At 73.6% G+C, this 111,940-nt stretch carries 106 protein-coding genes, 1 tRNA gene and 1 riboswitch (2 of these 108 cut by a window edge); of the genes, 62 read left to right on the top strand and 45 right to left on the bottom strand.

The features are described 5' to 3' along the window. The 3 genes in view from HTZ77_RS10280 to HTZ77_RS10290 are tightly spaced (each overlapping or abutting the next) and all read right to left on the bottom strand, a layout consistent with a single transcriptional unit that may run on beyond the window. Positions 1-543: the 5' portion of a carbohydrate ABC transporter permease gene (locus tag HTZ77_RS10280; RefSeq protein WP_175589282.1), read on the bottom strand. Its footprint begins 363 nt before the window's first position; only the first 543 of its 906 coding nucleotides appear in the window; it begins with the start codon at positions 541-543; the stop codon falls past the left edge of the window. Further along, the gene (locus HTZ77_RS10285) at positions 540-1,472 is read right to left on the bottom strand and encodes a carbohydrate ABC transporter permease (protein WP_175589283.1); all 933 of its coding nucleotides are present in this window, start codon (positions 1,470-1,472) and stop codon (positions 540-542) included. Before HTZ77_RS10285 ends, HTZ77_RS10280 begins: the two co-directional genes overlap by 4 nt. Beyond that, entirely contained in the window at positions 1,473-2,924 is a 1,452-nt protein-coding gene (locus tag HTZ77_RS10290) for an extracellular solute-binding protein (protein ID WP_328808512.1), read from the bottom strand. Between the two features lie 167 nt (positions 2,925-3,091). Between HTZ77_RS10290 and HTZ77_RS10295 the strand changes: the two genes are divergently transcribed. Beyond that, positions 3,092-4,495 (top strand): xylulokinase, encoded by a 1,404-nt coding sequence (locus HTZ77_RS10295; protein ID WP_175589285.1) that lies wholly within the window; start codon positions 3,092-3,094, stop codon positions 4,493-4,495. An 8-nt stretch (positions 4,496-4,503) separates the two neighbouring features. On the opposite strand, the gene HTZ77_RS10300 is transcribed toward HTZ77_RS10295, so the two are convergent. Beyond that, entirely contained in the window at positions 4,504-5,997 is a 1,494-nt protein-coding gene (locus HTZ77_RS10300; RefSeq protein ID WP_175589286.1) for a mannitol dehydrogenase family protein, read from the bottom strand. A 207-nt stretch (positions 5,998-6,204) separates the two neighbouring features. On the opposite strand from HTZ77_RS10300, the gene HTZ77_RS10305 reads away from it, so the two are divergent. Then, complete coding sequence (locus tag HTZ77_RS10305; RefSeq protein WP_175589287.1) at positions 6,205-6,741, top strand: DUF4142 domain-containing protein; 537 nt, start codon at positions 6,205-6,207, stop codon at positions 6,739-6,741. Between the two features lie 92 nt (positions 6,742-6,833). Here HTZ77_RS10305 and HTZ77_RS10310 read toward each other — a convergent pair whose 3' ends face one another. Further along, complete coding sequence (locus tag HTZ77_RS10310; RefSeq protein WP_175589288.1) at positions 6,834-7,763, bottom strand: LysR family transcriptional regulator; 930 nt, start codon at positions 7,761-7,763, stop codon at positions 6,834-6,836. 78 nt (positions 7,764-7,841) lie between these two features. On the opposite strand from HTZ77_RS10310, the gene HTZ77_RS10315 reads away from it, so the two are divergent. The 5 genes from HTZ77_RS10315 (at position 7,842) to HTZ77_RS10335 (ending at position 13,541) form a co-directional block, all read left to right on the top strand. Then, entirely contained in the window at positions 7,842-8,537 is a 696-nt protein-coding gene (locus tag HTZ77_RS10315; RefSeq protein WP_235994536.1) for an aspartate/glutamate racemase family protein, read from the top strand. Positions 8,538-8,629: 92 nt separating this feature from the next. Continuing rightward, positions 8,630-9,964 carry an MFS transporter gene (locus HTZ77_RS10320; RefSeq protein ID WP_175589289.1) on the top strand — a complete coding sequence of 445 codons (1,335 nt, stop codon included), beginning with the start codon at positions 8,630-8,632 and terminating at the stop codon, positions 9,962-9,964. Positions 9,965-10,106: 142 nt separating this feature from the next. Next, complete coding sequence (locus HTZ77_RS10325) at positions 10,107-11,465, top strand: alpha/beta hydrolase family protein (RefSeq protein ID WP_175589290.1); 1,359 nt, start codon at positions 10,107-10,109, stop codon at positions 11,463-11,465. A gap of 79 nt (positions 11,466-11,544) precedes the next feature. Beyond that, the gene (locus HTZ77_RS10330; RefSeq protein ID WP_328808513.1) at positions 11,545-12,876 is read left to right on the top strand and encodes a sensor histidine kinase; all 1,332 of its coding nucleotides are present in this window, start codon (positions 11,545-11,547) and stop codon (positions 12,874-12,876) included. Then, entirely contained in the window at positions 12,873-13,541 is a 669-nt protein-coding gene (locus tag HTZ77_RS10335) for a response regulator (RefSeq protein WP_175589291.1), read from the top strand. The genes HTZ77_RS10330 and HTZ77_RS10335 overlap by 4 nt, the downstream gene beginning before the upstream one ends. Positions 13,542-13,738: 197 nt before the next feature. Here HTZ77_RS10335 and HTZ77_RS10340 read toward each other — a convergent pair whose 3' ends face one another. The 3 genes from HTZ77_RS10340 to HTZ77_RS10350 all read right to left on the bottom strand — a co-directional run bounded on the left by HTZ77_RS10340 (position 13,739) and on the right by HTZ77_RS10350 (position 17,168). Further along, positions 13,739-15,721: a SelB domain-containing protein gene (locus HTZ77_RS10340; protein ID WP_175589292.1), complete on the bottom strand. Its 1,983-nt coding sequence runs from the start codon at positions 15,719-15,721 to the stop codon at positions 13,739-13,741. Further along, positions 15,718-17,061, bottom strand: a complete 1,344-nt coding sequence (gene selA, locus HTZ77_RS10345; protein WP_175589293.1) for an L-seryl-tRNA(Sec) selenium transferase — start codon at positions 17,059-17,061, stop codon at positions 15,718-15,720. Before selA ends, HTZ77_RS10340 begins: the two co-directional genes overlap by 4 nt. A 13-nt stretch (positions 17,062-17,074) precedes the next feature. Beyond that, positions 17,075-17,168, bottom strand: a tRNA-Sec gene (locus HTZ77_RS10350). Positions 17,169-17,241: 73 nt separating this feature from the next. Here HTZ77_RS10350 and selD point away from each other — a divergent pair. From selD to HTZ77_RS10370, 4 genes are all read left to right on the top strand, one after another. Then, complete coding sequence (gene selD, locus HTZ77_RS10355; protein WP_175589294.1) at positions 17,242-18,363, top strand: selenide, water dikinase SelD; 1,122 nt, start codon at positions 17,242-17,244, stop codon at positions 18,361-18,363. Positions 18,364-18,558: 195 nt separating this feature from the next. Next, complete coding sequence (locus HTZ77_RS10360; protein WP_175589295.1) at positions 18,559-19,482, top strand: NADP-dependent oxidoreductase; 924 nt, start codon at positions 18,559-18,561, stop codon at positions 19,480-19,482. Between the two features lie 8 nt (positions 19,483-19,490). Continuing rightward, positions 19,491-20,420, top strand: coding sequence for an AraC family transcriptional regulator (locus HTZ77_RS10365; protein WP_175589296.1), 930 nt, complete (start codon positions 19,491-19,493; stop codon positions 20,418-20,420). Between the two features lie 17 nt (positions 20,421-20,437). Further along, positions 20,438-21,088 carry an HAD family hydrolase gene (locus HTZ77_RS10370; RefSeq protein ID WP_175589297.1) on the top strand — a complete coding sequence of 217 codons (651 nt, stop codon included), beginning with the start codon at positions 20,438-20,440 and terminating at the stop codon, positions 21,086-21,088. A gap of 43 nt (positions 21,089-21,131) precedes the next feature. Here HTZ77_RS10370 and HTZ77_RS10375 read toward each other — a convergent pair whose 3' ends face one another. Next, a complete protein-coding gene (locus tag HTZ77_RS10375; protein WP_205302478.1) occupies positions 21,132-21,920 on the bottom strand; it encodes a helix-turn-helix domain-containing protein in 789 nt (262 codons plus the stop codon). Between the two features lie 185 nt (positions 21,921-22,105). Here HTZ77_RS10375 and HTZ77_RS10380 point away from each other — a divergent pair, with 185 nt between their 5' ends. Then, positions 22,106-22,672 (top strand): PASTA domain-containing protein, encoded by a 567-nt coding sequence (locus HTZ77_RS10380; protein WP_175589299.1) that lies wholly within the window; start codon positions 22,106-22,108, stop codon positions 22,670-22,672. A 95-nt stretch (positions 22,673-22,767) separates the two neighbouring features. On the opposite strand, the gene HTZ77_RS10385 is transcribed toward HTZ77_RS10380, so the two are convergent. Then, entirely contained in the window at positions 22,768-23,526 is a 759-nt protein-coding gene (locus HTZ77_RS10385) for a MerR family transcriptional regulator (protein ID WP_175589300.1), read from the bottom strand. Between the two features lie 31 nt (positions 23,527-23,557). After that, the gene (locus tag HTZ77_RS10390) at positions 23,558-24,442 is read right to left on the bottom strand and encodes a DUF2268 domain-containing protein (RefSeq protein WP_175589301.1); all 885 of its coding nucleotides are present in this window, start codon (positions 24,440-24,442) and stop codon (positions 23,558-23,560) included. A gap of 677 nt (positions 24,443-25,119) precedes the next feature. Between HTZ77_RS10390 and HTZ77_RS10395 the strand changes: the two genes are divergently transcribed. Beyond that, complete coding sequence (locus tag HTZ77_RS10395) at positions 25,120-25,836, top strand: GntR family transcriptional regulator (RefSeq protein WP_328808514.1); 717 nt, start codon at positions 25,120-25,122, stop codon at positions 25,834-25,836. Between the two features lie 499 nt (positions 25,837-26,335). Here the strand turns inward: HTZ77_RS10395 and nrfD are convergent, their stop codons facing one another. The 3 genes from nrfD to fdh form a co-directional block, all read right to left on the bottom strand. Beyond that, positions 26,336-27,154 carry an NrfD/PsrC family molybdoenzyme membrane anchor subunit gene (nrfD, locus tag HTZ77_RS10400; protein WP_235994537.1) on the bottom strand — a complete coding sequence of 273 codons (819 nt, stop codon included), beginning with the start codon at positions 27,152-27,154 and terminating at the stop codon, positions 26,336-26,338. A gap of 116 nt (positions 27,155-27,270) precedes the next feature. Further along, positions 27,271-28,212 carry a 4Fe-4S dicluster domain-containing protein gene (locus tag HTZ77_RS10405; RefSeq protein ID WP_175589303.1) on the bottom strand — a complete coding sequence of 314 codons (942 nt, stop codon included), beginning with the start codon at positions 28,210-28,212 and terminating at the stop codon, positions 27,271-27,273. Further along, positions 28,205-31,381, bottom strand: coding sequence for a formate dehydrogenase (gene fdh / locus HTZ77_RS10410; RefSeq protein ID WP_175589304.1), 3,177 nt, complete (start codon positions 31,379-31,381; stop codon positions 28,205-28,207). The genes HTZ77_RS10405 and fdh overlap by 8 nt, the downstream gene beginning before the upstream one ends. A 142-nt stretch (positions 31,382-31,523) precedes the next feature. Further along, positions 31,524-31,589, top strand: a riboswitch (guanidine-III (ykkC-III) riboswitch). Between the two features lie 17 nt (positions 31,590-31,606). Between fdh and HTZ77_RS45995 the strand changes: the two genes are divergently transcribed. From HTZ77_RS45995 to HTZ77_RS10435, 5 genes are all read left to right on the top strand, one after another. Continuing rightward, a complete protein-coding gene (locus HTZ77_RS45995; RefSeq protein WP_175589305.1) occupies positions 31,607-31,930 on the top strand; it encodes a DMT family transporter in 324 nt (107 codons plus the stop codon). A 162-nt stretch (positions 31,931-32,092) separates the two neighbouring features. Continuing rightward, positions 32,093-33,136, top strand: a complete 1,044-nt coding sequence (gene pstS, locus HTZ77_RS10420) for a phosphate ABC transporter substrate-binding protein PstS (protein ID WP_175589306.1) — start codon at positions 32,093-32,095, stop codon at positions 33,134-33,136. Positions 33,137-33,205: 69 nt separating this feature from the next. Continuing rightward, entirely contained in the window at positions 33,206-33,988 is a 783-nt protein-coding gene (locus HTZ77_RS10425; RefSeq protein WP_175589307.1) for an alpha/beta fold hydrolase, read from the top strand. A gap of 63 nt (positions 33,989-34,051) precedes the next feature. Beyond that, the gene (locus tag HTZ77_RS10430) at positions 34,052-35,443 is read left to right on the top strand and encodes a selenium-binding family protein (protein ID WP_175589308.1); all 1,392 of its coding nucleotides are present in this window, start codon (positions 34,052-34,054) and stop codon (positions 35,441-35,443) included. Further along, positions 35,440-36,057: a hypothetical protein gene (locus HTZ77_RS10435; protein ID WP_175589309.1), complete on the top strand. Its 618-nt coding sequence runs from the start codon at positions 35,440-35,442 to the stop codon at positions 36,055-36,057. The genes HTZ77_RS10430 and HTZ77_RS10435 overlap by 4 nt, the downstream gene beginning before the upstream one ends. Positions 36,058-36,068: 11 nt before the next feature. Here HTZ77_RS10435 and HTZ77_RS10440 read toward each other — a convergent pair whose 3' ends face one another. Then, positions 36,069-36,623, bottom strand: coding sequence for a TetR/AcrR family transcriptional regulator (locus HTZ77_RS10440; RefSeq protein ID WP_175589310.1), 555 nt, complete (start codon positions 36,621-36,623; stop codon positions 36,069-36,071). Between the two features lie 166 nt (positions 36,624-36,789). Here HTZ77_RS10440 and HTZ77_RS10445 point away from each other — a divergent pair, with 166 nt between their 5' ends. The 10 genes from HTZ77_RS10445 (at position 36,790) to HTZ77_RS10490 (ending at position 46,132) form a co-directional block, all read left to right on the top strand. Beyond that, positions 36,790-36,981, top strand: coding sequence for an SDR family oxidoreductase (locus HTZ77_RS10445; protein ID WP_175589311.1), 192 nt, complete (start codon positions 36,790-36,792; stop codon positions 36,979-36,981). 57 nt (positions 36,982-37,038) lie between these two features. After that, positions 37,039-38,259, top strand: a complete 1,221-nt coding sequence (locus tag HTZ77_RS10450) for a cytochrome P450 (protein ID WP_407940501.1) — start codon at positions 37,039-37,041, stop codon at positions 38,257-38,259. 17 nt (positions 38,260-38,276) lie between these two features. Beyond that, positions 38,277-38,477: a ferredoxin gene (locus HTZ77_RS10455; protein WP_175589313.1), complete on the top strand. Its 201-nt coding sequence runs from the start codon at positions 38,277-38,279 to the stop codon at positions 38,475-38,477. Beyond that, on the top strand, positions 38,474-39,763 hold the full coding sequence (locus tag HTZ77_RS10460; RefSeq protein ID WP_175589314.1) for an NAD(P)/FAD-dependent oxidoreductase: 1,290 nt from the start codon (positions 38,474-38,476) through the stop codon (positions 39,761-39,763). The genes HTZ77_RS10455 and HTZ77_RS10460 overlap by 4 nt, the downstream gene beginning before the upstream one ends. A 24-nt stretch (positions 39,764-39,787) precedes the next feature. After that, entirely contained in the window at positions 39,788-41,236 is a 1,449-nt protein-coding gene (locus HTZ77_RS10465) for an MFS transporter (RefSeq protein ID WP_175589315.1), read from the top strand. 60 nt (positions 41,237-41,296) lie between these two features. Beyond that, positions 41,297-42,523, top strand: a complete 1,227-nt coding sequence (locus tag HTZ77_RS10470) for a cytochrome P450 (RefSeq protein WP_175589316.1) — start codon at positions 41,297-41,299, stop codon at positions 42,521-42,523. Between the two features lie 152 nt (positions 42,524-42,675). Beyond that, positions 42,676-43,158, top strand: coding sequence for a hypothetical protein (locus HTZ77_RS10475; RefSeq protein ID WP_175589317.1), 483 nt, complete (start codon positions 42,676-42,678; stop codon positions 43,156-43,158). Between the two features lie 72 nt (positions 43,159-43,230). Next, on the top strand, positions 43,231-44,835 hold the full coding sequence (locus HTZ77_RS10480; RefSeq protein WP_175589318.1) for an FAD-dependent monooxygenase: 1,605 nt from the start codon (positions 43,231-43,233) through the stop codon (positions 44,833-44,835). Further along, on the top strand, positions 44,757-45,344 hold the full coding sequence (locus HTZ77_RS10485; protein WP_175589319.1) for a TetR/AcrR family transcriptional regulator: 588 nt from the start codon (positions 44,757-44,759) through the stop codon (positions 45,342-45,344). The genes HTZ77_RS10480 and HTZ77_RS10485 overlap by 79 nt, the downstream gene beginning before the upstream one ends. A 113-nt stretch (positions 45,345-45,457) precedes the next feature. After that, entirely contained in the window at positions 45,458-46,132 is a 675-nt protein-coding gene (locus HTZ77_RS10490) for a CAP domain-containing protein (protein WP_175589320.1), read from the top strand. A 12-nt stretch (positions 46,133-46,144) separates the two neighbouring features. On the opposite strand, the gene HTZ77_RS10495 is transcribed toward HTZ77_RS10490, so the two are convergent. After that, complete coding sequence (locus HTZ77_RS10495; RefSeq protein WP_175589321.1) at positions 46,145-46,726, bottom strand: cysteine hydrolase family protein; 582 nt, start codon at positions 46,724-46,726, stop codon at positions 46,145-46,147. Continuing rightward, positions 46,723-48,210: a purine-cytosine permease family protein gene (locus tag HTZ77_RS10500; protein WP_175589322.1), complete on the bottom strand. Its 1,488-nt coding sequence runs from the start codon at positions 48,208-48,210 to the stop codon at positions 46,723-46,725. The genes HTZ77_RS10495 and HTZ77_RS10500 overlap by 4 nt, the downstream gene beginning before the upstream one ends. Positions 48,211-48,373: 163 nt before the next feature. Between HTZ77_RS10500 and HTZ77_RS10505 the strand changes: the two genes are divergently transcribed. The 14 genes from HTZ77_RS10505 (at position 48,374) to hypE (ending at position 59,369) form a co-directional block, all read left to right on the top strand. Then, positions 48,374-48,898: a DoxX family protein gene (locus HTZ77_RS10505; RefSeq protein ID WP_175589323.1), complete on the top strand. Its 525-nt coding sequence runs from the start codon at positions 48,374-48,376 to the stop codon at positions 48,896-48,898. Positions 48,899-49,073: 175 nt separating this feature from the next. Beyond that, positions 49,074-50,117 (top strand): NADH-quinone oxidoreductase subunit B family protein, encoded by a 1,044-nt coding sequence (locus tag HTZ77_RS10510; RefSeq protein WP_175589324.1) that lies wholly within the window; start codon positions 49,074-49,076, stop codon positions 50,115-50,117. A gap of 16 nt (positions 50,118-50,133) precedes the next feature. After that, on the top strand, positions 50,134-51,927 hold the full coding sequence (locus tag HTZ77_RS10515) for a nickel-dependent hydrogenase large subunit (protein WP_328808515.1): 1,794 nt from the start codon (positions 50,134-50,136) through the stop codon (positions 51,925-51,927). 6 nt (positions 51,928-51,933) lie between these two features. Then, entirely contained in the window at positions 51,934-52,461 is a 528-nt protein-coding gene (locus HTZ77_RS10520) for a NifU family protein (RefSeq protein ID WP_175589325.1), read from the top strand. A 10-nt stretch (positions 52,462-52,471) separates the two neighbouring features. Further along, positions 52,472-53,269, top strand: coding sequence for a DUF5947 family protein (locus HTZ77_RS10525; RefSeq protein WP_205302481.1), 798 nt, complete (start codon positions 52,472-52,474; stop codon positions 53,267-53,269). Beyond that, a complete protein-coding gene (locus HTZ77_RS10530) occupies positions 53,266-53,490 on the top strand; it encodes a hypothetical protein (RefSeq protein ID WP_175589326.1) in 225 nt (74 codons plus the stop codon). The genes HTZ77_RS10525 and HTZ77_RS10530 overlap by 4 nt, the downstream gene beginning before the upstream one ends. 3 nt (positions 53,491-53,493) lie before the next feature. Next, entirely contained in the window at positions 53,494-54,249 is a 756-nt protein-coding gene (locus tag HTZ77_RS10535) for a DUF6084 family protein (protein WP_205302482.1), read from the top strand. Beyond that, positions 54,227-55,276 (top strand): hypothetical protein, encoded by a 1,050-nt coding sequence (locus HTZ77_RS10540; protein WP_175589327.1) that lies wholly within the window; start codon positions 54,227-54,229, stop codon positions 55,274-55,276. The genes HTZ77_RS10535 and HTZ77_RS10540 overlap by 23 nt, the downstream gene beginning before the upstream one ends. Next, a complete protein-coding gene (locus HTZ77_RS46000; RefSeq protein WP_235994539.1) occupies positions 55,273-56,304 on the top strand; it encodes a hydrogenase maturation protease in 1,032 nt (343 codons plus the stop codon). The genes HTZ77_RS10540 and HTZ77_RS46000 overlap by 4 nt, the downstream gene beginning before the upstream one ends. Further along, positions 56,301-56,408 carry a DUF6893 family small protein gene (locus tag HTZ77_RS48690; RefSeq protein ID WP_376768095.1) on the top strand — a complete coding sequence of 36 codons (108 nt, stop codon included), beginning with the start codon at positions 56,301-56,303 and terminating at the stop codon, positions 56,406-56,408. Before HTZ77_RS46000 ends, HTZ77_RS48690 begins: the two co-directional genes overlap by 4 nt. 6 nt (positions 56,409-56,414) lie before the next feature. Further along, positions 56,415-56,780: a hydrogenase maturation nickel metallochaperone HypA/HybF gene (locus HTZ77_RS10550; protein ID WP_175589328.1), complete on the top strand. Its 366-nt coding sequence runs from the start codon at positions 56,415-56,417 to the stop codon at positions 56,778-56,780. Further along, positions 56,758-57,030 carry a HypC/HybG/HupF family hydrogenase formation chaperone gene (locus tag HTZ77_RS10555; protein ID WP_175589329.1) on the top strand — a complete coding sequence of 91 codons (273 nt, stop codon included), beginning with the start codon at positions 56,758-56,760 and terminating at the stop codon, positions 57,028-57,030. Before HTZ77_RS10550 ends, HTZ77_RS10555 begins: the two co-directional genes overlap by 23 nt. A 9-nt stretch (positions 57,031-57,039) precedes the next feature. Further along, positions 57,040-58,167 carry a hydrogenase formation protein HypD gene (gene hypD / locus HTZ77_RS10560; RefSeq protein ID WP_175589330.1) on the top strand — a complete coding sequence of 376 codons (1,128 nt, stop codon included), beginning with the start codon at positions 57,040-57,042 and terminating at the stop codon, positions 58,165-58,167. Next, positions 58,164-59,369 carry a hydrogenase expression/formation protein HypE gene (gene hypE / locus HTZ77_RS10565; RefSeq protein WP_175589331.1) on the top strand — a complete coding sequence of 402 codons (1,206 nt, stop codon included), beginning with the start codon at positions 58,164-58,166 and terminating at the stop codon, positions 59,367-59,369. Before hypD ends, hypE begins: the two co-directional genes overlap by 4 nt. 22 nt (positions 59,370-59,391) lie before the next feature. Here hypE and hypF read toward each other — a convergent pair whose 3' ends face one another. The 3 genes from hypF to HTZ77_RS10580 are packed head-to-tail and all read right to left on the bottom strand — an operon-like array spanning position 59,392 to position 63,241. Further along, entirely contained in the window at positions 59,392-61,776 is a 2,385-nt protein-coding gene (gene hypF / locus HTZ77_RS10570; RefSeq protein ID WP_328808516.1) for a carbamoyltransferase HypF, read from the bottom strand. Then, positions 61,773-62,399 carry a D-sedoheptulose-7-phosphate isomerase gene (locus HTZ77_RS10575; protein WP_175589332.1) on the bottom strand — a complete coding sequence of 209 codons (627 nt, stop codon included), beginning with the start codon at positions 62,397-62,399 and terminating at the stop codon, positions 61,773-61,775. Before HTZ77_RS10575 ends, hypF begins: the two co-directional genes overlap by 4 nt. After that, positions 62,396-63,241, bottom strand: a complete 846-nt coding sequence (locus tag HTZ77_RS10580) for an SIS domain-containing protein (protein WP_175589333.1) — start codon at positions 63,239-63,241, stop codon at positions 62,396-62,398. Before HTZ77_RS10580 ends, HTZ77_RS10575 begins: the two co-directional genes overlap by 4 nt. Positions 63,242-63,472: 231 nt before the next feature. Here HTZ77_RS10580 and HTZ77_RS10585 point away from each other — a divergent pair, with 231 nt between their 5' ends. Further along, positions 63,473-63,967 carry an SRPBCC family protein gene (locus tag HTZ77_RS10585; RefSeq protein ID WP_175589334.1) on the top strand — a complete coding sequence of 165 codons (495 nt, stop codon included), beginning with the start codon at positions 63,473-63,475 and terminating at the stop codon, positions 63,965-63,967. Between the two features lie 66 nt (positions 63,968-64,033). On the opposite strand, the gene HTZ77_RS10590 is transcribed toward HTZ77_RS10585, so the two are convergent. The 4 genes from HTZ77_RS10590 to HTZ77_RS10605 are packed head-to-tail and all read right to left on the bottom strand — an operon-like array spanning position 64,034 to position 69,431. Continuing rightward, a complete protein-coding gene (locus HTZ77_RS10590) occupies positions 64,034-64,714 on the bottom strand; it encodes a hemerythrin domain-containing protein (RefSeq protein ID WP_175589335.1) in 681 nt (226 codons plus the stop codon). A 12-nt stretch (positions 64,715-64,726) separates the two neighbouring features. Further along, the gene (locus tag HTZ77_RS10595; RefSeq protein WP_175589336.1) at positions 64,727-65,857 is read right to left on the bottom strand and encodes an acyl-CoA dehydrogenase family protein; all 1,131 of its coding nucleotides are present in this window, start codon (positions 65,855-65,857) and stop codon (positions 64,727-64,729) included. Beyond that, complete coding sequence (locus HTZ77_RS10600; protein ID WP_175589337.1) at positions 65,835-67,997, bottom strand: aminotransferase class III-fold pyridoxal phosphate-dependent enzyme; 2,163 nt, start codon at positions 67,995-67,997, stop codon at positions 65,835-65,837. The genes HTZ77_RS10595 and HTZ77_RS10600 overlap by 23 nt, the downstream gene beginning before the upstream one ends. Positions 67,998-68,000: 3 nt before the next feature. Beyond that, a complete protein-coding gene (locus HTZ77_RS10605) occupies positions 68,001-69,431 on the bottom strand; it encodes an aldehyde dehydrogenase (protein WP_175589338.1) in 1,431 nt (476 codons plus the stop codon). 154 nt (positions 69,432-69,585) lie between these two features. Here HTZ77_RS10605 and HTZ77_RS10610 point away from each other — a divergent pair, with 154 nt between their 5' ends. After that, complete coding sequence (locus HTZ77_RS10610) at positions 69,586-70,671, top strand: Zn-dependent alcohol dehydrogenase (RefSeq protein ID WP_175589339.1); 1,086 nt, start codon at positions 69,586-69,588, stop codon at positions 70,669-70,671. 38 nt (positions 70,672-70,709) lie between these two features. On the opposite strand, the gene HTZ77_RS10615 is transcribed toward HTZ77_RS10610, so the two are convergent. The 5 genes from HTZ77_RS10615 to HTZ77_RS10635 form a co-directional block, all read right to left on the bottom strand. Further along, a complete protein-coding gene (locus tag HTZ77_RS10615; protein ID WP_175589340.1) occupies positions 70,710-71,141 on the bottom strand; it encodes a DUF3237 domain-containing protein in 432 nt (143 codons plus the stop codon). A 21-nt stretch (positions 71,142-71,162) separates the two neighbouring features. After that, entirely contained in the window at positions 71,163-72,398 is a 1,236-nt protein-coding gene (locus HTZ77_RS48145; protein ID WP_175589341.1) for a cytochrome P450, read from the bottom strand. Continuing rightward, complete coding sequence (locus HTZ77_RS10625) at positions 72,391-73,413, bottom strand: Rieske 2Fe-2S domain-containing protein (protein ID WP_175589342.1); 1,023 nt, start codon at positions 73,411-73,413, stop codon at positions 72,391-72,393. Before HTZ77_RS10625 ends, HTZ77_RS48145 begins: the two co-directional genes overlap by 8 nt. Positions 73,414-73,532: 119 nt before the next feature. Further along, positions 73,533-75,203, bottom strand: a complete 1,671-nt coding sequence (locus HTZ77_RS10630; RefSeq protein ID WP_175589343.1) for an acyl-CoA synthetase — start codon at positions 75,201-75,203, stop codon at positions 73,533-73,535. Positions 75,204-75,283: 80 nt separating this feature from the next. Then, entirely contained in the window at positions 75,284-76,840 is a 1,557-nt protein-coding gene (locus tag HTZ77_RS10635; protein WP_175589344.1) for an MFS transporter, read from the bottom strand. A 137-nt stretch (positions 76,841-76,977) separates the two neighbouring features. Between HTZ77_RS10635 and HTZ77_RS10640 the strand changes: the two genes are divergently transcribed. The 5 genes from HTZ77_RS10640 (at position 76,978) to HTZ77_RS10660 (ending at position 81,355) form a co-directional block, all read left to right on the top strand. Further along, complete coding sequence (locus tag HTZ77_RS10640; protein ID WP_175589345.1) at positions 76,978-77,967, top strand: Lrp/AsnC family transcriptional regulator; 990 nt, start codon at positions 76,978-76,980, stop codon at positions 77,965-77,967. A gap of 34 nt (positions 77,968-78,001) precedes the next feature. Next, positions 78,002-78,565: a hemerythrin domain-containing protein gene (locus HTZ77_RS10645; RefSeq protein WP_175589346.1), complete on the top strand. Its 564-nt coding sequence runs from the start codon at positions 78,002-78,004 to the stop codon at positions 78,563-78,565. 65 nt (positions 78,566-78,630) lie between these two features. After that, positions 78,631-79,107, top strand: a complete 477-nt coding sequence (locus tag HTZ77_RS10650) for an RrF2 family transcriptional regulator (RefSeq protein ID WP_175589347.1) — start codon at positions 78,631-78,633, stop codon at positions 79,105-79,107. 175 nt (positions 79,108-79,282) lie between these two features. After that, entirely contained in the window at positions 79,283-80,455 is a 1,173-nt protein-coding gene (locus HTZ77_RS10655) for an MFS transporter (RefSeq protein ID WP_175589348.1), read from the top strand. Between the two features lie 96 nt (positions 80,456-80,551). Next, a complete protein-coding gene (locus tag HTZ77_RS10660; protein WP_328808517.1) occupies positions 80,552-81,355 on the top strand; it encodes an SAM-dependent methyltransferase in 804 nt (267 codons plus the stop codon). A gap of 105 nt (positions 81,356-81,460) precedes the next feature. On the opposite strand, the gene HTZ77_RS10665 is transcribed toward HTZ77_RS10660, so the two are convergent. After that, positions 81,461-82,354 (bottom strand): helix-turn-helix domain-containing protein, encoded by an 894-nt coding sequence (locus HTZ77_RS10665; protein WP_328808518.1) that lies wholly within the window; start codon positions 82,352-82,354, stop codon positions 81,461-81,463. Between the two features lie 405 nt (positions 82,355-82,759). Between HTZ77_RS10665 and HTZ77_RS10670 the strand changes: the two genes are divergently transcribed. Continuing rightward, positions 82,760-83,350, top strand: coding sequence for a CAP family protein (locus HTZ77_RS10670; protein ID WP_175589350.1), 591 nt, complete (start codon positions 82,760-82,762; stop codon positions 83,348-83,350). A 240-nt stretch (positions 83,351-83,590) separates the two neighbouring features. On the opposite strand, the gene HTZ77_RS10675 is transcribed toward HTZ77_RS10670, so the two are convergent. Both HTZ77_RS10675 and HTZ77_RS10680 read right to left on the bottom strand, forming a co-directional pair. Beyond that, a complete protein-coding gene (locus tag HTZ77_RS10675; RefSeq protein WP_175589351.1) occupies positions 83,591-84,457 on the bottom strand; it encodes a TetR/AcrR family transcriptional regulator in 867 nt (288 codons plus the stop codon). Between the two features lie 190 nt (positions 84,458-84,647). Next, complete coding sequence (locus tag HTZ77_RS10680; protein ID WP_175589352.1) at positions 84,648-85,850, bottom strand: cytochrome P450; 1,203 nt, start codon at positions 85,848-85,850, stop codon at positions 84,648-84,650. A 156-nt stretch (positions 85,851-86,006) separates the two neighbouring features. On the opposite strand from HTZ77_RS10680, the gene HTZ77_RS10685 reads away from it, so the two are divergent. Further along, on the top strand, positions 86,007-87,014 hold the full coding sequence (locus HTZ77_RS10685; RefSeq protein ID WP_175589353.1) for a LacI family DNA-binding transcriptional regulator: 1,008 nt from the start codon (positions 86,007-86,009) through the stop codon (positions 87,012-87,014). A 43-nt stretch (positions 87,015-87,057) separates the two neighbouring features. Then, on the top strand, positions 87,058-87,384 hold the full coding sequence (locus tag HTZ77_RS10690; RefSeq protein ID WP_235994540.1) for a hypothetical protein: 327 nt from the start codon (positions 87,058-87,060) through the stop codon (positions 87,382-87,384). Between the two features lie 14 nt (positions 87,385-87,398). On the opposite strand, the gene HTZ77_RS10695 is transcribed toward HTZ77_RS10690, so the two are convergent. From HTZ77_RS10695 to HTZ77_RS10705, 3 genes are read right to left on the bottom strand one after another with little or no spacing between them, the layout of a single operon-like run. Beyond that, positions 87,399-88,952 carry an FAD/NAD(P)-binding protein gene (locus HTZ77_RS10695; RefSeq protein WP_175589354.1) on the bottom strand — a complete coding sequence of 518 codons (1,554 nt, stop codon included), beginning with the start codon at positions 88,950-88,952 and terminating at the stop codon, positions 87,399-87,401. Positions 88,953-89,012: 60 nt separating this feature from the next. Then, positions 89,013-89,663: a response regulator gene (locus HTZ77_RS10700; protein ID WP_175589355.1), complete on the bottom strand. Its 651-nt coding sequence runs from the start codon at positions 89,661-89,663 to the stop codon at positions 89,013-89,015. After that, positions 89,660-90,943, bottom strand: coding sequence for a sensor histidine kinase (locus tag HTZ77_RS10705; protein WP_328808519.1), 1,284 nt, complete (start codon positions 90,941-90,943; stop codon positions 89,660-89,662). The genes HTZ77_RS10700 and HTZ77_RS10705 overlap by 4 nt, the downstream gene beginning before the upstream one ends. A 105-nt stretch (positions 90,944-91,048) precedes the next feature. Between HTZ77_RS10705 and HTZ77_RS10710 the strand changes: the two genes are divergently transcribed. From HTZ77_RS10710 to HTZ77_RS10720, 3 genes are all read left to right on the top strand, one after another. Beyond that, on the top strand, positions 91,049-91,891 hold the full coding sequence (locus tag HTZ77_RS10710; protein ID WP_175589356.1) for a metalloregulator ArsR/SmtB family transcription factor: 843 nt from the start codon (positions 91,049-91,051) through the stop codon (positions 91,889-91,891). Continuing rightward, positions 91,888-92,490: a dihydrofolate reductase family protein gene (locus HTZ77_RS10715; protein WP_175589357.1), complete on the top strand. Its 603-nt coding sequence runs from the start codon at positions 91,888-91,890 to the stop codon at positions 92,488-92,490. Before HTZ77_RS10710 ends, HTZ77_RS10715 begins: the two co-directional genes overlap by 4 nt. Positions 92,491-92,608: 118 nt before the next feature. Continuing rightward, positions 92,609-94,378, top strand: coding sequence for a bifunctional copper resistance protein CopD/cytochrome c oxidase assembly protein (locus HTZ77_RS10720; protein WP_175589358.1), 1,770 nt, complete (start codon positions 92,609-92,611; stop codon positions 94,376-94,378). 35 nt (positions 94,379-94,413) lie between these two features. On the opposite strand, the gene HTZ77_RS10725 is transcribed toward HTZ77_RS10720, so the two are convergent. Beyond that, entirely contained in the window at positions 94,414-95,205 is a 792-nt protein-coding gene (locus HTZ77_RS10725; protein WP_175589359.1) for a phytanoyl-CoA dioxygenase family protein, read from the bottom strand. 101 nt (positions 95,206-95,306) lie between these two features. Between HTZ77_RS10725 and HTZ77_RS10730 the strand changes: the two genes are divergently transcribed. Beyond that, positions 95,307-96,194 carry an AraC family transcriptional regulator gene (locus HTZ77_RS10730; protein WP_175589360.1) on the top strand — a complete coding sequence of 296 codons (888 nt, stop codon included), beginning with the start codon at positions 95,307-95,309 and terminating at the stop codon, positions 96,192-96,194. A gap of 54 nt (positions 96,195-96,248) precedes the next feature. On the opposite strand, the gene HTZ77_RS10735 is transcribed toward HTZ77_RS10730, so the two are convergent. Beyond that, complete coding sequence (locus HTZ77_RS10735) at positions 96,249-96,974, bottom strand: haloacid dehalogenase type II (RefSeq protein ID WP_175589361.1); 726 nt, start codon at positions 96,972-96,974, stop codon at positions 96,249-96,251. 128 nt (positions 96,975-97,102) lie between these two features. Between HTZ77_RS10735 and HTZ77_RS10740 the strand changes: the two genes are divergently transcribed. Beyond that, the gene (locus HTZ77_RS10740; protein ID WP_175589362.1) at positions 97,103-97,681 is read left to right on the top strand and encodes a dienelactone hydrolase family protein; all 579 of its coding nucleotides are present in this window, start codon (positions 97,103-97,105) and stop codon (positions 97,679-97,681) included. Between the two features lie 105 nt (positions 97,682-97,786). Beyond that, positions 97,787-98,128: an ArsR/SmtB family transcription factor gene (locus tag HTZ77_RS10745; protein ID WP_175589363.1), complete on the top strand. Its 342-nt coding sequence runs from the start codon at positions 97,787-97,789 to the stop codon at positions 98,126-98,128. 16 nt (positions 98,129-98,144) lie between these two features. Here HTZ77_RS10745 and manA read toward each other — a convergent pair whose 3' ends face one another. The 4 genes from manA to mmsA all read right to left on the bottom strand — a co-directional run bounded on the left by manA (position 98,145) and on the right by mmsA (position 103,380). Further along, positions 98,145-99,269 (bottom strand): mannose-6-phosphate isomerase, class I, encoded by a 1,125-nt coding sequence (gene manA, locus HTZ77_RS10750; RefSeq protein ID WP_205302483.1) that lies wholly within the window; start codon positions 99,267-99,269, stop codon positions 98,145-98,147. Between the two features lie 70 nt (positions 99,270-99,339). Next, the gene (locus HTZ77_RS10755) at positions 99,340-100,461 is read right to left on the bottom strand and encodes a substrate-binding domain-containing protein (RefSeq protein ID WP_175589364.1); all 1,122 of its coding nucleotides are present in this window, start codon (positions 100,459-100,461) and stop codon (positions 99,340-99,342) included. A 76-nt stretch (positions 100,462-100,537) separates the two neighbouring features. Next, entirely contained in the window at positions 100,538-101,836 is a 1,299-nt protein-coding gene (mmsB, locus tag HTZ77_RS10760; protein WP_175589365.1) for a multiple monosaccharide ABC transporter permease, read from the bottom strand. Then, positions 101,833-103,380 carry a multiple monosaccharide ABC transporter ATP-binding protein gene (gene mmsA / locus HTZ77_RS10765; RefSeq protein ID WP_175589366.1) on the bottom strand — a complete coding sequence of 516 codons (1,548 nt, stop codon included), beginning with the start codon at positions 103,378-103,380 and terminating at the stop codon, positions 101,833-101,835. The genes mmsB and mmsA overlap by 4 nt, the downstream gene beginning before the upstream one ends. 294 nt (positions 103,381-103,674) lie before the next feature. Between mmsA and HTZ77_RS10770 the strand changes: the two genes are divergently transcribed. Further along, positions 103,675-104,613, top strand: coding sequence for an ROK family protein (locus tag HTZ77_RS10770; protein WP_175589367.1), 939 nt, complete (start codon positions 103,675-103,677; stop codon positions 104,611-104,613). Positions 104,614-105,272: 659 nt separating this feature from the next. Then, positions 105,273-106,514, top strand: coding sequence for an ROK family transcriptional regulator (locus tag HTZ77_RS10775; RefSeq protein WP_175589368.1), 1,242 nt, complete (start codon positions 105,273-105,275; stop codon positions 106,512-106,514). A gap of 106 nt (positions 106,515-106,620) precedes the next feature. On the opposite strand, the gene HTZ77_RS10780 is transcribed toward HTZ77_RS10775, so the two are convergent. Then, on the bottom strand, positions 106,621-107,208 hold the full coding sequence (locus HTZ77_RS10780; protein WP_175589369.1) for a helix-turn-helix domain-containing protein: 588 nt from the start codon (positions 107,206-107,208) through the stop codon (positions 106,621-106,623). 75 nt (positions 107,209-107,283) lie between these two features. Here HTZ77_RS10780 and HTZ77_RS48150 point away from each other — a divergent pair, with 75 nt between their 5' ends. Beyond that, on the top strand, positions 107,284-108,957 hold the full coding sequence (locus tag HTZ77_RS48150) for an FAD-dependent oxidoreductase (protein WP_175589370.1): 1,674 nt from the start codon (positions 107,284-107,286) through the stop codon (positions 108,955-108,957). A 212-nt stretch (positions 108,958-109,169) separates the two neighbouring features. Here the strand turns inward: HTZ77_RS48150 and HTZ77_RS10790 are convergent, their stop codons facing one another. The 3 genes from HTZ77_RS10790 to HTZ77_RS10800 all read right to left on the bottom strand — a co-directional run bounded on the left by HTZ77_RS10790 (position 109,170) and on the right by HTZ77_RS10800 (position 111,796). After that, entirely contained in the window at positions 109,170-109,763 is a 594-nt protein-coding gene (locus HTZ77_RS10790; protein ID WP_175589371.1) for a TetR family transcriptional regulator, read from the bottom strand. Between the two features lie 25 nt (positions 109,764-109,788). Beyond that, complete coding sequence (locus tag HTZ77_RS10795; protein WP_175589372.1) at positions 109,789-110,793, bottom strand: aldo/keto reductase; 1,005 nt, start codon at positions 110,791-110,793, stop codon at positions 109,789-109,791. 124 nt (positions 110,794-110,917) lie between these two features. After that, positions 110,918-111,796 (bottom strand): MurR/RpiR family transcriptional regulator, encoded by an 879-nt coding sequence (locus HTZ77_RS10800; protein WP_175589373.1) that lies wholly within the window; start codon positions 111,794-111,796, stop codon positions 110,918-110,920. 116 nt (positions 111,797-111,912) lie between these two features. Between HTZ77_RS10800 and HTZ77_RS10805 the strand changes: the two genes are divergently transcribed. Further along, positions 111,913-111,940: the start of an MFS transporter gene (locus tag HTZ77_RS10805; RefSeq protein ID WP_175589374.1), read on the top strand. Its footprint extends 1,367 nt past the window's final position; 28 of the gene's 1,395 nt are visible here — the first part of the coding sequence; the start codon lies at positions 111,913-111,915; its stop codon lies off the right edge, out of view.

The following is a 111,940-nucleotide window of genomic DNA, read 5'->3' on the forward strand; positions in this document are numbered from 1 at the left end:
CAGCCAGATGGCGAACGGCAGGTTGAACGTCAGGTACGCCAGCACCAGCCCCGGGATCGTGTCGATGAGGTTGAGCCCGCGGAAGATGATGAACAGCGGCACCACGACCGCCGCGATGGGCGCCATGCGGGTCGAGATGATCCAGAAGGCCAGGTGTCTCTTGCCGCGCATCGCGGTGCGGGCCAGCCCGTACCCGGCGAGCGAGCCCAGGCAGACGGCGAGCACCGCGGAGATCCCGGCGGCCAGCACGCTGTGCCAGATGTAGGGCGTGAGGTTGTTCGGCCCGGAGAACAGGCCCCGGTAGTTGTCCAGGGTCGGCTGGAACAGCGCCTGGGGCGTGGCCGCGGTGACGTCGGTGCGGTTCTTGAACGACGACATCAGCATCCACACCAGCGGCACCAGCGTCCACAGCATGAACAGGGCGAGGATCACCCACACGGCCCAGCGGGTGCCGCGCCCGGTCTCCTCCAGCGGCGACTGCGGGGTGCCGCGCGGGGCGGCGCTCACCGGCGGGTGGCGCGGCACTGCTTCGGTGGCGCTCATCGGGTCAACCCCCTCACGTCCAGCAGCCGGACGAAGGTACGGGCGATGAAGATCGAGAAGGCCAGCATCGCCAGCCCGATGGCGGCGGCGTAGCCGAGGTCGAAGAAGCGGAACGCGGTCTCGTACAGCCGCACCGGGACGATCTTGGTGGCGTCGGCGGGGCCGCCGTTGGTGGTGACCCAGATGATGTCGAAGTACCGGATCGCGTCCATGGAGCGGATGAGCAGCGCGACGAGCAGCACGTTGGAGATCGCCGGGAACACGATGTAGCGCAGCGTCATCCAGCCCGGGGCCCCGTCCACGGCGGCGGCCTCGCGCACCGACTGCGGCACGCTGGACAGGCCGGCGAGGGTGATCAGGGCGATCAGCGGGGTCCACTCCCACACGTCCATGAACACCACCGCGGCGAACGCGCTGATCGGGCTGCCCAGGATGTCGCCGCTGTAGCCGACCGAGCGCAGCACCCACGCGTACAGGCCGAAGGTCGAGTCGGTCAGATAGCGGCCCAGCAGGCCGACGATCGACGGCGCCACGAACATGGGCAGCAGCAGCAGGCCGAGCAGCAGATTGCGGCCGCGCAGCACCCGGTACAGGCACAGCGCGACGGCCACGCCGAGGACCATCTCCAGGCCGACGGTCAGGACGAAGTAGACGATCGTCCGCAGCCACGACATCCACATGTCGGCGTCGGTGAAGAAGCGGGCCCAGTTGCGCAGGCCCACCAGGTCGAGGCTCACCCCGCCGAGCAGCCGGACGTGGGAGAAGCTCATGGCGATCAGGGCGAGGAACGGCACGATGGACAGCGCGGCCAGCAGGATCAGGCCGGGGGTCATCATCGCGCCCTCGAAGCCGATGCGCGGCTCCCGGGGCTTGGCGGTCTCGGGCCGGGCTCGTTCGAGCACCGGCGAGTGGTCGGCTGCGTGCGTCATCTAGGCCACCCACCCTCGGGCCACGATCTGGTCCACCCGCGCCTTGATCGTGCGCATCGCGTCCGGCGGCGTGGCCCCGCCGGTGAGCATGCGCGAGAGCTGGGTGAAGATCGCGGTGTTGCACTCGTTCCACATCGGGATCTTGGGCCGCAGACCGATCTTGTCGGGCTCCCACGCCTGGCGGACCGCGGCGGCCGTGAGCATGTTGGGCATCGGCGAGGGCCGCTTCTCGGCGGCGCGCACCTCGGGCAGCTCGTACACGGAGGTGCGGGTGGGGGTGCCGCCGCCGGCCTTGCTCTTGAGGTTGGCGAGCTGCGTCTGGGGCGAGGTGGCCCAGACGATGAACAGCCAGGCGGCGCCGCGCTCGTGGGGCCGGGTATTGCCGCTGATGCCGACACCGGTGCCACCGTACATGTTGGCCGTGGCCACCGGCCCCCTGGGCAGCGGCGAGTAGCCGGTCTTGCCGGGCATCACCTGCTCGTTGCTGGCGGCGAACTCGTGCCAGTTCGGGCACATCGCCAGCCGGCCGGCGCGGAACGCGGCGCCCACGCCGTCCCAGTCCCAGGTGGTGGAGGCGGGGTCGGCGATGGCCAGCAGCTTCTGGTAGAACTCGGCGCCGGCGATCGCTGCGTCGGAGTCGAGCCGGCAGGGCCCGGGGTCGCGCGAGCCGATCCGGCCGACCTCCTTGCCGTTGTCGAAGTAGGCGCCGCCGTAGGACCACAGCACGTTGCTGAAGTCGTTCATCAGCGAGTCGTGCTGGCGGGCCTGATGGCCGGTGCCGTACTTGACGTCCGAGCCGGCGTGCTTGTTGAACCAGTTCGCGATCCTGTAGTACTCGTCCCAGGTCCGCTCGCCGCTCGGGGTGGGGTCGAAGCCGAGGTCGTTGGCCATGCGGTCGTGGTACTTGTCGAACAGGTCGCGCCGGTACTGCCAGATCATCGTCGGGGCGTCGTAGGGCAGGGTGTAGTACGCGTTCGGGTCGACGAAGCGGCCGGCGGCGTCCATCTGGGCGGGGATGAAGTCCGCGATGCCGCCGGGCAGGTGGGGCAGGTTCGGGTCGGCCTGCATCGTGCGCAGGTCCACCAGTCCCCGCTGGTACGGGGCCAGCACCTGGTACGGGTCGGCGTAGATCACCTGGTACTGGGCGTGGCCGGAGGCCAGGTCCAGGGCCACCCGCTGGACGAGCGCGGTCAGCTCCAGGGTGACGATGTTGATGGTGATGCCGGTCAGGTCGGTGAACGGGCGCGTGTTGGCCGCGATGGCCGCGGTCGGAGCGGTGTTCTCCGAGATGAAGTTGAGGGTGGCGCCCTTGAACTGGCGCCACTGGTCCACGGTGACGACGTGGGGCGCGTCGGCCTGCGCTCCGCAGCCGGAGAGGGTGACCGCGGCTCCCGCGGCCAGCGCGCCGCGCAGGACGTCGCGCCTGCTGGGTCCGAGCGGGTTCCGGTCCACTGTCCCCTCCCATGGTGCGACAGGTAAGGGCAATGAGGCCGGTTTATCTTGCATAAATGCCGATGTAAACGCATATGTGAGATTTTCTCGCATTTAATATGAGATCTTTGCTTTTCGGGTGGGTTCTGGCCGGTCAGCGCCTCGTAGGCTCAGCGAGTGGGGCTGCCATGACACTCGTCGCGGGCGTCGACTCGTCGACCCAGAACTGCAAGGTCGTGATCCGGGACGCCGACTCCGGCGCGCCGGTCCGCTCCGGCCGGGCCGGGCACCCGCCGGGCACGGAGGTGGATCCTGTGCGCTGGTGGGAGGCCATGCGCGCGGCTATCGCCCGCGCGGGCGGCCTCGACGGGGTCGCCGCGATCTCGGTCGCCGGCCAGCAGCACGGCCTCATCGCGCTCGACTCCGCCGGGCACGTGGTCCGGCCGGCGCTGATGTGGAACGACACGCGCTCGGCCGGCGCGGCGGGCGACCTCGTGCGCGAGGTGGGGGCGGAGGTCTACGCCAAGCGGACGGGCACGGTGCCCGTCGCCTCGTTCACCGCGGCCAAGCTGCGCTGGCTGCGCGACCACGAGCCGGGCAACGCCGCCAAGGTGGCCGCCGTGGCGCTGCCGCACGACTGGCTGACCTGGCGGCTGCGCGGCTTCGGCCCGGCCGGGGCCGGCCCGCTCGGCCCGGAGCTGGGCGAGCTGGTCACGGACCGGTCGGACGCGAGCGGCACGGCGTACTGGAGCCCGTTCACCGGGGCATACGACGAGGAGCTGCTGGAACTGGCCCTGGGACACCCGGCGGTGCTGCCGCGGGTGCTGGGGCCCGCCGAGCGGGCGGGCACGGTCGCCGGGACGCCGATCGCCGTCGGCCCGGGCGCCGGCGACAACGCCGCGGCGGCGCTCGGCCTCGACGCGGCCCGCGGCGACGTCGTCGTGTCCATCGGCACGAGCGGCACCGTCTTCGCGGTCACCGGCCATCCGACGCGGGACGAGACGGGCACCGTCGCCGGGTTCGCGGACGCCACCGGCCAGTTCCTGCCGCTGATCGCCACCCTGAACGCGGCCCGCGTCCTCGACGCGGTGGCGGGCCTGCTCGACGTCACCCACGAGGAGCTCGGCCTGCTCGCCCTCGACGCCCCTCCCGGCGCCGGCGGCGTGGTGCTCCAGCCGTACTTCGAAGGGGAGCGCACGCCGAACCTGCCCGACGCCACGGCCACGCTCTTCGGGCTGACGCTGGCGTCGGCGACCCGGCCGGCCCTGGCCCGCGCGGCCTTCGAGGGCATGCTGTGCGGGCTGGCCGACGGCCTCGACGCCATCCGCGGGCAGGGGGTGGAGGCCGACCGCGTGCTGCTCATCGGCGGGGCGGCGCAGAACGCCGCCGTGCAGCGGATCGCCGCCCAGACGTTCGAGCCGCCCGTGGTGGTGCCGAGGCCGGGCGAGTACGTGGCGGACGGGGCGGCCGCCCAGGCGGCCTGGGTGCTGGCGGAGGCGCGCCCGCGCTGGCCGCTGTCCGTCGCGGCCGAGCCGCCGCCCGACCATCGGCCGGTCATCCGCCACCAGTACGCCCGGTATGCGGCCCTTTGAGGGCCTGGTTATGACACCTCGCCCCGCTCGGCGAGCTCCTCCACGGTGGCGCGGGCCCCGCGCGCGTGCAGCGACGCGAGCGCCCGCAGGTACGGCTCCACGAACCGCTTGTCGTCGGCCAGGTCGCCGAACAGCTCGCGGTTCTCGATGAAGGCCGTGGGCCGTTCGCGCTGGGTCCGGGCGATGGCCGTCAGCCGGTCGGCCAGCCGGTCCACGACCGTGATCGGCTCGCCCCGCTCGTCCACGCCCTCGGCGTAGCGGGCCCAGCTCGCGACCACGGCCGCCGCGCGGCCGACCGCGCCGCCCGCGGCCAGCCGCTCGCGCACGACGGGCAGCAGCCACTTCGGGATCCGGTCCGACGACTCGGCGCACAGCCGCGCGACCGTGTCGCGCACCTCGGGGTTGGAGAAGCGCTCGATGAGGGTGCGCTTGTAGGCGTCCAGGTCGACGCCGGGCACCGGACGCAGCGTGGGCGTGGCCTCGGCGTCCATGTAGCCGAGGAGGAACGCCGCGATCGCCGGCTCGCTCGCGGCCTCGTGGACGTACCGGTGGCCCATCAGGTGGCCGAAGTAGCACAGCGCCTGGTGCCCGGCGTTGAGCAGGCGCAGCTTCATCAGCTCGTACGGCTCCACGTCGGCGACGACCTGCACCCCGGCCTCCTCCAGCGGCGGCCGCCCGGCCGGGAAGCGGTCCTCCAGCGCCCACTGCGTGAACGGTTCGCAGACGACCGGCCAGGCGTCGCCCACTCCGAACTGCCGCGCCACGCTCTCGCGGTCCTCGTCCGTGGTGACCGGGGTGATGCGGTCGACCATGGAGTTGGGGAAGGCGACCTCGTCCTCCATCCAGGCCGCGAGGGCGGGGTCGCGCAGCCGGGCGAACGCCGTGAACGTGCGGCGGGCCACGTCGCCGTTGCCCTGGATGTTGTCGCAGGACATGATCGTGAACGGCGGGACCCCGCGCTCGCGGCGGCGCCGCAGGGCCTCGGTGACGAGCCCGAACACGGTGGCCGGGACCGCGCCGGGCGCGGCGTCCGCGCGGATGACGGGGTTGTCCCGGTCGAACTCGCCGGTGACGGGGTGGAAGTTGTAGCCGCCCTCGGTGACGGTGAGCGAGACGACGCGCACGGCCGGGCCGGCCATCCTCTCGATCACCGCCTCCGGGTCGTCGGGGGCGAAGAGGTAGTCGATGATCGAGCCGATGACGCGGGCCTCGCGGGTGCCGTCCGGGTGCTTGAGCACGAGCGTGTAGAGCCCGTCCTGGGCGGTGAGGGCGTCGCGCATCCGCGCGTCCCCGGGCAGGACGCCGACGCCGCAGATCGCCCAGTCGTGCGCCAGACCGGCGTTCATCAGCCGGTCGAGGTACATCGCCTGGTGCGCGCGGTGGAACCCGCCCACGCCGAAGTGGACGATGCCGGCGGTGAGCACGGAGCGGTCGTAGCCCGGGACCGCGACCTGCCGCGGCAGGCTCGCCAGCGTCCACTGTGTCAGTGCCGTCACGGTCATGGCGCACTCCCCTTCGGTGGCCCCGCTCCCCCTCCAGACTGAGCATGGCCTGCTCGGGGGGCTTCAAACGCACCCCTCCTCGTCACGTCGAGTAATTGAATGGTCGCTGAACGCTACTTTCTGTGCCTTAATCCGGATATGTCGGAATCCGCCGGGAAGCGCTCACGGGGGACGGGTCAGCCGTCCCGCTCATGTACGGGGGTAGTCATGTCTCTGCGTGTCGCGTTCGCCGGCGCCGCCGCGGTCGCCGCGATGGCCCTGCTGGGCGGACCGCCTGTGTCGGCGCTGGGCGGGCCGCCCGTGTCCGGGCAGGCCGAGGTCTCCAAGCAGGACAGGAAGTTCCTTCGGCTGGCCCATCAGGGCAACCTCGCCGAGATCGCCGCCGGCCGGGTCGCCCGGGTCAAGGGGGCGGACGACGCCGTCCGCTCGATCGGGGCCGTGCTCGTCACCGACCACACCCGGCTGGACGAGGCGGTGAAGGAGGTCGCCGACCGCCTGGACGTGACGCTGCCGGACCGGGCCGCCAGGAAGGACCGGATGATGCTCAGGCACATCTCCCGGATGCACGGCCGCGCCTTCGACCGGGCCTGGCTCACCGCGATGATCGCGGGCCACCGCCAGGCGCTCCGGCTGGGCGAGCAGGAGCTCCGCGACGGCTCGTCGCCGGCGGTCAAGGAGCTCGCCCAGGCCGCCGCGCCGGTCATCCGCAAGCACCTGGACGAGCTGCTGCAAGCCGAGAAGTGAGGACCCGGCCCGCGCGCGGCCCGGGACCGCCGGACGGCGGGCCGCGCGCGGGCGGGCCCGAGCCGTCGCCGGTCGCCCCGGTTCGCAGTCGCTCAGCCCGGCGGCGCCGCGTGCTCGGCCCGGCAGGCGCGGGCGGCGATGTCGGTCAGAGCACCCAGGGCGCCGCGCACGGCGGGGATCTGGTCGGCCTCGCGATGGTGAAGCAGGTACAGGACTCTCGGCCGCACCCCCGCGGCCGGGCGCACGGCGACGCCCGGGTCGCGGGCCGCGTCGAGCGCGAGCTGGGGAAGCAGCCCGACGGCCAGTCCGCGGGCGATGAGCGCCTGCGTCAGCACGTAGTCGTCGGTGCCGTGGCGGATGTCCGGGGCGAAACCCGCCGCCTCGCACGCCTGGCGAAGGTGGGCTGTGCACCGTTCGCACCCTCCGGCCCATTTCTCCTGCGCCAGCTCCCCCAGATGCAGCGGCACGTCCGCCGGTTCCGCGCACGGATGGGATCGGGGCAGCACGAGCCGCAGCGGGTCCTGGCCGATCGGCACCCGCACCATCTCCTCGGTGCCGGCCGGCGTCTCTCCGGCGTGGGCGAAGGTCAGGGCGACGTCCACGTCCCCGGCGGCGAGCAGGTCCAGGGCCTGCGGAGGCTCGGCCTCGCGCAGCCGTACGTCGAGATGGGGATGCCGCCCGGCGAGCAGGCTCATCGCGGCGGGGACCACGGTCGCGCCCGCCGACGGGAAGGCGGCCAGCCGCACGGTGCCCGCGCGGAGCTGGACCAGCGCCTCGAGCTCTTCGGTCGCGGCCTGGACGCGGGCGGCGATGGCGTCGGCGTGACGGAGCAGCGCCTGTCCCGCCTCCGTGAGCTGGACGCCACGGGGCCGGCGCAGCACCAGGGGGGTGCCCGCCTGGCGTTCGAGGTGGCGCAGGTGCTGGCTGACCGCCGGCTGGGTCCAGCCGAGCGAGCGGGCCGCGCCGCCGATCGACCGGGCACGGGCGATCTCCCGGAAGATCAGCAGCCGCTGGACGTCCATCCCATAAGTATGACTTGGCGGTCAGCCAAGAAAGCCAGGACTACCTATGAGCTGAGTGGCCCGGCACGCTTGGGGCCCATGATGCGAACCATCGGGCTGATCGGCGGCATGAGCTGGGAATCCTCCGCCGAGTACTACCGGCTGCTGAACGAGGAGGCGCGGCGGCGGCTGGGCGGGCACCACTGCGCCAGGAGCGTGCTGCTGACCGTCGACTTCGCCGAGATCGAGGCCATGCAGCGCGGCGGGGAGTGGGAACGGGCCGGGCTGCTGCTCGCCGAGTCGGCCCGGAGCCTGCAGCGGGCGGGCGCGGACATGGTGCTGCTGTGCACGAACACCATGCACCAGGTGGCCGACCGGATCGAGGCGGCGATCGACGTGCCCTTCGTGCACCTCGTCGACGCCACCGCGCGCCGCGTCGCCGCCGCGGGCCTCACCACGGTCGGGCTGCTGGCCACCCGTTTCACGATGGAGATGGACTTCTACCGCTCGCGCATGCGCCGGCACGGCGTGGAGATCGTGGTGCCGGACGAACCGGACCGCACGCTCGTCCACGACGTGATCTATCAGGAGCTCACGCGCAACCGGATCGAGAGCTCCTCCCGCGAGGAGTACCGGCGCGTCATCGCCGGGCTCGCGGAGCGAGGCGCCCAGGCGGTGATCCTCGGATGCACCGAGATCACCCTGCTGATCGGGCCGGAGCACAGCCCGTTGCCGGTGTTCGACTCCACCCGCATCCATGTCGAGACGGCCGTCGACCTGGCCATGCACGGCTAAACCGGACGTGTCGCAACGATCCCACCAAACGAACATGGGGCGCGCTCTTCCTGGGTACGGGACGCTAGGGACCGGCCTGAGGAGGCGCGGTGATGGCCGAGAGCAGCAATCACGGACTGTCAGCCGAGGAACAGCGATCGCAGATCCGGAAGGCGGCCACGGCCAGCGTCGTCGGCACCGCCATCGAATGGTACGACTTCTTCCTGTACGGCACCGCGGCGGCGACGGTCTTCGCCGAGGTGTTCTTCCCCAAGTCCTCGCCCTACGCGGGCACCCTGTCGGCGTTCGCCACGTACGCGGTGGGGTTCGTGGCCCGCCCGATCGGCGCCGCCATCTTCGGGCACTGGGGCGACCGCATCGGGCGCAAGGCGACGCTGATCGTGACGCTGGTCATGATGGGCCTCTCCAGCGCGCTGATCGGCCTGCTGCCGGGCACCGCCACCATCGGCGTGGCCGCGCCCATCCTGCTCGTCGTCCTGCGCATCCTGCAGGGCATCGCGGTGGGCGGCGAGTGGAGCGGCTCGGTGCTGCTGTCCATGGAGTGGGGCGACCAGCGCCGGCGCGGCCTGATGGCGAGCTGGCCGCAGATCGGCGTGCCGATCGGCCTGATCCTCGGCACGGGCGCCATGTCGCTGCTGGCCGCCGTGGCGGGCGACGCGTTCAAGGACTGGGGCTGGCGCGTGCCGTTCCTGCTCAGCCTCGTGCTCGTGGCCGTCGGGCTCTGGGTGCGGCTGCGGGTGATGGAGACGCCGCTGTTCTCGCGGGTGCTGCAGAACCGGCAGGTGGCCAAGCTGCCCGTGGTCGAGGTGCTGAAGCGGCACCCGAAGGAGGTCGTGCTCAGCGCGCTGCTGCGGATCCCCGAGCAGATGCCGTTCTACCTCTTCACGACGTTCGTCATCACCTACATCACCGCACCGGCCATCGGGATGTCGAAGACGTTCGCGTTCGCCGCGGTCACCTGCGCGGCGACCATCGAGCTGGTCGCGATCCCGTACTTCGGCCATCTCAGCGACCACGTCGGGCGCCGCCGCCTCTACGCGCTCGGGGCGATCGTGCTCGCGATCATCGCGTTCCCGTACTACGCGCTGCTGAACACCGGCGTCGCGGCGGTCATCCTGATCACGATCGTCGTCGTGCAGCTCCAGCACTCGATGCTGTACGGCCCGCAGGCGTCGCTCATCGCCGAGAGCTTCCCGACCGGTCTGCGGTACGGCGGCGCGGGGCTCGGCTACCAGCTCGCCTCGATCGTCGCGGGCGGCCCGGCCCCGCTGATCGCGACGTGGCTGCTGCACGACCACGGCTGGCAGGCGATCTCCATCTTCATGATCGTCGGCGCGGTGGTCGGGCTGGCGGCCACCCTGGCTCTGCCGGACCGGTCGAAGATCGACATCTCGGACGACGCGGCCTACGGCGCCAGCCGGGCGTGACGACGGGTCAACCCTGAGGTTGATGATCGTCCACGGTCAACCCGCAGGGGCATCCACGGTTCGTCCCGGCGCACGAGCCGTACCGCGAAGATCGCTGGAAGGCTCCTCGTAGGACACCGAAACCCCTACGAGGAGATCCTTCATGTCAGCGTTCACGCGCGCCCCCGGAGCCCGAGCCGCCGCCGGCCTGGGGCTCGCCGTCACCCTGCTGGCCGCGCCCGCGGCCCCGGCGTCGGCGGCCCCGGTGTCGACGGTCCCTGTGTCGGCGGCCCCGGCGTCGACGGCCACTGCCTCGGCGGCCGCGACCGTGGTGGCCACGACGGCGGCAGGAGCCGAGGCGGCCTCCGCCATCAGGTTCTCGCTGCCCGCGCCCACCCTACGGCGCCCGATCGGGACCGTCGCCCTGCGCCTGGTGGACCGTTCCCGGCCCGACCCGCTGGTGACCTCGCAGCCGTACCGGGAGCTCATGGTGAGCGTCTGGTACCCCGCCCGCCGCTCGGACGGGCTCCCCCTGGCGCCGCAGATGCCGCCGCTCGCCGCGGCCGGCTTCGACCGGGACACCGCCTCCGACCTCGGCGTCAAGCCGGGCCAGGTGGACTGGGCGGCGACCAGGACCCACGCCCGCGCCGGAGCTCCCGCCGACCGGGGCGCGGGCCGGCTGCCGGTCGTGCTGTTCTCGCCGGGTTTCGAGGCCCCGCGCACGCTCAGCACCGTCCTGGCCGAGGAGCTGGCCGCCCGCGGCTACGCCGTCGTCACCGTGGACCACACCCACGAGCCGGACCAGGTCGAGTTCCCGGGCGGCCGGGTCGAGCGCTCCAAGCTGCCGCCGGTGAAGACGGAGGAGGACCAGGCGAAGCTCTTCAAGGTCCTGCTGGAGGCCAGGGTGGCGGACCTGAGGTTCGTCCTCGACGAGCTGGCGCGCCTGAACCGCGCGGGCGGCCCCGGTGACGCGGGCGGCCCCGGTCATGCGGGCGGCCCCGCCGGACGCGGGCCGCTGCCGGCCGGGCTGGCGGGCGCGCTGGACCTGTCGCGCGTCGGCGCGTTCGGCCACTCCATGGGCGGCGCCACGGCCGCCCAGCTCATGCGCGACGACCCGCGCGTCGACGCGGGCGCCAACCTCGACGGCATCATGCTCGGACCGGCCGCGACGCTCGGCGTCACCCGCCCGTTCCTCCAGGTGGCCGGGGAGACGACCACCCGCGACAGCGAGCCCACCTGGAAGTCCTTCTGGAACGCCTCCACCGGCTGGAAGCGCGAGGCGCGCCTCACCGGCGCCCAGCACTTCTCCTTCTTCGACCTGCAGGCGATCTACCCCCAGCTCGCCGGCAAGCTGAAGGGCCTGCCCATCGCCGAGACCATCGGCACCATCGACCCGGAACGCTCCGTCGCCGCCCAGCGCGCCTACCTCACCGCGTTCTTCGACCTGCACCTGCGGGGACGGCGCACGCCGCTCTTCGACGGGCCGAGCCGGGCGTACCCGGAGGTCAAGCTGATCCCCTGACGTCTCCACCCTGGGGTGTACGGGAAGTTCCGCCCCGGGGCGGAACCGGGCCGGGAGGCCGATCCCTATCGTTGGTCGGGTGCTCCCCCGAACCCGCGCCCGGACGGCGCGCCTCAGCGCGTCGAAGGACGTCCTCCTTCTCGCGGCGCTGCTGCCGCTGTGCGTGATCCAGGTGGCGTACGCCGGCTCGGCGGCGCCGCTGTGGGCGGTCCTCGCCCTGCACGCGGCCCTGCTCGCGCCGCTGCTTCGGCTGCGCCGCGCTCCGATCGCCGTCTTCGCGGTCACGGCGGCGGTGAGCTTCGCGCAGTGGGCGGCGGGCGCCGACCTGCTCGCCGCCAACCTGAGCGTGCTGATCGCGATGTACCGGGTGGCCGCGTGGCGTCCCCTCCCCTGGGCCGTCGCCGCCGGCGCGGTCGCCGAGCTGGGCGTCCTGCTCCTGGTGGCGCGGCCGGGCGCGCCCTTGGGGGTGCTGGTCAAGGAGTACGCCGCGTTCTCGGTGTTCGTGGTCGCGATCTGGATCGCCGGGATCCACGCCGCCACGCGCCGCCGGTACGTGGCGAGCCTGATGGAGCGGGCGGAGCAGGCCGAACGCGAACGCGGCCAGCAGGCCGTCATCGCGGCCGCGGCCGAGCGGGCGCGCATCGCGCGCGAGCTGCACGACGTGGTCGCCCACCACGTGAGCGTCATCGTGCTGCACGCCGAGGGCGCCGGGTACGCCGTCGCGCGCGAGCCCGACCTGGCCCAGGACGCGCTGGCGACCATCTCCACGACGGGCCGGCGGGCGCTGGCCGAGATGCGACGGCTGGTGAGCGTGCTGCGCGACGAGTCCGGCGCGGGCGAGCCGCGGGCTCCGCAGCCCGGCCTGTCACGGCTCGGCGAGCTCGTCGAGCGGTCCCGCGCGTCCGGGCTGCCGGCCGCCCTCACGGTCCACGGGACGCCCCCGGACCTGCCCGAGGGGCAGGAGCTGGCGGTCTACCGGATCGTCCAGGAGGCGCTGACCAACGCGCTCAAGCACGGCGGGCCCGGCACGCGGGCCCGGGTCGAGCTCCGCTTCGGCCCCGGCGAGGTCGCGCTCGACGTCACCGACGACGGCCGGGGCGCGGCCACGCTGACGACCGGGGGCGGCCACGGGCTGACCGGCATGCGCGAGAGGGCGGCGATGTACGGCGGGACGGTCGAGGCGGCGCCCCTGCCCGGTGGCGGCTTCCGCGTGTCGGCCCGCCTCCCGGTCGCGCCGGACGACGCCCTCGACGGCGCCCGTCTCGACAGCGACGGTCTCGGCGCCGACCGATTCGACAGCGACCGTCTCGGCGGCGACCGATTCGACAGCGACCGTCTCGACAGCGACCGGTGCGAGAGCGTCCGGGAGGAATCGGGGGCTCGCGGCGACGTGTGCGAGGCGTCGTCGTGATCCGGGTCGTGCTGGTGGACGACCAGGAACTCGTCCGGGCCGGGTTGCGGCTCGTCCTGCGCTCGCAGCCGGACGTCGAGCTGGTCGGGGAGGCCGCGGACGGCGCGGCGGCGGTCGAGACGGTGCGCGAGGTCGAGGCCGACGTGGTGCTCATGGACGTGCGCATGCCGGGCATGGACGGCGTCGAGGCGACCCGGCGCATCCGGTCCGGCGCCACGGCGGCGACGCCGAAGGTGCTCATCCTGACGACGTTCGACCTGGACGAGTACGCCTTCGCGGCGATCAGGGCGGGCGCCTCGGGCTTCCTGCTCAAGGACGCTCCGGCGGCGGACCTGTTCAGCGCCGTCCGGTCGGTGCACGCGGGCGACGCCGTGGTGGCGCCCAGCACGACGCGCCGTCTGCTGGAGCGCTTCGCCGTACACCTGCCGGACGGCACGCCCCGGCCGGACGCGGACGGGCTCACCGCGCGGGAACACGAGGTGCTCCTCCACGTGGCGCGCGGCCTGTCGAACCCGGAGATCGCCGCGGAGCTGGGGCTGGCCGAGGCGACGGTGAAGACGCACGTCAACCGGATCCTGGCCAAGCTGGGCCTGCGCGGGCGCGCCCAGGCCGTCGTCTACGCCTACGAGAGCGGGCTCGTCACCCCGGACCGGCGGCCGGGTTGACCCACCGGGCTGAGCTCCCGGGTTGACTCACCGGGCTGACTCACCGGGCTGAGCCTCCGGGCGCGGACGTGCGCCGCGGGTGGCGGGGCCGGCCGTCCCGCCATCCGCGACGCCGGGCACCTGGCCGGACGCCTCACCGGGACAGCATGCCGTGCGGGTCGAGCACGTACCTGCGCGCCGCTCCCTCGTCGCTACAGCTACGTTCGGCGGTTGGCGTACGGCGGCCGGCCGCGTTCCACCAGCCGGCGCCGCACGTCGTCCAGCCGCTCGGTGAGCCCGGCCCGGTCGAGGTGTTCGAGCAGCGGGACGGCCACCCGGCGGCTCGTGCCGAGGGCCTGCCTGGCCTCGCTGACCGTGAACGGCTGTGGCAGGCGCCCCAGGACCTCGGCCGCCCGCTCGTCGGCCCCCGGGAGCAGCACCACGCCCTCACCCACGCGCAGCAGCGCGCCGGCGCGCGCGGCCGCGGCCAGCTCCCGCGCGCCCAGCCCCAGCTCGGCCAGCCGGGCCGCCTCGGGCGCGTGGAAGGGCCGCGCCGCCAGCTCACGCCTCAACCGCTCGACCGCCCCGGCCACCGGCGGCGGCAGCCCCGCGGGCCCGGCGGCGATCCGGCCCGCGGCGAGCGTGAGGGGCGGCCGTACGAGTGCGACGACCAGCCGCCGGTCGGGCAGGCCCAGCTCGTGCCGGGCGGCCTCGACGGGCATGCCGGGCTCCAGGGGGTTGTCGAGGGCGTGCCGTCGCACGACGTCCGCCAGCCGCCGCCCGTGCTCCTCCCACAGCCGGGGATCGGCGTACCAGTCACCGCACACGGGCCCGGGGGGCTCGGCGGTTTCGCGTGCGGGGGGTTCGACGCCCATGGCGCGCAGGTCGGCGGCGCGCAGCAGCCCGTGCAGGCGCAGGGCGAACGCCGCCCCCAGCCCGTCCTGGACGGCCGCCTCCTGGAGGGCCGTCTCCAGGTGAGCCGTCTCCAGGTGAGCCGTCTCCCGGAGGGCCGTCTCCAGGAGCGCTGCCCGTCGCCGGGCGGCGCCTCTGCGGCTCAGCGGCGCGGGGCGCACGTCGAGGACCGTCGCGCCGGCGAGCACCCGCACCTCGGCCCGGTCGCGCCCCGGGTCGCGGCCGGGGTCGCGCAGGAGCAGCACGTCCCCGAGGCGGAGCGGCAGCGGCAGGGCCGGCCTCAGCCGCGCGAAGGACCCGCCGAGGGGCCGCACCTCGCACGTGACCGCGGCCGAGCCCACGTGAACGGTCAACCGCCCGGGCAACCTCCCGAGCGCCCCCCGCGGCTCCCCTTCCGCACGCCCGTCCTCCGCGCGCCCGTCGTCCGCGCGCCCGTCCTCCGCCTCCGGGCGCCGCTCCTCGCCCGGATGCCCGCCCACCGGGGACACCAGGACGTCCACCAAGTCCGTGTACGTCCACCGGCCCGGCGTGACCAGCGCCTGGCCCCGCTCCGGAACGGCGTGGCCGCGCAGGTTCACCGCCACCCTGGCGACCGCGGACACCCTCTCCCTCGGCTCCTTCAGCGACTCCAGCGCCCTGACCCGCACCGGCTCGCCGGCCAGCAGCAGCTCGTCGCCCACCGCGACCGTGCCGGCGGGCAGCGTGCCGGTCACGACCGTGCCGCTGCCGGTCACGCTGAACGCGCGATCCACCCACAGCCGTACCGGAGCGGACGGATCGGGCGGCGGCAGCGCGGCCACCAGCCGGTCCAGCGCCGCCCGCAACCCGTCGAGCCCCTGCCCCGTGCGCCCGCTCACGACGACGGTCTCCGCCCCGCCCAGCCCGGCTTGGCGCAGCCGGTCCCGGGCCCGCTCCGCGGCCGGCCGCGGGTCGGCCAGGTCCGCCCGGGTCACCACGAGCACGCCGTGCCGTACCCGCAGGGCCTCCAGGGCGACCAGGTGCTCCTCCGACTGCGGCATCCACCCCTCGTCGGCCGCCACCACGAACATCACGGCCGGCACCGGCCCGACCCCCGCCAGCATCGTGGCCAGGAACCGTTCGTGGCCCGGCACGTCCACGAACGCCAGGCGCTCCCCCGAGGGCAGCGCCGTCCAGGCGTAGCCGAGCTCGATCGTGAGCCCGCGCCGCCGCTCCTCCTCCAGCCGGTCGGGCTCCATCCCGGTGAGCGCCCGCACGAGGGTGGACTTGCCGTGATCGACATGCCCCGCGGTGGCGACCACGTGCGTCATTCCGCCGCCCCCTGCCGCCCGGACGCCTCCGAGGCCACCGGCACGGGCCGGGCGGGTTCACGAGCCAGCACCGCCCGTACGAGGTCGTCGTCGCGCTCCGGCGGGACCGCGCGCAGGTCCAGCAGCAGGCGTCCGCCCTCGACCCGGCCCACGACCGGCGGCTCGCCCGTGCGCAGCGCGGCCGCGAGCCGCTCCGGCAGGCTCACCGCGGCGCTCGGCAGGGTCACGCCCGGCGCCCCTCCCCCGCCCACGGCGGCGGCGCTGGGCACCGCCCGGACGTCCACCCCCGCGGCGGCCAGCCGCGCCGCCAGGGCCGCCGCGCGTTCCGCCAGCGCCGCCGGATCCGCCCGCAGCGCCTCCACGACCGGCGGCGCGGGACCGCGCAGCGTCGCCTCCAGCGCGGCGAGCGTCAGCTTGTCGACCCGCAGCGCCCGGGCGAGCGGATGCCGCCTGCACCGCTCCACCAGGTCGGCCCGGCCGAGGAGTAGCCCCGCCTGCGGCCCGCCGAGCAGCTTGTCGCCGCTGGCCGTCACCAGGTCGGCGCCGGCCGCGAGCGTGCCGGCGGCGTCGGGCTCGGCGGGCAGCAGGGGCTCGCGGGCGAGCAGCCCGGAGCCGATGTCCACGACGACGGGCACGCCGAGCCCGGTCAGCTCCGGCACCTCGGCCGAGCCGGTGAAGCCCTCGATCCGGTAGTTCGACGGGTGGATCTTGAGCACGAACCCGGTCTCCGGGCCCACGGCGCGGGCGTAGTCGCCGGCCGTGGTGCGGTTGGTGGTGCCGACCTCGCGCAGCCTCGCCCCGGTGGAGACGAGCAGGTCGGGGATGCGGAAACCGTCGCCGATCTCCACCAGCTCGCCCCTGCTGACGACGATCTCGCGTCCGGCGGCCAGCGCGGTGGCCGCCAGGACGAGCGCGGCGGCGTTGTTGTTGACGACGTGGACGTCCGCGGCCCGCGGCACGGCGGCGGCGAGCGCCTCCAGCGCACCCCGGCCGCGCCGCGCCCGGCCGCCCGCCGCCAGGTCGAACTCCACGTCGGCGGCCCCGGCCGCGGCCGTCATCGCCTCGACCGCCGCGGCCGACAGCGGCGCCCGGCCGAGGTTGGTGTGGATCAGGACGCCGGTCGCGTTGATCACCGGGCGCAGGCCGGCCGCCCGTGCCGGGAGCGCCGCCACGGCCGCGCCGGCCACCTCCTCGGGACCGATCTCGCCGCGGCGCGCCCGCTCCTGGGCCCGCGCCACCGCCTCCTTGACGACCGTACGGCCCAGCCGCGCGGCGGCCTCGGCCAGGCGCGGGTCGGCGAGCACGGCGTCGGTGCGGGGCACACGCCTTCGCGGGTCCACTCTCCGAACATAAGCGGAGGCGGACGGGAATCGAACCCGCCAGGCCGAGGACCTCGGCCTCGTCGGTTTTGAAGACCGCGGGGGCCACCAGGCGCCCAGACGCCTCCAGGGGAGAACCTACCCGCGGACGGGTAGAGGTCGAGGCGGCACACCGACACGGAGCCCAGTTGTGAGGCCGGAGTGAGTGAGAGCGCGACGTCCACGGTCCCGCCGGAGCCGGAGCCGGAGCGAGAGCGGGAGCGGGAGCGGGTCCGGCTGACGGCGTACGCGCACGGCGGCGGCTGCGCCTGCAAGATCCCGCCGGGCGAGCTGGAGTCCGTCGTCGCCGCCCTGACCGGCTCGTCCTCCCCGACCGGCTCGTCCTCCCTGACCAGGCCGTCCGGCGCGCCGGGCGCGGCCGGGCCGTCCGCATCGCCGGGCGCGGCCGGGGAGCTGCTCGTCGGGCTGGACGACGGGGACGACGCCGCCGTGGTGCGCCTCGACGGCGGCCGGGCCGTGGTGGCGACCGCCGACTTCTTCACGCCCGTGCTGGACGACCCGTACGACTGGGGGCGGGTCGCGGCGGCCAACGCGCTGTCCGACGTGTACGCCGTCGGCGGCGAGCCCCTGGTGGCCGTGAACCTGCTGGGCTGGCCGCGCGGGCGGCTGCCGCTGGAGCTGGCCGCGGAGGTCTTGCGCGGCGGCCTGGACGTGGCGCGCTCGGCGGGCTGTCACGTCGCGGGCGGTCACAGCGTGGACGACCCGGAGCCGAAGTACGGCATGGCGGTCACCGGCCTGGCCGACCCGGCGCGGCTGCTGCGCCTCGACGCGGCGCGGCCCGGGCTGCCGCTGTCGCTGAGCAAGCCGCTCGGCGTCGGGGTGCTGAACGCGCGGCACAAGGCCACGGGTGAGGTGTTCGAGCAGGCGGTCGCCGTGATGACGGCACTGAACCGCGACGCGTCCCGGGCCGCCCTGGCCGCCGGTGCGGAGTGCGCCACGGACGTGACCGGGTTCGGCCTGCTCGGGCACCTCTACAAGCTGGCCCGGGCCGGCCGGGTGACGGCGGTGGTGGACGTGGCCGCGGTGCCGTACCTGGAGGGAGCCCGGGAGGCGCTGCGCGACGGGTACGTGAGCGGCGGCACCCGCCGCAACCTCGACTGGGTGCGGCCCCGGCTCGACCCGGGCCGTTTCGGGGAGGACGAGCTGCTGCTGCTCGCCGACGCCCAGACGTCGGGCGGCCTGCTGGTGGCCGGTGAGATCCCCGGTGCGCCGGTCGTCGGCGAGCTGGTCCCGTTCGAGGGGCCGCACCTGCGGCTGCGCTGACCGCGTGCCACGGCGGGCGCCCGTGTATGCGACGGGCGCCCGCGACAGAGCGGGACGCGGGGGTATGCGGCGGGCGTCCACGACCGCGTGAGACGCCGGGGTATGCGGCGAAGACAGCCGGCCATTCTCCGCATCGCGCGCCGTTCGTACGGTTGACCGTGATCGATTGAACCGAATCACTGAGGAGCGTCCCCCATGCGTGCTGTCATCCAGACTTCTTTCGGCGGCCCCGAGGTGCTGCGCGTCGCCGAGACCGAGCGCCCCGAGCCGCTGTCCGGCGAGGTCCTGGTCCGGGTGTGGGCCAGCGGGGTGAACCCGATCGACGCCGCCGTGAGGTCCGGCGCCTATCCGCTCCTGGGTCAGCCGCCGTTCGGCGTCGGCTGGGACATCTCCGGAGTGGTGGAGGAGGCCGCGCCCGGCGCCCGGTACAAGGTGGGCGACGAGGTGTACGGCATGCCGTTCTTCCCCCGCGCCGCGACCGGCTACGCCGAGTACGTGGCCACGCCCTCCCGCCAGGTGGCCCGCAAGCCCGTCACCCTCGACCACGTCCAGGCCGCGGCCCTCCCCCTGGCCGGGCTCACCGCGTGGCAGGGACTGGTGGACGCGGCGGACGTCAAGGCGGGTGACCGGGTGCTGGTCCACCGGGCCGCGGGCGGGGTCGGGCATCTGGCGGTGCAGATCGCCAAGGCCCGCGGCGCGCACGTGATCGCGCTGGCCAGCGCGGGCAAGCACGAGTTCGTCCGCTCTCTCGGCGCCGACGAGGTGATCGACTACCAGGTGACCGACTTCACCGAGGTGGTCCGCGACGTGGACGTCGTCCTCGACTCCAACGCGCAGGGGGAGAGCTCGCTGGCGGTGCTCAGGCCCGGCGGGATGCTGGTCAGCATCATGGAGCACGCGAACGCGAAGCTCGCCGCGCGGGTGGAGGCCGCCGGGCGGCGCTTCGCGGGGGTGTCGGTCGAGCCCGACTACGCGGCGCTGGAGGCCATCGCCACGCTGGTCGACGCCGGCGCGATCCGCCCGCACGTCCAGGAGACCTTCCCGCTGGAGGAGGCCGGGAAGGCGCACGAGGTGCTGGAGGGAGGCCAGGTCCGGGGAAAGCTCGTCCTGACGGTATAAAGCAGGACATGGACATCCTCGCCGAAGCGCTGGAGTCGATGCGGACCGGGCGTCCCACCTCGGTCCGCACCGACGGTCACGCACCGTGGGGGCTGCGGTTGCCGCCCGCCGCGGGCGTCGGCTTCCACGTGGTGCTGCACGGCTCGTGCTGGCTCGTCCCCGTGGACGCCCCGCACCGGGAGCCGATCCCGTTGGGCGTCGGCGACGTGGTGTTCCTGCGCAGCGGCTCCCGCCACGTCCTGGCCGACCACCCCAGCACTCCGGGCGAGGTGCCGGGACCGGAGCGCTTCACCAAGGCTCCGCCGATCGGGGCGGTCGTGCTCGGCGGCGGCGGCCCGCGCACCAGCCTGTTGTGCGGCAACTACCATCTCGACATGGCCAGGCCGCATCCCGTGGTGCGGCAGCTTCCCGAGGTGGTCCACCTGCGCACCCGTCACGGCCGCCATGCCGAGCTGAGCGCCGCGGTCCAGCTTCTCGGCGCGGAGCTGGACCATCCGCGTATCGGCTCGGAAGGCATCGTGCCGGCGCTGATCGACTCGCTGCTGCTGTACATCCTGCGCGCCTGGCTGGAGGACCAGCCCGCCGAGGCCGAAGGCTGGTCCGCCGCGCTCCGCGACCCGGCGGTCGCCCCGGCGCTGGCGGCCATCCACGACACTCCGTCGGCCGCGTGGACGGTGGAGTCGCTGGCCGTACGGTCCGGGCTCTCCCGCGCCGCCTTCGCCAGGAGGTTCACCACCCTGGTCGGCGAGCCGCCCATGGCGTACCTGACCCGATGGCGCATGACGCTGGCCGCCAAGCTGCTGCGCGACTCCGACGTCCCGCTGCTCACCGTCGCCGCCCGTACGGGCTACAGCACGGAGTTCGCGCTGGCCAGGGCGTTCAAGCGGGAGTACGGCATCGCCCCCGGCGGCTACCGCCGCCAGGCCAGGGCCGCCTGACGGAATAGGCTCTCCGGATGATCGCTCCGGTTGAACTCGTCATCTTCGACTGCGACGGCGTACTCGTCGACAGCGAACGCATAGCCGTGCGCCTCCACGTCGCGGTGGGCGCCGAGCTGGGCTGGCCGCTGACCGAAGCCGAGGTGATCGAGAAGTTCATCGGCCGGTCGCCCGTCTCCAACGCAGAACAGATCACCGCCCGGGTGGGGCCGAGCCGGGCCGCGCTCTGGCAGGAGAGATTCGAGCACCTGCACCGCGCGGCCGTCGATGCCGAGCTCACCCCGGTCGACGGCATCCTCGACGTCCTCGACACCCTCACCGTTCCCGGCTGCGTCGCCTCTGGCGGCAGCCACGAGACGATGCGCCGCACCCTGGGCCGCACCGGGATCCACCCGTACTTCGAGGGCCGCATCTTCAGCGCGAGCGAGGTCTCCCACGGCAAACCGGCCCCCGACCTGTTCCTGCACGCCGCCGAGCGGATGGGCGTCCACCCCGCGGCCTGCGTCGTCGTCGAGGACAGCACCTACGGGATCCAGGCGGCCCGCGCGGCCGGCATGCGCGCTCTCGGCTACGCCGGCGGGCTCACCCCCGCGGAACGGCTCGACGGACCGAACACCACGGTCTTCGCCGACATGCGCGAACTCCCGGCGCTCCTCGCACCGACCTGACCGATTCAGCCGAGATCATCCGCCGCAAGGCGGATCAGCACCGCTACGGGTGCGGGCACGGACCGGAGGCTCCCTTCGGGAACGCGCGGGTGACCGCGTCCATGCGGTTGGAGACCTGCAGCCGCCGGTAGGCATTCTCCAGGTGCTTGCGCACGGTTCCTTCGGAGACGCCCAGCCGGCGGGCGATCTGGAGGTTGGTGTGTCCCGCGGCGAGCAGGTGCAGCAGTTGCCACTGCCGGGGCGTGAGCCGCGGAGCGGGATGCCGGCGCCGTTCGGCGTCCAGGTACGCCTCGTACAGGTGCGGCCGCAGCAACGTGAGCAGCGCGCGGTCGCGCTCGGAGAAGTCCGGGCCGGGCCCACGGAACAGGAATATCCGCAGGGTCCGGCCGAGGCCGCCGGTCCCGGGCGTCCCGGCGGGCAGGCAGAGCATGAGCTCGTGCTCGATCCCCAGAGGCCGGAAGTAGTCGCCGTACATGCCGGTGCTGTGCCATTGCCGGGCGGAGTAGAAGTCCGCGACCGTCACGACACTGCGCAGGTCGCCGCTGCGGTCGGGGTAACTGCAGGGCCGGCAGTCCCAGTAGTGTTCCCAGTGCGTCAGATCGGCGCCCTCGTCGGTCGTCTCGTCGCAACCAGGCCCGACCTGCGTCAGCCACCACGCCTGCCGGTGCGTGTCGAAGCCCGCGACGGTCAGTTCGTCACAGCGGATCTGGCCCATCAGGTCACTGAGCAGAGACGGCGGCAGCCCCTGCGCCGGCACATCCGTGCGGTTCTCGCTGACGATCCCCGCCAAGGTACGCAGATCGAGATCGCTGAGTGATGACGAGCTCCCCATGAGGTTGTCCCTTCACCCGGAGGCCGCCCTCAGAGTATGCGGCCGCCGGGCCCTCCGGCATACGCAGACCCTCGTATGGTGGCCGGGCCGCGGAGCCTCCCATGCTGAACGTGACCGACCGTGACGCGGGGGATCAGGGCCCGTACCCGCTCACGTCTGGACCGGGCCCAAGAGGGAAGGCAGTCGTGCGAGTCCACAACAAGATCCTCGGAGGGGTGCTGACGGCGGCCCTGGCCACCGCCCTGACCGTGACAGGAGCAGGAGCCGCCAACGCCGCGGCGACACCGCTGGTGTTCGACGTCAACGGCACGTTCACCGACGGAGGGTCCGCGCGGCCGGTGATCTCGGACGTCAACGACGTCCTGACGGTGGACATGTCCTCCCAGCACCGTCCGACCGCCACCGGTGTCGTGATCAACAGCGACACCATCCTGGTCACCTTCCCCGACGACGCCACGTACACCGCCAAACTGCAGGCGCCGAACACCATCAGGTGGTCCAACGGTTCGACCTGGCAGAAGCTCAACCTGGTGCGGGTGCCGAACGTGCTCGACGAGACCAAGGCCGCGGCCACGTCGATCCTGACCTCGGCGGGCCTCGCCGTCGGTACGGTGCGGAAGGTCGTCGACCTGACGTGCAACCACAACAACACCGTCTCCGACCAGACCCCGGCCCCCGGCACGTTGGCCGCCCCGGGAAGCGCGGTGGACCTCACGATCGGAGTGCTGCCGACGAAGACGCCGTGTCCGTGAGACGCCGGTCGTGAACCGACGCCACGCACGGACAGCCGGCCGCGTCACCACCCCCATCCGGTGCCGCCCGCCCCCCTGAACCCGTAGGGGGACAGCTACATCCGGGTCCGCGCGTACGCCTGCAGTGCGTCGCGGACGAACATCGCCCCCGCGGCGTCGTCGTACATGCCGCCGAAGCGGGGGTCGTCGACGTACATGTCGCCCATGCATACCACCATCTCGATCGCGCGCTCCCGGTCGCCCTCGGCCGTGGGCGTGCCCGGGATCTGACTCAGCCACCGGACGTGCCGCGCGGCCAGTGACTGAGCGGGTTCCGAGGTCGGAGACATCCCGGTCTTCGCCGCGGCGACCCATGCGGCGACGAGGTCCTCGGTGTCCTGCTTCCAGGCCATCTGCTGGTCGAGGGTCTTGCCGTGCCACCAGTCGTTGCTCTCCTGGAACGCCTGCTCGCCCCAGCGCGAGACCACCTCGTCCTTGTAGCCGTCGTTGAACCCCGCCAGCATGACGTCCATCCGCGGTTCCGCCCCCGCCTGCAGGGCTTCGAGCGTGTGACGCACGGACCGGATCCGCTGCTCGATGCGGTCCCGTTCCTCTTCCAGCGCGGCGATGTGGGCGCGGAGCCCGTCACACGCGTCCACCTCGTCGGCCAGGACCTCGGCGATGGCCGGCAGACCGAGGCCGAGCCGGCGCATGACCAGGATCCGCTGGAGCCGGGCGACCGCGGTGGGGTCGTAGTAGCGGTACCCGTTCGCGCCGACCCGGGACGGGGCCAGAAGCCCGACGCGGTCGTAGTGACGCAGGGTGCGGCTGGTGATGCCGGCCCTCGCTGCGAGCTCCTGGATCGTCCACTCCATCGCACCAGTGTTACCTACTCGCGGCTGTTACCTACTCGCGGCGCAGCGTGGTCGCGATGATCTCCGCGCTGTCGGCGTGCAGGGCCTGCGCCGCCGTCTTCCCGGTGGCGGCCAGGTAGGCGTCGACCAGCCGGTTGCCCGCGGCGTATCCGGCGCCCATCGGCAGCCCCACCGGGGTGAGACCGAAACGCTCGGCGCTGGGATCGCCGTGCACCCAGGCGGTGAAGTTCTGCATGCCTGTCACGTCGAGCCCGGTGAGCACCTTGGCGAAGACCTCGTCGTCGTGCAGGTGCGGCACGCCGATGCGGGAGGGGCCGAGCTCGTCACCGTAGAGCTGGCGGGCGAAGGCGTCGGCCAGCCCCTCTCCGACGATGTGGTCGCCGACGGTGACGGCCATCGGGTCCCACACGACTCCGCCCGGGCTCCAGCGCAGGTTGTGGTGCAGTTCGTGCACGGCGGTGGCCTCCAGGCGCTCCACGTTCTCGGGGAAGGGCCAGAACGTGATGGAGATGTTGCCCGAGATGCCGCCGAACCCGGCCAATCCCTTGCACGGCCCCATGAAGTGCTCGTCACTCGGATCGCCGAGGACGAACAGCACGGTGATGTCCGGGGCCTCCAGTCCCGGCGTCGCTTCCAGCAGTACGGCAAGGGCGTCGTCGAGGGCGCGTTGCATGCGCTCCCAGGCTCCGGCCGCCGCCAGGGTCTCGAGCGCGTCGAGGCAACGGTCCTCGTCGCGGTCGATGGGGAACCCGGACGACTCGAGGTGCGCGGCAACCAGGTCGACCTCGACGGGGCTGTAGCGGTACATGCCCCGGTTGGCCTCCAGCATCGACCGCAGAAGGTCAACGCGGTCCGCGACCGGGGCCAGCAGGATCCGCTTCATGGCGGAGTAGGTGTCAAGAACAGTGATCGACATGGCGCCGATGCTAGAAGTTGACGCAGCGTCAAAGTCAATCCAGCGACATTCTTCGTCGAGGACGCCCGCCTTCTGCGTGCTCGCCGGCCGCGCTGAGGCCCGGCGGGATCGGTCGTCCCGGTGGACAGACCATCGCCGCACCCCTCCCGGACAATCGCCTGGCGCGCCGTCGAGCGCGATCAAGGCAAGCGTGCCGCCACGCAGCAGGCCGACCACGGCCCCGTGCCGCCCCGATCAGGAGTGGGGCGGACCCGCGAGTAGACGCGGGACCGTGCAACATGCCCACGATCACAGCCCGGCAACCAACCGTGATCACGGCGTACGCACGGGGCGCTCTCCTCGACCGGTCAGAGAGAGGAGACGACATCGGCGACCAGCTTCGAGTGTGGATGGTTCCGGCGAACCTCCGCATACCGCAACGCCACCCGCCGAGCCGCTCGCACAGGTTCAGCCACCGGATGCCGGGCGTACAAGACACGCTGACGTTGCGCGTTCCAGCCCACACGCCACCAGAACCAAGCACCGTCACACCACACCACCAAGCCGAAGGTTCTGGTTCTGACCCGCGTCCTCCGGACTGGTGATGGGACACCTGTCGAGGTCAGCGTGATGACGATGGTGGCCCATGGCCGAGAGTTGCGCTATCAGATGATCATTGACTGAGGAGTCCGACAATCGTGGGTAGGCGGCAAGACTCTCGGCCCCGCCATCAGCAGATCGCAGCGGAACTGCGCGCCGAGATCATGTCCGGAGACCTGGAGCCGGGCGCGCAACTCCCTTCCACGCCGCATCTGGTCGCGCGCTTCAATGCGGCGAACGCGACGATCCAGCGTGCCCTCCAAGCGCTGAAAGATGAAGGCTTCGTACGCGGCCACGCGGGCAAGGGCGTCTTCGTCCGGGACAGGCGGCCCCTCGTCGTCGAGGCAAGCACGTACAAGTCTCCGGACCCTCGCGGGTACGGCTACGAACTGCTGAAAGTGGGCGAGGTGACACCACCCGGCGATGTCGCCGCAGCGCTCGGCGTCGGCGGTGACGATCTGGTCGTCATGCGTCACCGGCTGCTGGTCCACGACGGGGCGCCGGTGGAGCTGTCATGGTCGTACTACCCGGTGAGCATCGTGGCGGAAAGCCCGCTGGCAGGACGGGTAAGAGTCCGCGGTGGCGCGCCACAGGTGCTGGCCGGCCTCGGGTTCCCTCAGCGCCACTTCAGCGATCGCATCTCCGTGCGGCAACCCACCGAGAAGGAAGTGCAAGAGCTGGATCTCCCACCCGACGTACCGGTGTTCCGGCAGTTCCGCGTGGTCTACAGCGACAATGAGCGGCCGGTCGAAGTGTCGGTTCTGATCAAGGGTGGGCACCTGTACGAGCTGTCGTACCACCAACCGGCAGAGTGATCTTCCAGTTGCTTGCTTGTCTCGAAGCGGCTTGCGAGTTCTCTTGCGCGCTGGGGGCGAGAGTCAAGTATCGGTGACGCGACCAGCACGCTCCCTGCCGCGACCACGTCACCAGCTCTGGCCCGCCATGCAGCGATCATCCCGGTCACGCTGACTCAGGCGACGCTGATCGACATCAATCGCGACGAGCGCGTCTACCGATGGCAGGTTCTTGACGCTTTCTCACTGAGCTGAGGGGCCCCGCCTTCTCGGCCTGGCATGCCTGTCTCCACATGGTCGAGTCAGGGCTCACGCCTTCACCATTCGGTACCCGGCCCACGCCCGGGGGTGCAGGGGGCCGGAGGACCCCTGCCTGGGGGTGCGGGGGGCTCGGCCCCCCGCTGGGCGCAGCCCGAGCCGCATCGCGCGAAGCGCGTCCTCGTGAGGACCATGCTTGTGAAGCCCCAGCCTCCTCACGGGCAGCGCAGCCCTCGTGAAGAGCATGCTTGTGGGGTCCTGGCTAGGGGGCGGCGTCAAGGCGTTCGCGCTGGGGCACGATCGTGTACGCCGGGTCGGCGGCCGAGGCGCGGCCCGCCTCCAGGACGCCGAAGCGCGTGCACAGGGAGCCCGCCGTGAGTGCCAGGCCGGACAGCGCCGTCAGGACGCGGCTGCGCCCGGCGACCGCCGCCAGCAGCCCGCCTCCGGCCGTCAGCAGCCGGGCGGTTCCCATGAGGCGGCCCGCCCTGCCCTCCCGGTACGGGCGGCCCACCATGCCGAGCCGCCGCTCCATGACCGTGCCCGCCGCCGTCTCCAGGGCGGCGCCCAGCGCGGCCACGGCCCTGGCGGGACCGGCCTGGGCCCTCGGCGTGGCGAGCATGGCGACCGCCCCGGCGGCGGCCATCGCGCTGCCCGCGAACAGGAACGGCAGCTCCCGGTACGCCTCGTGCCAGGCGGGCACGGCCGTGTCGGCGATCAGGACGGCGGTGTAGGTGGCGGTCAGCGGGCCGGTCAGGCCGGTGGCCAGGAGCGCGGCGTCCCCGGCGGTGGCCAGGAGCGCCATGTCCTTGGCGGCCGGCAGGAGTTCGGCCAGGTCGGCGGACGCGGCAGCGGCCGACAGGCCGCTCTGGGCGGCGAGGATCCAGGAGCCGACGCTCATCGGCGAGGTGGGCTTGAAGACGCGCAGCATGTTGAGGAACCGTTCGGGCCGGCCCAGCTCGGCGGCGAGCAGCGCGGCGCCCGCGCTCGCGCCCACGGCGGCGGCCAGGCGGGCGCTGCGGGCGAGGCGGGGGTTGCCGGTCAGCCGGGCCATGACGGCCATCGAGGACGACACACCAGACATCCCGCCCAGATATAGATATGTCGGCATGTGGGGTTCGTGCCAGACGGGCGGTTTGATCACCGGCCTGCCGTAGTAGGAGCGGAACCCGGCCTCCGGGACGACCGCCCCCTCCGTCCTCACCTGGTCCCGCCCTTCAGAAGTGCTCTGCCCTTCAGAAGTGCTCTGCCCTTCAAGAACGCTCTGCTCTTCAGGAACGCTCTGCCTTTCGGGCCCGCCCCGCCGGTCAGGAATGTCCCGCCGTTCAGGGAGGTCCCGCTCTTCAGGCCGGGCCCGCCGTTCAGGAACGCCAGTGCCACCGCGCCGGCCACCGACAGGGCGGCCGCCCCGGCCCAGCGCCACATCGCCGGCAGGTCGCGCGTGGTCGCCACCGGGTCCGGCGGCAGGCCGTACACCTCGGGCTCGTCCAGCAGCAGGAAGAACGCGCCCGCCCCGCCCACCCCGTCGGACGGGCTCTCCCCGTACAGGCGGGCCTCCTCGTGGCCGTCGGCGCGCAGCCGCGCCACCCGCTCCTCGGCGCGTTCGCGCAGCTCGTCGAGCGGCCCGAACTGGATCGAGTCGGTGGGGCACGCCTTGGCGCAGGCCGGTTCGAGCCCGCCCAGCTGCCGGTCGTAGCACATCGTGCACTTCCAGGCGCGCCCGTCGCCCTCCCGCCGGTCGATCACGCCGTACGGGCAGGCGGGCACGCAGTAGCCGCACCCGTTGCAGATGTCGGACTGCACGACGACCGTGCCGAACTCGGTCCGGAACAGCGCCCCGGTCGGGCACACGTCCAGGCAGGCGGCGTGGGTGCAGTGCTTGCACACGTCCGAGGACATCAGCCACCGGTCGACGGAGTCCTCCGCCTCCGGGTCGGACGGCACCTGCACCGGCCGCGACTGCTCGATGAACGCGACGTGCCGCCACGTGCTGGCCCCCAGCATGCCGGTGTTGTCGTAGGAGGTGGCCTCGAAGACGAACCCGTCGTCGGGGAGCTGGTTCCACTCCTTGCAGGCCACCTCGCACGCCTTGCACCCGATGCAGACGCTGGTGTCGGTGAAGAACCCCATCCGCTCAGCCATGGCGGTACGTCTCCAGCAGGTCGAGCATCGCCCGGCCCCTCGGCCGCCGGCCCGGCCGCACGTCGCAGGTCATCGCCTTGCCCTCCTGGATGTAGACGTTCGGGTCGAGGACCAGCGGCGTCAGGTCGTTGACGACGTCGCCGGTGACCAGGCCGCCGCCGCCCCACCCCCAGTGGTACGGCAGCCCGATCTGGTGGATCACCCTGCCCTCGACGCGCAGCGGCCGCATGCGCCCGGTGACCAGCACCCTGGCCTCCAGGACGGTGCGGCTGGTGACGATCGTGGCCCAGTCGCCGTTGCCCAGCCCGAGCCGGGCCGCGAGCCGCGGGTCCATCTCGCAGAACAGCTCCGGCTGCAGCTCGGCGAGGTAGGCCAGCGGCCGGCTCATCCCGCCCGCCGTGTGGTGCTCGGTCAGCCGGTACGTCGTCAGCACGTACGGGAAGAGCGGCCCCGGCCGGTTGTACGGGCTCTCGGGCCGGTCGTAGGTGCGGCGGGCGGGGTTGGCCCGCTGGCCGTACAGGAGGTTGGCGACCGGCGACTCGTGCGGCTCGTAGTGGGCGGGCATCGGCCCGTCGGCCAGTCCGGACGGCGCGTACAGCCAGCCCTTGCCGTCGGACTGCATGATGAACGGGTCGGTGCCGGCGAGCGCGTCCTGGGCGCGGGCGCCCTCGGGCGGCAGGTAGTCCGGCGGCTTGCCGATCTCGCAGTCGGGCACGTCGTGGCCGGTCCACTCGCCGCGCTCCGCGTCCCACCACACGTACGCCTTGCGCTCGCTCCACGGGCGGCCCTCCGGGTCGGCGGAGGCGCGGTTGTACAGGATGCGCCGGTTGGCCGGCCACGCCCAGCCCCACTCGGGCGCCACGACGTCCTGCTCGCCGCGGGGACGGCGGCGCGCGGCCTGGTTGACCTCGTCGGCGTAGACGCCGCAGTAGATCCAGCAGCCGCAGGCGGTGGACCCGTCAGGGCGGAGCTGGGTGGACGACGAAAGGGCGCGCCCGTCGGGGCCGACGCCGTTGATCTCGCGCAGCACCGCCTCGGCGGAGGGCTCGCGGTGCGCGCCGTGCACGGGGTAGTCCCAGGTGAGCTCGCGCGGTGGGCGGTCGATCTCGTCGTCGGACAGCCGCCGCCGGACCAGCCTGCCGAGGTGGTAGTAGAACCACAGGTCGCTGCGGCAGTCGCCGGGCGGGTCGAGCGCCTTCTCCCGCCACTGGAGCAGCCGCTGGGTGTTGGTGAAGGTGCCCTCCTTCTCGACGTGGCTCGCGGCGGGCAGGAAGAACACCTCGGTGCCGATGTCCTCGGTGCGCATCTCGCCGGTCTCCAGCTCGGGGCCGTCGCGCCAGAACGTGGCGGTCTCCACCAGCGTCAGGTCGCGGACCACGAGCCAGTCGAGGTTGGCCAGGCCGAGGCGCTGCGCCCGGCCGCCGGAGGAGCCGACGGCCGGGTTCTCCCCGATCACGAAGTAGCCCTTGACGGTGCCGTCGATCTGGCCCATCACCGTGGTGTAGTGGCCGTGGTCGCCGGTCAGGCGCGGCAGGTGGCCGAAGCAGTAGTCGTTGTCCTCGGTGGCCGCCTCGCCCCACCACGCCTTGAGCAGGCTCACCAGGTAGGAGCGGCGGTTGCCCCAGAAGCCGGTCTCGCCGCCCTCGCGCTCCAGGTAGTGCTCAAGGTCCTCGTGCCGGTGGGCGTGCGGCATGGCCAGGTAGCCGGGCAGGATGTTGAACAGCGTGGGGATGTCGGTGGAGCCCTGGATGCTGGCGTGGCCGCGCAGCGCCATGATGCCGCCGCCGGGCCGGCCCACGTTGCCGAGGAGGAGCTGCAGGATCGCGGCGGTGCGGATGTACTGGGCGCCCACGGTGTGCTGGGTCCAGCCGACCGAGTAGACCCACGCGGTGGTGCGCTCGCGGCCGGAGTTGGCGGTGACGGCCTCGGCCAGCTCGGCGAAGGCGGCGCCCGGGATGCCGCAGAGCCGTTCGACCAGCTCCGGGGTGTAGCGGGCGAAGTGCCGCTTGAGGATCTGGTAGACGCAGCGGGGGTGGGTCAGCGTCGGGTCCGTCCGCGGGCTGGGGTGCGCGGCGGCGCCGCCGGCGCCGTAGGTCTCAGGCCCGGCCGCCTCGGCGTGCCGCCGCCCGCCCTCCGCGTGCTCGGCCGGCGGCTGCTCGCCGGTGGCGGCGTACGCCCAGCTCCTCGGGGCGTACGTGGCGGTGTCCGGGTCCCAGCCGGAGAACAGCCCGTCGAGGTCCTCGGTGTCGCGGAAGTCCTCCGAGACGATGGTGGCGGCGTTGGTGTAGGCCAGCACGTACGCGCGGAAGTCCAGCCCGTTGTCCAGCACGTGGTTGATCAGCGCGCCGAGCAGCACGATGTCGCTGCCCGCGCGGATCGGCAGGTACCGGTCGGCCATGGCGCTGGTGCGGGTGAAGCGCGGGTCGACGTGGAAGACCTTGGCCCCCCGCGCCTTGGCCTCCATCACCCACTGGAAGCCCACCGGGTGGCATTCGGCCATGTTGGAGCCCTGGATGACGATGCAGTCCGCCCTAGCCAGATCCTGCTGGAAGGTGGTCGCGCCGCCACGCCCGAAGCTGGCCCCCAGACCGGGGACGGTGGAGGAGTGTCAAATACGGGCCTGGTTCTCGATCTGGATGGCGCCGAGGGCGGTGTACAGCTTCTTCATCAGGTAGTTCTCTTCGTTGTCGAGCGTCGCCCCGCCCAGGCCGGCGATGCCCATGGTGCGGCGCACGACCTTGCCCTCGCAGGTCTGCTCCCACGTCTCGCGCCGGGTGCGCACGACCCGGTCGGCGATCATCTCCATCGCGGCGTCCAGGTCGAGCGGCTCCCACTCGGTGCCGTGCGGCCTGCGGTAGAGCACCCGCGTCTGGCGGCCCGGGTGGGTCACGAGCTGCTTGCTGGCCGAGCCCTTGGGGCACAGCCGGCCGCGGGAGATCGGCGAGTCGGGGTCGCCCTCGATCTGGGTGACCCGGCCGTCCTCGACGTAGACGAGCTGGCCGCAGCCGACCGCGCAGTAGGGGCAGACGGAGCGGGCGACGGTGTCGGCCCGCTCGGTGCGGGGCCGCAGCGCGTCGGTGCGGGCGGAGCGCGCGGCCGAGCCCCGGGGGTCCTCGCCCTTGAGCTGCCGGATCACCGGCCAGCGCGCTAGCCATCCGCTACCAGGCACAACGCGGGTCCTGCCCGCTTTCACCGGGTCTATGCCGGGCGTCCGGGGAATGCGGGCGATCTGTGCCGGGCGTCCGGGGAATGCGGACGGTCTGTGCCGGGCGTCCGGGGAATGCGGGCGGCGATCGCGGCCGTTCCCCTTGACGCGGGCCCGATCCGGGCCCGTCCGGACGAGACGCGCCGTACCCGGTCGGACAAGACGACGCTCCTGAGGAAAGGAGCCGTCGTGGCCTGGATCCTGATCGTCGCCGCCGGCCTGTTCGAGGTGGCCATGGCCTACGCCCTCAAGCTCAGCGACGGGTTCTCGGCGCCGCTGCCGAGCGTCGCCTTCGGTGTGTTCGCCGTCTCCAGCTTCGGCCTGCTCGCGATGGCTCTGAAGAGCCTGGAGGTCGGCACGGCGTACGCGGTGTGGACGGGCATCGGCGCGGTCGGCACAGCCGTGCTGGGCATGGTCGCTCTGGGAGAGGACGCGTCCCTCCTTAAGCTCGTGTCGATCGGGCTGATCCTGTGCGGCGTCGTCGGCCTCAACCTGGCGGGCGGCGGCCACTGAGCCGGCGCGGACATGACGATCTCCACGGCGCCTGTCGATCACGGCCGCGTCGAGACCGGGAGACAGGACATCGGATGGTTTGACCTGTTGATGGCGTTTCCTTCCGATTGATCTGCACGAGAATGCACGCTCCGGTCTCGAACCCTTCATACGGTCGAATACGTGTCCAAGCTGACGTCGTTGGTCCTCTCCGTGGTGCTCGGCTGCATCACGCTGACCGGCTGCGCCCAGCTCGACCCGGCCGCGCCGGCGGCGGACGGCGCGAACACGATCAGCGCCTCGGGATCGACCGCGCAGCTCGGGGCGATCAACGCCTGGCGCGACGACTTCCGCTCGATGCATCCCGGCGCGCAAATCCTCTACCGGCCCAACGGCTCCGGCGCCGGGGTGCGCGACTTCCTGCTGGGCACGACCGAGTTCGCCGGCTCCGACTACGTGATGGGCGCCCAGGAGCACGCGCTGGCCGACGGGCGGTGCGGCGACCGCGCGCTGCACCTGCCCATGGTCGTGGGGCCGATCGCCGTGGCCTACAACCTGCCGTCCGTGCCGGAACTGCGGCTCTCCCCCGCCACCATGGCCGCGGTGTTCGGCAGGACGATCACCACCTGGGACGCCCCGCAGATCGCCGCCGAGAACCCCGGCGCGGCCCTGCCGCACAAGGAGATCGACGTCCTCCACCGCTCCGACGACTCCGGCACGAGCCACGTGTTCACCTCCTACCTCGCGGCGGCGGGCGGCTGGCCGTACCCGCCGTCGACGGACTGGCCCGGGCCGGGCCGCGGGGTCGAGGGCTCCGACGGCATGGCCGAGACGATCCGGGAGAGCGGGGGCACGATCGGGTACGTGGAGTACGGCTACGCCAGCGGAGCGGGGCTGCGGACGGCGAAGGTGCGCAACGGCGCGGGCGAGTACGTCGCCCTGTCGCCCGAGGGCGCCACGAAGGCCGTGGAGGGCGCCCGGGTCACCGGCGACGACGGCGACCTCGCGATGGCGCTCGACTACACGACCAGGCAGAAGGGGGCGTACCCGCTCGTCCTGATCACCTACGAGATCGTCTGCGCGCGGGGGACGGCGCCGCTGGCGCGCGGCTTCCTGCGGTACACGGCGAGCAACGCGGGCCAGTCGTACCTGTCGCTGCTCGGCTACGCGCCCCTGCCGCAGGACGTGGTCGTCCAGGTCCGCGCCCGCCTCGCCGCGATGACCTGACGTCGGAGCGACTGATCGGAGCGACAAAGGAGGCGACATCCGGCAGCCGACTCGCTACTGTGCCGTCGCATGTCTCTTTCTCATGATGTGGCCGGCGACGGTCCGGCCGTGGTGTTGCTCCATTCGGGCGTGTGCGACCGCCGCATGTGGGACCCGCAGTGGACGGCCCTGGCCGCCGCCGGGTACCGCGTGATCCGGCCGGACCTGCGCGGCTTCGGGCTCTCGCCCGTGGCCGACGGGCCGTACAGCGACGCGGGCGACGTCGCCGGGCTGCTGCGGGCGCTCGGCGTCGAGCGGGCGACGCTGGTCGCCTCCTCCTACGGCGGCCGGGTCGCCCTGGAGCTGGCCGCGAGCCGGCCGGAGCTGGTCACGGCGCTCGCGCTGCTGTGCCCGGGCGTGCCCGGCCACGTGCCGGGGCCGGAGCTGCGGTCGTTCGCCGAGCGGGAGGACGCGCTGCTCGCCGCCGGCGACCTCGACGGGGCCGTCGAGCTCAACGTGGAGACATGGCTCGGCCCGGAAGGCGGGGACGAGGCCCGCGAGCGGGTGCGGACCATGCAGCGGCGCGCCTTCGAGGTGCAGCTCGCCGCGGCCGAGCAGTTCCCGCAGACGCGGCCCGAGGCCGACCTGGCGGGGATCGCGGCGCCGTGCCTGGTCGTGTCCGGCGCCCACGACGTGCCCGACTTCCGGGAGATCGCCGCCCGGCTTCCCGAGCGGCTGCGCCAGGCCCGCCACGTGGAGCTGGCCTGGGCCGGTCACCTGCCGTCGCTAGAACGGCCCGACGAGGTCACCGAGCTGCTGCTGGACTACCTGCGGGTCACGGCTCCGCCCGCGCGGGCCAATGTTTCGCACTGAACCGGCATAGGTCTCGGCAGCTTGTCTATTGACCGGGTAGGTAATGAATGAATCATGGGATTCATGGCTCTCTGGACTCCGGATCCCACGTTCTACCCCTCGCCGCGTGACGCCGCCGCCGCGCCGGTCGAGCGGCTGGCCTACGTGGCCGCCTTCGACCGCCGGGCGGAGCGTCCCGACGCGATCGCCGTCGTCGGCACCGACCCCTCCTCTCCCGACTACGGCCGGGTCGTGGGCTGGACCGACCTGCCCAACAAGGGCGACGAGCTGCACCACTTCGGGTGGAACGCCTGCAGCAGCGCCCTGTGTCCCTACGCGCCGCACCCCCACGTCGAGCGGCGCTACCTGGTCGTGCCCGGCCTGCGCTCCTCGCGCATCCACATCCTGGACACCAAGGACCGGGTCAGCCCCGAGCTCGTCAAGGTCATCGAGCCCGAGGAGCTGGCCAAGCGCGCCGGGTACTCCCGGCCGCACACCGTCCACTGCGGTCCCGAGGGCCTGTACGTCTCCGCGCTCGGCGGCGCGAACGGCGAGGACGGCCCGGGCGGCATCGCCATCCTCGACCACCAGTCGTTCGAGGTGCTCGGCCGCTGGGAGATGGACCGGGGCCCGCAGTACCTCTCCTACGACTTCTGGTGGCACATCAACCACGACGTGCTCGTCACCTCCGAGTGGGGCACGCCGTCCATGATCGAGAACGGGGTCGTGGGCGAGCTGCTCCTCGGCCGCCAGTACGGGCACCGGCTGCACTTCTGGGACCTGCGCAGACGCCGTCACGTCCAGGAGGTGGACCTGGGCGATCAGCACCAGATGACGCTGGAGCTGCGGCCCGCGCACGACCCGACGAGGACGTACGGGTTCGCCGGCGTCGTCGTCAGCGTCGAGGACCTGTCGGCGTCGGTGTGGACCTGGTTCCGGGAGGACGGCCGCTGGCAGGCGCGCAAGGTGATCGAGATCCCGGCCGAGCCCGCCGACCCGAAGGACCTGCCCGACGTGCTCAAGCCGTTCGGCGCGGTCCCGCCGCTGGTCACCGACATCGACCTGTCCGTGGACGACCAGCGCCTGTACGTCTCCTGCTGGGGCACCGGGGAGCTCAAGCAGTACGACGTCAGCGACCCGTTCAAGCCCGTCGAGCTGGGCTCGCTGCGGATCGGCGGCATCGTCCGCGGCGACTCCCACCCCGCCGCCGGCGGTGCCCGGCTGCGCGGCGGCCCGCAGATGGTCGAGGTGAGCAGGGACGGCGCGCGCGTCTACCTGACCAACTCCCTGTACGGCGCCTGGGACGACCAGTTCTACCCCGAGGGCGTCGGCGCCTGGATGGCCAAGGTGGACGCCGACTCGTTCACCTTCGACGCGCGCTTCCTGCCGCACGGCGACGACTTCCGCGGCCTACGCGCGCACCAGGTGCGGCTGCAGGGCGGCGACGCCTCGTCCGACTCCTACTGCTACCCATGACGATCACCGCTGCTCTCCTGCTGGGCGCCTTCCACGGTCTGAACCCGGCCATGGGCTGGCTGTTCGCGGTGGCCCGCGGCCTGCAGGAGCGCAGCCGCGACCTGCTGCTGGCGTCGCTGCCGGCGATCGCCGCCGGGCACCTGGCCTCCGTCGCGCTGGTCGCGGTGGTGGTCGGGGTGACCGGCTCGCTCACGACGGCCACGGCGCTGTCGGTCGCCGGCGGCGTGGTCCTGGTCGCCTTCGGCCTCTGGCGGCTGCTGTCGAAGCGGCACTTCCGCTGGGTGGGGATGCGGCTGTCCCTGCCGCAGCTCGCCGCCTGGTCGTTCCTCATGTCCTCGGCGCACGGGGCCGGCCTCATGCTCGTCCCCGTCTTCGCCGGGCTGGCCGCCGAGCAGGGCGGACCGGCCGGCGGGCACGCGGCGCACGCCGTCGCCGGGGGGCTGGGCGTGGCGCTCTGGCACACGCTCGGGATGTTCACGGCCGCCGGGGTGGTGGCGGTGCTCGTCTACGAGGTGGCGGGGCTGGCCGTCCTGCGGCGCGCGTGGTTCAACGTGGACCGCATGTGGGCGGCGGCCCTGGTGGGCGCCGGGATCGTCACCCTGCTGCGCGCCTGACCCGCGGCGCGTCAGGCGTCGATGCCCTTGCGGAGCAGGCGCCACACCCGCTCGGCCGTCCGGTGGCGGTCGGGCGCGGGGGTCCTGCGCAGCACCCCCGCGAGCATGCCGACGGCCGTGACCAGGTCGTCGGCCGTCACGTCCGCCCGCACGGCGCCGGTGCCCCTGGCCCGCGCAAGCACGCCCGCGAGCACGTCGGCCACCCGGTCGCGGACCCTGATCATGCGCTCGTCGAGCGGCGGCACGCTCACCATGTCGATGAACGCCGTCGAGGCGATGGTCTGCTCGGTGACCATGGCGAGCACGTCGTCGAGGGTGGCGGCCGGGTCGGCGGCCAGCGCCTCCAGCTCGCTCACCCCGTCCTCGAAGACGGCCAGCGCCAGGCTGGTCCGGTCGGGGAAGTGCCGGTAGAGGCTGCCCTGGCCGACTCCGGCCGCGCGGGCGATCGCGCTGAGCGGCGCGTCGTAGCCGGCGCCGGCGAAGACCTCGCGGGCCGCCGCGATGAGCGCGGCCCGGTTCTCCGCCGCGGCACTCGGACCCCTGTTGGGGCGACGCGTAGCTGACATGGCCGTCAGGGTAGCAACCGGACAAAGTTGTCCGGTTCTCGGCCGCGTCCTGACACTCCGGCTCGACACATGGCGGACGCGGGCGTTACGGTGACCCTTAACCGGACAGCATTGTCCGGTAGCGAAAGGATCCGCCCTTGACCTCCTCCGCCTGCCCGGCCCCACCATGACCGGCATCGCCACGAACATGACGTTCGACCAGGCCGGCGCCGCCCGGCTCGGCCCCGTGCCGGCCCTCGGCGAGCGGCTCGCGGAGCCGGAGCAGATGGCCGAGGGCGCCCTGTTCCTCGCCTCCGACGCCGCCTCGTTCGTCAACGGCGCCCTCGTCCCGGTGGACGGCGGCTGGTCGGCCGCCTGACTCCGGGTCGCCGCTTCCCGCACGGGCCGCCACCCCATCGACGGGCCGATCACCCTGATCGGCGCTCCAGGAGGACATGTGACCGACATCCAGGACTACCCGTTCGCCGCCCCCGCCGCGCTGGAGCCCCCCGGGGAGTGGGCCGAGCTGCGCGAGCGCTGCCCCGTGGCGCACGTCCGGCTGGCCAGCGGCGACGAGGCGCTGCTGCTCACCCGGTACGACGACGTGAAGGAGCTGCTGTCCGACGCCCGCTTCACCCACCACCTGGTGGCCGAGGACGCCGCCTCCATCACAGCGAACGAGTCGGGCGGCGTGTTCGCCAGCGGCGACGGCGCGAGTGTGCGGGGTGACGCCCACCGGGAGTGGCGCAAGCTGATCGGCAAGGCGTTCACCGCCAGGCGCGTCTCGGCGCTGCAGCCCGGCATCGAGGCGACGGCCCGCCGCCTGGTGGACGACATGGTCGAGCGGGGAGGTCCCGCCGATCTGGTGGCCGCGCTGGGGTTCCCGCTGCCGGTGTGGGTGATCTGCGAGCTGCTCGGGGTGCCCGACTCCGACCGCGACCGGTTCGCGTACTGGTCCGACACGCTGCTCAGCCTGACCCGCTACACCCAGGAGGAGATCGACGCCGCGCAGGCCGAGTTCGCCGCGTACATGCGCGACCACGTCGCGGCCAGGCGCGCCACCCCGGGCGACGACCTGATCAGCGAGCTGATCACGCTGGTGGGCGCGCTCGACGGCCGGGTCACCGAGGAGGTCGTGCTGATGACCGCCAAGGGCCTGCTGGTCGCCGGGCACGAGACCACCGCCAACATGATCGGCAAGATGGTGGCGATGCTGCTGGCCGACCGCTCCCGGTGGGAACGGATCGTCGCCGACCCCTCGCTGGTGCGCACCGCGGTCGAGGAGTGCCTGCGCTACGACGCCAACTTCGGCTTCGGCATCCCCCGCTACATCAGCGAGGACGTCGAGATCGGCGGCACCACGCTGGCCAAGGGCTCCACGGTCGTGTGCAGCCTCTCGGCGGCCAACCGCGACGAGTCCGCGTTCGAGGACGCCGCCGGGATGGACCTGACCCGCTCCCCCAACCCGCACCTGATCTTCGGTGCGGGGCCGTACGCCTGCCTCGGCCAGTCGCTGGCCCGCACGGAGCTGCAGACCGTCCTGAAGGTGCTGGTCGAGCGCCTGCCCACGCTGGCCCTCGCCGTGCCCGCCGCCGACCTGAGGCGCCGCGAGGGGCTGCTCGTCGGGGGCCTGGAGCGGGTCCCCGTCACGTGGTGACCCCGGGAAGGAGAGACATGAACGTCATCGTCGACGCCGGCAAGTGCTGCGGCGCGGGGCAGTGCGTGCTGCTCGCGCCCGACGTCTTCGACCAGAACGAGGACGACGGCATCGTGGTCCTGCTGGACGCCACGCCGCCCGAGGCGCTGCGCGCCGCCGTCCGCGAGGCGGCCGAGGTGTGCCCGGCCGCCGCGATCACCGTGGAGGAGCGGCCTTGACGGCGCCTGCCGGCGTGCTGGTCGTGGGAGCCTCGGCGGGCGGCCTGGCCGTCGCGGAGGCGCTGCGGCGCCAGGGCCACCGGGGCGGCCTGACCGTCCTCGGCGCCGAGGCGCACCCTCCCTACGACCGGCCGCCGCTGTCCAAGCAGGTGCTCCGCGGGGCGTGGGAGCGCGAGCGGGCGCACCTGCGCTCGGCGGAGCAGCTCGGCGCGCTGGAGGCGGAGCTCGTGCTCGGCGACGCGGCCGTCCGCCTCGACGTGGCCGCCCGCGAGGTGCTGACGGCCGCCGGCCGGACCCTGCGCGCCGACGCCGTCGTCCTGGCCACCGGCGTGACGCCGTGCCGGCTCCCGGGCCAGGACGGGCTGGCGGGCGTCCACGTGCTGCGCACCCTGGACGACGCGCTCGCGCTGCGCGAGCACCTGCTGGCCGGCCCGCGGCTCGTCGTGGTCGGCGAGGGCGTGCTGGGGGCCGAGGTCGCCGCCACGGCCCGCGGCATGGGCCTCGACGTCACCCTCGCCGGCCTGGGCCGGGCCGTCCTGGCCGACCAGCTCGGCGACCGGATCGGCGGGGCGCTCACCCGGCTGCACGCCGAGCGGGGCGTCCGGCTGCGGCTGGGCGCCGCCGTCCGCGAACTGACCGGCTCCGGCGGCCGGGTCACGGGTGTGCGGCTGGCCACGGGCGAGCTGCTGCCCGCCGACGCGGTCGTGGTCGCGGTCGGCTCGCGCCCGGCCACGGGCTGGCTGGCCGGCAGCGGCCTGCCGGTGGACGACGGGGTGGTGTGCGACGCCTTCTGCCGCGCGGCGCCCGGCGTGTACGCGGTGGGCGACGTCGCCTCCTGGCACCACGAGGGCCTGGGCAGGCGGCTGCGGCTGGAGAACCGGACCAACGCCGTCGAGCAGGCCCAGATCGTGGCGGCCAACGTCCTCGGCGGCGAGCGGCCGTACGTGCCGGTCCCGTACTTCTGGACCGACCAGTACGACGTCAAGATCCAGGCGTACGGACTGCCCACGGCGGCCGCCGAGGTGGAGGTCGTCGAGGGCGACCCCGAGGACGGCCGCTTCGTCGCGCTCTACCGGGAGGGCGGCGCGGTCACCGGCGTCCTCGGCTGGAACATGGCCAAGGCCGCCCGCCTGCGCCGCCCGCTCGTGGCCGCGGCGATGGCCCCCGCCACGTCACCCGCCACGTCACCCGCCACGCCGTCCCCCGCCACGCCGTCCCCCGCCGCGTCACCCGCGACGCCGTCCCCTGCCGCGGCTCCGGCCGCGCGCGTGAACACGCGGGCCTAGGCCCGCCAGGAAGAGAGAAGTCTCATGGAGGACTCCACGCCCGCCACGCGTCCGGGCGGGATCGTCACCGTGATGGCGGTGGCCGGCATCGTCGCCTCGCTCATGCAGACGCTGGTCGTGCCCCTGGTCGGCGAGCTGCCGAAGCTCCTCGGCACGACCGCGTCGAACGCCTCGTGGGTCATCACCGCCACGCTGCTCGCGGGCGCGGTCACCACGCCGGTCATCGGCCGCCTCGGCGACCTGTACGGCAAGCGCCGCATGATGCTGGTGTGCGCGGTCCCCCTGGTCGCCGGATCCGTGATCTGCGCGCTGTCCGGCTCGCTGGTCCCCATGGTCGTCGGCCGGGGGATGCAGGGCATGGGCATGGGCCTGATCCCGCTCGGCATCAGCGCCCTGCGCGACCTGCTGCCGCCCGACCGGCTGGGCCCCTCGATCGCGCTCATGAGCTCCTCCATGGGCATCGGCGGAGCGCTCGGGCTGCCGCTCTCGGCCGCGGTCGCCGAGTACGCGAGCTGGCGGGTGCTGTTCTGGGTGTCGGCCGCGCTGAGCGTTCTGGTCGGCACGCTGATCCGGCTGCTGGTGCCCGCCACGCCCGGCCGGGCGTCCGGGCGGCTCGACGTCGCCGGCGCGCTCGGGCTCGGGGTGGGGCTGGTCTGCCTGTTGCTGGGCGTCTCCAAGGGCGGCGACTGGGGCTGGTCGAGCGGCACCACGCTCGGGCTGCTCGGCGCCGCGCTGGTCGCCCTGCTGGTGTGGGGCTGGTGGGAGCTGCGCGCCGGGGATCCGCTGGTGGACCTGCGCGTCACCGCCCGGCCGCAGGTGCTGCTCACGAACCTGGCCTCGATCGTGGTGGGCTTCGCGATGTACGCGCAGGCGCTGGTCGTCATGCAGATCCTCCAGCTCCCCGAGGCCACCGGGTACGGCCTGGGCCAGTCGATGCTGGGCGCCGGCCTCTGGATGGCGCCCTCGGGGCTCATGATGATGATCGTCTCCCCGATCGGGGCGCGCCTGTCGGCCGCCCGGGGGCCGAAGGTCACGCTGATCGTCGGCAGCCTCGTCATGGCGCTCGGGTACGGCTCCTCCATGGTGCTGCTCGGCTCCACCTGGGGCCTGCTGGTCGTCACGTGCGTCTGCAACATCGGCGTCGGGTTCGCCTACGGCTCGATGCCGGCCCTCATCATGGGCGCGGTGCCGCGTTCGGAGACGGCCGCGGCCAACAGCTTCAACACGCTGATGCGCTCCATCGGCACCACGGTGTCGGCCGCGGTCGTGGGCGTCGTCCTGTCGCAGATGACCGTCAGCCTCGGCGCGCACGTCCTGCCGTCCGAGGCGGGCTTCCGTACCGGGATGCTGGTCGGCTGCGGCGCCGCGCTGCTCGCCGCCGCCGTCACCCTGGCCCTGCCGGGGCGCCGGGCCGCCGCCGCGGCGGAGGAGCCCGGCGTCCCGGCGGCGTCACTGGCCCGGTCGGAGCGCTGAACGCCGGGCAGCTCACGCCCGGGACCACCCGAACATCCCCACGAACGCGAGGAGAGCGCGATGACCGACACGTTGAGCGCGGCCGGCGGAGAGACGGCCGGCGTCCCGGAGTTCCCCATGCCCAGGGCGGCCCGGTGCCCGTTCGACCCGCCGCCGGGCCTGCGGTCCCTGCAGGAGGAGGGCCCGCTGGCCCGGGTCCGGCTGTGGGACGGCAGCACGCCGTGGGTGGTGACCCGTTACGCCGAGCAGCGGGCGCTGATGGCGGACCCGAGGGTCAGCGCCGACATCACGCGGCCCGGCTATCCGGCGCAGGCCCCCATGCCCAAGGGCTCGTTCGCCAGCTTCATCCTGATGGACGACCCCGAGCACCACCGGCTGCGCCGCATGGTGCAGGCGCCGTTCACGGTCAAGCGGGTGGAGGAGATGCGCCCGGCCGTGCAGCGGATCGTGGACGACCTGATCGACGCCGTGCTGGCCGGCCCGAAGCCGGTGGACCTGGTGGAGGCGTTCGCCCTGCCGGTGCCCTCGCTGGTGATCTGCGAGCTGCTCGGCGTGCCGTACGACGACCATGACTTCTTCCAGGACAACAGCAAGACCGTCATCAGGCGCGACGCCGCGCCCGAGGAGCGGGCCGCCGCCGGTGCCCGGCTGAACGCGTACCTGGACGACCTGGTGGGACGCAAGCTCGCCGAACCGGCGGACGACCTGCTGTCACGGCTGACCGGGCGGATCGAGGCCGGTGAGCTGTCGCGGGCGGAGGCCGCGCAGATGGGCGTCCTGCTCCTCATCGCCGGGCACGAGACCACCGCGAACATGATCGCGCTCGGCACGCTGGCCCTGCTGCGGCACCCGGACCAGCTCGCGCTCCTGCGCGAGTCCGACGACCCGAAGCTGGTCGCGGGGGCGGTCGAGGAGCTGCTGCGCTACCTCAACATCACCCACAGCGGGCGCCGCCGCGTCGCCCTGGAGGACATCGAGATCTCCGGTCAGGTCATCCGCGCGGGCGAGGGCATGATCATGGCGAACGACATCGCGAACCGCGACCCCGAGGTCTTCCCCGGCCCCGACGACCTGGACCTGCGGCGGGACGCCCCCCGCCATGTGGCCTTCGGGTTCGGGGTGCACCAGTGCCTGGGACAGCCGCTGGCCCGCATGGAGCTCCAGGTGGTCTACAGCACCCTGTACCGGCGGATCCCCACCCTGAGCCTGGCCACCGACCTGGACCGCGTCCCGTTCAAGCACGACGGCCAGGTCTACGGCGTCTACGAGCTGCCCGTCACGTGGTAGCGCCGGGCCGACGAGAAGAGACGAGGAGAACCGCGTGCTGCTCGACCCTGCGCCCCCCGCCGGGCCGGCCGGGGACGTGCGGGTGCTGCGGGCCGGCCGCCCGCTGAGGAGAATGCCTTGCCCGCCGCTTCCGCCGCGCGCATGATGGCACGGTGGAGCTGGTGCTCGGCGTCTTCGCCGCCCTCCTGGGGACCTTGGCCCTCCTGCGCGACGTGCTGGACTGGAAGCTGCCCAGGAAACGGCGCGTCATCGAGCGGGACGAGCGCGCGCCGGCTCCGGTCCCCATGGCGGCGCCGGCGGGGCACGACAGACCGCTCGGCTCCGGCGGGGTCTGGGTGGCGCTGACGATGCAGGCCCTCCTCGTCCTGTTCACCGTCGACGTGGCCCTCGGCCTGGGGTCGTTCTCCGTCACCATCCCCGGCGGGAGCCCGTCGGCGGCGGGCGGGCTGTGGTCGCTCGCGGTGTTATTGCTGGTGATGTCCCTGGCCTACGGGGCGACGGGGCTCTATGTGCGCTCGAAGGACATGCTCGTCGGGCCGATCAGTGATCGTGCCCGCCTGTACGTCTGGTCCGGGGGCATCGGACTGGCGGCCGCCGCCCTGCTGCTGATCCTGCGTGGCGGCGACATGTTCTGAGACGCGGCGCCGCCGTAGGAAACGATCATCGAGGCTCGCCGAATTAGTAATCGGTACGGTACCGTTTATTAAATGACGGACACCGTACTCGTCGCGGGCGCCGGCCCCACCGGGCTGGCCCTCGCCGCGCACCTCGCCCTCCACGACATCCCCGTGCGGCTGATCGACGCCGCCCCCGCCCCCGCCACCACCTCGCGGGCCCTCGGGCTGCAGCCCCGCGGGGCCGAGGTCCTGGAACGGATCGGCGCGCTCGGCGACCTGCCCGAACGCTCACAGCGCTCGCTCACCATGTCCTACAACGAGGGCTCCCGCACCGTCCTGCGGATGCGGGTCGGCCAGGCGCTCGCCGGCCAGCCGAAACAGGCGCTGCTGATCTCGCAGGCCGAGGTCGAGGGCGTGCTGCGGGAACGGCTGCGCGAGCTGGGCGTCGAGGTGGAGTGGGGCGTCCGGCTGGTCGGGGCCGAGCAGGACGGCGCGGGCGTCGCCGCCGCCGTCCGGACGGACGACGGCGCCGAGCGGCACGTCGAGGCGCAGTGGCTGGCCGGCTGCGACGGCGCGCACAGCGCCGTGCGCAAGCTCGCCGGGATCGGCTTCCCCGGCCGCAAGCTCATCGAGCGCCTGCTGATGGCCGACGTGCGGGCCCGCTGGCCCTTCGATCGCAACGGCAGCACGACCTGGATGGACGCCGGCCGCATGCTGTCGGTGACCGCCCTGCCCGACGACACCTGGCGGATCTTCACCGAGCCGCCCGCGGACCTGCCGGAGGGCCTGTCCGACGACGAGATCGCCGACCGGGTGCTGGCGGAGTTCTCCCGCCGCAGCGGCGTCGGCCTCGACACGGTCATGGAGATCCGCTGGGTCACCGAGTTCCGGATCCACCGGCGGCTCGCCGACGCCTACCGCCGCGGCCGGATCCTGCTGGCCGGCGACGCCGCCCACATCCAGAGCCCCTCCGGCGGGCAAGGGCAGAACACCGGTCTGGGCGACGCCGAGAACCTGGCCTGGAAGCTCGTCCTGGTGGCGCGCGGGCGCGCCGACGCGCGGCTGCTCGACACGTACGAGGGCGAGCGGCGCCCGCTGGCGCGTACCGTGCTGCGGGCCACCAGCACGGCGGTGGACGTCATGCTGCCCGACACCGCGTGGAAACGCCTGGTCCGCGACAAAGTGGTCCTGCCGGCCGTGCGCCTGCCCGCCGTGCAGCGGCGGCTGTGGCTGGCGGCCTCCCAGCTCGGCATCGGCTACCGGGGCGGGCCGCTGGCCTCCGCGTCGCACCGATGGGCCTCCGGCCCGCAGCCGGGCGACCGGATGCCGGACCTCACCTGCCTGGACGCGGGCGGCGAGGAGGTCACCCTGCACGCGGCCGTCTCCGGACGCTGGGTGGTGCTGGCGGCCGACCGGCGCGTCGCGGACCGGCACGCCGAGGCCGCCGCGGCCCGCCTGGGCGGCGATCTCGTCACCGTCCTCGTCCCCGCGCCCGGCGCGGCCGACGCCGCGGGGGTGGACGCGCGCGACGTGGTGCTGGTCCGTCCCGACGGGCACATCGGTTGGCGTGGCCGTCCGGCACCCGACAGACTGGCGGCATGGATCGACGAGGTGCTGTGGCCGGTGCAGAGCGCGGCCGTCCCCGTGACCCGGGCAACGACGCCGCGATCCTCGACGCGGCGCTGGACCTGCTGATCGAGCGCGGAGCCGGGGGCACCAGCATCGAGGGGGTCGCCCAGCGCGCCGGCGTGGCGAAGCTGACCGTCTACCGGCGGTGGCGTACCAGGGAGGACCTGCTGATGGCCGCCCTGGAGCACGCCCGCGACCCGGACCTCCAGGGACCGCCCTCCGCCGGAGGGTCCCTGGAGGAGGTGATCGGGCACGTGGCGGCGCTCCTGAGCCGTCCCCGCTTCCGCGCGCTGATGGCGCGCGTCATCGGGGCGTCGGTGGACCATCCCAAGCTGGTGACCGCCTACACCGAGCGGCACCTCCGGCCGCGCCTGGAGGCCCTGGCCGAGGTGGCCCGGCAGGCCGTGGCCGACGGGCAGCTCCCGCCGGGCACCGACCCGGGCGTCCTGGAGGACGTCCTGGCCGGCTCGATCGGGTTCGTCCTGCTGCGGGGCGAGGAGGAGGTGACCGCGGCCGAGGTCGAGCGGCGCCTGCGGGCGCTGCTGGGGTACGTCGGGTACGAGCCGCCCGGGTAGGTCCCCGGTCCGCGCGCGGGCGCCTGGGTAGGTCGGGACTACTCAGGCGCGCCGGCCCGCCGTCGCGCACCGTCGGAGGGGAAGCGAGATCCGACTGCGAGGAGCGCATCCCCATGATCCCCACGGTTACACGAAGGCTCGCCACCGCGGCGGGCACGTCCGCCCTGGCGCTGGCCGCCCTGCTGCCCTCCGCCCCCGCGCACGCGACGTCACCCGCCGCGCGGGGCGCGGCGGCGAACTGCGCGTTCGCCGACGAGACCGTCAGGACGCCGCAGTGGTACCGGGCCCACAACCCCGACTGGAGCAACAGCCGGGTGCAGGCGACCGTCACGCTGAACGAGGCGTTCGCGAACAGCGCGGTGCGCTGCCTGGTCAACGCGGAGCGCACGGCGAGGGGCCTGCCTGCCCTGCGGGAGGTGCTGCGGCTGTTCGACGCGGCCGACGCCCACACCAAGGCCGCCAAGCAGATCAAGTGGTGGACGGACGGGGCGGACTTCCACGTCAACCCGCGCACCAGGAGCGGCCCCGGTGACCGTGTCCGGGCGGCCGGGTACTGCCCGTCCGGCACGTGGCAGGTGCTGGAGAACGTCTACCAGGGCTGGGGGACGGGCGGCGCGACCCCGAGAGCCGCGGTGACCTGGTGGATGGGCAGCCCGCCGCACCGGGCCGCCATCCTCGACACGCGGATGGCGGAGACGGGCACCTCGGTGCGGCACGGCTCGGCGCGGCCGAACGTCACCTCCGACCACCAGCTCGTGGCGACCCAGGTGTTCGGCGTCTGCCGCTGACCCGCCGCGTCCTCACCGGCGCGAGTGCCCGGCGAGGATCTGGGACACGGTCAGGACGCGGATCAGCGGCTCGTACAGCCGCATGAGGTCCAGGGCCCGCACGTGGCTGGCGTCGTCCGCGCCCGCGCACGCGTCGGCGGCGACGACCACCTCGACGCCGGCGTCAGCGGCGGCCAGGGCCGTGGACAGCACGCAGCAGTCGGTGGACACCCCCGCGAGGATCAGCCGGCCGTCGCCGCCGACCCGGCCGGCCAGCTCGGGCGTCCACTTGCCGAACGTCGTGGCGTCCAGGGTCGGTCCGGCGTCGGCGGCGAACGCGTCGACGATCTCGTACGTGCGGGAGTCGGGGGGTTGCCGGGCGAACGGCCAGCGCTCGTAGTAGTCGGCCCAGGCCCCGGCGGGGTGCTCGGGCGCGACGAAGCGGGTGAACGTGACCCGGGGGCCGAAGGCCCGGACGAGCCGCCGGATCGGGTCGACGGTCTCGGCGAAGCGCGGGGCGAACCAGTCGCTGTCCGGTTCGCCGAAGACGCGCTGCATGTCGATGACCGCGAGCCACGCCTCCCGGTCGCGGAACCTGGGTGCGCCGTCCGTCATGCCCGGACCTCCTCGGCGCCGGGCGTGGCCGGGGCGCTCTCCTGGGCCCGTACCCGCGACCGGCCGAGCAGGAAGGTGGCGGCGAAGGCGACCGCGAGCGCGGCCAGCACGCCCAGGTTGGCGTAGGCCCAGTCGCCCTGCCGGCCGCCGAGCCCGAGGGGGCCGAGCAGGTAGCCCTGCCAGGCCAGCCACTGCTCGGTGCCGTTGGTGACCAGGCCCCAGCCGACGAGGGTGGCGGCGACGACGACCGCGATGGGCAGCAGCGGCACGTCGCCGTAGCGGCCCGCCGGGCGGTACAGGTCGGCCTCGTCGTAGTCGCGGCGGCGCAGCGCCAGGTCCGCCAGCATGACGCCGCACCAGGCGGCGATCGGGATGCCGAGCGTGATGAGGAACGCCATGAACGGAGTGAGGAAGTCGTCGGCGAAGAACACGATGTAGACGGTGCCCGCGACCATGAGCGCGCCGTCGATCAGGGCGGCGACGGGGCGGGGGGCCCGCAGGCCGGCCGCGAGCAGGGCGAGGCCGGAGGAGTAGATGTCGAGCACCGCGCCGCCGACCAGGCCGAGCACCGCCACCACCGCGAACGGGACGAGGAACCAGGTGGGCAGCACCGTGGTCAGCGCCCCGATCGGGTCGCCGGCGACGGCCTTGTCGAGGTCCGGCGACGAGCCGGCCAGCAGCAGGCCGAACACGAGCAGCACGAGCGGCGCCAGCGACCCGCCGAACGTCGTCCAGCCCACCACGCCCGCGCTCGACGAGCGGCGCGGCAGGTAGCGGGAGTAGTCGGCGGCCGCGTTGACCCAGCCCAGCCCGAACCCGGTCACCATGAACACCAGGGTGCCGACGAAGCTCTGCGCCGGGCCCGCGGGGATCGCCCGCACCGCGTCCCAGTGGATCTCGGGCAGCACCAGGACGGCGTACATCACGGTCAGCGCGCCGGTCACCACGGTGATCACGGTCTGCAGGCGCATGATGACGTCGAAGCCCATGACGCCGGCCGCGACGACCAGCGCGGTCACCACGACGAGCGCGATCACCTTGGTGGAGGTGCCGCCGCCCCAGCCGAGGCGCTCGAAGACGGTCGCGGCGGCGAGCGTGGCCAGTGCGGTGAGAGCCGTCTCCCAGCCGACGGTGAGCATCCAGGAGATCGCGGAGGGCAGCCGGTTGCCGCGCACGCCGAACGCCGCCCGGCTCAGCACCATCGTCGGCGCCGAGCCGCGCTTGCCTGCCACGGCGACGAACCCGCACAGCAGGAAGGAGAAGACGATGCCGACGGCACCGGCGACCAGGGCCTGCCAGAACGAGACGCCGAAGCCGAGGGCGAAGGAGCCGTAGCTCAGCCCGAGAACGGAGACGTTGGCCCCGAACCAGGGCCAGAAGAGCTGGCGCGGGCGTCCCTTGCGGTCGGCGTCGCCGATCACGTCCAGCCCGTGCGTCTCCACCTTGAGCCGCGCGCCGGCCCGTGCGTCCTGCGTGTCGTCCATGTGACCTGCCTGTCTCGATCCTTCCAGCCGAACGTAGGGGCCGGTTTCGGACGGCGTCAATGGTGATATTCCTCCCCTTCCCGGAATGAACCATGGACAGGCCAGAGTTAGATAGTTACGCTATCCACTCTGTCGGATAGCGTAACTATCTAAAGGAGCGCCCATGTTCGGCCTCATCATCCTGCTCCTCGCCACCCTGGCCGGCCTGCGCCTGCTGGGCGCGCTGGGCGTGCGCCGGTTCGCGAGCTGGCCCGCCAGCGGCGCGCACGCCCTTTCACTGCTTCTCCTCGTCACCGCGAGCGCGCACTTCGTTCCGGCGGGGGTCACAGTCATGCCCACCCACGCCGACCTGGTCGCCATGGTGCCGCCGTTCATGCCGTTCCCGAGCCTCATGGTGTACGCGACCGGCGTGCTGGAGCTGCTCGGCGCGGCCGGGCTGGTCATGGCGGCGACCCGGCGGGCGGCGGGCCTCGCCCTCGCGCTGCTCTTCGTGCTGCTGCTGCCGGCCAACGTGTACGCGGCGCTGGCCGGCGTGCCGTTCCAGGGCGGCCCGGCCACGCCGCTCTGGGTGCGGATCCCCGAGCAGGGCCTCTACATCGCGGTCGCGCTCTGGGCGGCCCGCTCGGCCGACGGCTCCCTGATCCCCCGCCCGGCCGGGACGGCGGCGGTCGCCGCGGCCCGCCGGTAGCGCACCGTCACGTCCTCGACCTCCCCGACGGGCACGGACGTGTCGGTTCGCGCTCGGTGTCATGGTTTGCCACGCCCCGGTACGCGGTACAGCACTACAGACAGTGACCGAACGGACACTGATCGGCGACGCCAGGCCGACGAGGCCGTGACGGCCGGCAAGGGGGCTCGGGGCCATGACCACAACCAGACCGGACACCGCGGTGGACGAGGTGCACATCCTGTGGACCTCCGAGGGCATGAGCTGCGACGGCGACACCGTGTCGGTCACGGCCGCCTCGCTGCCGAGCATCGAGGACGTCCTGCTCGGGCTCGTGCCCGGACTGCCCAAGGTCCACCTGCACAACAAGGTGCTGGCCAAGGAGACCGGCAGCGAGTTCATGGTGGCCTTCCACGAGGCCGCGGCCGGGCGGCTCGGGCCGTACATCTTCGTGGTCGAGGGGTCCGTCCCCAACGAGAAGATCAACGGCGACGGCTTCTGGACGTCGATGGGCAACGACCCGGCCACCGGGCAGCCGATCACGGTCAACCAGTGGATCGACCGGCTCGCGCCGGGCGCGTGGGCCGTGATCGCCATCGGCACGTGCGCCGCGTACGGCGGCATCCACGCCATGGCGGGCAACCCGACCGGGTGCATGGGGCTCGGCGACTACCTCGGCGCGGACTTCCGCTCCGCCGGCGGCCTGCCCATCGTCAACGTGCCCGGCTGCCCGGTGCAGCCGGACAACTTCATGGAGACCCTGACCTGGCTGCTGTACCAGGCGGCCGGCCTCGCGCCGATGATCCCGCTCGACCGGCAGCTCCGGCCGACGTGGCTGTTCGGCAAGACGGTCCACGAGGGCTGCGACCGGGCCGGCTACTACGAGCAGGGCGACTTCGCCCGCGACTACAACTCGCCCAAGTGCCAGGTCAAGATCGGCTGCTGGGGTCCCGTCGTCAACTGCAACGTCACCAAGCGCGGCTGGATGGACGGGCTCGGCGGCTGCCCCAACGTGGGCGGCATCTGCATCGGCTGCACGATGCCCGGCTTCCCGGACAAGTTCATGCCGTTCATGGACCAGCCGCCCGGCGCGTCCGTCTCCTCCGGGACGGCCGGCGTCTACGGCGCGATGATCCGCCGCCTGCGGGCCATCACCAACAAGACGGCCAACAAAGAGCCGAAGTGGCGTCACAACGAAGACAAGCTGACCAGCGGATACGACCCCCGGTGGCGGGGCTAGAAGGGGGATCGTCGAGGTGACGACCAAGGCAGAGCAGGCCCAGGAGACCCGCCAGCTGGTGGACATGTCCTGGGACCCGATCACCAGGATCATCGGCAACCTGGGCATCTACACCAAGATCGACTTCGAGAACAGGCAGGTCGTGGAGTGCAAGAGCACCTCGTCCCTGTTCCGGGGCTACAGCGTGTTCATGAAGGGCAAGGACCCGCGCGACGCGCACTTCATCACCAGCCGCATCTGCGGCATCTGCGGTGACAACCACGCCGTCTGCTCGATCTACGCGCAGAACATGGCGTACGGCATCAAGCCCCCGCCGCTCGCCGACTGGATCATCAACCTCGGCGAGGCCGCCGAGTACATGTTCGACCACACCCTGTTCCAGGACAACCTGGTCTTCGTCGACTACTGCGAGCAGATGGTCAAGGAGACCAACCCGAGCATGCTGCGCCGCGCCGAGACCACCGAGGCGCCCCGCGGCCACCTGCACGGCTACCGCACCATCGCCGACATCATGCGCGCCTTCAACCCGTTCACCGGCGCGATGTACAAGGAGGCGCTGCAGGTCAGCCGGCTCACCCGGGAGATGTGCTGCCTCATGGAGGGCCGGCACGTCCACCCCTCGACCCTCTACCCGGGCGGCGTCGGCACGGTCGCCACGCCCCAGGTGTTCACCGACTACCTGGTGCGGCTGATCCGGGCGCTCGACTTCGTCAAGCGGGCCGTCCCGATGAACGACGACGTCTTCGACTTCTTCTACCAGGCGCTGCCCGGCTACGAGGAGGTCGGCCGGCGGCGGGTGCTGCTGGGCTGCTGGGGCGCCTTCCAGGACCCCAACGTCTGCGACTACGACTACCGGCACATGGACGAGTGGGGCCGGGCCATGTTCGTCACGCCCGGGATCGTGGTGGACGGCGAGCTGATCACCACGAACCTCGTCGACATCAACCTCGGCATCCGGATCCTGCTCGGCAGCTCGTACTACGACGACTGGCAGAACGAGGAGAAGTTCGTCACCCACGACCCCCTCGGCAACCCGGTCGACCAGCGCCACCCGTGGAACCAGACGACGCTGCCCAAGCCGCAGAGACGCGACTTGGAGCACGGCAACTACAGCTGGGTGATGAGCCCCCGCTGGCACGACCGGCGCACCGGCGACCACCTGGCGCTCGACACCGGTGGCGGGCCGCTGGCCCGGCTGTGGACCACGGCGCTGGCCGGGCTGGTCGACGCGGGCGGCGTCCGCGCCACCGGGCACAGCGTGGAGATCAACCTGCCGAAGTCCGGCTCCATGCCGGAGATGCGGCTGGAGTGGCACGTGCCGAAGTGGGCCAACACGATCGAGCGCAACCGGGCCCGCATGTACTTCGTCGCCTACGCCGCCGCGCTGGCCTTCCACTTCGTCGACCAGGCGCTCAACGACGTCAGGGCCGGGCGCACCAAGGTCTTCACCGACTTCGACGTGCCGGACGAGGCGATCGGCTGCGGCTTCCACGAGGCCGTGCGGGGCGTGCTGTCGCACCACATGGTCATCCGCAACGGGAAGATCGCCAACTACCACCCGTACCCGCCCACGCCGTGGAACGCCAGCCCGCGCGACGTCTACGGCACTCCGGGGCCGTACGAGGACGCGGTGCAGGGGCTGCCCATCTTCGAGGAGAACGGCCCCGAGAACTTCAAGGGCATCGACATCATGCGGACCGTGCGCAGCTTCGACCCGTGCCTGCCCTGCGGCGTGCACATGTACGTCGGCGGCGGCAAGGTGCTGCGGCAGGTCCACTCCCCCACCCTCGGCACGAGCGTCCCGGGCTGAGCCGCGATGAACGACCACGAGGTGACCGAGCGGGTGCGCCGCGTCGAGGAGCTCCTCGAGAGCGGCGCCGACCCGCGGGCGGTCGAGCTCGCCGAGGCGCTGCTCGACCTGTACGGCGAGGCGCTCGCGCGGATCATGACGGTGGCCAGGGCGGCCGGCGGCGGCCTGCCGGAGCGGATCGCCGCCGACGACCTGGTCGCGCACCTGCTGCTGCTGCACAACCTGCACCCGCTGGACGCGAACACCCGCATCCGCCACGCGCTGGACGGGGTCCGCGACCGGCTCGGCGGCGCGGAGCCGGAGATCGTCGCCGTCGAGGAGGACGCGGTGCGGCTGCGGCTGCGCCCGGCTCCCGGGGCGAAGGGCGGCTGCGGCTCCACGGCGGCGCGGACGCGCTCGGCCGTGGAACAGGCGGTGCGGGACGCGGCGCCCGAGTTCGAGCGGGTGGTGGTCGAGGAGGAGGCCCCGGCCCCGCCCGAGCCGGTGGTGATCCCCGTGGAGAGCCTGCTGCGGGCGCCGGGGACGCGGGCGTGAGGCGGCCGCGATGAGCGCCCCGGCCGGCGGGCGGGTCCCGGGCGACGCGCTGCGCAGGCTCATCGCCCGCGCGGGCGCGGCCCCCGGAGGTCCGCGCCCGTCGCCGTCCTCACCGCCCTCGCCGTCCTCGCCGCTCTCGCCGCTCTCGCCGCTCTCGCCGTCCGGGGCCGGCGGTGTCGCGGAACCGGAGGGGGCGTGCGAGCTGTGCGCCGCGCCTCTGGACGCGCCGCACCGCCACCTGCTCGACCTGGCGGCCCGCGAGCTGCGCTGCGCCTGCCGTCCCTGCTCGGTGCTGTTCGCCCAGCCGCGCGAGGCCCCGTCCGCGGAGGAGGGCGGCGGCGGGCGCTACCGGCTGGTGCCGGACCGCCGGTGGCTGCTCGACGACTTCGACCTGGACGACGCCACGTGGGACGAGCTGGGCATCCCGGTACGGATGGCGTTCCTCTTCCACGACGCGGCGGCCGGCCGCACCGCGCTGTTCTACCCGAGCCCCGGCGGTCCGGTGGAGTCGCCGCTGGAGCCGGCCCTGTGGCGGCGGCTGGAGGAGGCCAACCCCGTGCTGCGGCGGCTGACGCCGGACGTCGAGGCCCTGCTCGTCAACCGGACCGGCGCCGCCGCGGAGCACTGGATCGTGCCGGTGGACGACTGCTACCGCCTGGTCGGGCTGCTGCGCACCCACTGGAAGGGGCTCGCCGGCGGCCCGCGCGTCTGGGACGCGGTCGGCGGCTTCTTCACCGAGCTACGCCAGGGGTCGGCGATCGTGACCCCGGCCGGACACCCGACGCACATCCGAGGGGGAACGCGATGACCAGCACGAGCGAGACGCAGATCAGGACCGGACGGCCGCAGGTGCACCCGGACACGCCCTCGCACATCGACGGCGTCAACGAGGGCAACTCCGTCGGCCACTACGAGAGCCAGGTCGGGCACCTCGTCGACGGCCGCTCGACGGCCGCGCGCTCCACCGGCATCAACGCCGCGGACCGCGACCCCATCATGCCCGGCATGCCGAACCTCTCCCCCGCCTGAGCCGTGCGCGACACGACGGCACCGAGGGCCGGGACGGCGGCAGCCGCCGTCCCGGCCCTGCGCGACACGGCCGGGCAGGTCCCCGCCAAGCTCGACACGGCCGCGGAGGTCCCGGCCCTGCGCATCACGGTCGAGGGCGTCCAGGCCGCCGAGTTCGCGGCCGCGCCGACGCTGGAGTTCGCGCTGCGGATCGCCGGCGCCGGCGGGGCGGAGGTGCGCGCGGTCGTCCTGGAGACGCAGCTCCGCATCGCCGTCACGCGCCGCGGCTACGACGAGGCGTGCCGCGAACGCCTCGCCGGCCTGTTCGGGCCGCCCGAGCTGTGGGGACGCAGGCCCGCCAGCCTGCTGTGGGCGCAGATCGTCACGCAGCTCCCGGCCTTCACCGGGGAGACGACCGCGCCGCTCCGGGTGCCCTGCACCTACGACTTCGACGTGGCCGCCGCCAAGTACCTCGACGGCGTCCGCGACGGCGAGATCCCGCTGGAGTTCCTCTTCAGCGGCACGGTGTTCTCGCTGGCCGGCGGCATGCTGCGGGCCACGCGGATCCCGTGGGACACCGAGGCCGGCTTCCGCATGCCGGCCGCCACCTGGCGGGACCTCATGGACCGCTACTTCCCGGGCGCGGCGTGGCTGCGGCTGGGCCGTGACACGTTCGACCGGCTGCACGCCTACCGGACCCGCCACGCGCTGCCGGGCTGGGACGACGTGGTCGAGTCGCTGCTGAAGGCGGGAGCCGATGGACGAGCCGATGGTCGATGAGGACGAGCAGCCGCCCCTGGACCAGGTGCGGCGCATCGCGCGGGCCGTGCTGTACGAGGGCTACCTGCTGTGGCCGTACCGGCAGTCGGCGCTGAAGAACCGGCACCGCTGGACGATCGGCGGCGTCCACCCCGAGCCCTACGGACGCGAGCACGACGGCCATCCGTGGCTCATGCGCACCCAGTGCCTCGTGGAGGCCGGCGCGGGCGCGAGCGTGGACGTGCGGGTGCGCTACCTGCACGTCGTCGCGCGAGAGCCCGCCCTGGTGCGGGACGGCGTCGCGGAGCCCGTGCCGGAGCTGGTCGCCGGGGGCCTGCGGGTGCTGCCCCGGGAGGAGGCGGTCGAGCAGGAGGCGGCGGCGTGCGGCCTGGCCCTGGAGGACCTGGCGCGGCGGCCGTTCCGCGCGGCGATCGAGGTGCCCGCGGGACAGGACGCCGAGCCGCTGCCGGACACCGGCCCGGTCGCGGAGGGCAGGCCGGTGGGCACGGTGATACGGCACTGGGAGGCGCTGCGCGGGCACGTCGAGGTGAGCGCCGAGGAGCTGGAGCCCGGCCTCCACCGGCTGACGGCCGACGTGGTCAACACGACCCCGTGGCCCGGCGGCACCCGTACCGACCTGATGCGGCGCACGCTGGTGTCGGCGCACACCGTGCTGCACGCGCGCGACGGACGGTTCGTGTCGCTCATGGACCCGCCCGAGGAGCTGCGCGACCACGCGGAGGGCTGCCGCAGCCTCGGCGTCTGGCCGGTGCTCGTCGGCGAGGAGGGCGAGCGGCACACGATGCTGTCGGCGCCGATCATCCTGTACGACCACCCGCGGATCTCGCCGGAGAGCCCCGGCGACCTGTTCGACGCGACGGAGATCGACCAGCTCCTGACGCTGAGCGTGCTGGCGCTCAGCGAGGAGGAGAAGCGCGAGATCCGCGAGGGCGACCCGCGCGGCCGGGAGATCCTGGAGCGCTGCGACGGCCTCACGTCCGAGCAGCTCATGCGCCTGCACGGCGTCCTGCGCACGGACCCGACATGACCGGCCGTCCCGACGGCGGCCCGACGCGTCCCGACATGAACGGCCGTCCGGACGGCGGCCCGGCCCTTCCCGACATGAACGGCCGTCCGGACGGCGGCCCGGCGCTTCCCGATCCGGGCAGCGACCGCATGATCGGCCTGGGGTTCTGGTCGCGGATGGAGCGGCGCGGCCCCGGCGTGGTGACGGTCGCCGGGCGGGCCGTGCGCGCGGGCAGCCGGGTCCGGCTGTGCCCCTCCCCGATGCGGCGGGCCGACATCATGGACCTGGTCCTGGACGGCCGCGTCGCCGTCGTGGAGTCCGTCGAGCAGGACGACGAGGGCGCCTTCCACGTCGCGGTCACGCTCGACGACGACCCGGGCCGCGACCTCGGCGAGGCGCGGATGCCCGGACACCGCTTCTTCTACGCGGCCGACGAGATCGAGCCGCTGGACGAGCGGGCCGAGGCGGGCCCGGTCACCCGGATCCTCGTCGCGGGCATCGGCAACGTCTTCTTCGGCGACGACGGCTTCGGCGTCGAGGTGGCCCGCCGGCTCGCGGCGCAGCCGTCGCCGGCCGGCGTGGACGTGGTGGACTTCGGCATCCGCGGCATGGACCTCGTCTACGCCCTGCAGCGGGACTACGACCTCGCGATCCTCGTGGACGCCGCGTCCCGCGGCCAGGCGCCCGGCACGCTGACGGTGCTGGAGCCCGACCTGTGCGAGGAGCGCGACCTGTCCGGGGAGCGCGACCTGTCCGGGGAGCGTGACGCGGCGCGGGAGGCCGCGCAGGCGGACGGCCACGGCATGGACCCGGTCAAGGTGCTCCGGCTCGCCGCGGAGCTCGGGCGGCTGCCCGGCCGGGTGGTCGTCGTGTGCTGCGAGCCCGCCGTCACGCCGTCCGGCGAGCCGGACGAGGACGTGCTGGTGGAGCTGAGCGCGCCCGTGCGGGAGGCGGCCGGCCATGCCGTCCGTCTGGTGATGGACATGATTGCGGAAAACGCCGGGCCCGCTTCCCGGCCTCCGCATCCGGAAGGAGGTGACATGGCATGAGAAAGAGACACGTTGCGGCACTGATCGCGATAGCCACGGTAAGCGCGGTCATCGTCCGCCAATGGCCGGAAATTCACCGGTACATAACGATGAAACGGATGTAGCGCCGTATGCACGAGATCGGAATGTGCGAGGGCCTGGTCGAGCTGCTGGAGCGGCGGGCCGGGGGCAGGCGGATCAGCGGCGCGCGGGTGCGTGTGGGCGTCCGTCACGCGGTCGTCGGGGAAGCGTTCGACCAGGCCTTCACGCTCGCCTCGGCGGGCACCGCCGCCCAGGACGCCGCCGTCGATCTCGTCGTGACGCCCGTCACCGTCACCTGCCGGGCCTGCGGCGCCCGCTGCGAGTCGCTCGACGTGCTGGCGGTCTGCCCGCCCTGCGGCAGCGACGACGTGGACGTCACCGGAGGCGACGAGCTGGTGCTGGAGTCCATCACGTTCGGGGAGGAGCCGGCCGATGTGCCTGGGCATCCCCGGTGAGCTCGTCGCCGCCGACGCGGACAACGCCGACCTCGCGGTGGTGGACGTCGCGGGCGTGCGCCGCCGCATCAACGTCGGCCTGCTCGCCGACGAGGACCTGAAGATCGGCGACTGGGTGCTGGTCCACGTGGGGTTCGCGCTGTCGAAGATCTCCGAGGAGGAGGCGCAGGCGGTGCTGGACTACCTGGAGGGGCTGGGCCCGGCCTACGACGACGAACTGGACGCGCTGCGCCAGTCGGACATCACGTGAGGGGGTCGCGTGCGGTTCGTCGATGAGTACCGCGACGCGGGCAGGGCTCGGGCGCTGGCCGCTGACATCGCCGCCCGGTGCGAGCCGGGCCGCCGGTACACGTTCATGGAGGTGTGCGGAGGGCACACCCACACGATCTACAAGCACGGGCTGGAGGACCTGCTGCCACGGGAGGTCGTGCTCGTGCACGGCCCCGGCTGCCCGGTGTGCGTGATCCCGATGGGACGGGTGGACGACGCCATCCACATCGCGTCGCAGCCCGACGTGATCATGACGTCGTTCGGCGACATGATGCGCGTGCCGGGCGGGAACGGGTCGTTCCTCGACGCCAAGGCCGCCGGCGCCGACATCCGCATGGTCTACTCGCCGCTGGACGCGCTCAAGATCGCCAGGGAGAACCCGGACCGGCGCGTCGTGTTCATGGCGATCGGCTTCGAGACCACGGCGCCGTCCACGGCGATGACCGTGCTGCGGGCCGCCGCCGAGGGCGTGCGCAACTTCTCGGTCTTCTGCAACCACGTCCTCATCATCCCGGCGATCAAGGCCATCCTGGACTCGCCCGACCTGCGGCTCGACGGCTTCGTCGGCCCCGGCCACGTCTCGGCCGTGATCGGCTGCCGGCCGTACGAGTTCATCGCCCGCGACTACGGCAAGCCGCTGGTCGTGGCAGGGTTCGAGCCGCTGGACATCCTGCAGTCCGTGCACATGCTGCTCGGGCAGCTCGCGGCGGGCCGTTCGGAGGTGGCCAACCAGTACGCGCGGGTGGTGCCCTGGGAGGGCAACCGCACGGCCATGGCGGCCATCGGGCAGGTGATGCGGATGCGGGCGCACTTCGAGTGGCGCGGGCTCGGCTTCATCCCGCACTCGGCGATGGCGCTGTCCGACGCGTACGCGGCCTTCGACGCCGAGCGGATCTTCGAGCTGCCCGGGCTGCGCGTGGCCGACCCCAAGGCGTGCCAGTGCGGCGAGGTGCTCAAGGGCGTGCTCAAGCCGTGGGAGTGCAAGGTGTTCGGCACGGCCTGCACGCCGGAGACGCCCATCGGCACGTGCATGGTGTCCTCCGAGGGCGCCTGCGCCGCGTACTACAACTTCGGCCGCTTCAGCCGCGAGCGGGTGAGGGAGGCGACGCTGCGATGACCGCCGAGACGGAGGGCTCGCTCGACGGGCACCCGCCGCCCGCCGGGGTGGCGCTCGACGAGGACACATCCGCCGCCGGGGTGGCGCTCGACGAGGACGCGCCGCCCGCTCCCGGGACGCCGCTGCGTGACCGCGAGCAGCAGGTGCTCGACCGGATCGCGCGGGCCAGGCGGCGCCGGCCGGTGGTCAGGGAGGAGCGGATCACGCTCGCCCACGGCTCGGGCGGCAAGGCCACGCAGACGCTCATCCAGGCGGTCTTCCTGGAGGCGTTCCGCAACCCGCGCCTGGCGCCCCTGGAGGACGGGGCGACGCTGACGCTGGACGGCGCGCGGACCGCGTTCACGACCGACGCGTTCGTGGTGTCCCCGCTGTTCTTCCCCGGGGGCGACATCGGCGACCTCGCGGTCAACGGCACGGTCAACGACCTGGCGATGTGCGGGGCCCGCCCCGCGTACCTGTCGGCGGGCTTCATCCTGGAGGAGGGCTTCCCGGTCGCCGACCTGCGGCGGATCGCCGCCTCCATGGCGGCCGCCGCGGCCGCGGCCGGGGTGGAGATCGTCACCGGCGACACCAAGGTCGTCGAGCGCGGCAAGGCCGACGGCTGTTACGTCACGACCGCGGGCGTCGGGGTCCTGGAGCGGCCCGTGGAGCTGTCGGTCGCGCGGGCGCGGCCGGGTGACGCGGTCGTCGTGTCCGGGCCGATCGGGGAGCACGGCGCCGCGATCATGCTGGCGCGCGGCGACTTCGGCATCGAGGCGCCGATCGCGTCCGACACGGCGCCGCTGCACGGGATCACGGCCGCGCTGCTGGACGCCCTGCCGCCCGGCGGGGTGCGGGCGCTGCGTGACGCCACGCGCGGCGGGATCGCCACCATCCTCAACGAGGTGGCCGTCGCCTCCGGCGTGTGCGTGGTGGCGGAGGAGGAGGCGCTGCCCGTGCGGTCCGAGGTGACCGGGGTGTGCGAGCTGCTGGGCATCGACCCGCTGTACGTGGCCTGCGAGGGCCGGTTCGTGGCGGTGGTGGACGGGGAGTGCGCGGAGCGCGCGGTCGAGGTGCTGCGCGGGCATCCGCTCGGCGCGGGGGCGGCGGTGATCGGCACGGTGCGGGACGACCCGCCGGGGCTCGTCCTGCTGCGCACGGCGTTCGGCGGCACCCGCATCGTGGACCTGCTCGTGGGCGACCCGCTGCCCCGCATCTGCTGACGGGGACGGCGACTCTGCGCGCTCAGGGGGCGGCGGCGGCCACGGCCGCCTGGCCGAGGCTGATCCCGCCGTCGTTGCAGGGCACCCGGCGGTGCGTCAGCACGCGGAACCCCCCGGCGCGCAGCCCGTCGGCCACGCCGCCGAGCAGGAGCTCGTTGGCGAAGACGCCGCCCGACAGCGCCACCGTCCCGATCCCGGCGGCCTCGGCGACCAGGCCGGCCGCCGTCACCACCGCCTCGGCCAGCCCGTGGTGGAACCGCGCCGCGATCACCGGCGACGGCACCCCGCGCCGCAGGTCCTCCACGACGGCCCGTACCAGGTCGGTGCTCCTGATGACCACGGGGGCGGCGAGGGCGCGCGTCGCCCCACCCTCGACCGCCCCAAACCCGGGGGCGGCGCGCGTCCACGGGCACGGATCGCCGGCGAGCCGCGACCCGGCCCCTCCGCTCACGGTCACCGGGTAGCCGTCGCGCACGGCCGGGTCGGCCAGGTGCTCCAGCCCCATGGCCGCCTGCCCCTCGTAGGTGACCGTGTCCCGTACCCCCAGCAGCGCCGCCACCGCGTCGAACAGCCGTCCGGCGCTGGAGGTGAGCGGCGCGGCCGGACCGCCGGCGGCGGCGAGCGCCGACACGGCCGGCCAGAGCCGGGCGTTGCGGCGGGCCACCGCGAGCCCGCCGGCCGGCTCCCCCGCCGCGCCCAGACCCGCAGCGCCCAGACCCGCCGCGCCCAGGTACGCCGCCGCCATGCGCCACGGCTGGCGGATGGCGGTCACGCCGCCCGGCAGCGGCACCCGCTCCAGGTGACCGGCCCGCTCGTACGCCGCCAGGCTCGCCACCAGCAGCTCGCCGCCCCAGATCGTGCCGTCGGGCCCGTGGCCGGTGCCGTCGAACGCCACCCCGACGACGGGTCCCGGCTCGCCGTTGTCGGCCAGGCACGAGGCGATGTGGGCGTGGTGGTGCTGGACCGCGACGACGTCCACGCCGTCGAGCTCCAGCGCGTACTTCGTCGACAGGTACTCCGGGTGCGGGTCGTAGGCGACGATCTCCGGCTCGACGCCGAGCAGCCGCCGCAGCCGCTCGATCTCGCCGGTGTACGCGCCCAGCGCCAGGTGACCCTCCAGGTCCCCGAGGTGCTGCGACAGCACCGCGCGGTGGCCCTGGCCCAGGCAGAAGGTGCTCTTCTGCTCGGCGCCGCAGGCGAGCACGGGCCGCCGGAACGGCCACGGCAGCGTGATCGCCTCGGGGGCGTACCCGCGTGACCTGCGCACCGGCATCGGCGCGCCGCGGAAGACGCGCAGCACGGAGTCGTCGGCGGGGGCGTGGATGGGCCGGTCGTGGCACAGGAACGCGTCGGCGACGCCGCCCAGCCGCCGCAGCGCGTCCTCGTCGTCGTGCGCGATCGGCTCGTCGGCCAGGTTGCCGCTGGTCAGCACGTACGGGCGGGCCAGCTCGCGGCAGAGCAGGTGGTGCAGGGGCGTGTACGGCAGCAGCACGCCCAGGTCGGGCCCGCCGGGCGCCACCGAGGGCGCGACCGGCGCGCCGGCCCGCCGGGGCAGCAGCACGACGGGCCGGCCCGGCCCGGTCAGCAGGGCGGCGGCGGCCTCGCCGACCTCGCAGAGCTCCCGGGCGGCGGCCAGGTCGGCGGCCATCACCGCGAACGCCTTGTCCGGCCGCCGCTTGCGCGCCCGCAGGACGGCGACCGCGTCCTCGGACGCGGCGTCGGCAGCCAGGTGGTAGCCGCCGAGCCCCTTGACGGCCACGACGGCGCCACCCGCGACCAGGGCCGCCGCCTCCGTGAGCGGGTCTCCGGGCAGCGGCGTGCCGTCCGGCGCGCGCAGCGACAGCCGGGGGCCGCAGGCGGGGCAGCACGTGGGCTGGGCGTGGAAGCGGCGGTCGGCCGGGTCGTGGTACTCGCGGGCGCAGGCGGCGCACAGGGCGAAGCCCGCCATGGTGGTGACGGCCCGGTCGTACGGCACCGCCGTGATGATCGTGAAGCGGGGCCCGCAGTTGACGCAGTTGACGAACGGGTACCGGAAGCGGCGGTCGGCCGGGTCGAACAGCTCGGCCAGGCAGTCGTCGCAGGTGGCCACGTCCGGTGGGACGAGCGCCCGCCCGGGGCCGCCGGTGACGCTGGGCACGATGCGGAACCCGCCGTCGCCGGTCGGCGGCACGGCGGTGACGCTGACCCGCTCGACGACGGCCAGCACGGGGGCCCGCTCGCGCACCGCCTCCACCAGCGCGGCGACAGCCGAGGGCGGGCCCTCCGCCTCGATGAACACCCCGCCGCCGTCGTTGCCGACCAGTCCCGCCAGGCCGTACCGGGAGGCCAGAGCGTGCACGAACGGCCGGAAGCCGACCCCCTGGACGACGCCCTCGACCCGGATGAGGGAGCGCACCCGCCCGCTCACGCCTCCGCCCGCTCCCGCCCGACCAGCTCGCGCAGGACGTGGCAGAGGGTCGTCTGCGCCTCCTGCACCCGGTGCACCGACGACGACGGCACGACGAACAGGTGGTCGGCCAGGCGCTCCTCGGCCATCCGGCCGCCGCCCGCCCCGGCGAGGCCGACCGTGACCATGCCGGTGCGGCGGGCCTGCTCCAGGCCGCGCAGCACGTTGACGGACCCGCCGCTGGTGGACAGGGCCATCGCCACGTCACCGGGACGGCCGAGCGCGGCGAGCTGGCGGGCGAAGACCACGTCGAAGGCGACGTCGTTGGCCAGCGCGGTCAGCAGCGCGGCGTCGCCCGTCAGGCAGATCGCCGGGACGCCCTGGCTCTCGCCGTACGGCGCGCGGAACACCTGGGCGACGGCCTGGGCGTCGGTGCTGCTGCCGCCGTTGCCGAACGCGAAGAGCGTGCCCCCGGCCCGGAAGGCGGCCGCCATGGCCGCGGCGCAGGCGGCGACGGCGGGCCCGAACCCGGCGAGCACGCGCAGGCGCAGCTCCAGGCTCTCGGCCGCCTTGGCCTCGGTGGAGCGGACGAGGTCCGTCCCGGCGTCGCCGTCGGGGGCGAGGAACGGGTACAGCGTGCTCATGAGCCGTCACCGCCGCCCAGCACCGCGATGGCCTCCTTGGCGTGGACCAGGACGACGTCGCCGACCCGCGCCTCCACCAGGGCGACGCTGACCTCCTCGACGCCCTCGCCGGTGTCCACGAGGGCGAGCCCGCCGGGACGCAGCTCGGTGACCCGCACCCGCACGGCCGTGTCGGAGCAGGTCACGCACGTGTCGCCGGGGTCGCACGCGGCCGGCGCCGCCGTCGTCCCCTCAGGCTCGTCCAGCACGACGTGGACGAGCTCCCAGAGCAGGTGGTAGGCGGTCACGTGCAGCTCCCGGGCGACGAGCGGATCGTCGCACCACGCGGTGAGCACATGGTCGGCGGCCACCGCGCCGGAGGGCGGGCCTCCCGGTGGGGTGGTGGGCGGTGCGGCCGTGAGGGCGACGGTGAGCATGCCGAGCTCGCGGGCCGCCGCGAGCCCATCCCGCACGCGACGGTCGTCCTCGCCGGTCAGCACGCCGAGCGCGATGTCCCCCGGCCGGCCGAACGTCCTGACCTGGACGGCGAAACCGGCCTCGGGCCCGCTCTCCCCGGCCGGGCCGCCGAGCGCCACCGCGTCCCCGGCCAGCGAGATCGCCGGCAGCGCCGGCCGGCCCACGATCACCGGATGGGTGAACTCCACCGCCACGTGCCCCGCGTCGGCCGCCGCCGCGCCGTCGCCGAACGTGACGAGCCGGCCCCCGCGGCGGAAGCGCGCCGCCATGTCCCGGGCCGCGGCGGCGATCGACCCGGCGTCGCGGGCCAGCGCCCGGCCGGGCGCGGTCCGGCGCGCGGCGGCCTGCTCCAGCAGGTTCTCGGGTGTCCCCGGTTCGATGGCCATGCGCGTCCCCCGTGGTGGTGCCTCAGCAGACATGCTCATCGGCGCCGCGACACGGCCGGGGCGCGCGCGTGCCCGCGTCGCGTCAATGTTGGGACAGGTTTCGGCCGCACAAGCACGTCACGGCGGCCGCCACGTCCGCGCCGCCCGCGAGTCGACGGCGGTGGCGGGACGGGGACGTGGGAGGTACGCTCGACGCAGTCAACCAAGCGCTTGCTAGAGAGAGGATCCGCGATGCCGCGACTCGCCGCCGACCGCGCGCCCGACGTGTCCCTGAGCGTCGAGGTCGCGGCCCCCGCCGAGGTGGTCTACGAGCTGGTCAGCGACGTGCCCCGGCTGCCGTCCTGGGCGGCGGAGTGCGTGTCGTGCCGCTGGATGGGCGGGGCGACCGGCCCGGCGCCGGGCGCGAGGTTCCTGGGCGTCAACCGCAACGGGTTCTTCCGCTGGTTCACGGTCAGCGAGGTGCGCGACGCCGAGCCGGGCCGCCTGTTCGCCTGGGAGGTGGTGCCCGGTCTGGCCCGCTGGGAGTACCGCATCACGCCCACCGGCGCGGGCTGCACGGTCACCGAGAGCACGTGGGACGGGCGCGGCTTCGTGATCAGTCACGTCATCGGCCCGGTGCTGACCGGCGTCCACGACCGCAGGGCCGCCAACGCCCGCAACATCGCCCGGACCCTGGACCGGCTCAAGGCCGCAGCCGAGGCCGCCGCCGTGGAGCGCCGCCCCTGAGCGGCGCCCCCGCCCGCGGCCTCCTGGGCGGCGCCCCGGCCGCGGCCCCCTGAGCGGGGGCCGGGCTCACGGGGCGCCGAAGGCCCGGCGTTCGAGCGACCGGTAGCCGAAGCGGCCCAGCGCCAGCATCATCCGGTAGAACGCGTTCGGCGCGAGCGTCCTGTCGCGTTCCGCCCGCGAGGCGTACGTGGCCAGCCACGGCCCCATGAACGTCAGGTCCTTCACCGAGTACCGCCTGCGCGCCTCCAGCTCGAAGCGCCGGTAGTCCTCGACGGAGACGTACCGGGTGACCGCCGGGAAGATGACCTCCTCCTCCTTGCCCAGGTGCCGTTCGAGCAGCTCGCGCAGCTCCTTGACCGTCTCGGCCAGGGGACGCGCCCCGGCGGCCGGGTCGGCGGCGAAGCGGGCCGCCTGCTCGCCCGCCCGCTCCAGCAGCGCGTCCAGCACCTCGTGGTCCTCGCTGAACTCGCCGAGGTCCATCGTGACGCCGGCCGCCCGGGTCGCGGCACCCAGCAGGGGCCACAGCCCCTCGTCCTCGATGCTGTGGTGGCGGACCGTGGCGAAGATCAGGCGGTCGATGTAGGTGCGGACGGCCGCGGCCCGGCGCGCGGGCATGCGGGCCGCGTCCGGCGAGTCCAGCGTGGTGACCAGCCGCAGCAGGTCGGCGCGGATGGCGCGGTGCTCGACGTAGCCGACCGTCAGGTCGACCTCGGGGGCGCCCTCGCGCCGTGGGGTCACTGCCGTCATGACGTCCCTCCGTCAGGCGATTCTGAACGGGTGGCCCTCGAAGTAGCCGGCCAGCCCGTCCAGGCAGGCCGTGCGCGAGGGCGGGTGGAAGGCGAGCGGCCGGCACGCCGCGAGCAGGTAGGCGATCTCCGGCGACCCGATGAAGGCCATCCCGCCGAGCTGTTCGGCGGCCAGCGCCGCCGCGTCGGTGATCGCGTCCTGTACGGCGAAGCGGCTGATGACCGCCTTGGCCAGGGCGTCGCGGTCGAAGTCGCGCTGCTCGACGAGCCGGGCCAGGCCCTCGACCAGGCACGTCGCCGTGTCGAGGCGCACGCCGAGCGCCGCCCGGCCGGCCGCCCCTCCCCGTCGCTCCCGGAAGACGCGCTCGGCCAGGGCCGAGGCCGCCCCCAGGTAGACGGCGGAGATCATGCACTGGAACCAGACGAAGGCGATGGCCGTGAGCGCGTCCACGCCGCTCGGGTCGTCGAGGTCGGGGCGGACGACGAAGTCCTCGGCCACCTCGACGTCGGTGAGCCTGACCTCCTCGCTCTCCGCGCCGGCCAGGATCTCGCTGCGCCAGAACGGGTGCACGCTGATGCCGGGAAGGTCGGCGGGCACGACCATCATGCCGAGCGCGGGCCCGTCGCCGCCGGGCAGGGCGACGGTCGCGCTCAGCAGGTCCATGGACCGGGCCAGGCTGCACGGCTTCTTGCTGCCGTTGACCAGGTAGCCGCCCTCGACCGGGACGGCGGTCATGGACGGGGCCACGATGCTCTGCCCGGTGCGCCCCTCGGCGCCGCCCGAGGAGATGAGCAGCCCCTTGGCCGCGATCTCCTGGAGCAGGATCGCCTCCAGCGCCTCGGGGTCGGCGGCCACCACCTCGTACAGCGTGGCCACCGTGAAGTGGTGCATGGCCGTGCCGACGGCCAGCGACGGCGAGCACGAGGCAACCGCCGTCATCGTCCGCATCACCTCGACCGGGGAGGCGCCCGCGCCGCCGTGCTCCTTGGGCACGAGCAGGGCGGGCCCGCCGTGGGCGCGGAACAGGCCGATGCCCGGGTTGCCGGGCTTCTCCAGGTCGAGCAGCGGCACCTCGGACAGGGCCGCGCACAGCCCGGGCAGGTGACGCTCGGCCGCCTCCCTAGCGACGTCCAGGCTCCGCACGGCGCCCCCTCCCCTCTCCGCGGCTCCTGAGGCGCTGCTTCACGCCGTGCGCGATCTGCGCGGCGGCGAACGACACGACCTGGCCCGCGACGAAGCGGTAGACGGTCAGCGGCGTGTAGCGGCGGGTGCCGCGGCGCAGCGCGTCGACGATCCGGCGCACCTCGTCCTCCCTGGCCATGACCCGCGGGAAGAACCTGAGCTGCATCACCAGCAGCCCGCAGTCGCGCAGGATCATCGCCGAGAGCCCGGCCTCCAGGAGCTGGCCGAGCTGGGAGCGCATGCCGAAGGGGAACCAGCGGCGGCGCAGGACGAGGCGGAGCAGGCCGCCCGTCCCGGCGACGCGGTCGAACAGGCGCGAGCGCGCCGCCACCTCGGCCAGGCCCTCCTCCAAGATCTGCCGGCAGCGGTCGCGCTCCTCCTGGGCCGCGGGGTCCAGGGCCCGTTCCAGGGCGTGCACCGCGACGTGCGCCGACAGGGCGTTGCGGTAGTGGTGGCGCAGCCGTTCGACGTGCCCGGCGTCGCGCTCCGCCGCCCGGCGCAGCACCTCGCCGGTGACCAGCGCGGCGCCCATGGGCAGGGTGGTGTCGCTGAGCGGCTTGGCCAGGGAGATCACGTCCGCGTCCGGGATGACGTCGCGGTGGGCGAGGAAGCCGATCCCGGTCCGCCAGCCGCCGGTGAGCACCTCGTCCACCCCGATGAGGTAGCCGTGCTCGTCCTTGAGCCGCGCCACGGCGGCGAGCAGGTCGCCGGGGAGCGGCCGGCACATCATGCCCTGGATGACCTCCAGCCAGACCAGGGCCACCGTGCCGCCGCGCACCTCCTCCTCGAACCGGGCGGCGGCTCCGGGGGCGAACGGGTCGACGTAGACGAGGTCGAAGTAGTACGGGCGGAACGCCTCGCGGTCGGACTCGGTGTGCTGCTGGCCGTACTTGCTGAGGTTGAGCGAGATCAGCGTCTTGCCGGAGAAGTTGCCGGTGAAGGTCACCACGCGGGTGCGGGGCGCGGCCGCCATGAGGCCGAGCGAGACGGCCACGTCGACGGCGCTGGCGCCGCTGACGGCGGGGAAGGCGTGCGGGAAGGACGTCAGCCGCGCCAGGAGCGCTTCCAGGGCGGCGAAGTGGTCGGCGCCGGGCTCGTGCCCGGCCAGCACCCCGTCCATGAGGTCGGGCGGGTTGTGCCCGCGCAGGCTGACGCCGCCGCCGCCCGCGCAGTCCAGCACGACGGTGCCGTCGCCGAGCGTGAGCCGGGCGCCGTCGGCCTCGACCACTTCGAGGGCGAAGCCGGACATCTCCATGCCCTGGGCGACGAACGGGTTGACGTGGTCGCGGTAGGTGTCGATGCGCTCGCGCATGCTCAGGTCGATGCGGTCCAGGCGCGCGGCGGCCTCCGCGTCGACGTGGCCGTGCCGGCGCAGCGCGTCGAGCACGATCGACAGGCACAGGCCGTTGCCACCGAAGGTGGAGGTGTGGGCGAGGCTGTCGTGGGCGTTGTTCCACACCTCGTACGTCGGCTCGGACATCAGGAAGCAGCCGAACGGCACCTGCCGCCCGGTGAGGTTCTCGCCGAAGACGTGGACGTCGGCGGCCGGGCCGGTGAAGAGGGCCGGGTCCCACAGGTCGAGCTCGGTGGTGCAGACGATGCGCAGGGCGCCGCGCCGGGCCGCCCGGCGCAGCAGCTCCGCCCGGGCCCGTTCCTCCTCCTCGCCGCTGTGTCCGCGCACGACGATCAAGGCCGCCCACTCGCGCCGCTCCAGCAGCGTCAGGGCCGCCGCGGCGTCGGTGACGACGTGGACGCCCGGCACGAGCGCGCGCTCCGGCCCGGTCCCCACCGGGTCGAAGAACGGCGCGTACCGGGGCGTGTCCTCCAGGAACAGGACGCGTCCCCCGTCGGCGCGCCCGCGGCGGACCGACGCGTGCCGGGCCAGTTTGATCGCGCCGGCCAGCGCCTCGAGGGTGGAGTTGGCGAAGAAGGAGAAGAAGCGGCCGGGGCCGGCCAGACGGTCGAGCAGGTAGGCGAGCTTGGCCTGCTCGGCGTTCATGAACGCGTTGGTGAGGATCATGTTGGGACGCTTGAGCTGGTTGAAGTCCGCGACGGCCTTCAGCGTCCCCGAGTCGGCCCCGCGGAAGACGGACGGCGCCATGGCTCACCCCATCCGCGGGATGGACTTGTACTCCAGGTAGCCGTCGAGCCCTTCCGGGCCGAGCTCGCGTCCCATGCCGCTGGCCTTGAAGCCGCCGAACGGCGCGGCCGGGTCGAGGAGGAAGCCGTTGAGCGCGCACACGCCGGTGCGCACCCGCCGGGCGACGGCCAGGCCGCGCTCGGTGTCCCTGGTCCACACCGACCCGCCGAGGCCGTACTCGCTGTCGTTGGCCAGCCGGACCGCGTCCTCCTCGTCCTCGTACGGGATGACGACGAGGACCGGGCCGAAGATCTCCTCGCGGGCCACGCGCATGGTGTTGTCGCCCAGGAAGACGGTGGGCTCGACGTACCAGCCGCGTTCGAAGCCCCGGCGCCCGCCGCCGGCGACGAGCTTGGCGCCCTCCTCCTGGCCGAGGCGGATGTAGCCCTCGACCTTGTCGCGCTGGCTCGCGGTGGTCAGCGGGCCGAGCTCGGTGGCGGGGTCGAACGGGTCGCCCATCCGCATCGTCCGGCACGCCTCCGCCAGGCGGTCCAGCACCTCCTGCACGCGGTCGCGCTGGACCAGCACCCGGGTCTGCGCGATGCAGCCCTGGCCGCTGACGATGAACGACGTCATCGGCAGCCAGCCGATGTAGGAGTCGAGGTCGGCGTCGTCGAGCAGGATGGCCGCGGACTTGCCGCCGAGCTCCAGGCTGCACCGCCTGAGCTGCTCGGCGCAGATGGCGCCGATGCGCCGGCCGGCGGCGGTGGAGCCGGTGAAGGCCACCTTGTCCACGCCCGGGTGCCGGACCAGGTGCTCGCCGGTCTCGCGGCCGGCCGGGACGATCCCGACCACGCCCGGCGGCAGGCCCGCCTCGTCGACCAGCTCGGCCAGGATCTGCGCGTCGAGCGGCGTCTCGGGAGCCGGCTTGACGACGACGGTGCAGCCGGCCAGCAGGGCGGGCGCCATCTTGGTCATGGTGAGGAACTGCGGGGTGTTCCACGGCACGATGGCGGCCACGACGCCGACCGGCTCGCGCCGTACGGTGACGGGCGCGAACAGGCCCTGCCGCTCGCTCTCCATGACCAGCGAGTCGCCGAGCCCGGCGTAGTACGACAGCACGGCGTGGGCGATGGGGGCCTGGGCGAGCTGGGAGAAGGCGAGCGTGCAGCCCATCTCGGCGGTGATGGTCTCGGCCATCTCGCCCTGCCTGGCCTCGTAGGCGGCGGCCAGGCGGCCCAGCGCCCCGGCCCGCTCCGCCGGTGACATGCGCGGCCACGGGCCGTCGTCGAACGCCTCCCTGGCCGCGGCGACGGCGCGATCCATGTCGGCCGGGGACCCTTCGGGCACCCTGCCGACGACCTCCTCGGTGTGGGGGGACACGACCTCGATGACGTCGCCCGTGGCCGGGTCCGTCCAGCGGCCCCCGATGTAGAGCTGGGTGTACTCGTGCACTTCCGCCTCTCCTCACGAAGAGGGGACTCGCGCCCGTCCCCGTACCGATCTGACCAAACGCTTGCTTGAAATATAGCTACCGGGCGACAATACATCCACCTTGAAACAGGTTCTACCGAGAAAAGCCGGAATTCCGTCCGGGAAGGAAAAACCCATGCGCGCCGCATTAGTCCACGAGCCCGGTGCCGCCCTCGAACTGCGCGACGACGTCACCGTCGCCGGGCCCGACCCGGGCGAGGTGAGGGTCCGCGTCCGGGCCACCGGCGTCTGCCACTCCGACCTGTCGGCGCTCAAGGGCGTCCTGCCCGCCTCCCTGCCCGCGGTGCTCGGCCACGAGGCGGCGGGCGAGGTCGTCGAGGTGGGCTCCCAGGTCAGCGGGCTCGCGCCGGGCGACCACGTGGTCCTGTCGTTCATCCCGCCGTGCGGCTCGTGCGCCGACTGCCTGGGCGGCCAGCCGTACCTGTGCATCACGTACGTCCTGGAGGGCTTCACCAAGCCGCGCTTCCGCCTCGGCGACGGCACCCCGTGCTTCGGCTTCGGCGGCCTCGGGGCCTGGGCCGAGGAGCTCGTCGTCCCCGCGCAGGCCACGGTCAAGATCGACCCGGACGTGCCGTTCGAGCTGGCCGCGCTGCTGAGCTGCGCGGTCGCGACCGGCGTGGGCGCGGTCATCAACACGGCCCGGGTCGAGGAGGGCGCCTCCGTCGTGGTCATCGGCGCGGGCGGCATCGGGCTGTCGGTCATCCAGGGGGCGCGGCTGGCCGGCGCGGCGACCATCCTGGCCGTGGACCCGATCGAGGCCAAGCACGAGGCCGCCAAGCGCTTCGGCGCCACCCACGCGACCACGCCGGAGCAGATGGAGGCGGTCAAGGGCCTGCTCACCGGCGGGCGCGGCTTCGACCACGCCTTCGAGGCCGTCGGCCGGTCGAGCACCGTCAAGGCCGCCTGGCAGGCCGCCAGGCGCGGCGGCGACGTGGTGGTCGTGGGCGCGGGCGCCACGGACGACCAGGTCGAGCTCGACGCCTTCTCCCTGCTGTTCGACGGCAAGAACATCCTGAGCTCCATCTACGGCTGCTCCGACCTGCGCCGCGACGCCAGGCGGTTCGTCGACCTGTGGCGGGCCGGCCGGCTGGACCTGGAGAGCCTCATCACCCGCCGCATCCGCTTCGAGGAGCTGCCGGACGCCGTCCTCGCCTTGGACAAGGGCGGGGACGTGATCCGTCAGGTGGTGCTCTTCGACTGACCCTGGTCGCCCGGCGGGGTTCGCGCCCCGCCGGGCCGCTACCTGAGCTCGTAGATCTCGTACTCCAGGCTCGTGAAGTCGGCCGACAGGCCGCCCTTGCCGACCGCCTGGACGCCCGCCAGCCACTGGTAGCGCTCGTCGCCGGTCTCGAACAGCGGCGCGATGTAGGCCACGGCGGCGGCCAGGTCGCCGCTGGTGTCGAAGCGGCCGGTGTAGCGGACGAGCACGTGGGCGCCGTCGCCGGTCTGGACAGTGAGCCGCACGTCGGGCGTGCCGATGGCCCCCGACGGGCTCGCGGTGAACCAGTCGGCGGCGGCCCGGCCGGCGAGCTTGGCCGAGAAGCGCTCACCGGTGAAGGTCGCCTCCTCGATCTCGGCGACGACGCGCTGCCCGGTCGGCGTCGGGCCGAGGTCGATGGGCGTGCTCATGCGGAGCTGGGCGGTGCACAGGGGGATCAGCTCTAGCGTCATGGTGCGGGTCCTTTCCGGGAGTCAGAACGTGACGGGCAGGGCGCGCGGCCCGTGCATGAGCCCGCCGTCGGTCCAGCGGATCTCCTCGGGGGCCACGGCAAGGCGCAGGGCCGGGTGGCGGCGGGCGAGCGTGCCGACGGCCACCTCCAGCTCCATGCGGGCCAGGTTGGCGCCCATGCAGTAGTGCGGGCCGTGGCCGAAGGCCAGGTGCGGGTTGTCGGCGCGGGTCACGTCGAAGACGTCCGGCCGGTCGAACAGGCCAGGGTCGCGGTTCGCCGAGGCGAGCACGGGGATGACCACCTCCCCCGCGCCCACCGTCCCCGCGGGCAGCGCCACCGGCTCCCGCGCCAGGCGCAGCAGCGCTGCGTCGGCGGGCACGTCGAAGCGCAGGATCTCCTCGACGGCGCCCGCCACGGACGCCTCGCCCCGGCACAGCATGAGGTACTGCTCCGGGTGGCGCAGCAGCGTGAACATCCCGCGCGCGATCATCGTCCGGGTCGTCTCGTGGCCGGCCAGGATGAGCGTCACCACCATGTGGACCAGCTCGTCCTCGGTGAACGTGGCGCCCTGGTCGGTGGCCTCGATCATCGCGTCCAGCAGGCCGCCGCCGGGCGCGGCCCGCCGCTCGGCCACCAGGGCCGCGGCGTAGTCCAGGAACCGGCCGAACTGCTCGACCCGCTCGTCCTCCGCCGCCTCGGAGGTGGACAGGAACGCGTCGGACCAGGCCCGGAAGCGGTCGCGGTCGGCCGCGGGCACGCCGAGCAGCTCGCAGATGACCAGCGTGGGCAGCGGAAGCGCGTACGCCTCCGCCAGGTCCACGGGCGGCGCCCCGAACCCGTCCGCCAGCTCCGCGGCGATCTCCTCCACCCGGTGCCGCCAGGAGGCGACCCGGCGCGGGGTGAAGGCGCTCGACGCGATCCGCCGGAGCCTGCCGTGCTCCGGCGGGTCCATGTTGGAGATCGAGAACGGGTCGTCGTCCACGCTCAGCCCCGGCGCGAAGCGCGGGGCGCCGGGGAAGGTGAGGTCGCGGGTGAAGCGCGGGTCGCCCAGGGCCTCGCGGACGTCCGTGTGGCGCAGGGCGAGGCGGGCCGGGGCGCCGCTCGGCATCACGACCGGCGCGAGCGGGCAGGTCTCGCGCAGCCGGCCGTACTCGGGGGGCGGCTGGAAGAACGCGCCGGGCGCGAACGGGAACGCCGCCGCGCCGCCTGTCGCGTGGCCGGCCCCGTTCGCCGGCCCGGTCCGGGGGCGGTCAGACACCGCAGGCCGCGTCCGTGTAGAACTGGCGGGCCCAGGCGCGGGTCTTCGCGATGTCGCCCTCCTTGTCGCACAGGTGGGCGGGCAGCGCGCCGCCCGCGAACGCGGCGCGGCTCGGCAGGGGACGGAAGACCTTGTTCTCCCAGATCGGGATGTCCTCCTCGATGGAGCGCCAGGTGTGCTGGGCCGTCATCTGGTGGATCAGCTCGGTCAGGTCGTCGTCGTCCAGCCGCCGGGTGCGCTGGTACATCACGAAGTCGATGTGCTCCTCGTCGACGGGCGTGAAGCACGAGTGGATCTGCCGGTCGATGACCAGGCCGTTGTAGTCGAGCTTGCTGTCGATCTGGCTGAAGCCGAGCCCGGCGTGCAGGTACGCGTTGCGCGACCACGCCTGCTGCTCCGGCAGGCCCTCCCCGGCGTCGTAGGTGCCGGTGAACTGGCCGCGGAAGTACACCCCGTCCGGCTCGGCGTCGTAGGACAGGATCTCGGTGGCGGCGTGCAGGGTCTGCTGGTGGGCGGCGTCGGCGGCGTTGTCGAAGATCTCCTGCAGGTGGGTGCGGATCTTCCAGGTCTTCGTGATGTGGCCGGTCCAGTGCTCGGTGGAGTCGTAGTCGGGGATCTGCGGCACCGTCCATCCGGGATCCCGGCCGAGCTCGTCGTAGAAGACGGCGACGACGCCGTTGACCTCGCAGGCGGGGTACGTGCGCAGCCGCGCCTGCTGCGGGATCCGGTCGGTGTACGGGATGCCGACGCAGCGGCCGGTGCCGTCGTAGCGCCAGGAGTGGAACGGGCACACGAGCGCGCCGTCCTCGATGCGGCCGCCCACCGCCAGATTGGCGCCCAGGTGGGGGCAGTGGGCGTCGGCCACGACGGGCGCGCCCCGCTCGTCCCGGAAGACGACGAGGTCCCGGCCGAAGTAGTGGACGCCCTTGACGGCGCCGGGCACGACGTCGGCGGAATCGGCGACGCGGTACCAGCTCGTCGGATACGGCTGCATGGGATAACGCGGAACCGACATCGATCCTCCGAAGGCTGTGCATTCAGCGGACACCTGTCTCGCGCCTTCGACAGGCCGTTCAGAAAGAACGGGTTCTTTTCGATAGTAGACGCCGTGAATGGCGTTAGCTAGAACGAGTTCTATGCCGTCGCCGCGGCCTGCGCGGTCTCCCTCGCCCAGCGGTAGTCGGCCTTTCCGGCGGGTGATCGCGTCATCCGCTCGACGAACGCGTACGTCCGCGGCACCTTGTAGCCGGACAGGCCCCGGCGGCAGTGGGCGTCCAGCTCCTCGGCCGTGGGCCGGGCGCCCTCGCGGGGCTCGACGACCGCGGCGACGCGGCTGCCGAAGCGCTCGTCGGGGATGCCGGTGACCACCGCGTCGAAGACGTCCGGGTGACCTTTCAGCACGGCCTCGACCTCCTCGGCGTACACCTTCTCGCCGCCGGTGTTGATGCACTGGGAGCCGCGCCCGAGGACGGCGATCGTGCCGTCCTTCTCCACGGTGGCCATGTCGCCGCTGAGCAGCCACCGCACGCCCTCGCCGTCGGCGACGAAGGTGCGCGCGGTCTTGCCGGGGTCCTTCCAGTAGCCGAGCGCGATGGGGCCGCTCCTGGCGACCTGCCCGATGACGCCGGACCCGGGCTCGACCGGCCGCAGCCGCTCGTCGAGGACCGTGAGCCCGGGGTCGTTGGCCCGGTAGCGCAGGCCCTCCCCCGCCTCGCCGCCGCTCACGCCGGAGGCGGTGTAGCCGGACTCGGTGGAGCCGAAGTTGTCGAGGATCATCACGTTCGGCAGCAGCTCCGCCAGCCGGTCGCGCACCGGGCCGGACAGCAGCGCGCTGGTCGAGCTGATCACCAGCAGGGACGACACGTCGTGGCCGCCGGCGGCCAGCTCCTCGGCCAGCGGGCGGGCCATGGCGTCGCCGGTGATGTTGATCGTGTTGACCCGGTGGCGCGCGATGGCGCGCAGCACGTCCGCGGCGTCGAATCTGCGGACGTAGCAGATCGTCGCGCCGAGCCACCAGCCGATGAACGTGGCGACCTGCGCCGCGCCGTGGATCAGCGGCGCGACCGGCATCATCACCAGGGGGCCGCCGCCCTTCGCCGCCTCGACGAGCTGCTCGGGGGTCGCGGGGAAGGGCGCGTAGTTGTGCCAGAACGCCCTGATCAGGTCCTCGACCCGCCACATCACCCCCTTGGGGAAGCCGGTGGTGCCGCCGGTGTAGATGATGAACAGGTCGTCGCCCGAGCGGGGCCCGGGGACGCGCGCCCCGGCCCGTCCCGCACCCCTCCGTCCGGCCACGGCGTCCTCGTACCTGACCGCTCCGGGCACCGCCCCGCTCTCCACCCCCACCTCGATGAGCCGCCCCACCTCCTTGCCGTCCTTGCCGTCCTTTCCGGACTTGCCGTCTCCGGTCAGGCCGTGGGGCGGCGGGATCCGGGCGACGGCCGGGGCCACCCGGTCGGCCAGCTCGCCGTCGTACAGCAGCGCCTTCAGCTCCGCGTCGGTGTAGAGGTAGACCAGCTCGTCCTCGACGTAGCGGTAGTTCACGTTGACCGGCACGGCGCGGATCTTGAGCGCGGCGAGGACGGCCGCGATGTGCTCGACGCAGTTGAACAGCTGCAGGCCCACGTGGTCGCCCGGCCCGAGGCCGGCGTCGAGCAGGGCGTGGGCGAGCGCGTCGGCCTCGGCGTCGAGCTCGGCGTAGGTGAGCTCACGGGTCGTGCCGAGGGCGTCGGGGCTGACGAGGGCCCGGCGCTCGCCCATCGCGTCGGCGAGGGCCTCGAACAGGTCGGCGTGGTTGAACTCCATCAGGGCACTCCCCCGTCCGGTGATCCCCATCGCGGGGAACGGCGCCGCCGCGGGCGACGGCATCGCCGCGCAGCCGCAGACTAACCCTCACCCGCTTGCCTAGCAAGCGCTTGATTGGATTCGGCCGGAACGAGGACCGGCCCCGGCCGGGCGACGCGCATGAGGGCGGCCGCGACGGCCGTGGCGGCCAGCAGCCCGGCGCCCAGCAGGAAGGCCCATCGGCCCGCGGACACGTGCTCCGTGCCCGGGCCGGCGGTCAGGGCGCGCAGGTAGGCGCCGCCGAGGACGGCGGTGCCGAGCGTCGACCCGGCCTGCTGGACGGCGTTGAGCAGCCCGGCGGCCGACCCCGTCTCGTGCGGGCGGACCCGGGACAGCGCGGCGGTGAAGAAGGGGGTGGTGAACAGGCCGTTGCCGGCGCCCGCGACGGCCAGCCCCGCGGCGACGATCCCGAGCGTCCCGGCGGTCGCGGACGACCGGTAGGCGATGACGGTGACCGCCAGGCCGGCGAGCATGACCGCCAGCCCGGCGAACATCACCCGCCGCCCGTACCGGGGAACCAGGCGGGCGCCGGCGACCCAGGAGGCGATCCCCATGGCCGCCGACCAGGGCAGCAGGGCGAGCCCGGCGGTCAGCACGTCCTGCCCGAGACCGAGCTGGACCTCCAGGACGACCACCAGCGACAGGCCGTTCATCGCCGCGAAGAACAGGGCCGAGGTCGCCAGCGCGGCCGGGAAGCCGCGGTCGCGGAACAGGCTCGCCTCCACCAGCGCCGCGCGCCCGGCCCGCGCCCGGCGGCGCTGCTGGAAGGCGAAGCCCACGAGGAGCGCGACGCCCGCGACCGCCATGGCCCAGCCCCGCGCCGGTCCGCCGGTGGCGTCCCCCTGGATGAGGGGGAAGACGACCAGGCCGGTGCCCAGCGCCGCGAGCACGGTCCCCGTCCCGTCGAGCCTGGGCCGCGCCGCCCCCGCGGACGCCGCCCGGCCCGCATCCGCGTGAGCAGCCGCACCCGTCCCCTCGGCCGCTTTCCGGTCCGCCGCGTCGGGCGCCTCCCGGCCCGGCAGCAGGGGGACGGCGGCGAGCACGGCGGCGGCGAGTGGCAGGTTGACCAGGAAGGCCGCCCGCCACGACGAGCCGAACAGGTCGGCGTGCGTGAGCACCGCGCCGAGGACGGGCCCGGCGACGGCGGCCAGCCCCATCACCGGCCCGATACTCCCCATGGCCCTGGCCAGCTCCGCGCCGTCGAACATCGTGCGGATCAGCCCGATGGTCTGCGGGATGACCAGCGCCGCGGCGGCCCCCTGGACCGCGCGCAGGCCGATGAGCGTCCCCACGTCCGGCGCGAGGGCGCAGGCCGCCGACGCGAGCGCGAACCCGGCCACGCCCAGGGCGAACACCCGCCGCCGCCCGGCCAGGTCGCCCAGCCGGCCCCCGGTGATCAGCAGCACCGCGAACGGCAGCGTGTAGGCGGCGTTGAACCAAGGGATGGCGGAGGCGTCCCCGCCCAGGTCGGCGTGGACGACCGGCGCGGCGACCGTGACGATCGTCGCGTCCAGCAGGTTCATGGCCTCGGCGACCAGCAGCGCGGCCAGCCCGGCCCAGCGCAGGCGGCGGGCCGCGCTGTCATGGTGGAGGGGCATCGTTCTCCCTCTTCCTTCCTCAGGTGCTCGTTCGTGCGCGAACAGCGTCGGTCCGGCGGGCGAGGACCTTCCAGCCGAGCGGCGTCAGGTGCGGATTTCCGCCACGAACCGCCTCGAATGTGAGGAATCCTGGTCACATGGATGACGTGGATCGCGCCCTGGTGCACGCCCTGCACATCGACGGCCGGGCCCCGTTCAGCCGGGTCGCCGAGGTCCTGGGCGTGTCGCCGCAGACGGTGACGCGGCGCTACCGGCGGCTGCGCCGCGAGGCGGGGCTGCGCGTGGTGGGCCTGGCCGACCACGGCCGCTCCGGGCACACCCAGTGGGTGGTGCGCCTGAGCACCACGCCGGCCGCCGCCCGGCCCCTGGCCCACTCGCTGGCCCGCCGCGCCGACACCTCCTGGGTCAAGCTCACCTCCGGCGGCACGGAGATCTTCGCCATGGTCCACGCGCCCGACGCGACCAGCCCGCCCCTGCTGCACGACGTCCCGCGGCGGGCCGGCATCACCGCGGTCTCGGCCCACTGCGTGCTCCACACGTACCTGGGCGGGCCCGCCGCCTGGCACGGGCGCCTCCAGACCCTCGACGAGGGGCAGCGGGCGCTGCTGAGCCCTGACCTGCCGCCCACCGTCGCCGAGCCTCCCCGGCTGACCGGGGCGGACCGCTCGATGATCGACGCGCTGCGCCACGACGGCCGGGCGCCCCACGCCGACCTGGCCGCCGTCACCGGCTGGTCGCAGGCCACGGTGGCGCGCCGCCTGGCCGACCTGCGCGCCCGCGGCGCCCTGTTCTTCGACGTGGAGATCGACGCCGCCGCGTACGGCGTCACGACCCAGGCCCTGCTGTGGATGGCGGTCGCGCCCGGCGACCTGGAACGGGTGGCCATCGCCCTGGCCGGCCATCACGAGCTGGCCACGGTCATCGCCACGACCGGGAACACGAACCTGCTCGCCTGCGCGCTGTGCTCCGGCCCCGCCGACCTGCACCGCTACCTCGTCCACCGGCTCGGCGCCCTCGACGGCGTACGGACCCTGGAGACCGCTCCCGTCCACGCCACCCTCAAGGCGGCCGGCCACCTCCCCGCCGACGGGACACGTTTGGCCCGGACCGGCTGGGCAGGTGCGTGAGGCAAGCAGGGGCGGAAGTCAACGGAGGTGCGGCATGGCCGAGCAGCAAGACGTGATCAGCGTGCTGGTGACCGACCACCGCGAGGTCGAGCGGATGTTCGCGGAGCTGGAGACGATGATCGGCGCCGTCGACGAGCGGCCGAAGACCCTGGCCGAGCAGGTCGTCATCGAGCTCGTACGCCACTCGGTGGCCGAGGAGGCGTACCTGTACCCGGCGGTGCGCAAGTTCGTCGAGGGCGGCGACGAGCTGGCCGACCACGAGATCGCCGAGCACGCCGAGGCCGAGGAGACCATGAAGCGGCTGGAGAAGCTGGAGCCGGGCGACGAGGACTTCTGGCCGGTCATGGAGAAGCTGATGCGGGAGATCCGCCACCACGTCCAGGAGGAGGAGGGCGACCTGTTCCCGAAGCTGCGGGCGTCCTGCCCGGCCGAGGAGCTCACCGAGCTGGGGGCCAAGGTCGAGCGGGCCAAGAAGGTGGCTCCCACCCGGCCCCATCCGTCGGCGCCGGACACGCCGCCCCTCAACAAGCTGCTGGCGCCCGGGGCAGGCCTGGTCGACCGCCTGAGGGACGCCCTCACCGGCCGCGGCAAGTCCTGACCTGACCGGCCCGGGGCGGCCCCCCGGGTCGGCACGTCCAGAACCGGGACATCTATAGTCCCGGTATGCACATGGGTGAAGGAGTCGAGTGGGGCCTGCACTGCTGCGTGACCCTGGCCTGGCTGCGTGAGGAGGGGCCGGTGCCGATCCGCCGGCTGGCCGCCTGGTTCGACCTGCCGCAGGAGTACCTGAAGAAGCGCCTGCAGGCCCTCGCCCGGGCCGGCATCCTGGCCTCCACACCGGGGGTCAGGGGCGGCTTCTCCCTGGCCCGGCCGCCGGAGCGGATCACCCTCATGGACGTCGTCACCGCGTTGCAGGGCCCGCTGGAGCCGTTCCGCTGCGACGAGATCCGGCAGCGGGGCGTGGGCGGCGAGGGCGCCGGGAGCGAGTTCGCCCGCCCGTGCGGGATCTCCACCGCGATGCGCCGCGCCGAGCTGGCCTGGCGGCGCGAGCTGGCCGCCCAGACGATCGCCGACCTGATGGCGCACGCCCCGGCGGGCGCCGAGCGCACCCGCCGCAACTACAGCCGCATGACCGGCTGACCTCGCCCGCCCCGCAGGGCCGCCCCCGCGCATCCACCGCATCGCCTCAGCCCCCCCGCGACCTCGGGAAGTCGCCCCCGTCCCCCCGCGACCTCGGGAAGTCTCCACCGTCCCCCCCCGCGCCCTCGGGAGGTCGCCACCGTCCCCCGCCCGCCCCCTCAGGAAGGAAATCAGGATGCCTGATGTCCTGGTTACGACCCCGCATCGCCTCCGCCGCACGCTGATCCTGGCGCTCGGCACGTTCGCCGTCGGCACCGACGCGTACGTCGTGGCCGGGTTCCTGCCGGCCATGGCCCGCTCCCTCGGCGTCTCCGCGAGCGCCGCCGGACAGAGCGCCACCGCCTTCGCCGTCACCTACGCCGTGCTCTCCCCCGTCCTCGCCACCGTCACCTCCCGCGTCCCGCGCCGCCCGCTCCTCGTCGGCGCGCTGCTGCTCCTCGCGCTGGCCAACCTCGGCTCGGCGCTCGCGCCCGGCTACGCGGCGCTGATGGCCACGCGCGTGGCGGCCGCCGCCGGCGCGGCCGTCTTCACGCCGAACGCGGGGGCCGTGGCCGCCGCGCTGGTCGCGCCGGAGCGGCGGGCCCGCGCGCTGGCCGTGGTGGTGGGCGGCCTGACCGTCGCCACCGCCGTCGGCGTCCCCCTCGGCAACCTCGCGGGCCGGCTGCTGGACTGGCGCTCGGCCCTCGGGCTCGTGGCCGCGCTCTGCCTGCTCGCCGCGGCCGGGGTGCGCGCCGCCCTGCCGCCGCTGCCGGGCCACCCGCGGGTGCCGCTGCGCGAGCGCCTGGCGACCCTGCGCCGCCCCGGCGTGGTCGCCGTGCTGCCGCTGACCGTGCTCGGCCTGGCCGGCAGCTACGGCCTGTACGCGTACACCGTCCCGCTGCTGCGCGCCCTCGGCGCGGGGCCGGCCGCGGAGACCTGGCTGCTGTTCCTGTACGGCGCCGGGGCGGTGGCCGGGAACGCCGTGGCCGGCACGGCGGTGGACCGGCGCGGCCCGATCCGGGTCCTGGCCATCGGGTACGCGGCGATCGCCGGCTCGCTGGCCGCGCTGGCCTGGGCCGCGCACGCCGGGGTGACGTGGCTTCCGCTGACCGCGCTGCTGCTGGCTGCGTGGGGCGCGAGCACCTGGTCGCAGACCCCGGCGCAGCAGGTCCGGCTGATCGCGGCCGCGCCGCGGGAGACCGCCGTGGTCGTCGGGCTCAACGCCTCGGCGATGTACGCGGGCATCGCCCTGGGCACCGCCCTCGGCGGCGTCCTGCTCCCCGCCGGCCCGGCCGCCGCGCTGGCCGTCCACGCCGCCCTGGCCGTGGCGGCCCTCGGGTACCTGCTCGCCACCCGCCGCCACCGCTGAACGTCCTAAGATCGCGCCGTCGATCACCGGTGGCGCGGAAAAACGCCCAGCATTAGGTTTGTATGCCGACAGATACTGACACATGAGGAGAATTTCGTGGCCGACGAGGTGCCTCTCCCCAGGATCGACATCACCAGGCCGCACCAGGCCCGGGTGTGGAATTACTGGCTGGGCGGAAAGGACAACTACCCGGTCGACCGCGAACTCGCCGCGCAACTGCGCGACGTCTATCCGGGCATGGAGGACATCGCCCGTCACGCCCGGGCGTTCCTGGGGCGCACAGTGCGTTACCTCGCCGAAGAGGCAGGAATCCGGCAATTTCTGGATATCGGGACAGGATTGCCGACCGTGGACAACACCCATGAGGTCGCGCAGCGGGTGGATCCGACCTGCCGCATCGTGTACGTCGACAACGACCCCCTCGTGCTCGTCCACGCCCAGGCGCTGCTCGCCAGCCACCCCCTCGGCGCCTGCGACTACATCGAGGCCGACGTGCGCGACCCGGACGCGATCCTGGACTTCGCGGCCAAGACCCTGGACCTCACCCGCCCGACCGCGCTCATGCTCCTCGGCGTGATGGGCACGATCTTCGACGACGACCACGCGTACCGGCTGGTCGGGCACCTCCTGGACGCGCTGGCCCCGGGCAGCTACCTGGTGTTCGAGGACGGCACCAACACGGTCAACCCCGACGCCGCGGCCGAGGCCGAGCGCATGCGCGACGAGGGCAAGGTCTACTCCTACCGGCTGCGCACCCCCGGCGAGATCGGCCGGTTCTTCGACGGGCTGGAGCTGGTGGAGCCCGGCGTCGTGTCGGTGTCGCGCTGGCGGGTCGAGGCGGGCGTGTTCGGCGTGCCGGACGAGGTGGACGCCTTCTGCGGGGTGGGCCGCAAGCCGTGACCGGCCGTCCGGCCCCACCCCACCAGGCCGTCCCCGCCGTCAAGCCGTCCCCGCCGTCAGGCCGTTCCCGGCGTCAGACCGTTCCGGCGTCAGGCTGTGGCGGCGTCAGGCTGTGGCGGCGGCGAGCATCCGCAGGATGGCCGGCGTCGCCGCCGAGGGCCGGGCATGCAGGACGAGCTGGTCCAGCAGATGCTGGTACGGCAGGGCGTCCTGCTTGCGGGTGAGGTACTGCGCCCCGGCGATCTGCTCCAGGTAGACGACGTCGTCCAGGTCGGCGGGCGCGAAGCGCAGGACCGTGACCGGGCCGACGCCGCCGACGGGGCCGCCGGAGCTGAACGTGAGCACCTGGATCGTGACGTGCGGCAGCTCGGCGAGCATCGCGAGGTGTTCGAGCTGGGCGCGCATCGTCTCGGGCGGGGCCACCTGGCGGCGCAGGGCGCCCTCGTCGATCACCGCCCAGAGCTTCGGCGGGGCGGCCGACATGAGGATCTGCTGGCGGCGCATGCGCACCTGGACCCGGCGCTCGACCTCCTCGACCGGCTCCTGCTCACGTCCCTGCTGGATCACCGCGCGGGCGTAGTCCTCGGTCTGCAGCAGGCCGGGCACGTACTGGATCTCGTACGTGCGGATCAAGGACGCGTCGCGCTCCAGCCCGAGGTAGTCCTCGAACCAGTAGGGCACCACGTCGCGGTAGTCCTGCCACCAGGCGGGGGCGTTGGCCTGCTCGGCCATCGCCAGCAGCGTCGCGCGCTCGGCCTCGTCCGCGCCGTACAGGGTGAGCAGGTCGGCCACGTCGCGCAGCTTGAACCCGGTGCGGCCGAGCTCCAGACGGCTGATCTTGGAGTGGGAGCCCCGGATGAGGTATCCGGCCTCCTCGCGGCTGATGTTCCGCGCCTCCCGCAGGCGGCGCAGGTGCGCGCCCACCAGGATGCGCAGCGCGGTCGGCCCGGAATGGCGGGGAATCCTGCCCGGAATTCCGGCATCCGGGACTCCGGCCACGTCGCCTCTGTCCCGAGCAGTCGACATAATGCTCCAAAATTAGCAAATCGCGGCAGCCCGACCGATCCATCCTGCCACGCCTTCCAGCCGCATGCCATTTCCCGGCGCGCGGGCATTTCACCCCAATACGCACACTCATCACGACAGCGTCGTCCGCAAAATCGGACTAAGCGCCATTTATCCACCAAAAAGCTCGCATGATCTTCCGCTATGCGGCTTGTGCCCGGGCTTCGTGGACGACTCAGCCACCGTTACAGGGGACACGCCGCAAAACCGCAGGCCATCCCGTATCTCTCGCCGACATCGCGCGGGCCGTCACCGGGATGCGACCTTCGATCTGTCCTTCGCCTCGCCTCTGATCAGGCACGACGGCCTGACCGGGGTGATGGACCGATTGGAGTGGAGATGCCCCGACCCACCGCGCGGACGATCAAGGCGGCGACGGCCGTGAGCGCACTGGCCTCGCTCGTGGCCCTGGCGGGACCGGCCGAGGCGGCCTCGGCCCGTCCGCCGCTGCCGTCCCGCACGGACACGGCCTTCCAGAACGAATGCCTCACCGCCCACAACGCCTACCGTGCGCGTCACGGGGCCCCGAACCTCACGACCGACCAGGCGCTCGTCGCCTACGCCAAACAGCGCGCGGACCAGATAACCCGCTACGACGGCCTGGAGGGCACGCGCAGTCAGCCGGCATCACGGCAGTACGGCCAGAACGTCCACTGGTACCGGTCCTTCACGCCGGACCGGACGGCGTCCTGCACGGCCGCCGTCAAGAGTTGGTACGACGGCGGCCGTACCTACGACTTCGCCCACCCCGGCTTCTCCACGCGCACGGGCTCCTTCACCCAGGTGGTCTGGAAGGGCACGACCAAGGTCGGCTGCGCCCGGGCCGCCGGGCAGGGACCCAGCGCGTACGAGACCTACGTCGTCTGCGCGTACAAGGCTCCGGGCAACGTCACGGGCCGCTACCGGGAGAACGTCCTGCCGCAGAGGTGACCCCGCCTACCGGCCTGCCCGGGGGGAGCGCCCGTCCCGTGGGGGCGGGCGCCTTCCCGCCTCCCGTGGCGAGCGGCGGGCGGTCGGCCTCCGGCGGTCGCCCCGCAGCCGCCAGGAACCGCCGGAGGCCCCACGACGTCCCCTACGGCCACCTCCGGCCCCGGGCGCCCCGAGACCCGTCCAGCACCCCCGTCCAGCCCCGAGATCCCGTCCGGACCAGCGGCTCATACGTGGCCGCCGTCAGGCCGGGCCGCGGGCTGGGTCGTCCGCGTCCAGGGCGGCGACGAGGCCGAGCAGGCCCGTGACGAGGTCGTCCCCCAGGCGGCGCCAGGCCGCGGCGGCGTCGCCCGGCCCGACGCGGCCCGCGGCGCGCCCCGCCGCCAGGTCCGTCTCCAGCTCGGCGCACATGTGCACGACGAGCTGGCGCGTCATGGCCTCCCGGCGGGCGGTCGCGCCGGTGTCGTCCCCCGGCTCCCGGCCACCGCATCCGGGTCCCGCATGCGCAGCGGCGCGTTCCGCGTCCGCAGAGGCCCGCTCCACGTGCGCCCCAAGCCGCTCCGCATGTACGGCGGGCCGTTCCCCGTGCGTAGCAAGCCGTTCCCCGTGCGTAGTATGCCGCTCCGCATGTACGGCGGGCCCTTCCCCATGCATGGCGAGCCGTTCCGCGTGCGCGGCGGACCGCTCCGCGTGCGCGGCGGACCGTTCCGCGTGCATGGCGTCGTACAGGCGGCGCAGGGACGGCGTCTCCAGGTGCACGCGCACGGCGTGCTCCCGCAGCGCCGGCTCGACCGCGATCTGGGCGAGGAAGCGCGCGTACCAGGACGGGGTGCCGAGCTCGATCTGGTGCTCGACGCGGGGCAGGACGGCGCAGCGGAGCCGGTCGAGCGGCGACATCCGCGCCGGGTCGCCGAGCGCGGTCATCATGGCCAGCCGGTGCCGCTCGATCGCCGCGGCGTGTTCGGCCAGGACGGCCTGGATGAGGGCGTCGCGCCCGGCGAAGTGGTACTGCACGGCGGAGTTGTTGCGCTGCCCGGCGGCCTCGCCGATCTGCCGGATGGACACGCCGGCGAGGCCGCGGGTGGCGTAGAGCCGCTCGGCGGCGCGCATGATGAGGCTCCGCGCGGCGGCCGAGCGGGGCGAGCTCACACCGTCCGCCGCCCGCTCACCAGACGACCCGACCGTCCCGCCGCCCGCTCACCAGGCGCGCCCCGGACGATCCGACGCCCGCTCACCGGGCGCGCCCCGGACGATCCGACGCCCGGTCACCAGGCGCCCCGGACGCTCCGCCGCCGCCCGGTCACCACGCCACCCAGACGTTCTCCAGGCCGCCCGACAGCAGCCCGGTGCGCAGGCGCAGGGCCTCGGCGCCGTCGCGCAGGCGCAGGCCGGGCAGCCTGCGGATCAGCGTGCCGAGCACGACCTGCAGCTCCAGGCGGGCCAGCGGCTGGCCCAGGCAGTAGTGCGGGCCGGCGCCGAAGGTGAGGTGCTGGTTGGCGTTGTCCCGGTGCGGGTCGAACCGCTCGGGGTCGGCGAACTTGCGCGGGTCGCGGTTGGCGGCGGGACGGCACGGGATCAGCGTGCTCCCGGCGGCCACCTTGACCCCGCCGACGTCGAGGTCCTCACCGGCGACGCGGGGGAAGCCGACCACGCTGAGCGTGCTGTCGAGGCGCAGCACCTCCTCGACCGTGCCGGGGATGAGGCCGGGGTCGTCGATGACCGCCTGGTAGTGCTCGGGCTCGGCCAGGAGCATCGCGACCATGATGGCGATCATGTTGGAGGTGGTCTCGTGCCCGGCCAGCAGCAGCGCCCGTACGGTGGCGATCAGCTCCTCGTGGCTGAGCCGGCCGTCCTCGCTGTCGGAGATCTGGGTCAGCTCGCTGAGCAGGTCCTCGCCGGGCTCGGCGCGCCGCGCGTCCACCAGGTCGGAGACGTACGCGTCGAACTCCTCGTACGCCTGCTGCACCTCCTCCTGCGTGTGGCGGGTGAGGGTGAGCATGACCCGCGACCAGTGCGCGAACTTGTCCTGGTCCTCGGCCGGGGCGCCGACCAGGGCGCAGATGACCCGCACCGGCAGCGGCAGGCCCAGCCGGACCGAGAGGTCGGCCGGGGAACCGGAGGCCAGCAGGTCGTCCACCAGCTCGTCGCACATGGCCTGCACGCGGGGCCGCCATGCCTCCATCCGGCGGATGGTGAAGGAGGGGCTGAGCAGCCGCCGCCACCGGCGGTGGCCCTCGCCCTGGGTGATGGTCATCGTGTTGCGGGCGAACAGGCCGCCGTCCTGCGTGGTCGCGATCCGCGCGGCGTCCTGGCCGCCGCGCCGGAAGCGCGGGTCGGTGAGCAGGGCGCGCACGTCGTCGTAGCGGGTGACGAGCTGGGCGGTGTCGCCGCTGGGCAGCCGGACGTGCGCCACGGGGCATTTCTCCTGCAGCTCGCTCCACTCGTGCGGCGGGCGCAGGGCCTCCTCCCGGTCGAAGGGATAGGTGGGCACGGACTCGGTCATGACGCCCCCTCAAGTCGATGTCGGGTCGATCTTGACGCTAAGGCAGTCGCCTTAATAAGGCAATCGCCTTAACCGGGGAAAATCGTTTCGATCGGTTCGGGGCGCGTACGCTATGATCACGCTGGCCGGCAGAGCGCCCAGCGGACACGAGGAACGATGTCGAGCATCAAAGAGGTCGCCCGCCTCGCCGGAGTCTCCGTCGGCACCGTCAGCAACGTGCTCAACCGTCCCGAGTTGGTGGCGCAGGAGACGCGGCTGCGCGTGCAGGCGGCGGTGGCCCAGCTCGGCTACGTGCGCAACGGCTCGGCGCGCCACCTGCGGGCGGGGCGCAGCCGCACCATCGGCGTGGTGGCGCTCGACCTGTCCAACCCGTTCGTCATCGACGTGCTGCGCGGCGTCGAGGCCGCGGCGGAGACCGCCGACCTCAACGTCATGGTCGTCAACAGCAGCAAGGACGCCGCCCGCGAGGCGCGGCTGCTGGAGATGTTCGAGGAGGAACGGCCCTTCGGCGTGCTGATCACGCCGGTGAACGCCGAGGGGCAGGATCTGCGGCTGGGCCGGCTCGTGACGCGCGGCATCCCGGTGGTGGTGTTCGACAACTCCTCGCGGCAGGGCCGGGGCTGCGCGGTCGCGGCCGACGACGTCCTCGGCGGCCGGCTGGCCGGCCTGCACCTGCGGGAGCGGGGGCATCGCCACATCGCGTTCGCGGGCGGGCCGTTCACCGTCCGCCAGGTGGAGGAGCGCCACCAGGGGCTGGCCGGCGCGATGGCGCCCGGCGACCGGCTGACCGTCATCCCGCTGCCGGACCTCACCGTCGCCACCGGCCGCACCGCCGGCGAGGAGATCGCCGGCATGTCCCGCGCCGACCGTCCCACGGCGGTCTTCTGCGCGAACGACCTGGTCGCGCTGGGCGTGCTCCAGGAGCTGACGCGGCACGGCCTGCGGGTGCCGGACGACGTGGCGATCCTCGGCTACGACGACATCGACTTCGCCGCGGCGGCCGCCGTGCCGCTGTCGTCGATCCGCCAGCCGCGCGAGCAGCTCGGCCACACGGCCGCGCTCATGCTCATGGAGGAGGCCAACCAGCCGGACTTCCACGAGCACCGGCAGGTCATCTTCCAGCCCGACCTGGTCGAGCGCGCCTCCACCGCCCGTGCCCGCTGACGCGTACTCATCGCGTATGTACCCCCGGTATGGAGTCGCGGCCATGAGCGTGCCCCTCGCCCTGCTCGGCCGGCCGGCCCGCGACGGGAAGGCGGCCGGGGAGAGCGAGCCGGGCGACGGGCCCGGCCGCAAGCGCTACGCCATCACCACCACCGGCAGCCACGAGGTCGAGGCGTGGCTGTCCGAGCCCGTGGCGGCCGAGCCGTACCTGAGGCGCACGCGCGAGCCGTCGGAGGTCAGGCGCGGCGGCGCCCCGGTCGACGCGCTCCTCGCCGACCACGGCCTGTTCCACCTGGAGGCCGACCCGCGCTGGATCGACGTCGCCTCCGCGCGGCTGTCCGCGCCGGCTGAGACGGTCCGCCCCTCGTGAGGGCCGAGGCACGGTCAGGCCGCCGCGCCCACCAGGGACGCGGCCGTCTGGGCCAGCACGGCGCGCGCCACCGCGTCCGCCTGTCCCGGCAGGGCGCCGTCGTCCCCCGGGTGGGCGGCCACGGCCGTCCACGGCCCGAGGGCGAACCGGCGGGGATGGGCGTCGCCGGCCCCGGTGACGAGCCTCCGGTCCGCAGCCCGTACGTCCAGCAGTCCCGTCGTCTCCCGGCACTCCCCCCGGGCGCGCAGCGCGGAGAGCAGCGGGTCGGCGGCGCGGCTCGGGCGTAGCTCGGGCAGCCGCGCCTCGACCAGGGCACGCGCGCCGATCGCGCCCGGGACGGTGGCGCCGGACGCCCGCCAGGCGGCCGAGCGTTCGTCCTGGTCCACCCGCATGCCCGCGCCGAGGAACGTGACCACGCCCGCCCGGGCCAGCGCCCGCAGCTCGGCCAGCCGGGACACCGGCGGACCGCCCGCCAGGAAGCCGCACAGCCGCTCGAACCACGGATCGGGCTCCCGGCCCGCCAGGACGGCCCGGACGGAGAGCACGCGGTGGACCAGCGCCAGGTCGGCGCCGTGCGCGGGGTCGGCCCGGCGTTCCAGCGCGGCGGCCAGGTAGCCGTGCATCCACCGTTGCAGCCCGGCGAGGTCGCCGAAGCGCATGCCATGCAGCGGGCGCTCCAGCCGGTCCAGGTTGAGCCGGTCGGCGAAGCGCGGCACGGACCGGGTGACCAGGGCCCGCATCTCCCTGCCGCCCCACTCGGCCTCCGCGAAGACGGCCTCGAAGTCGTCCCAGCCGACGCGGGTGCGCGCCGGGTGGGCGGTGAACAGCTCGCGGTAGTACGCGTACGCCAGCTCCTTGGCGACGGCCCGCCGCAGCTCCTCCGGCGGGGTGTCGCGGGTGAGGAACCGGGGCGGGCCGGGCGGCGGCCCGGCGAGCCGGTGGCCGGGACGGGCCTGGTGGGGCACGCCGCGCCGCGAACCGACGTACAGGAGCGGCTCGTCACCGCTGGGCAGATAGACGGGTTCGCCGCCGCGCCCGCCGGCGAACCGGCCGCCCCGCTCGGTGACCAGCAGCGTGAGCAGGCGCGTGAACGCCGATCCGACGCCGCGCACCAGCACCGGCTCCCCCGCCGGGAGCAGCCCCGGGCCGGGGTCGGCGGCCTGGCCGGCGGGCACGTGCAGCAGGCCGTGACGGGCGGCGAACACGGCCTGCTCCGTCTCGGCGGGTGACGGCGGCGCGCCGTGGTCGCCCAGCGCCAGCACCACCGCGTCGGCCTCCAGCCGGGTCCCGCCGGACAGCTCCACCCGCTGCCGGCCCGCGCCGCCGGTGAGCCCGGCCGCCCGTTCCCGATGCAGGTGGACGCGGACGGCGCCGGGCGCCGCGCGCACGGTCCGCTCGAACGCGTGCGAGGGGTACGGGTCCACGACGTGCACGTCCAGGCCGTCGCCGGGCGCCTCGGGGAGGCAGGCGCGCAGCCGCCGCACCACGCACGCGCCCGCCGGCCCGGCGCCGACGACCACGACCGTGCCGGCGCGCCCCCTGTCCCCTCCCGCGCAGCCCTGCTTCATGATCACGAAGCTACGCGCCCGGCGGCATATTGTCAATATTTCCTACCTGATATGCATGCATTATGGAACGGCGCGGTTCTCCCAGGCCCAGGCCGCGATCTCGACCCGGTTGCGGGCGCCGAGCTTGGCCAGCACGCCGGCGACGTGCCCCTTGACCGTGCTCAGCGAGATGGACAGCTCGGCGGCGATCTCCTGGTTGGTGCGTCCCCGGGCGACCGCTCGCACCACCTCGGCCTCCCGCTCCGACAGGGCCCGCACGGGCCTCCGTCCGACCCCGTCCCCGGTGCCCGCGAGGCGGCTCAGCAGCCGCAGCGTGACCGACGGCGAGATGAGCGCGTCTCCGGCGTGCGCCGCCCGCACGGCCTCGGCCAGGAGGGCGGGGCCCGCGTCCTTCAGCACGAACCCGGCCGCCCCGCCGCGCAGCGCCCCGTGGACGTACGCGTCCAGGTCGAACGTCGTGACCACCACCACCCGCAGCGGATCCGGCACGCCGGGGCCGGCCAGGGCGCGGGTGACGGCGACGCCGTCGAGGCGGGGCATCTGCACGTCCACCAGGCACACGTCGGGGCGCAGCTCGCGGGCCAGTGCGACCGCCTCCTCGCCGTCGGCGGCCTCGGCCACCACGCTGATGCCCGGCTCGTCCTCCAGGATGATCCGCAGGCTGGCGCGGACCATCGCCTGGTCGTCGGCCAGCAGAACCCTGATCGTCATCGGCGCCTCCGCCCGGGGACGGGCAGGGTGGCCCGCACGGCCCAGCCGGCGTTCCCTGGGCGCGGGCCGGCGGTGAGCGTGCCGCCGAGGGCGTCGAGCCGTTCGCGCATGCCGATCAGGCCGTACCCGCCGCCTCGCGGGCCTCCTCCGGCGCCTGCGCCCGCGCCGCCCAGCCGGAGACGGCGGGCGGGGGCGGGCGGGGCGTCGTCGGTCACCTCGACGGTGATCGTGTCGTGGTCCTCGGTGACGGTGACCGAGACGGCGCGGGCGCGGGGAGCGTGGCGGGAGACGTTCGTGAGGGATTCCTGCACGATCCGGTGGACGGTGGCGGCGACCTCGGGCGGCCATCCGGGCTCGCCCTCGGGCAGGTGGAGGCGTACCGGGGGGCCGGTGAAGCGCCGCACCAGCTCGCCGAGCCGATCGGCGGCGGGGGTGTGCGCCGCGGGTTCCGGGGAGGGGGTGTCGTCGCGCAGCAGGCCGACGACGCGGCGGGCTCCTGCGAGCGCGTCGGAGCCGGCGGCCTCGATGCCGGCCAGGCAGGCGTCCACCCGGTCGGGGCTCCGGCGGGCCACGAGCCGGGCGGCCTGGGTCTGGAGCACCACGCTGGTGACGTGGTGGGCGACGACGTCGTGCAGCTCCCTGGCCAGCCGGAGGCGTTCGTCGCGGCGTACCCGCTCCGTGGCGGCCCGGCGGCGGGCGTGCAGCAGGCGCGCCCCCAGCCCGAGGCCGGTGGCGGCGAGCCAGGCCAGGCCGTACAGCTCGGCCACGGTCGCGTGCGCGATGGAGGAGACGAACGCGAGCACGGCCACGGCGAGCCCTCCCGCCGCGACCGCGCCCGCCCGCCGCCACGGGAGCGTCCGGACGGCGGAGCCGGTGAGGACCGCCAGGGCGAGCGCCATGGCGGGGCCGGGCTCGGCGGGCAGGTGCGCCAGGCGGGCGGTCAGGACGGCCACCGCGGCGACGGCCAGGCCCGCGGCGGCCGCCCGGGCGGGGCGCCCGCGGCGCAGCAGCGCGATGACGCACACCACCGTCCCGGCGGCGCATCCGAACCACCACGCGCCGCCGCCCCAGCTCCGCTCGATCCGGTACGCCACGAAGACCTGCGTCAGGGCGAACACCGCCGCGAGCCCCACGTCCATCGCCGACCGGCGACGTTCACGGGCCGCTCGCTCCCGCACGTCCTCCCAGCTCCCCCAGGCGGACGCGTCATCCCCCAGGCGGTCGGGGCCGGGATCGCCGGGGCGCGAAGGAGCGGGGCCGAGGCCGTCCGTGGCGGGCACGGCGTCCACGTTAGAGAGTCCCGGCCGCGCGTCACACCGGCCGAAAGGACGATCCCCTCACATATTCCTTGACGCGAATATTCGTCATGGAGCATACTTCTCTCCATGGACGCACTCCTCGCCGCCCTGGCCGACCCGGCCCGCTGGCGGCTCGTGAACCTGCTGGCCGAGCGGCCCCGCCCGGTCGGCGTCCTCGCCCGGCTCGCCGAGGCGCGCCAGCCGCAGACGACCAAGCACCTGCAGACCCTGGAGCGCGCCGGGGTCGTCACCTCCCAGCGCAGCGGCCAGCGCCGCGTCTACGCGCTGCGGCCCGGCCCCCTGCGGGAGCTGGCGGCCGCGCTGAGCCGGCTCGCCGACACCGCGGACCAGGCCGGCGGCCCGCGTGAGACGTACGACCGCTACGGGGTGAGCCTCCAGGCCGAACGGCTCGCCGCGGAGGAGACGGGGTGGGCCGACGGGCGCTCGTTCAGGTTCGCCCGGTCGCTCGCGGGCCCTCCCGAGCTGGTCTGGCGCCACCTGACCGAGACGTCCTTGCTCGCCCGCTGGTGGACGCCCGACGACCTGCGCGTCTCCGAGCTCGTGTTCGACGCGCGGCCGGGCGGGCGGATCGTCCTGGAGTACCGCGACGCCGAGGACGCCGACGGCTCCGACCCGGTCGCCGGGCGCGGGGAGGGAGTCGTCGAGGACGTCCTGACCGGCGAGCGCCTGTCGTACCGGCTCTCCCCCCTGCTCCCCGGCGGCGGGACGGCCTTCACCGCCCACGTCACCCTCGACCTCCGTCCCACCGGCACCGGCACGGACCTCGACGTCCTGTACCGGATCACCGACAGCACCATCGACTCCGCGGACTTCGTCGCGGGCATCGAGATCGGCTTCGGCCAGAGCCTCGACAAGCTCGCGGCGACCCTCGCCGCGCCCTCCCCCACCACCCCAAGGAGCACCACGTGACCGAGCAGACCACCCCCCGCAGGGTCGTCACCAACATGAGCCTCTCCCTCGACGGCCACTACGCCGGGCCGGGCGACCCGCGCGACATGGGCTGGGTGATGCCGTACGCCGTCACCGACGTCGCCCGCGACCACCTGACGAGCCTCTGGGAGCCGGCGACGACCGCCCTGCTCGGGCGGGTCAACGCCGAGGGCTTCCTCGGTTTCTGGCCCACCGTCATCGGCATGGAGGGCGCCGACCCGCGCGACGAGGGCTTCGCGAAGTGGCTCGTCGACGCCGACAAGGTGGTCCTCTCCTCCACCCTCGCCGAGGCGCCGTGGGAGCGGACGACGATCGCCGACCGGCCGGCCGCCGAGGTGGTCGAGGACCTCAGGCGGACCGAGGGCGGCGACATCCTCGTGCTCTCCAGCGCGAGCGTCATCAAGGCGCTGCTGGCGGCCGACCAGGTCGACCGGCTGGCGCTCACGGTCTTCCCGGTCTTCCTCGGCGGCGGGCCGCGCCTCTTCGACGACGGCCTGCCCGCGGGGCGGTGGTCGCTGGTCAACCAGGCCGCGGGCGAGCACGGCACCCTGGCCCTGGTGTACGACCGGCTCCGCTGACGCTCCTCGTGCGGCATGGCCGTGATCGTGCCGATGTGGCACCATTCGGAAGTCGCACCTCCTGCCCGCCATCGCGGCGTTCGCGGCGGCGGGCGCCCCTAGCCCTGGCGGAGCCGCCATGAAGGTCTCGGAGCGCGTGTACGCCGGCGCGGCGGTCGCCGCGGGCGTGGTGGTGCTGGTCGTCGTCCTGCGGTACGGCGGGGCGATCCAGCCGGAGATCCCGGGGCTGCCCACCGCCGGGCCGATCACCGTGTGGGGCCTGCCGCTGGTCCGCCTCCTCGCCGACATGTGCGCCCTGGCCTGTGTCGGGACGCTCACCGCGGCCGCCCTCGCCCCCGCCGGCTCGCCCGAGGCCGGCAGGTGCGCGCGCGCAGCCGGGCGGTGGGCGCTCGGCTGGGCGTTCGCGGCCGCGCTCGGCTACCTGGCGACCCTGTCCGATCTCATCCCGCTGCCCGCCGTCAACCTGCTGACCTCGCCGGACATGCTGGAGTTCGGCCTGTCGATCCCGCAGACCCAGGCGCTGCTGCTGGTGGCCGGCGTGGCGCTGGTGGTGGCCGTGTCCGCCGGGGCGCCGGTGCCGGCCCGCCTGGCGGTCGCGGTGTTCGGGCTGTTACCGCCCGCGTACGTGGGGCACGCGGCCTCGGCCGGCGACCACGACATCGCGATCTCCGCCCTGATGGCCCATCTGGTGCCGGTGTCGGTCTGGGTGGGCGGCCTGGCCGCCGTGCTCGTCCACTTCCGCCGCTCCCCCGACCTGCCGGTGGTGCTGCCCCGGTTCAGCGCGGTCGCGCTGTGCTGCTTCGCGGCGGTGGCCGTCTCGGGCGTGGCGAGCGCGTGGGTGCGGCTCGGCACGCCGTCCGACCTCTGGCGGACCGGGTACGGGCAGTTGCTGCTGGCCAAGGCGGCCGCGCTGGTGCTCCTCGGGCTGTTCGGCTGGAACCATCGCCGCCACACGGTCGCCGGGATCGCCGACCGCGGCGTGCGGCGGACGTTCGTCCGGCTGGCGTTCGGCGAGGTGACCGTGATGGCGGCCGCGATCGGGCTGGCCGTCGGCCTGTCCCGTACCCCGCCGCCGCCCGGCGCCGGGGGCGGCCACGATCATCTCGTCCTGGAGTACACCCTCGCGCCCTTCAGCCCCTCGGCGCTGGTCACCGAGGTCCGGCTGGATCCGGCGATCCTGCTGCTGCTCGCCCTGCCGGCGGCCGGCTACTGGGCAGGCGTGCGCAGGGTGCCCGGCTGGCCGGTCTCCCGGACGCTGGCCTTCTCCGCCGGCCTGGCGGCGGCCGCGCTGGTGCTCCTCGGCGGTGTGGGCGGGTACGCGCGGGCGATGCTGTCGGTCCACGCGCTCCAGCACACCGTGCTCGCCGTCGTCGCGCCGTACCTGCTCTGCCTGGGCGCCCCGCTCACGCTGGCGGCCGAGGCCACCGCCATGTCGCCGGAGTCCTGGCGGCTGCCCCGCCTCCGGTCCCTGATGATCGCCTACCCGGTCGCGTTCGTGCTGCTGTACGTGACGCCGTGGCTGCCGTGGTCCCTGTCCGGTTACGCCCCGCACGTGCTCACGGAGTTCCTCTTCCTCGGTCTGGGCCTGGTCGTCTTCTGGGTGCTGGCCGGTGTGGACCCGCTGCCCCGCCCGGTTCCCTGGGCGGCGCGGGCCCGGCTGCTGGCCGTGGTGGCGGCCGTCCACGTCGTCCTGGGCGCGTACCTGATCCTCGGGCCGCGGGTCGGGGGCGCGTGGTTCGAGCTGGCCGCCCCGCCCGGCGTGCCGGACGTGCCGGGCGACCAGCGGCTGGCCGGAGCCGTGGCCCTGCTCCTCCCCCTGACGGCGCTCGCCGTACTGGCGGTCCGCATGGCCTGGCTCAGGATGGACGCCCTGGCCCGGGTGCGCTGAGCCCGTCACCCGGCGCCCGTCCTGAGCCGCGCCGCCTACGCCCAGGTACGGGGGAAGGTGTCGCCGTCCAGCCGGTCGCCGGCGGCGAGGCCGAGCGGATCGGTCACGACGTGCCCGTTCCCGTCGTAACGCGTCTCCTCGTCCATGTAGATCGTGACGTGCGCGAGCCGGGCCTGGTCGGTGCGGTTGGGCAGCGCCATGTGCCCGGTGTAGCCGCTGTGGAAGGTGCAGTCGCCGGCGCGGAGCGGCAGCGTGACCCGGGGGATCCAGCGCAGCGACGGGTCCGTCTCGAACAGGTCCTCCTCGTGGTGGAGGTCCTGCGGGCGCAGGCCGGTGCGGTCCTGGGTGCCGGGCAGGAAGGTCATGCAGCCGCGCTCCGGCGGCACGTCGACCAGCGCGATCCACGCCGACAGCGGGAGCCGGTCGCCCGTGTGCGGCCAGTACGGCCGGTCCTGGTGGAACTCCGTGGCGGCGTTGTTGTGCGGCTCCTTGACCAGCATCTGGTCGTGCCAGAGCCGCAGCGGGAAGCCGGCGAGCTGCTCGGCGACGCGGGCGAGCCGCGGATGGAGCGTGAGCTCCCGCAGCGTCCGGTCGCGCTGCCAGACGTTGACGAGCTGGCTGAAGACGCCCTGCTTCTCCAGGCTCTCCGCGCGATGCGCCTCCAGGAACGCCTCGGCGCCGGCCCGGAAGCGCTCGACCTCGCCGGGGTCGAGGACGCCTCGCACTCGGACGAAACCGTGTTCGCGGTACGCCGCCACCAGCTCCTCCGGCACCCGGCCGTCGGCTCCGACGTCGCTGCCGTACTGCTCGCTCGTGGTCGTCGCCATCTCCTACCTCCAGGATCCGTGTGTTCGGGACACTGCAAGCGTCGTCGAGACGCACCGCCGCGGGCTAGGCCGATCCCGGCGAGCAGTCGTACGATCGCGACATGCCAGCCACGCTGCACGAGCACGCGCTGTTCACCGGCGGCCCGGTCCTGGGCGGCGTCCACCTCCTGGATCTCGACATCGAGGCGCACGCGCACGACTTCCTGGAGATCGCCGTGATCGGGACCGGTCACGGCCGCCACGTGACCAGCCAGGGCGAGCAGCCGCTGCGACCCGGGCAGGTCATCGTGCTGCGCCCCGGCGCCTGGCACGGGTTCCGCGACTGCGCGGACCTGACCGTCGCCAACTGCTGCCTGTCCGCCCAGGCGCTGCAGGCCGAGCTGTCGGCGCTGTACGACATCCCGATGCTGCGCCGGATCCTGTGGACCGACCCGGTGGCGTCCGGCACGCACGGCGTGGCGGTGACCGCCGTCGATCCGGCCGCCGCCGCGGAGGCCATCGCCGAGATCAGCCGCCTCGAACGCGACCTCGGAGCCGATCGGAGGCGGCCGGGCCGGGTGCTGGGCCGGCTGGTCACCGTGCTCGGCGTCCTGGCCGACGGCCGCGACCCCGGACCGGGGACGCCCGAGCCCGTCGTCCATCCCGCCGTCGCCGCCACCGTCGCCCGGCTGGAGGCGGCGCCCGCCCATCCGTGGCGGCTGGACGACCTCGCCCGCGCGGTCAACCTCGACACCGCCTATCTCGGCCGGCTGTTCAGGCGGCACGTCGGGTTGACGCCGCTGGACTTCCTGGCCCGGTTGCGCGCCGAGCGGGCCGCCACCTTGCTGGCGCACTCGTCCCTGCCGGCCGCCCGGGTCGGCGCCGCGGTCGGCTGGGACGACCCGACCTACTTCGCCCGCCGCTTCCGGACGCTGGTGGGGCTGACGCCCACCGAGTACCGGCGACGCAGCCGATCAGCCGCCGGCGACGGGGCCCCGGCGGGTTCCTGACCCGCGTACGGACGCACGGGCCGCGCGTCCGGGCCCGCCGAGGTCGAGCCTCGCTCAGCAGCCGAGGACGTCGGCCAGGTGGTCGAAGCCGGTCACGGCGAGATCGGCGGCGACGTCGGCCGCCCGGTCGGCGGTGCGGCCGGGACCCTTCTCCAGCGGCCGTTCGAGGAACGCGGTGGCGAGCCCCGCGTCGCGGGCGCCGTCGATGTCCCACCGGTGGGCGGCGACCAGGAGCACCTGGCCGGGATCGACGTCGAGGAGTTCGGCGACGGTGAGATAGGCCCGGGGCGCCGGCTTGTAGGCGCGGGCGAGCTCGGCCGACACGATGCAGTCGAAGGGCAGTCCCTCGGCCTTGACCAGGGTCGTCAGCAGCGCGAATCCCCCGTTCGACAAGGTGGTCACCACGTGGCGGCGCCGCAGCCTGGCCAGTCCCGGCACCGCGTCCCGCCAGGCGGGCAGGCGGTGCCAGGCGTGGACGAGCCGCCGGCGCGCCGCCTCGTCGAACGCGCCCGCCACGCCGCGCTCGTCGAGGAGGTCGTCGAGCGACTCGCGGTGCAGGGTGTCGAGGGGGACCCAGTCCCGCTCGCCACGGTTCACGCGTCGCAGGGACGGCAGGTAGCGCTCGCGCCAGGCGTCGGCGAACGCGCCGGCGTCCAGGCCGACGCCGCGGTCGGCGGCGATCCGGGCGGCCTGATCGGCGACCCCGGTGCGCCAGTCGACGGTCGTTCCGAAGATGTCGCAGGCCACGACACGGATCGAGGCCGGGTCGAACGTCCCCATGGACACCCCCTTCCTTCCCGGGTGTGCCCGTGCGCGAGCCGTGGAACCCGGCGAGCTGGACAAGATCGAGCAGGCATGACTTACTGTCACGGATCAGCCGCGTCGCGGGGAGCAGTCAGGGGGGCACCATGGCCGAGGTCGTTCTGTTTCATCACGCGCTGGGGCTCACGCCGGGCGTCACCGCGTTCGCCGGCGAACTGCGCCAGGCCGGGCACACCGTCCACACGCCCGACCTCTTCGAGGGCCGCACGCTCGGCGGCATCGAGGAAGGGATGGCGTACGTCCAGGAGCTCGGCTTCGGCGCCGTGATCGAGCGCGGCACCCGGGCGGTCGAGCACCTGCCCGCCGGCCTGGTCTACGCCGGTTTCTCGCTCGGCGTGCTGCCCGCGCAGAAGCTGGCCCAGACCCGGCCCGGCGCCCGGGGCGCGCTGCTGTACTACGCCTGCGTGCCGCTCTCGGAGTTCGGCGACGCTTGGCCGGACGGCGTGCCGGTCCAGGTGCACGGCATGGACGCCGACCCGGTCTTCGCCGGCGAGGGCGACATCGATTTCGCCCGGGAGGTCGTCGACTCGGCCGGACAGGGCGAGCTGTTCCTGTATCCCGGCGACCAGCACTACTTCGCCGACCGCACGCTGCCCTCCTACGACGCGGACGCCGCCGCGCTGCTGCTCTCGCGCACGCTGGCGTTCCTGGGGTCCGTCGCCTGACCCGCGAAGCGCCGGGCGTCCCACCCCGGGCGTGGCCGGATATCATATCGATACTCTTCGAATCATCGAGCTAATCATCGAGTTTCCGAGTCAGCTGGACGGCCCATGGCGACCCGCACCACATCCTCGCCGGACACCTCGGCCCACCTGTTGGAGATCTTCAAGGCGCTCGCCAACCCCGTACGGCTCCAGGTGCTGCAGTGGCTGCGCGATCCCGAGGCGAACTTCCCGGTGCACCACGGCATCGCCGACCCGCACGAGGTCGGCGTGTGCGTCAGCCACATCCAGGACAAGCTCGGCCTCGCCCAGTCGACCGTCTCGTCGTACATGGCGACGCTGGAGCGCGCCGGGCTGGTCATCTCCACCCGCGTGGGCAAGTGGACGCACTACCGGCGGGACGAGGAACGCATCGCCCGGTTCACCGCCGAACTCGGCGACGTGCTCTAGCGGCTCCCGCGCGACGTCAGATGCCCGGTTCGGCCACGAAGAGCGTCCCGTCCGCCGTGAGGTCGAGCGGTTCGGAGGCCGGGAGGAAGAGCGACTCCCCGGCCCTGACCGTGTGCGGCTCCGGCACCGACACCTTCGCGGTCCCGGCGGTGCACAGGACGATGCGCGGAAGACCCGCCGCCAGCTTCAGCGTCTCCCCCGCGTCGGCCCGGCGGAGGCGGAACTCGGGGGCGGGAGTGTCGTAGACGCCGTCCTGTGCCGTCACCTTGATCGGTCGGCGCGACGGATCCACGATGGCCAGCAGCCCTTCCGGATCGACCGTCTTCGAGGTCAGGCCCGCGCGCAGGACGTTGTCGGACGCCCCCATGAGCTCCACCCCCAGCCCCTCCAGATAGCAGTGGACGACGCCGGCGCCGAGGAACATCCCCTCCCCGGGAGCGAGTTCGTGGTGTTCCAGCAGCAAGGGGGCCAGAACCATCGGGTCGTCCGGATGCCGTGCGACGAGGTTCTCGACGAGGCCGAACGCGGTGCCGTCGAGGGCGGCGGCCGACTCTCGGACCGCGGCCACCAGGTCGGATCGCCTTTCGAGCGGCCAGGTGGTGAGCCGCCGGAGGACGTCGAGGTGCGCGTCGCGATGATCGGCGGTGCGCAGGACGTCGACGAGTTCCGCCAGCGACTCGATCTTGAGCGCTTCCAGCAGGTCGGCCGCGGTGGACGGATGGCGCAGCCCCGCCAGAGCGGAGAAGGGCGTCAGCGCGCAGATCAGTTCCGGCTTGGCGTAGGGGTCGACATAGTTGGCGTCGCCGCTGTCGAAGGCGCCGCGGGCCTGTTCCGGGCTCGGATGCACCTGGATCGACAGGGGTTGCGCCACGGCGATCATCTTCAACAGGTACGGCAGGCGAGCGCCGAACCGCTCCCTCGTGGCCGGGCCGATCTCGGCGTCGACGTCATGCGCGATCACCTCGGTCAGCGTCCGCCGTACGCCGTCGCGAACGAGCGTCGACGGGCCGGCGGCGTGGGCGCCCAGCCACATCTCCGCCTGCGGCCGGCCGGTCGGTGTCCTGCCGGCGAGCGCGGGAATGGCGGTGGGCGATCCCCAGTCGTATTCCTTGATGGTGTTGATCAGCGTGTGCACGGTCACCGCCTCCTGGCGCGGTCCGCCGTCGCGCGTCCCGGGATCCTCCCGGGACGCGCGACGGCACATGGGGTGGTCACTTGGTGAGGGGGGCCAGCTTGGGGTCGTTGGCATAGGCCTCGGCCACGTTCGCCTTGGTGACGATGACCGGCGGGAGAAGGTACGCCGGGACGACCTTCACCCCGTTGTCGTACGACTTGGTGTCGTTGATCTCCGGGGTCTTACCCTGCTGCAGAGCCTTGATCATGTCCACGGTCTCGGCGACGAGCTTGCGGGTGTCCTTGTTGATCGTCGAGTACTGCTCGCCGGCGACGATCGACTTGACCGACTCGGCCTCGGAGTCCTGGCCGGTCACGACCGGGATCGGCTTGCCCGCGCCCTTCACCGAGGTGATGATCGCACGGGCGAGGGTGTCGTTCGGCGACAGGACGCCGTCGAGGGTCTTGTTGCCGTTGTAGGTCGAGGTCAGCAGCGAGTCCATCCTCTGCTGCGCGTTCTCGGCCTTCCAGCCCTGGATCGCGGTCTGCTTGATGTCCTTCTGGCCCGAGCCGACGACGAGGTCGCCCTTGTCGATGAGCGGCTTGAGCACGTCCATCGCGCCGTTGAAGAAGACACCGGAGTTGTTGTCGTCCGGCGAGCCGGAGAACAGCTCGACCGTCCACGGGCCGTTCGGCTTCTTCGCCTTCATCCCGTCGAGCAGGGCCTGGCCCTGCAACTGGCCGACCTTGAAGTTGTCGAAGGCGATGTAGTAGTCCACGGAGGGCGTGTTGGTGATGAGCCGGTCGTAGGCGATGACGGTCGCGCCGGACTGCTTGGCCTGCGTGACCTGGGTCGCCAGCTGTGCGGCGTCGGTCGCGCCGATGACGATGACCTTCGCGCCCTTGGTGACCATGGCGGAGATCTGCGACTGCTGGTCCGCGACCGTGGTCGACGCTCCCGCGTACTGCACGTCGGACTTGAAGCCGGCCTGCTTGAGCCCGTCGGTGAACAGGTCACCGGCGAGCACCCAGTTCTCCGAGGTCTTCGACGGCAGGGCGACACCGATGAGGGCGTCGGCCGCGAACCCCTTGGCGGCGCTGGTGCTGTCACCGGTGGCGGCGCCGGTGGCGCCTTCGCGCTCGCCGGCGCAGGCGGCGCTCAGCGCGAGCAGCGCCACGGCGCCCGTCACCGCGAGGCTTCGGGTGAGGAACTTACGCATGGTGGGATGAGTCCTTCTGGTCGTTGGTGATGGCGAGCAGGTGAGCGGCCCGGTGCCGTCGGTGGCGGCCGGACGGTCAGCCGGCGACCCGGGCCTTGTCGGAGTCGGGGGCCGGACGTGGTTCCCCTGCCGGTGCGGTCGGAGCCCCGCGACTGAACGGGCGCATCAGCGACCCGATGATCGAGAAGCGGTCCTGGCTCTTGTTGTAGACGTCGAACGCGACGGCCAGGAGCAGGACCAGACCCTTGATGATCTGGACCATGTCGGAGCCGACGCCCTCGAGCTGCAGGCCGTTGTTGAGCAGGGCCATGACGAGACCGCCGACGATCGACCCGCTGATGGTCCCGAGGCCGCCGGAGACCGCGGCGCCGCCGATGAAGACGGCCGCGATGGCGTCGAGCTCCCAGCTCAGGCCGTCCTGGGGGCCGGAAGCCGAGGACCGCGCCACGAAGATCATGCCGGCCAGGGCGGCCAGGACGGACATGTTCATCATGACCAGGAAGTTGACCCGCTTGAGCTTCACGCCGGACAACTCCGCGGCGCGGGCGTTGCCGCCCACCGCGTAGATGTGCCGGCCCCCGATGGTGTGGCGGGTGTAGTACGAGTACCCGAGCACCAGGACGATGAGGATGATGCCGGAGATCGGCAGGCTGGTGCCGACGCGGCCGCTGGCGAAGCGCAGCGTCGCGAAGACGATGACGCCGAGCATCACCGCCAGGCGCAGCACCGTGATCCACATCGGCGCGACGTCGGCGTTCATCGTGCGGCGCGTCTGCCGCGTCTTCCACTCCCGCCACACGACCCCCAGGCAGGCGGCCAGGCCGAGCAGCAGCGTCAGGTTGTTGTACCCGGTGTCAGGGCCCACTTCCGGCAGGAATCCGGCGCCGATCGTGCGGAAGCCGTCGAGGACCGGCACCGTGTCGGCGTTGCCGATGTACTGGTTGCCGCCGCGGAACAGCAGCATGCCGGCCAGGGTCACGATGAACGCCGGCACCCCGACGTAGGCGACCCAGAAACCCTGCCAGGCGCCGATCACCGCCCCGACGGCCAGGCCGAGCGCGATGCCCAGCGGCCAGGGGATCGAGAACTCCTGCATCGCCTTGGCGACCACGATGCCGGTGAACGCGGCGACCGAGCCGACCGACAGGTCGATGTGCCCGGCGACGATCACCATCAGCATGCCGATGGCCAGGATCAGGATGTAGGAGTACTGGCTGACCACCGCGATGAGGTTGCCGGAGGTCAGGGTCAGTCCCCCGGTCCAGATCTCGAACAGCAGGACGATCGCCACGAGGGTGAAGATCATGCCGAACTGGCGGACGTTGGAGGTCGTGCCTCCGAAGAGGTTCTTCTGCAGGTCTTTGATTCGGCTCATGGGGTCGGTGTCTTCTTCATAGAGGTCATCTGCTTCATGAGCAGTTCCGGGGTGGCGTCGCGGCGGGGCACATCGCCGGTGATGGCGCCCTCGAACATCGTGTAGACGCGGTCGCACAGGCCGATGAGCTCGGGCAGCTCCGAGGAGATGACGATGACGCCCTTGCCCTGGTCGGCCAGCCGCTGGATGATTCCGTAGATCTCGTACTTGGCGCCCACGTCGATGCCGCGCGTCGGCTCGTCGAGGATCAGCAGGTCCGGGTCGGTGAACATCCACTTCGCCAGGACGACCTTCTGCTGGTTGCCGCCGGAGAGCTTCATGACGCCCTCGTCGACGCTGGGCGTCTTGATCTTCAGGTTCTTGCGGTACTCCTCGGCGGCCCGGTATTCGCCGACGGGGTCGATGACGCCGTAGGTGGAGATCTTCTGCAGCTTGGCGGCCACCATCGAGGTCTTGATGTCGTCGATCAGGTTGAGGCCGATCGCCTTGCGGTCCTCGCTCACGTAGGCGAGGCCGTGCCGGATGGCGTCCGCCACCGACCTCAGCTGGATCTCCTCGCCGTCCTTGACGACCGTGCCGGACAGGTACACGCCGTAGGAGCGGCCGAAGAGGCTCATCGCGAGCTCGGTGCGCCCGGCGCCCATGAGACCGGCGAAGCCGACGATCTCGCCGCGCCGGACGTGGAAGCTCGACCCCTTGCACACCAGCCGCTCGGCCGAGTTCGGGTGCCGCACCGTCCAGTCGCGGACCTCGAAGAACACCTCGCCGATGTCGGGCAGGTGGTCGGGGAACCGGCTGCTCAGCTCGCGTCCGACCATGCCGCGGACGATGCGGTCCTCGTTGACGCCGTCGGCCTTGACGTCGAGGCTCTCGATCGTGCGGCCGTCGCGCAGGATCGTGATGGAGTCGGCGACCGCCTCGATCTCGTTCAGCTTGTGCGAGATGATGATCGAGGTGATGCCGCGCTCCCGGAAGCCGCGCAGCAGGTCGAGCAGGTGCTGGGAATCGGCCTCGTTGAGCGCGGCGGTCGGCTCGTCGAGGATGAGCAGCTTCACGTCCTTCGCGAACGCCTTCGCGATCTCGACGAGTTGCTGCTTGCCGATGCCGATGTCCTTGATCAGCGTGTCCGGGTCCTCCTGGAGCCCGACCTGTTCCATCAGTTCGAGCGCTCGGCGCTGGGCGGCCTTCCAGTCGATCGCGCCGCGCCTGCGCGGCTCGTTGCCGAGGAAGATGTTCTCGGTGATCGACATGCCCGGCACCAGCGCGAGCTCCTGGTGGATGATGACGATGCCGGCGCGCTCGCTGGCCCGGATGTCGTGGAAGCGGACCTCTTCGCCCTGGTAGACGATGTCGCCGGTATAGGTCCCGTGCGGGTACACGCCGCTCAGCACCTTCATGAGCGTGGACTTGCCGGCGCCGTTCTCGCCGCAGATCGCGTGGATCTCACCCGCCCGGACCGCCAGGTTGACATCGGCGAGCGCCGTCACTCCGGGGAACGTCTTGGTGATCGACCGCATTTCGAGCAGAGCCGGATCGTGGGTCATGGCCGCGGCTCTGCGCTTCGGAGGCCATGGCGACCACGCGGATCCGGTCTGCGCGACATGCGGCATGTCGTGGACATCAACTCGCCTCCGATGGCCTTGTCTGTCGACTCACAGTCACAGCGCCGTGCGTGACTCGCTCCTGGCGCTTCCGGCGTCTTACGCCCATAGCTAGGCAACCTAAATCAATTTGTTTTACTATGTCAACGCCCTGGTCGAGCCCGGTCCAGGCAGCGCACTCCGCCCACTCCCCGCACCTGCCAGCGTTTCTCGTGGACTGATCAGAACAGGATGACCATGGATGAGAATGCCGTGCTCGCCGTCGACATCGGCGGCACCAAGATTGCCGCCGGGCTGGTCGACGCGGAGGGACGGGTACGCGGAGGCGCCGAGATCGCCACACCGCCGACGGAGCCCGAACTCGTCGAGGCGCTGCGGGCGCTGCTGGCGTCGGTGACGGAGAGCGTGACGCCCAGCGCGATCGGACTGGCCTCAGCCGGACCGCTCGACCCGGTGCGCGGCACGGTGAGCCCCGTCAACATCCCCGCCTGGCGCGACTTTCCCCTCGTCGGCCTGGCGAGCGACATCGTGCCCGGCGTTCCCGTCACCCTCGTGGGCGACGGCATCGCGGCTGCCGTGGGCGAGCACTGGCTCGGCGCCGGCCGCGGCGCGGCCTCGATGCTGGGGATCGTCGTCTCGACCGGCATCGGCGGCGGCCTCGTGCTCAACGGCGCACCCTACGCCGGCCCCAGCGGCAACGCCGGGCATCTCGGTCACACGGTCGTCGATCCCGCCGGGCCGCTCTGCTCGTGCGGGGCTTCAGGCTGCGTCGAAGCGTATGCCAGTGGCCCGTCGATGGTCCGCTGGGCCCGGCAGCAGGGCTGGACCGGCGCCGACGCCCGCGCCCTCGCCACCGACGCCGGCCAGGGCCACCCCATCGCCCTGGCCGCCTTCGAGCGGGGCACCCAAGCTCTCGCCCGCGCCATCGTCGCGACGGCGACGATGTGCGATCTCGACCGGGTCGTGATCGGCGGCGGCGTCTCGGCGGCCGGCGAGATCCTTCTCGCACCACTACGACGCCATTTCGCGGACGTGGCCACGCTGAGCTTCGTGCGACGGCTGACCATTCAGTCCTCCACGCTCGGGCGGAAGTCCGGCCTGCTCGGCGCCGCCCGCAGCGCGTGGCTCGCGTCGGCCGCCCCGGACGTAGGGACGGGTGTGACGCAGGTGGCGTGACCGCCGGCGGCCGGTCGCAGCTGACGGCGGGTGGCGACCTCACCGAGCCTGCGCGGGCAGTTCGAACCGGACGGCCTTGCCCGCGGGTGTGCGGTCGCCGCCCCAGCAGCAGGCGCGTCGAGCGATCAGGGGGAGTTCGCGCTCTCTCTGGTCGTCCTCGCTGACGCGACGCTGACGAGGCGCGACGGGATCGGCGTCCTCGACCTCGCAGCCCTGGAAGGAGAGGGGCAGCCGGTTCATGCCGCCCGGTCGCAGGAGTCGCGGTGGACGGGAATGCTGCGTCCGTCGGGCAGGTGCCGACACATGATTCCCACTCCTGGGGGCAGGCCAGGTACTCGCAGAATGTGCTGATGAAATGCGCAATTTGCCCGATCGCAGTAAGGGACGCGATCGGACGAATCAGCTTCCGCCATGGTCAGCGCGCTGAATCGCGCGCACGTAGATGACGTCTATTCGCGGATATGGACCTTGGACGCGGTTCGCATCCCGTGAGGGCCGGTCGCGCGTGCGACTCGACGTCACGGCGCCGTGCGCGGCCCCTCCCGTGTTCGCAGGTCCGGCGTGTCGAGCCGACCGGTAGGCAATCTAAATCAATTTGTTTTATTATGTCAATGCCCCTGGTGAGGCCTGTTCCCGGCGGCAAGCAGAGAGGATGTAGCGTGCGACAAGCAGGTACGAATCTCCCCAAGGTCGGACGGTACAACCGGGCGGTGGTGCTGGACCAGATCCAGCTCGCCGACGGCATCAGCCGGGTGGAGATCGCCCAGCGTACCGGTCTCACCCCGCAGACCGTCTCCGGCATCGTGCGCCGCCTCCTCGACGAGGGAATCGTGCGGGAAGCCGGCGCCAGCCGGGTGTCGACCGGCGGGAAGCCTCGTTCCACGCTGCGGCTCAACGCCGACGCGGGCAGCGCGGTCGGACTCCATTTCGACCCGGTCGAACTCACCTGCGCCGTGGTCGACCTGCTCGGCCGGCCCCTGGCCGTCAAGCGGCGCCCCACATCACCCGGAGCCGACCCGTCGTACGTCGTCACGGCCATGGCGGAACTGGTCGCCGACGTACTCGACGAAGCGGACGTCCCGCGCGACCAGCTGCTCGGTCTCGGCCTCGCCACCCCCGGCCCGATCGACCAGGACCTCGGCATGATCGTCGCGCCGCCTCAGCTCAAGAGCTGGACACGGGTGCCGTTGAAGCAGATGCTGGCCGAGGCCACCGGCCTGCCGGTGACGCTGGACAACGACGCCACCGCCGCCGCGGTCGGCGAGCGATGGTCCGGCGCGGGCAGAGGGGTGGCGAACTTCGCCTACTTCTTCTTCGGCACCGGCATCGGCGGCGGCCTCATCCTCAACCACCAGGTCTACCGAGGCGGCTCGCTCAACGCCGGGGAGTTCGGCCACTCCTCCGTGCTGCCCGACGGGCCGGACTGCTACTGCGGCAACCGGGGGTGCCTGGAGCGGCTCGCCAACCCGACCGCGATCGTCGCCGAAGCGCACCGCCGGCTCGCCGGAAGCCGCGGCGGCAGCGTGCTGTCGGACGCGTTCGAGCGCGATCCGGCCTCGGTCGACCATGCCGCGATCCTGGCTGCGGCCGTGGCCGATGATCCCGTCGCGACAGCCGTCATCGACGCGGCCGCGCAGCACGTCGCCTCGGTCGCCGTCAACATCGCCAACTTCATCGACGTGGACCTCATCGTCCTCGGCGGACACGGCATCGAGCACGTCGAGAACCGGTACGTCGACGCTGTCGCCGCGGCACTGGCCACCAGGCCGCTGTGCCGGCACGTCCGGGTCGTCGACGTGGCCCCCTCACCGCTCGGCGCGGACGCCGCCGTCGTGGGCAGTGCCGCCCTCGTCCTGCACGCCACGTACTCCCCGCAACTCTCGGCGCTTCTCGCGGATTGACCGGAACAGGATGACGTCGGAGCACAGGGCATGAGGTCGCCGCGGCCAGGGGCTGCCGCCGCCGATCAGAGGCCCGCATGACCGCGCGTACGCGCTCGTCGGTCCCTCAGCTCCGCTCGGGGCGGGCGCGGACGTGCAGGCGCTCCCCCTGCGGGCCGAACAGGTTGAGCACCTCCGCCGGCTCCGGGCCGGGGTTGGAGACCAGGTGCGGGAGGTGGGTGTCGAACTCGGCGGCCTCCCCCGCCGTCAGCAGGAGGTCGTGCTCGGCCAGCCGCAGCCGCAGCCGGCCCGACAGCACGTACAGCCACTCGTAGCCCTCGTGCGTCTGCAGCTCCTCGTGGCCGTACGGCGTGCCCGGCGGCAGGATCTGCTTGAACGCCTGCAGGCCGCCCGAGCGGCGGGTCAGCGGGAGGAACGTCACGCCGTGACGGACGATCGGCTGCGGCCGCACCCGGGGGTCGCCCGTGGCCGGCGCGCCGACCAGGTCGTCCAGCGACACCTGGTACGCCTTGGCCAGCGGCAGCAGCAGCTCCAGCGTGGGCCGCCGCCCGCCCGACTCCAGGCGGGACAGCGTGCTCACCGAGATGCCGGTGGTCTCCGCGAGCCGGCTCAGCGTCGTGCCCCGCTGCCTGCGCATGGCGCGCAGCCTCGGCCCGACCGCCGCCAGGACCGCGTCGCCCTCGTCGTTTGCCATAGCGGCAACATTACTTGTCGGAATCGCCGCCGGCGGTGCACCTTGGCCCCGTACATGAGCGGTGAAGGGAAGCACATGACAGACAAGACGTACGACGTCGTGGTGGTGGGCGGCGGCCCGGCCGGGCTCAGCGGCGCTCTGGCGCTGGCCCGGGCGCGCCGGTCCGTGCTGGTGGTGGACTCCGGCGAGCCGCGCAACGCGCCCGCCCGGCACATGCACAACTACCTGGGCAGGGACGCCACTCCGCCCGGCGACCTGCTGGCGGACGGGCGCGAGGAGGTGATCCGTTACGGCGGCGAGGTCGTCACCGGACGCGTCGTCGGCGTGGCCCGCCACGACGTGGGATCCGTGGAGCCGATGGGGTCCCCCGATGACGCCCGGTTCCGCGACGCCGGGGCTGGGGAGGCCGTGTCCCGCGACGCCGGGGTCGCCGGGTTCGTCGTGACGCTCGACGGTGGGCGGCGTGTGCGGGCGCGGCGGCTCCTGGTGGCCACCGGGCTCACCGACGAGCTGCCCGACGTGCCCGGCCTGGCCGAGCGGTGGGGCCGGGACGTGCTGAGCTGCCCGTACTGCCACGGCTGGGAGGTGCGCGACCGGCGGATCGGCGTCCTCGCCACCGGGCCGGTGGCGACCCACCTCGCGCACCTGTGGCGGCAGTGGAGCCCCCACGTGCTGCTGCTGACCCAGCGCGAGGCCCCGGCGCTCGGCGCCGAGGAGGCCGAGGCGCTGGCCGCGCGCGGCGTCGTCGTGGTGGAGGAGCCGGTCGCGGCCGTCGAGGTGTCGGACGACCGGCTCACCGGCGTGCGGCTGGTCACGGGCGAGGTCGTGGAGCTGGACGCGGTGATCGTCGGACCGCGGCTCACGGCGCGGGCGGAGGTGCTGGAGACGCTGGGGCTCAAGCCCGTGGAGATCGAGATGGGCGGGCAGGTCGTCGGCGACCGCATCCCCGCCGACCGCACCGGCGCCACGGCCGAGCCGGGAGTGTGGGTGGCGGGCAACGTGGCCGACGCGGCCGCCCAGGTCCTGACCTCCGCCGCGGCCGGGCTCAGCGCCGCGGCGGCGATCAACGCCGACCTGGTCGCCGAGGACCGCCGCGCCGCCGTCGAGGCGTACCGGCACAGCATGAGGAGCATGTTCGAGCAGGAGGGCTGGGAGGAGCGCTACCGTGCCCGGCCCGCGATCTGGAGCGGCCGGCCGAACCCGCAGCTCGTGGTCGAGGCCGCCGGCCTGGCCCCCGGGCGGGCGCTGGACGTGGGCAGCGGCGAGGGCGCCGACGCGGTGTGGCTCGCCGGACGCGGCTGGCGGGTGACGGGGACCGACATCTCCACCACGGCGCTGGAACGGGCCGCCGCCCACGCGACCGAGGCGGGCATCGCCGGGCGGGTCGAGTGGGTCCATGCTGACCTGCGCGAGCACGTGCCGGAGGCGGGCGCGTACGACCTGGTGTCGGCGCAGTTCATGCACCTGCCGGGCACGGAACGGCGGGAGCTGTTCGCGCGGCTGGCCGCCGCGGTGGCGCCCGGCGGGACGCTGCTGATCGTCGGCCACCACCCGCGTGACCTGCGGACCACGGCGCATCGGATGCACTTCCCGGAGATGATGTACACGGCCGAGGAGGTGGCGTCGGCGCTGGACCCTGCCGCCTGGGAGGTGGTGACGGCCGAGACGCGGCCGCGCGCGGCGGTGGACCCGGAGGGGCGCGAGATCACGATCCACGACGCGGTCATGGTCGCCCGCCGCCGCCCCTGAGCCGCTGCGGCCTCTGAGCCGCGGCCTCTGAGCGCCGGTCGCCCCCGAGTCCCGCCGCCTCCGAGCCGCGGTCGCCTCGGAGTCCCGGTCGCGCCTGAGCCGCGGTGGGCCGCCCGGGAAGCCCGCCGACCCCGGAGAGCACTGAGCCCGGAGAGTGTTAAGCCCAGAGCGCGCTGAGGCCGGAGAGCGTTGAGCCCGGAGAGCGCTCAGCGCTAGGGAGCTCTGAGGCCGCGCAGGACGAGATCCACCAGGGCCGCGAACTCGGCGTCGATGCCCGGATCGCCCCATTCGCGGGCGTAGGCCGGGTCGTGGAAGCGGCCCGTGGCGTCGAACACGGCGCGCGCCAGCGCCTCCGGCGACGCGTCCGCCGGCGCGAAGTCGCCGCGTTCGAGGCCCTCGTGGATGATCCGGGCGAGCTGCCCGACGAGGTCGGCCCGGTGGCGGTTGACCACCGCGCTGCTCTCCCCCACCAGCACCATGTACGTCGCGAACAGCTCCGGGTCGTCGCCGACCTTGCGGCGCTTGGCGGCGAACAGCTCGGCCAGCCAGCGCCGCAGCCGCGTCTCCGGCGGCTCGGAGCCCGCGACGACGCCCGACAGCGACGTGGACGTCCGGTCGAGCCAGCGCTGGGTCACGGCCTCGCGCAGCGCGGTCTTCGTCCGGAAGTGCCGGTAGACGCTGCCATGGCTGACGCCGAGCGCGCGGGCCACGTCGACCACGGTCGCCTTGGCGGGGCCGTGGCGGCGCAGTACCTCCTCGGTGGCTTCGAGGATGCGCTCGGGGGTGAGGGCGTCGGTGGTGGCCATGGAGACGACCGTACCGGTTGCGGGGTCACCGCTCGCTGTCGAGCATGCTCATCTGCTCCTCCGCGTAGCGGTCGCCCGCGGCGGCTCCGGCCGGGACGGCCCGCTCGATCGCGGCGAGGTCGGACTCCTCCAGCTTGACGTCCAGGGCGCCGAGCGCCTCGGACAGCCGCTCGCGGGTGCGGGCGCCGACCAGCGGCACGATGTCCTCGCCGCGCGCGAGGACCCAGGCGATGGCGATCTGCGCGACCGTCACGCCCTTGTCCGCGGCGATCTCGCGCAGCGCCTCGACGAGGCCGAGGTTGTGGCGCAGGTTGTCGCCCTGGAAGCGGGGCGAGTGCGCGCGGAAGTCGTTCGCGGCCAGCCGCCGGTCCGCCGTGTAGTGGCCGGAGATCAGCCCGCGCGACAGCACGCCGTACGCCGTGATGCCGACGCCCAGCTCGCGCGTGGCGGGCAGGATGCGCTCCTCGACGCCGCGGGAGATGAGCGAGTACTCGATCTGCAGGTCGGCGATGGGCGCGGTGGCGGCGGCCCGGCGGACGGTGTCGGCGCCGGCCTCGGACAGGCCGATGTGGCGGACGTACCCGGCCTGGACCAGCTCGGCGATGGCGCCCACGGTCTCCTCGACGGGCACGTCGGGGTCGACGCGGGCGATCCGGTAGACGTCGATGTGGTCGACGCCGAGCCGCTGCAGGGAGTACGCGGCGAAGTTCCTGACCGCGGCCGGACGGCCGTCCACGCCGCCCCACGAACCGTCCGGTCCGCGCAGCGCGCCGAACTTGACGCCGATGACCGCCCGCTCCCGCAGCCCGGCCGGGGCGGTGCTCAGCGCCTCGCGGATCAGCAGCTCGTTGTGGCCCATGCCGTAGAAGTCGCCGGTGTCGAGCAGGGTGACGCCGGCGTCGAGCGCGGCGTGGACGGTCGCGATGGACTCGCCGCGGTCGGCGTCGCCGTACAGGGCGGACATGCCCATGCAGCCGAGGCCGAGGGCGGAGACGCGCGGTCCGGTGGATCCCAGAGGACGGGTGAGCATGAGGACTCCTAGAGGGTGTGCTGCCGTCGTCGTCAGCTACAACTATGGCATGACAGATGACAGATTTCAATTTTTGTCATCTGTTGGCACAACGAAGGGCCGGCACCAAAGGAACCGTCCGGCGTCAGGAGGGCGGCGCGGGGCGGCGGTGGAGGAGGCCGAACTTCGCCCACATGGCCTCCGCCGCCTCGATGGACGCCCCCGTACGCGCCGGATCCACCGCCGCGAGCTGCGTGACCAGCGCCTGGGCCACGGCGATGCCCGCGGTCAGCGACGGGAAGAACGCCTCCCCCTCGGCGGGCACCATGACGACCTCCTCCGCCGCGGCGGCGAGGGCCGGGCTCGCCGCGTCGGTCAGCGCGAACACGCGCGTCCCCCGCGAGCGGGCCTCGTGCGCGGCGAGCACGGTGCTCTCGTACAGCCGCCAGAAGCTGATCGCGATGAGCACGTCCTCGGGACCGAGGGCCGCGACGACGTTGGCCAGCTCGGAGTCCCCCGCCGTGACCGCGGCGACGGGGTAGCCGGCCAGGCGGGCGTTGTGCGCGAGCGCCAGCCCCACGGCCGCGTAGCTGCCGTCGGCCACCACCACCGTACGGCGGGCGGCGGCGACCGCCTCCGCGATGGTGAGCAGCACCGCCTCGTCCAGCCGGCGGTTGAGCACGGCGAGGCTGTCGAGGTCGCGGCGGAGCGAGCGGGAGCTGGGCGACCCGGCCCCGGCGTGCTCGGCGGCGACCTGGCCGGCGCTCAGCGACGACAGGTAGCGGGCCCGCAGCTCCTGCTGGAGCGCCGGCCAGCCGGCGAACCCGAGGGCCTGCGCCGTGCGGGTCACGGTGGCCACGTTGACCCCGGCGAGCTGGGCGAGCTCGGCGGCGGAGCCGTACGAGGCGCGGCGGGGCTGCGACACGAGCACGTCGAGCACCGCCGCGGCCTTGGGCCGCAGCCCGCGCTCCGGCACCCGGGCGCGCAGCCACTCGTCGTAGGTGTCGGTACGGGGCTCCGTCACGTGATCCTCTCCCTCGGCCGGGAGACATGCTACGCGCCCCGAATCATGCAAAGACCATTGCGAATGGGCAGATTTGCACTATACGTTGCCAAAAAGCACGAACCAGGGAAGGTGCCATGACCCTGCTCACCCGCCTGGACCGGC

The sequence above is a fragment of the Nonomuraea montanisoli genome (genome assembly GCF_013363975.1).
Taxonomy (GTDB): domain Bacteria; phylum Actinomycetota; class Actinomycetes; order Streptosporangiales; family Streptosporangiaceae; genus Nonomuraea; species Nonomuraea montanisoli.

Coding starts and splice junctions, on each gene's coding strand:
- HTZ77_RS10285 (WP_175589283.1), bottom strand. CDS start 1,472: ATGACGCACGCAGCCGACCACTCGCCGGTGCTCGAACGAGCCCGGCCC.
- HTZ77_RS10295 (WP_175589285.1), top strand. CDS start 3,092: ATGACACTCGTCGCGGGCGTCGACTCGTCGACCCAGAACTGCAAGGTC.
- HTZ77_RS10300 (WP_175589286.1), bottom strand. CDS start 5,997: ATGACCGTGACGGCACTGACACAGTGGACGCTGGCGAGCCTGCCGCGG.
- HTZ77_RS10305 (WP_175589287.1), top strand. CDS start 6,205: ATGTCTCTGCGTGTCGCGTTCGCCGGCGCCGCCGCGGTCGCCGCGATG.
- HTZ77_RS10310 (WP_175589288.1), bottom strand. CDS start 7,763: ATGGACGTCCAGCGGCTGCTGATCTTCCGGGAGATCGCCCGTGCCCGG.
- HTZ77_RS10315 (WP_235994536.1), top strand. CDS start 7,842: ATGATGCGAACCATCGGGCTGATCGGCGGCATGAGCTGGGAATCCTCC.
- HTZ77_RS10320 (WP_175589289.1), top strand. CDS start 8,630: ATGGCCGAGAGCAGCAATCACGGACTGTCAGCCGAGGAACAGCGATCG.
- HTZ77_RS10325 (WP_175589290.1), top strand. CDS start 10,107: ATGTCAGCGTTCACGCGCGCCCCCGGAGCCCGAGCCGCCGCCGGCCTG.
- HTZ77_RS10340 (WP_175589292.1), bottom strand. CDS start 15,721: ATGACGCACGTGGTCGCCACCGCGGGGCATGTCGATCACGGCAAGTCC.
- HTZ77_RS10360 (WP_175589295.1), top strand. CDS start 18,559: ATGCGTGCTGTCATCCAGACTTCTTTCGGCGGCCCCGAGGTGCTGCGC.
- HTZ77_RS10365 (WP_175589296.1), top strand. CDS start 19,491: ATGGACATCCTCGCCGAAGCGCTGGAGTCGATGCGGACCGGGCGTCCC.
- HTZ77_RS10370 (WP_175589297.1), top strand. CDS start 20,438: ATGATCGCTCCGGTTGAACTCGTCATCTTCGACTGCGACGGCGTACTC.
- HTZ77_RS10375 (WP_205302478.1), bottom strand. CDS start 21,920: ATGGGGAGCTCGTCATCACTCAGCGATCTCGATCTGCGTACCTTGGCG.
- HTZ77_RS10385 (WP_175589300.1), bottom strand. CDS start 23,526: ATGGAGTGGACGATCCAGGAGCTCGCAGCGAGGGCCGGCATCACCAGC.
- HTZ77_RS10390 (WP_175589301.1), bottom strand. CDS start 24,442: ATGTCGATCACTGTTCTTGACACCTACTCCGCCATGAAGCGGATCCTG.
- nrfD (WP_235994537.1), bottom strand. CDS start 27,154: ATGTCTGGTGTGTCGTCCTCGATGGCCGTCATGGCCCGGCTGACCGGC.
- HTZ77_RS10405 (WP_175589303.1), bottom strand. CDS start 28,212: ATGGCTGAGCGGATGGGGTTCTTCACCGACACCAGCGTCTGCATCGGG.
- HTZ77_RS10425 (WP_175589307.1), top strand. CDS start 33,206: ATGTCTCTTTCTCATGATGTGGCCGGCGACGGTCCGGCCGTGGTGTTG.
- HTZ77_RS10430 (WP_175589308.1), top strand. CDS start 34,052: ATGGCTCTCTGGACTCCGGATCCCACGTTCTACCCCTCGCCGCGTGAC.
- HTZ77_RS10435 (WP_175589309.1), top strand. CDS start 35,440: ATGACGATCACCGCTGCTCTCCTGCTGGGCGCCTTCCACGGTCTGAAC.
- HTZ77_RS10440 (WP_175589310.1), bottom strand. CDS start 36,623: ATGTCAGCTACGCGTCGCCCCAACAGGGGTCCGAGTGCCGCGGCGGAG.
- HTZ77_RS10445 (WP_175589311.1), top strand. CDS start 36,790: ATGACCGGCATCGCCACGAACATGACGTTCGACCAGGCCGGCGCCGCC.
- HTZ77_RS10455 (WP_175589313.1), top strand. CDS start 38,277: ATGAACGTCATCGTCGACGCCGGCAAGTGCTGCGGCGCGGGGCAGTGC.
- HTZ77_RS10465 (WP_175589315.1), top strand. CDS start 39,788: ATGGAGGACTCCACGCCCGCCACGCGTCCGGGCGGGATCGTCACCGTG.
- HTZ77_RS10470 (WP_175589316.1), top strand. CDS start 41,297: ATGACCGACACGTTGAGCGCGGCCGGCGGAGAGACGGCCGGCGTCCCG.
- HTZ77_RS10480 (WP_175589318.1), top strand. CDS start 43,231: ATGACGGACACCGTACTCGTCGCGGGCGCCGGCCCCACCGGGCTGGCC.
- HTZ77_RS10490 (WP_175589320.1), top strand. CDS start 45,458: ATGATCCCCACGGTTACACGAAGGCTCGCCACCGCGGCGGGCACGTCC.
- HTZ77_RS10495 (WP_175589321.1), bottom strand. CDS start 46,726: ATGACGGACGGCGCACCCAGGTTCCGCGACCGGGAGGCGTGGCTCGCG.
- HTZ77_RS10500 (WP_175589322.1), bottom strand. CDS start 48,210: ATGGACGACACGCAGGACGCACGGGCCGGCGCGCGGCTCAAGGTGGAG.
- HTZ77_RS10505 (WP_175589323.1), top strand. CDS start 48,374: ATGTTCGGCCTCATCATCCTGCTCCTCGCCACCCTGGCCGGCCTGCGC.
- HTZ77_RS10510 (WP_175589324.1), top strand. CDS start 49,074: ATGACCACAACCAGACCGGACACCGCGGTGGACGAGGTGCACATCCTG.
- HTZ77_RS10520 (WP_175589325.1), top strand. CDS start 51,934: ATGAACGACCACGAGGTGACCGAGCGGGTGCGCCGCGTCGAGGAGCTC.
- HTZ77_RS10525 (WP_205302481.1), top strand. CDS start 52,472: ATGAGCGCCCCGGCCGGCGGGCGGGTCCCGGGCGACGCGCTGCGCAGG.
- HTZ77_RS10530 (WP_175589326.1), top strand. CDS start 53,266: ATGACCAGCACGAGCGAGACGCAGATCAGGACCGGACGGCCGCAGGTG.
- HTZ77_RS10540 (WP_175589327.1), top strand. CDS start 54,227: ATGGACGAGCCGATGGTCGATGAGGACGAGCAGCCGCCCCTGGACCAG.
- HTZ77_RS46000 (WP_235994539.1), top strand. CDS start 55,273: ATGACCGGCCGTCCCGACGGCGGCCCGACGCGTCCCGACATGAACGGC.
- HTZ77_RS48690 (WP_376768095.1), top strand. CDS start 56,301: ATGAGAAAGAGACACGTTGCGGCACTGATCGCGATAGCCACGGTAAGC.
- HTZ77_RS10550 (WP_175589328.1), top strand. CDS start 56,415: ATGCACGAGATCGGAATGTGCGAGGGCCTGGTCGAGCTGCTGGAGCGG.
- HTZ77_RS10555 (WP_175589329.1), top strand. CDS start 56,758: ATGTGCCTGGGCATCCCCGGTGAGCTCGTCGCCGCCGACGCGGACAAC.
- hypE (WP_175589331.1), top strand. CDS start 58,164: ATGACCGCCGAGACGGAGGGCTCGCTCGACGGGCACCCGCCGCCCGCC.
- HTZ77_RS10575 (WP_175589332.1), bottom strand. CDS start 62,399: ATGAGCACGCTGTACCCGTTCCTCGCCCCCGACGGCGACGCCGGGACG.
- HTZ77_RS10580 (WP_175589333.1), bottom strand. CDS start 63,241: ATGGCCATCGAACCGGGGACACCCGAGAACCTGCTGGAGCAGGCCGCC.
- HTZ77_RS10585 (WP_175589334.1), top strand. CDS start 63,473: ATGCCGCGACTCGCCGCCGACCGCGCGCCCGACGTGTCCCTGAGCGTC.
- HTZ77_RS10590 (WP_175589335.1), bottom strand. CDS start 64,714: ATGACGGCAGTGACCCCACGGCGCGAGGGCGCCCCCGAGGTCGACCTG.
- HTZ77_RS10600 (WP_175589337.1), bottom strand. CDS start 67,997: ATGGCGCCGTCCGTCTTCCGCGGGGCCGACTCGGGGACGCTGAAGGCC.
- HTZ77_RS10610 (WP_175589339.1), top strand. CDS start 69,586: ATGCGCGCCGCATTAGTCCACGAGCCCGGTGCCGCCCTCGAACTGCGC.
- HTZ77_RS10615 (WP_175589340.1), bottom strand. CDS start 71,141: ATGACGCTAGAGCTGATCCCCCTGTGCACCGCCCAGCTCCGCATGAGC.
- HTZ77_RS10625 (WP_175589342.1), bottom strand. CDS start 73,413: ATGTCGGTTCCGCGTTATCCCATGCAGCCGTATCCGACGAGCTGGTAC.
- HTZ77_RS10630 (WP_175589343.1), bottom strand. CDS start 75,203: ATGGAGTTCAACCACGCCGACCTGTTCGAGGCCCTCGCCGACGCGATG.
- HTZ77_RS10635 (WP_175589344.1), bottom strand. CDS start 76,840: ATGCCCCTCCACCATGACAGCGCGGCCCGCCGCCTGCGCTGGGCCGGG.
- HTZ77_RS10640 (WP_175589345.1), top strand. CDS start 76,978: ATGGATGACGTGGATCGCGCCCTGGTGCACGCCCTGCACATCGACGGC.
- HTZ77_RS10645 (WP_175589346.1), top strand. CDS start 78,002: ATGGCCGAGCAGCAAGACGTGATCAGCGTGCTGGTGACCGACCACCGC.
- HTZ77_RS10650 (WP_175589347.1), top strand. CDS start 78,631: ATGCACATGGGTGAAGGAGTCGAGTGGGGCCTGCACTGCTGCGTGACC.
- HTZ77_RS10655 (WP_175589348.1), top strand. CDS start 79,283: ATGCCTGATGTCCTGGTTACGACCCCGCATCGCCTCCGCCGCACGCTG.
- HTZ77_RS10670 (WP_175589350.1), top strand. CDS start 82,760: ATGCCCCGACCCACCGCGCGGACGATCAAGGCGGCGACGGCCGTGAGC.
- HTZ77_RS10675 (WP_175589351.1), bottom strand. CDS start 84,457: ATGCGCGCCGCCGAGCGGCTCTACGCCACCCGCGGCCTCGCCGGCGTG.
- HTZ77_RS10680 (WP_175589352.1), bottom strand. CDS start 85,850: ATGACCGAGTCCGTGCCCACCTATCCCTTCGACCGGGAGGAGGCCCTG.
- HTZ77_RS10685 (WP_175589353.1), top strand. CDS start 86,007: ATGTCGAGCATCAAAGAGGTCGCCCGCCTCGCCGGAGTCTCCGTCGGC.
- HTZ77_RS10690 (WP_235994540.1), top strand. CDS start 87,058: ATGAGCGTGCCCCTCGCCCTGCTCGGCCGGCCGGCCCGCGACGGGAAG.
- HTZ77_RS10695 (WP_175589354.1), bottom strand. CDS start 88,952: ATGAAGCAGGGCTGCGCGGGAGGGGACAGGGGGCGCGCCGGCACGGTC.
- HTZ77_RS10700 (WP_175589355.1), bottom strand. CDS start 89,663: ATGACGATCAGGGTTCTGCTGGCCGACGACCAGGCGATGGTCCGCGCC.
- HTZ77_RS10710 (WP_175589356.1), top strand. CDS start 91,049: ATGGACGCACTCCTCGCCGCCCTGGCCGACCCGGCCCGCTGGCGGCTC.
- HTZ77_RS10720 (WP_175589358.1), top strand. CDS start 92,609: ATGAAGGTCTCGGAGCGCGTGTACGCCGGCGCGGCGGTCGCCGCGGGC.
- HTZ77_RS10725 (WP_175589359.1), bottom strand. CDS start 95,205: ATGGCGACGACCACGAGCGAGCAGTACGGCAGCGACGTCGGAGCCGAC.
- HTZ77_RS10730 (WP_175589360.1), top strand. CDS start 95,307: ATGCCAGCCACGCTGCACGAGCACGCGCTGTTCACCGGCGGCCCGGTC.
- HTZ77_RS10735 (WP_175589361.1), bottom strand. CDS start 96,974: ATGGGGACGTTCGACCCGGCCTCGATCCGTGTCGTGGCCTGCGACATC.
- HTZ77_RS10740 (WP_175589362.1), top strand. CDS start 97,103: ATGGCCGAGGTCGTTCTGTTTCATCACGCGCTGGGGCTCACGCCGGGC.
- HTZ77_RS10745 (WP_175589363.1), top strand. CDS start 97,787: ATGGCGACCCGCACCACATCCTCGCCGGACACCTCGGCCCACCTGTTG.
- HTZ77_RS10755 (WP_175589364.1), bottom strand. CDS start 100,461: ATGCGTAAGTTCCTCACCCGAAGCCTCGCGGTGACGGGCGCCGTGGCG.
- mmsB (WP_175589365.1), bottom strand. CDS start 101,836: ATGAGCCGAATCAAAGACCTGCAGAAGAACCTCTTCGGAGGCACGACC.
- mmsA (WP_175589366.1), bottom strand. CDS start 103,380: ATGACCCACGATCCGGCTCTGCTCGAAATGCGGTCGATCACCAAGACG.
- HTZ77_RS10770 (WP_175589367.1), top strand. CDS start 103,675: ATGGATGAGAATGCCGTGCTCGCCGTCGACATCGGCGGCACCAAGATT.
- HTZ77_RS10780 (WP_175589369.1), bottom strand. CDS start 107,208: ATGGCAAACGACGAGGGCGACGCGGTCCTGGCGGCGGTCGGGCCGAGG.
- HTZ77_RS48150 (WP_175589370.1), top strand. CDS start 107,284: ATGACAGACAAGACGTACGACGTCGTGGTGGTGGGCGGCGGCCCGGCC.
- HTZ77_RS10790 (WP_175589371.1), bottom strand. CDS start 109,763: ATGGCCACCACCGACGCCCTCACCCCCGAGCGCATCCTCGAAGCCACC.
- HTZ77_RS10795 (WP_175589372.1), bottom strand. CDS start 110,793: ATGCTCACCCGTCCTCTGGGATCCACCGGACCGCGCGTCTCCGCCCTC.